Annotated in this window: 102 protein-coding genes, 4 tRNA genes and 2 pseudogenes (1 of these 108 only partly in view); 64 read left to right on the top strand and 44 right to left on the bottom strand. The window is 60.4% G+C overall.

The window, feature by feature from the left end; translation table 11 throughout:
• Nucleotides 1–636 carry the 3' portion of an alanine dehydrogenase gene (gene ald, locus Q4B98_RS05580; RefSeq protein WP_303196093.1) on the top strand. Its footprint begins 477 nt before the window's first position, so only the last 636 of its 1,113 coding nucleotides appear in the window; the start codon falls outside the window, past its left edge; it ends in the stop codon at nucleotides 634–636.
• A 54-nt stretch (nucleotides 637–690) separates the two neighbouring features.
• On the opposite strand, the gene Q4B98_RS05575 is transcribed toward ald, so the two are convergent.
• From Q4B98_RS05575 to Q4B98_RS05560, 4 genes are all read right to left on the bottom strand, one after another.
• Nucleotides 691–1,716, bottom strand: coding sequence for an adenosine deaminase (locus Q4B98_RS05575; RefSeq protein WP_303196092.1), 1,026 nt, complete (start codon nucleotides 1,714–1,716; stop codon nucleotides 691–693).
• A 70-nt stretch (nucleotides 1,717–1,786) separates the two neighbouring features.
• Nucleotides 1,787–3,073 carry a citrate synthase gene (locus Q4B98_RS05570; RefSeq protein ID WP_303196091.1) on the bottom strand — a complete coding sequence of 429 codons (1,287 nt, stop codon included), beginning with the start codon at nucleotides 3,071–3,073 and terminating at the stop codon, nucleotides 1,787–1,789.
• 307 nt (nucleotides 3,074–3,380) lie between these two features.
• On the bottom strand, nucleotides 3,381–4,820 hold the full coding sequence (locus tag Q4B98_RS05565; protein WP_303196090.1) for a septal ring lytic transglycosylase RlpA family protein: 1,440 nt from the start codon (nucleotides 4,818–4,820) through the stop codon (nucleotides 3,381–3,383).
• Nucleotides 4,821–5,109: 289 nt separating this feature from the next.
• Complete coding sequence (locus tag Q4B98_RS05560) at nucleotides 5,110–6,279, bottom strand: Ig-like domain-containing protein (protein ID WP_303196148.1); 1,170 nt, start codon at nucleotides 6,277–6,279, stop codon at nucleotides 5,110–5,112.
• A gap of 308 nt (nucleotides 6,280–6,587) precedes the next feature.
• On the opposite strand from Q4B98_RS05560, the gene Q4B98_RS05555 reads away from it, so the two are divergent.
• Both Q4B98_RS05555 and Q4B98_RS05550 read left to right on the top strand, forming a co-directional pair.
• Nucleotides 6,588–6,713 carry a hypothetical protein gene (locus Q4B98_RS05555; protein ID WP_303196089.1) on the top strand — a complete coding sequence of 42 codons (126 nt, stop codon included), beginning with the start codon at nucleotides 6,588–6,590 and terminating at the stop codon, nucleotides 6,711–6,713.
• A 153-nt stretch (nucleotides 6,714–6,866) separates the two neighbouring features.
• A complete protein-coding gene (locus Q4B98_RS05550; protein ID WP_303196088.1) occupies nucleotides 6,867–7,577 on the top strand; it encodes a hypothetical protein in 711 nt (236 codons plus the stop codon).
• A gap of 33 nt (nucleotides 7,578–7,610) precedes the next feature.
• Here Q4B98_RS05550 and Q4B98_RS05545 read toward each other — a convergent pair whose 3' ends face one another.
• The 4 genes from Q4B98_RS05545 to Q4B98_RS05530 form a co-directional block, all read right to left on the bottom strand.
• Nucleotides 7,611–8,288 (bottom strand): SOS response-associated peptidase, encoded by a 678-nt coding sequence (locus tag Q4B98_RS05545; RefSeq protein WP_303196087.1) that lies wholly within the window; start codon nucleotides 8,286–8,288, stop codon nucleotides 7,611–7,613.
• 77 nt (nucleotides 8,289–8,365) lie between these two features.
• Nucleotides 8,366–10,612, bottom strand: coding sequence for a 6-phosphofructokinase (locus tag Q4B98_RS05540; RefSeq protein ID WP_303196147.1), 2,247 nt, complete (start codon nucleotides 10,610–10,612; stop codon nucleotides 8,366–8,368).
• 243 nt (nucleotides 10,613–10,855) lie between these two features.
• Complete coding sequence (locus Q4B98_RS05535) at nucleotides 10,856–12,925, bottom strand: NAD(+) synthase (protein ID WP_303196086.1); 2,070 nt, start codon at nucleotides 12,923–12,925, stop codon at nucleotides 10,856–10,858.
• A 4-nt stretch (nucleotides 12,926–12,929) separates the two neighbouring features.
• Nucleotides 12,930–13,853 (bottom strand): carbohydrate kinase, encoded by a 924-nt coding sequence (locus Q4B98_RS05530; protein ID WP_303196085.1) that lies wholly within the window; start codon nucleotides 13,851–13,853, stop codon nucleotides 12,930–12,932.
• Nucleotides 13,854–13,974: 121 nt separating this feature from the next.
• Here Q4B98_RS05530 and Q4B98_RS05525 point away from each other — a divergent pair, with 121 nt between their 5' ends.
• Both Q4B98_RS05525 and Q4B98_RS05520 read left to right on the top strand, forming a co-directional pair.
• Nucleotides 13,975–14,766: a L,D-transpeptidase gene (locus Q4B98_RS05525; RefSeq protein ID WP_368492311.1), complete on the top strand. Its 792-nt coding sequence runs from the start codon at nucleotides 13,975–13,977 to the stop codon at nucleotides 14,764–14,766.
• On the top strand, nucleotides 14,763–15,293 hold the full coding sequence (locus tag Q4B98_RS05520) for a hypothetical protein (protein ID WP_303196084.1): 531 nt from the start codon (nucleotides 14,763–14,765) through the stop codon (nucleotides 15,291–15,293). The genes Q4B98_RS05525 and Q4B98_RS05520 overlap by 4 nt, the downstream gene beginning before the upstream one ends.
• Before the next feature lie 49 nt (nucleotides 15,294–15,342).
• Here Q4B98_RS05520 and Q4B98_RS05515 read toward each other — a convergent pair.
• Nucleotides 15,343–16,329 (bottom strand): annotated as a pseudogene (locus tag Q4B98_RS05515) (amino acid permease); the annotation flags it as partial.
• A 265-nt stretch (nucleotides 16,330–16,594) separates the two neighbouring features.
• Between Q4B98_RS05515 and Q4B98_RS05510 the strand changes: the two are divergent.
• Nucleotides 16,595–16,990 (top strand): hypothetical protein, encoded by a 396-nt coding sequence (locus Q4B98_RS05510; RefSeq protein ID WP_303196083.1) that lies wholly within the window; start codon nucleotides 16,595–16,597, stop codon nucleotides 16,988–16,990.
• A 12-nt stretch (nucleotides 16,991–17,002) separates the two neighbouring features.
• Here Q4B98_RS05510 and ybaK read toward each other — a convergent pair whose 3' ends face one another.
• Nucleotides 17,003–17,491 (bottom strand): Cys-tRNA(Pro) deacylase, encoded by a 489-nt coding sequence (gene ybaK, locus Q4B98_RS05505; RefSeq protein WP_303196082.1) that lies wholly within the window; start codon nucleotides 17,489–17,491, stop codon nucleotides 17,003–17,005.
• Entirely contained in the window at nucleotides 17,491–18,363 is an 873-nt protein-coding gene (locus tag Q4B98_RS05500; protein WP_303196081.1) for an aminodeoxychorismate lyase, read from the bottom strand. Before Q4B98_RS05500 ends, ybaK begins: the two co-directional genes overlap by 1 nt.
• A 138-nt stretch (nucleotides 18,364–18,501) precedes the next feature.
• On the opposite strand from Q4B98_RS05500, the gene Q4B98_RS05495 reads away from it, so the two are divergent.
• Nucleotides 18,502–19,149: a TetR/AcrR family transcriptional regulator gene (locus tag Q4B98_RS05495; protein ID WP_303196080.1), complete on the top strand. Its 648-nt coding sequence runs from the start codon at nucleotides 18,502–18,504 to the stop codon at nucleotides 19,147–19,149.
• Nucleotides 19,149–20,489: an MATE family efflux transporter gene (locus Q4B98_RS05490; RefSeq protein ID WP_303196079.1), complete on the top strand. Its 1,341-nt coding sequence runs from the start codon at nucleotides 19,149–19,151 to the stop codon at nucleotides 20,487–20,489. Before Q4B98_RS05495 ends, Q4B98_RS05490 begins: the two co-directional genes overlap by 1 nt.
• Nucleotides 20,490–20,546: 57 nt before the next feature.
• Here Q4B98_RS05490 and Q4B98_RS05485 read toward each other — a convergent pair whose 3' ends face one another.
• Nucleotides 20,547–23,153, bottom strand: a complete 2,607-nt coding sequence (locus tag Q4B98_RS05485; protein ID WP_303196078.1) for an AAA family ATPase — start codon at nucleotides 23,151–23,153, stop codon at nucleotides 20,547–20,549.
• A complete protein-coding gene (locus Q4B98_RS05480) occupies nucleotides 23,150–24,328 on the bottom strand; it encodes a metallophosphoesterase (protein WP_303196077.1) in 1,179 nt (392 codons plus the stop codon). Before Q4B98_RS05480 ends, Q4B98_RS05485 begins: the two co-directional genes overlap by 4 nt.
• Nucleotides 24,329–24,705: 377 nt before the next feature.
• Here Q4B98_RS05480 and Q4B98_RS05475 point away from each other — a divergent pair, with 377 nt between their 5' ends.
• Entirely contained in the window at nucleotides 24,706–25,197 is a 492-nt protein-coding gene (locus Q4B98_RS05475) for a MarR family winged helix-turn-helix transcriptional regulator (RefSeq protein ID WP_303196076.1), read from the top strand.
• 104 nt (nucleotides 25,198–25,301) lie between these two features.
• Entirely contained in the window at nucleotides 25,302–26,705 is a 1,404-nt protein-coding gene (locus Q4B98_RS05470; RefSeq protein ID WP_303196075.1) for an amino acid permease, read from the top strand.
• 2 nt (nucleotides 26,706–26,707) lie between these two features.
• Here the strand turns inward: Q4B98_RS05470 and Q4B98_RS05465 are convergent, their stop codons facing one another.
• Nucleotides 26,708–28,324 carry a chloride channel protein gene (locus Q4B98_RS05465; RefSeq protein ID WP_303196074.1) on the bottom strand — a complete coding sequence of 539 codons (1,617 nt, stop codon included), beginning with the start codon at nucleotides 28,322–28,324 and terminating at the stop codon, nucleotides 26,708–26,710.
• A complete protein-coding gene (locus Q4B98_RS05460) occupies nucleotides 28,321–28,833 on the bottom strand; it encodes a MarR family winged helix-turn-helix transcriptional regulator (RefSeq protein WP_303196073.1) in 513 nt (170 codons plus the stop codon). Before Q4B98_RS05460 ends, Q4B98_RS05465 begins: the two co-directional genes overlap by 4 nt.
• 76 nt (nucleotides 28,834–28,909) lie before the next feature.
• Here Q4B98_RS05460 and Q4B98_RS05455 point away from each other — a divergent pair, with 76 nt between their 5' ends.
• The 4 genes from Q4B98_RS05455 (at nucleotide 28,910) to Q4B98_RS05440 (ending at nucleotide 34,517) form a co-directional block, all read left to right on the top strand.
• On the top strand, nucleotides 28,910–29,875 hold the full coding sequence (locus Q4B98_RS05455; protein ID WP_303196072.1) for a D-glycerate dehydrogenase: 966 nt from the start codon (nucleotides 28,910–28,912) through the stop codon (nucleotides 29,873–29,875).
• A gap of 414 nt (nucleotides 29,876–30,289) precedes the next feature.
• On the top strand, nucleotides 30,290–31,924 hold the full coding sequence (gene glpA, locus Q4B98_RS05450; protein ID WP_303196071.1) for an anaerobic glycerol-3-phosphate dehydrogenase subunit GlpA: 1,635 nt from the start codon (nucleotides 30,290–30,292) through the stop codon (nucleotides 31,922–31,924).
• The gene (gene glpB / locus Q4B98_RS05445; RefSeq protein ID WP_303196070.1) at nucleotides 31,921–33,264 is read left to right on the top strand and encodes a glycerol-3-phosphate dehydrogenase subunit GlpB; all 1,344 of its coding nucleotides are present in this window, start codon (nucleotides 31,921–31,923) and stop codon (nucleotides 33,262–33,264) included. Before glpA ends, glpB begins: the two co-directional genes overlap by 4 nt.
• 2 nt (nucleotides 33,265–33,266) lie before the next feature.
• On the top strand, nucleotides 33,267–34,517 hold the full coding sequence (locus tag Q4B98_RS05440; protein ID WP_303196069.1) for an anaerobic glycerol-3-phosphate dehydrogenase subunit C: 1,251 nt from the start codon (nucleotides 33,267–33,269) through the stop codon (nucleotides 34,515–34,517).
• Between the two features lie 509 nt (nucleotides 34,518–35,026).
• Here the strand turns inward: Q4B98_RS05440 and Q4B98_RS05435 are convergent.
• Together Q4B98_RS05435 and Q4B98_RS05430 are read right to left on the bottom strand one after the other, a co-directional pair.
• Nucleotides 35,027–35,596 (bottom strand): DNA-3-methyladenine glycosylase, encoded by a 570-nt coding sequence (locus Q4B98_RS05435; RefSeq protein ID WP_303196144.1) that lies wholly within the window; start codon nucleotides 35,594–35,596, stop codon nucleotides 35,027–35,029.
• Complete coding sequence (locus Q4B98_RS05430) at nucleotides 35,593–35,910, bottom strand: hypothetical protein (RefSeq protein WP_303196068.1); 318 nt, start codon at nucleotides 35,908–35,910, stop codon at nucleotides 35,593–35,595. Before Q4B98_RS05430 ends, Q4B98_RS05435 begins: the two co-directional genes overlap by 4 nt.
• Nucleotides 35,911–36,016: 106 nt before the next feature.
• Between Q4B98_RS05430 and Q4B98_RS05425 the strand changes: the two genes are divergently transcribed.
• Entirely contained in the window at nucleotides 36,017–36,331 is a 315-nt protein-coding gene (locus tag Q4B98_RS05425) for a helix-turn-helix transcriptional regulator (protein WP_303196067.1), read from the top strand.
• A 410-nt stretch (nucleotides 36,332–36,741) separates the two neighbouring features.
• Here Q4B98_RS05425 and Q4B98_RS05420 read toward each other — a convergent pair whose 3' ends face one another.
• Entirely contained in the window at nucleotides 36,742–37,752 is a 1,011-nt protein-coding gene (locus tag Q4B98_RS05420) for a zinc-binding alcohol dehydrogenase family protein (RefSeq protein ID WP_303196066.1), read from the bottom strand.
• A 51-nt stretch (nucleotides 37,753–37,803) separates the two neighbouring features.
• The gene (dnaB, locus tag Q4B98_RS05415; RefSeq protein WP_303196065.1) at nucleotides 37,804–39,150 is read right to left on the bottom strand and encodes a replicative DNA helicase; all 1,347 of its coding nucleotides are present in this window, start codon (nucleotides 39,148–39,150) and stop codon (nucleotides 37,804–37,806) included.
• Nucleotides 39,151–39,866: 716 nt separating this feature from the next.
• On the opposite strand from dnaB, the gene Q4B98_RS05410 reads away from it, so the two are divergent.
• Both Q4B98_RS05410 and Q4B98_RS05405 read left to right on the top strand, forming a co-directional pair.
• Nucleotides 39,867–40,121 (top strand): metal-sensitive transcriptional regulator, encoded by a 255-nt coding sequence (locus Q4B98_RS05410; protein WP_303196143.1) that lies wholly within the window; start codon nucleotides 39,867–39,869, stop codon nucleotides 40,119–40,121.
• A gap of 18 nt (nucleotides 40,122–40,139) precedes the next feature.
• Complete coding sequence (locus Q4B98_RS05405; protein ID WP_303196064.1) at nucleotides 40,140–40,526, top strand: heavy-metal-associated domain-containing protein; 387 nt, start codon at nucleotides 40,140–40,142, stop codon at nucleotides 40,524–40,526.
• Here the strand turns inward: Q4B98_RS05405 and Q4B98_RS05400 are convergent.
• Nucleotides 40,514–40,666, bottom strand: a complete 153-nt coding sequence (locus tag Q4B98_RS05400) for a hypothetical protein (RefSeq protein ID WP_303196063.1) — start codon at nucleotides 40,664–40,666, stop codon at nucleotides 40,514–40,516. The two genes, Q4B98_RS05405 and Q4B98_RS05400, sit on opposite strands and share 13 nt — an antisense overlap.
• An 11-nt stretch (nucleotides 40,667–40,677) precedes the next feature.
• On the opposite strand from Q4B98_RS05400, the gene Q4B98_RS05395 reads away from it, so the two are divergent.
• Both Q4B98_RS05395 and Q4B98_RS05390 read left to right on the top strand, forming a co-directional pair.
• The gene (locus Q4B98_RS05395; RefSeq protein ID WP_303196062.1) at nucleotides 40,678–42,936 is read left to right on the top strand and encodes a cation-translocating P-type ATPase; all 2,259 of its coding nucleotides are present in this window, start codon (nucleotides 40,678–40,680) and stop codon (nucleotides 42,934–42,936) included.
• A 289-nt stretch (nucleotides 42,937–43,225) separates the two neighbouring features.
• Nucleotides 43,226–44,392 (top strand): ubiquitin-like domain-containing protein, encoded by a 1,167-nt coding sequence (locus tag Q4B98_RS05390; RefSeq protein WP_303196061.1) that lies wholly within the window; start codon nucleotides 43,226–43,228, stop codon nucleotides 44,390–44,392.
• A gap of 89 nt (nucleotides 44,393–44,481) precedes the next feature.
• Here Q4B98_RS05390 and Q4B98_RS05385 read toward each other — a convergent pair whose 3' ends face one another.
• The 3 genes from Q4B98_RS05385 to Q4B98_RS05375 are packed head-to-tail and all read right to left on the bottom strand — an operon-like array spanning nucleotide 44,482 to nucleotide 46,599.
• The gene (locus Q4B98_RS05385; protein WP_303196060.1) at nucleotides 44,482–44,964 is read right to left on the bottom strand and encodes a GyrI-like domain-containing protein; all 483 of its coding nucleotides are present in this window, start codon (nucleotides 44,962–44,964) and stop codon (nucleotides 44,482–44,484) included.
• Complete coding sequence (locus Q4B98_RS05380) at nucleotides 44,964–45,788, bottom strand: lysophospholipid acyltransferase family protein (RefSeq protein ID WP_303196059.1); 825 nt, start codon at nucleotides 45,786–45,788, stop codon at nucleotides 44,964–44,966. Before Q4B98_RS05380 ends, Q4B98_RS05385 begins: the two co-directional genes overlap by 1 nt.
• Nucleotide 45,789: 1 nt before the next feature.
• Nucleotides 45,790–46,599 carry an SDR family oxidoreductase gene (locus Q4B98_RS05375; RefSeq protein ID WP_303196058.1) on the bottom strand — a complete coding sequence of 270 codons (810 nt, stop codon included), beginning with the start codon at nucleotides 46,597–46,599 and terminating at the stop codon, nucleotides 45,790–45,792.
• A gap of 138 nt (nucleotides 46,600–46,737) precedes the next feature.
• Here Q4B98_RS05375 and Q4B98_RS05370 point away from each other — a divergent pair, with 138 nt between their 5' ends.
• The 7 genes from Q4B98_RS05370 (at nucleotide 46,738) to Q4B98_RS05340 (ending at nucleotide 56,439) form a co-directional block, all read left to right on the top strand.
• Nucleotides 46,738–47,535, top strand: coding sequence for a deoxyribonuclease IV (locus Q4B98_RS05370; RefSeq protein WP_303196057.1), 798 nt, complete (start codon nucleotides 46,738–46,740; stop codon nucleotides 47,533–47,535).
• Between the two features lie 71 nt (nucleotides 47,536–47,606).
• The gene (locus Q4B98_RS05365; protein WP_303196056.1) at nucleotides 47,607–49,553 is read left to right on the top strand and encodes a long-chain fatty acid--CoA ligase; all 1,947 of its coding nucleotides are present in this window, start codon (nucleotides 47,607–47,609) and stop codon (nucleotides 49,551–49,553) included.
• 134 nt (nucleotides 49,554–49,687) lie between these two features.
• Nucleotides 49,688–50,917 carry an anaerobic sulfatase maturase gene (locus tag Q4B98_RS05360; RefSeq protein WP_303196055.1) on the top strand — a complete coding sequence of 410 codons (1,230 nt, stop codon included), beginning with the start codon at nucleotides 49,688–49,690 and terminating at the stop codon, nucleotides 50,915–50,917.
• A 504-nt stretch (nucleotides 50,918–51,421) separates the two neighbouring features.
• Nucleotides 51,422–52,882: a sugar porter family MFS transporter gene (locus tag Q4B98_RS05355; RefSeq protein WP_303196054.1), complete on the top strand. Its 1,461-nt coding sequence runs from the start codon at nucleotides 51,422–51,424 to the stop codon at nucleotides 52,880–52,882.
• 42 nt (nucleotides 52,883–52,924) lie between these two features.
• Entirely contained in the window at nucleotides 52,925–54,463 is a 1,539-nt protein-coding gene (locus Q4B98_RS05350) for a sulfatase-like hydrolase/transferase (RefSeq protein WP_303196053.1), read from the top strand.
• A gap of 82 nt (nucleotides 54,464–54,545) precedes the next feature.
• Complete coding sequence (locus tag Q4B98_RS05345; RefSeq protein WP_303196052.1) at nucleotides 54,546–55,682, top strand: ROK family transcriptional regulator; 1,137 nt, start codon at nucleotides 54,546–54,548, stop codon at nucleotides 55,680–55,682.
• Nucleotides 55,683–56,055: 373 nt separating this feature from the next.
• A complete protein-coding gene (locus tag Q4B98_RS05340) occupies nucleotides 56,056–56,439 on the top strand; it encodes a rhodanese-like domain-containing protein (RefSeq protein ID WP_303196051.1) in 384 nt (127 codons plus the stop codon).
• A 298-nt stretch (nucleotides 56,440–56,737) separates the two neighbouring features.
• On the opposite strand, the gene Q4B98_RS05335 is transcribed toward Q4B98_RS05340, so the two are convergent.
• Complete coding sequence (locus Q4B98_RS05335) at nucleotides 56,738–62,212, bottom strand: S8 family serine peptidase (protein WP_303196050.1); 5,475 nt, start codon at nucleotides 62,210–62,212, stop codon at nucleotides 56,738–56,740.
• Between the two features lie 564 nt (nucleotides 62,213–62,776).
• Between Q4B98_RS05335 and rpsF the strand changes: the two genes are divergently transcribed.
• The 11 genes from rpsF (at nucleotide 62,777) to Q4B98_RS05280 (ending at nucleotide 72,248) form a co-directional block, all read left to right on the top strand.
• Nucleotides 62,777–63,067: a 30S ribosomal protein S6 gene (gene rpsF / locus Q4B98_RS05330; RefSeq protein ID WP_303196049.1), complete on the top strand. Its 291-nt coding sequence runs from the start codon at nucleotides 62,777–62,779 to the stop codon at nucleotides 63,065–63,067.
• A 110-nt stretch (nucleotides 63,068–63,177) separates the two neighbouring features.
• Nucleotides 63,178–63,768 carry a single-stranded DNA-binding protein gene (locus tag Q4B98_RS05325; protein WP_303196048.1) on the top strand — a complete coding sequence of 197 codons (591 nt, stop codon included), beginning with the start codon at nucleotides 63,178–63,180 and terminating at the stop codon, nucleotides 63,766–63,768.
• Nucleotides 63,769–63,892: 124 nt separating this feature from the next.
• Nucleotides 63,893–64,132, top strand: a complete 240-nt coding sequence (gene rpsR / locus Q4B98_RS05320; RefSeq protein WP_303196047.1) for a 30S ribosomal protein S18 — start codon at nucleotides 63,893–63,895, stop codon at nucleotides 64,130–64,132.
• A 15-nt stretch (nucleotides 64,133–64,147) separates the two neighbouring features.
• Complete coding sequence (gene rplI, locus Q4B98_RS05315) at nucleotides 64,148–64,597, top strand: 50S ribosomal protein L9 (RefSeq protein WP_303196046.1); 450 nt, start codon at nucleotides 64,148–64,150, stop codon at nucleotides 64,595–64,597.
• A 291-nt stretch (nucleotides 64,598–64,888) separates the two neighbouring features.
• On the top strand, nucleotides 64,889–65,554 hold the full coding sequence (locus Q4B98_RS05310) for a hypothetical protein (RefSeq protein WP_303196045.1): 666 nt from the start codon (nucleotides 64,889–64,891) through the stop codon (nucleotides 65,552–65,554).
• Between the two features lie 186 nt (nucleotides 65,555–65,740).
• The gene (locus Q4B98_RS05305) at nucleotides 65,741–66,595 is read left to right on the top strand and encodes an undecaprenyl-diphosphate phosphatase (RefSeq protein WP_303196044.1); all 855 of its coding nucleotides are present in this window, start codon (nucleotides 65,741–65,743) and stop codon (nucleotides 66,593–66,595) included.
• Nucleotides 66,596–67,187: 592 nt separating this feature from the next.
• A complete protein-coding gene (gene aat, locus Q4B98_RS05300; RefSeq protein WP_303196043.1) occupies nucleotides 67,188–67,919 on the top strand; it encodes a leucyl/phenylalanyl-tRNA--protein transferase in 732 nt (243 codons plus the stop codon).
• 44 nt (nucleotides 67,920–67,963) lie between these two features.
• A complete protein-coding gene (gene pheA / locus Q4B98_RS05295; RefSeq protein WP_303196042.1) occupies nucleotides 67,964–68,890 on the top strand; it encodes a prephenate dehydratase in 927 nt (308 codons plus the stop codon).
• 94 nt (nucleotides 68,891–68,984) lie between these two features.
• On the top strand, nucleotides 68,985–69,530 hold the full coding sequence (locus Q4B98_RS05290) for a DUF2382 domain-containing protein (protein ID WP_303196041.1): 546 nt from the start codon (nucleotides 68,985–68,987) through the stop codon (nucleotides 69,528–69,530).
• Nucleotides 69,531–69,651: 121 nt separating this feature from the next.
• On the top strand, nucleotides 69,652–70,926 hold the full coding sequence (serS, locus tag Q4B98_RS05285; RefSeq protein WP_303196040.1) for a serine--tRNA ligase: 1,275 nt from the start codon (nucleotides 69,652–69,654) through the stop codon (nucleotides 70,924–70,926).
• Nucleotides 70,923–72,248, top strand: coding sequence for a DUF4921 family protein (locus Q4B98_RS05280; protein ID WP_303196039.1), 1,326 nt, complete (start codon nucleotides 70,923–70,925; stop codon nucleotides 72,246–72,248). Before serS ends, Q4B98_RS05280 begins: the two co-directional genes overlap by 4 nt.
• Before the next feature lie 50 nt (nucleotides 72,249–72,298).
• On the opposite strand, the gene Q4B98_RS05275 is transcribed toward Q4B98_RS05280, so the two are convergent.
• Nucleotides 72,299–73,054, bottom strand: a complete 756-nt coding sequence (locus Q4B98_RS05275; RefSeq protein WP_303196142.1) for an HAD family hydrolase — start codon at nucleotides 73,052–73,054, stop codon at nucleotides 72,299–72,301.
• A gap of 72 nt (nucleotides 73,055–73,126) precedes the next feature.
• The gene (locus Q4B98_RS05270; RefSeq protein WP_303196038.1) at nucleotides 73,127–73,693 is read right to left on the bottom strand and encodes a WhiB family transcriptional regulator; all 567 of its coding nucleotides are present in this window, start codon (nucleotides 73,691–73,693) and stop codon (nucleotides 73,127–73,129) included.
• Between the two features lie 425 nt (nucleotides 73,694–74,118).
• Here Q4B98_RS05270 and Q4B98_RS05265 point away from each other — a divergent pair, with 425 nt between their 5' ends.
• Together Q4B98_RS05265 and Q4B98_RS05260 are read left to right on the top strand one after the other, a co-directional pair.
• Entirely contained in the window at nucleotides 74,119–76,248 is a 2,130-nt protein-coding gene (locus Q4B98_RS05265) for a sodium:proton antiporter (RefSeq protein WP_303196141.1), read from the top strand.
• A 307-nt stretch (nucleotides 76,249–76,555) separates the two neighbouring features.
• Nucleotides 76,556–77,503: an endonuclease domain-containing protein gene (locus Q4B98_RS05260; RefSeq protein ID WP_303196037.1), complete on the top strand. Its 948-nt coding sequence runs from the start codon at nucleotides 76,556–76,558 to the stop codon at nucleotides 77,501–77,503.
• A 228-nt stretch (nucleotides 77,504–77,731) separates the two neighbouring features.
• On the opposite strand, the gene Q4B98_RS05255 is transcribed toward Q4B98_RS05260, so the two are convergent.
• The 4 genes from Q4B98_RS05255 to Q4B98_RS05240 all read right to left on the bottom strand — a co-directional run bounded on the left by Q4B98_RS05255 (nucleotide 77,732) and on the right by Q4B98_RS05240 (nucleotide 82,457).
• Complete coding sequence (locus tag Q4B98_RS05255) at nucleotides 77,732–78,952, bottom strand: MFS transporter (protein WP_303196036.1); 1,221 nt, start codon at nucleotides 78,950–78,952, stop codon at nucleotides 77,732–77,734.
• Between the two features lie 205 nt (nucleotides 78,953–79,157).
• The gene (locus tag Q4B98_RS05250) at nucleotides 79,158–79,349 is read right to left on the bottom strand and encodes a hypothetical protein (protein WP_303196035.1); all 192 of its coding nucleotides are present in this window, start codon (nucleotides 79,347–79,349) and stop codon (nucleotides 79,158–79,160) included.
• Nucleotides 79,350–79,605: 256 nt separating this feature from the next.
• The gene (argG, locus tag Q4B98_RS05245) at nucleotides 79,606–81,024 is read right to left on the bottom strand and encodes an argininosuccinate synthase (protein ID WP_303196034.1); all 1,419 of its coding nucleotides are present in this window, start codon (nucleotides 81,022–81,024) and stop codon (nucleotides 79,606–79,608) included.
• 431 nt (nucleotides 81,025–81,455) lie between these two features.
• Nucleotides 81,456–82,457 (bottom strand): NAD(P)H-quinone oxidoreductase, encoded by a 1,002-nt coding sequence (locus Q4B98_RS05240; RefSeq protein WP_303196033.1) that lies wholly within the window; start codon nucleotides 82,455–82,457, stop codon nucleotides 81,456–81,458.
• A gap of 332 nt (nucleotides 82,458–82,789) precedes the next feature.
• On the opposite strand from Q4B98_RS05240, the gene Q4B98_RS05235 reads away from it, so the two are divergent.
• From Q4B98_RS05235 to Q4B98_RS05220, 4 genes are all read left to right on the top strand, one after another.
• On the top strand, nucleotides 82,790–83,239 hold the full coding sequence (locus tag Q4B98_RS05235) for a hypothetical protein (protein WP_303196032.1): 450 nt from the start codon (nucleotides 82,790–82,792) through the stop codon (nucleotides 83,237–83,239).
• A 407-nt stretch (nucleotides 83,240–83,646) separates the two neighbouring features.
• Nucleotides 83,647–84,114 (top strand): hypothetical protein, encoded by a 468-nt coding sequence (locus tag Q4B98_RS05230; protein WP_303196140.1) that lies wholly within the window; start codon nucleotides 83,647–83,649, stop codon nucleotides 84,112–84,114.
• Nucleotides 84,115–84,312: 198 nt separating this feature from the next.
• Nucleotides 84,313–84,398, top strand: a tRNA-Ser gene (locus Q4B98_RS05225).
• Nucleotides 84,399–84,482: 84 nt separating this feature from the next.
• Nucleotides 84,483–84,974, top strand: coding sequence for a hypothetical protein (locus Q4B98_RS05220; RefSeq protein ID WP_303196139.1), 492 nt, complete (start codon nucleotides 84,483–84,485; stop codon nucleotides 84,972–84,974).
• Nucleotides 84,975–85,165: 191 nt separating this feature from the next.
• Here the strand turns inward: Q4B98_RS05220 and Q4B98_RS05215 are convergent, their stop codons facing one another.
• Complete coding sequence (locus Q4B98_RS05215) at nucleotides 85,166–85,384, bottom strand: hypothetical protein (RefSeq protein ID WP_303196138.1); 219 nt, start codon at nucleotides 85,382–85,384, stop codon at nucleotides 85,166–85,168.
• 64 nt (nucleotides 85,385–85,448) lie between these two features.
• On the bottom strand, nucleotides 85,449–87,158 hold the full coding sequence (locus Q4B98_RS05210; RefSeq protein ID WP_303196031.1) for a sodium:solute symporter family protein: 1,710 nt from the start codon (nucleotides 87,156–87,158) through the stop codon (nucleotides 85,449–85,451).
• Between the two features lie 218 nt (nucleotides 87,159–87,376).
• Between Q4B98_RS05210 and galK the strand changes: the two genes are divergently transcribed.
• Nucleotides 87,377–88,612, top strand: a complete 1,236-nt coding sequence (galK, locus tag Q4B98_RS05205) for a galactokinase (protein WP_303196030.1) — start codon at nucleotides 87,377–87,379, stop codon at nucleotides 88,610–88,612.
• A 93-nt stretch (nucleotides 88,613–88,705) separates the two neighbouring features.
• On the opposite strand, the gene Q4B98_RS05200 is transcribed toward galK, so the two are convergent.
• Nucleotides 88,706–90,544 carry an LCP family protein gene (locus Q4B98_RS05200; RefSeq protein WP_368492315.1) on the bottom strand — a complete coding sequence of 613 codons (1,839 nt, stop codon included), beginning with the start codon at nucleotides 90,542–90,544 and terminating at the stop codon, nucleotides 88,706–88,708.
• A 211-nt stretch (nucleotides 90,545–90,755) separates the two neighbouring features.
• On the opposite strand from Q4B98_RS05200, the gene Q4B98_RS05195 reads away from it, so the two are divergent.
• The 3 genes from Q4B98_RS05195 to Q4B98_RS05185 all read left to right on the top strand — a co-directional run bounded on the left by Q4B98_RS05195 (nucleotide 90,756) and on the right by Q4B98_RS05185 (nucleotide 91,499).
• A tRNA-Ser gene (locus Q4B98_RS05195) sits at nucleotides 90,756–90,845 on the top strand.
• Nucleotides 90,846–91,113: 268 nt separating this feature from the next.
• A tRNA-Arg gene (locus Q4B98_RS05190) sits at nucleotides 91,114–91,186 on the top strand.
• Between the two features lie 70 nt (nucleotides 91,187–91,256).
• Entirely contained in the window at nucleotides 91,257–91,499 is a 243-nt protein-coding gene (locus tag Q4B98_RS05185; protein ID WP_303196029.1) for a hypothetical protein, read from the top strand.
• 26 nt (nucleotides 91,500–91,525) lie between these two features.
• Here Q4B98_RS05185 and Q4B98_RS05180 read toward each other — a convergent pair whose 3' ends face one another.
• Nucleotides 91,526–93,421 (bottom strand): alpha-amylase family glycosyl hydrolase, encoded by a 1,896-nt coding sequence (locus tag Q4B98_RS05180; RefSeq protein ID WP_303196028.1) that lies wholly within the window; start codon nucleotides 93,419–93,421, stop codon nucleotides 91,526–91,528.
• 67 nt (nucleotides 93,422–93,488) lie between these two features.
• Between Q4B98_RS05180 and Q4B98_RS05175 the strand changes: the two genes are divergently transcribed.
• Nucleotides 93,489–94,040 carry a YbaK/EbsC family protein gene (locus Q4B98_RS05175; RefSeq protein WP_303196136.1) on the top strand — a complete coding sequence of 184 codons (552 nt, stop codon included), beginning with the start codon at nucleotides 93,489–93,491 and terminating at the stop codon, nucleotides 94,038–94,040.
• A 47-nt stretch (nucleotides 94,041–94,087) separates the two neighbouring features.
• Here the strand turns inward: Q4B98_RS05175 and Q4B98_RS05170 are convergent, their stop codons facing one another.
• Together Q4B98_RS05170 and upp are read right to left on the bottom strand one after the other, a co-directional pair.
• Nucleotides 94,088–94,906 (bottom strand): MaoC/PaaZ C-terminal domain-containing protein, encoded by an 819-nt coding sequence (locus Q4B98_RS05170; protein ID WP_303196027.1) that lies wholly within the window; start codon nucleotides 94,904–94,906, stop codon nucleotides 94,088–94,090.
• A complete protein-coding gene (gene upp / locus Q4B98_RS05165) occupies nucleotides 94,903–95,529 on the bottom strand; it encodes a uracil phosphoribosyltransferase (protein WP_303196135.1) in 627 nt (208 codons plus the stop codon). The genes Q4B98_RS05170 and upp overlap by 4 nt, the downstream gene beginning before the upstream one ends.
• 237 nt (nucleotides 95,530–95,766) lie before the next feature.
• Between upp and Q4B98_RS05160 the strand changes: the two genes are divergently transcribed.
• The 5 genes from Q4B98_RS05160 (at nucleotide 95,767) to Q4B98_RS05140 (ending at nucleotide 100,153) form a co-directional block, all read left to right on the top strand.
• The gene (locus Q4B98_RS05160) at nucleotides 95,767–96,408 is read left to right on the top strand and encodes a tRNA adenosine deaminase-associated protein (protein WP_368492310.1); all 642 of its coding nucleotides are present in this window, start codon (nucleotides 95,767–95,769) and stop codon (nucleotides 96,406–96,408) included.
• A gap of 36 nt (nucleotides 96,409–96,444) precedes the next feature.
• Complete coding sequence (locus Q4B98_RS05155; RefSeq protein WP_303196133.1) at nucleotides 96,445–96,894, top strand: nucleoside deaminase; 450 nt, start codon at nucleotides 96,445–96,447, stop codon at nucleotides 96,892–96,894.
• A gap of 20 nt (nucleotides 96,895–96,914) precedes the next feature.
• Nucleotides 96,915–98,291, top strand: a complete 1,377-nt coding sequence (locus Q4B98_RS05150) for a lipopolysaccharide biosynthesis protein (RefSeq protein WP_368492314.1) — start codon at nucleotides 96,915–96,917, stop codon at nucleotides 98,289–98,291.
• Between the two features lie 62 nt (nucleotides 98,292–98,353).
• Nucleotides 98,354–98,438: transfer RNA gene (locus Q4B98_RS05145), tRNA-Ser, on the top strand.
• Nucleotides 98,439–98,650: 212 nt separating this feature from the next.
• The gene (locus tag Q4B98_RS05140) at nucleotides 98,651–100,153 is read left to right on the top strand and encodes a potassium/proton antiporter (protein ID WP_303196026.1); all 1,503 of its coding nucleotides are present in this window, start codon (nucleotides 98,651–98,653) and stop codon (nucleotides 100,151–100,153) included.
• A gap of 48 nt (nucleotides 100,154–100,201) precedes the next feature.
• Here the strand turns inward: Q4B98_RS05140 and Q4B98_RS05135 are convergent, their stop codons facing one another.
• On the bottom strand, nucleotides 100,202–100,756 hold the full coding sequence (locus Q4B98_RS05135) for a LytR C-terminal domain-containing protein (RefSeq protein ID WP_303196025.1): 555 nt from the start codon (nucleotides 100,754–100,756) through the stop codon (nucleotides 100,202–100,204).
• 9 nt (nucleotides 100,757–100,765) lie between these two features.
• A complete protein-coding gene (locus tag Q4B98_RS05130) occupies nucleotides 100,766–101,059 on the bottom strand; it encodes a type II toxin-antitoxin system VapB family antitoxin (RefSeq protein WP_303196024.1) in 294 nt (97 codons plus the stop codon).
• A gap of 160 nt (nucleotides 101,060–101,219) precedes the next feature.
• Between Q4B98_RS05130 and Q4B98_RS05125 the strand changes: the two genes are divergently transcribed.
• Nucleotides 101,220–102,389 carry a MalY/PatB family protein gene (locus Q4B98_RS05125; protein ID WP_303196023.1) on the top strand — a complete coding sequence of 390 codons (1,170 nt, stop codon included), beginning with the start codon at nucleotides 101,220–101,222 and terminating at the stop codon, nucleotides 102,387–102,389.
• 137 nt (nucleotides 102,390–102,526) lie between these two features.
• On the top strand, nucleotides 102,527–103,345 hold the full coding sequence (locus tag Q4B98_RS05120) for a PRC-barrel domain-containing protein (protein WP_303196022.1): 819 nt from the start codon (nucleotides 102,527–102,529) through the stop codon (nucleotides 103,343–103,345).
• Nucleotides 103,346–103,466: 121 nt separating this feature from the next.
• On the opposite strand, the gene Q4B98_RS05115 is transcribed toward Q4B98_RS05120, so the two are convergent.
• The gene (locus Q4B98_RS05115; RefSeq protein WP_303196021.1) at nucleotides 103,467–104,525 is read right to left on the bottom strand and encodes a septal ring lytic transglycosylase RlpA family protein; all 1,059 of its coding nucleotides are present in this window, start codon (nucleotides 104,523–104,525) and stop codon (nucleotides 103,467–103,469) included.
• A 397-nt stretch (nucleotides 104,526–104,922) separates the two neighbouring features.
• On the opposite strand from Q4B98_RS05115, the gene Q4B98_RS05110 reads away from it, so the two are divergent.
• The 9 genes and pseudogenes from Q4B98_RS05110 (at nucleotide 104,923) to Q4B98_RS05070 (ending at nucleotide 112,654) form a co-directional block, all read left to right on the top strand.
• Nucleotides 104,923–106,170, top strand: coding sequence for an alpha/beta fold hydrolase (locus tag Q4B98_RS05110; RefSeq protein ID WP_303196020.1), 1,248 nt, complete (start codon nucleotides 104,923–104,925; stop codon nucleotides 106,168–106,170).
• A gap of 119 nt (nucleotides 106,171–106,289) precedes the next feature.
• Nucleotides 106,290–106,460, top strand: a pseudogene (locus Q4B98_RS05105) (DapH/DapD/GlmU-related protein); the annotation flags it as partial.
• Between the two features lie 2 nt (nucleotides 106,461–106,462).
• Nucleotides 106,463–107,173: a hypothetical protein gene (locus Q4B98_RS05100; protein ID WP_303196019.1), complete on the top strand. Its 711-nt coding sequence runs from the start codon at nucleotides 106,463–106,465 to the stop codon at nucleotides 107,171–107,173.
• Nucleotides 107,170–107,922 carry an NAD-dependent protein deacylase gene (locus Q4B98_RS05095; protein ID WP_303196018.1) on the top strand — a complete coding sequence of 251 codons (753 nt, stop codon included), beginning with the start codon at nucleotides 107,170–107,172 and terminating at the stop codon, nucleotides 107,920–107,922. The genes Q4B98_RS05100 and Q4B98_RS05095 overlap by 4 nt, the downstream gene beginning before the upstream one ends.
• 355 nt (nucleotides 107,923–108,277) lie before the next feature.
• Nucleotides 108,278–108,679: a hypothetical protein gene (locus Q4B98_RS05090; RefSeq protein WP_303196017.1), complete on the top strand. Its 402-nt coding sequence runs from the start codon at nucleotides 108,278–108,280 to the stop codon at nucleotides 108,677–108,679.
• 226 nt (nucleotides 108,680–108,905) lie between these two features.
• Nucleotides 108,906–109,922 carry a siderophore ABC transporter substrate-binding protein gene (locus Q4B98_RS05085; protein ID WP_303196016.1) on the top strand — a complete coding sequence of 339 codons (1,017 nt, stop codon included), beginning with the start codon at nucleotides 108,906–108,908 and terminating at the stop codon, nucleotides 109,920–109,922.
• Nucleotides 109,919–110,908, top strand: a complete 990-nt coding sequence (locus Q4B98_RS05080) for an ABC transporter permease (RefSeq protein WP_303196015.1) — start codon at nucleotides 109,919–109,921, stop codon at nucleotides 110,906–110,908. Before Q4B98_RS05085 ends, Q4B98_RS05080 begins: the two co-directional genes overlap by 4 nt.
• The gene (locus Q4B98_RS05075; protein ID WP_303196014.1) at nucleotides 110,901–111,899 is read left to right on the top strand and encodes an iron chelate uptake ABC transporter family permease subunit; all 999 of its coding nucleotides are present in this window, start codon (nucleotides 110,901–110,903) and stop codon (nucleotides 111,897–111,899) included. The genes Q4B98_RS05080 and Q4B98_RS05075 overlap by 8 nt, the downstream gene beginning before the upstream one ends.
• A complete protein-coding gene (locus Q4B98_RS05070) occupies nucleotides 111,896–112,654 on the top strand; it encodes an ABC transporter ATP-binding protein (RefSeq protein ID WP_303196013.1) in 759 nt (252 codons plus the stop codon). Before Q4B98_RS05075 ends, Q4B98_RS05070 begins: the two co-directional genes overlap by 4 nt.
• Before the next feature lie 488 nt (nucleotides 112,655–113,142).
• On the opposite strand, the gene Q4B98_RS05065 is transcribed toward Q4B98_RS05070, so the two are convergent.
• The 5 genes from Q4B98_RS05065 to Q4B98_RS05045 all read right to left on the bottom strand — a co-directional run.
• Nucleotides 113,143–113,385: a hypothetical protein gene (locus tag Q4B98_RS05065; RefSeq protein WP_303196131.1), complete on the bottom strand. Its 243-nt coding sequence runs from the start codon at nucleotides 113,383–113,385 to the stop codon at nucleotides 113,143–113,145.
• Nucleotides 113,386–113,934: 549 nt separating this feature from the next.
• On the bottom strand, nucleotides 113,935–114,246 hold the full coding sequence (locus Q4B98_RS05060; protein ID WP_303196012.1) for a ribbon-helix-helix protein, CopG family: 312 nt from the start codon (nucleotides 114,244–114,246) through the stop codon (nucleotides 113,935–113,937).
• Entirely contained in the window at nucleotides 114,243–114,512 is a 270-nt protein-coding gene (locus tag Q4B98_RS05055) for a hypothetical protein (protein ID WP_303196011.1), read from the bottom strand. The genes Q4B98_RS05060 and Q4B98_RS05055 overlap by 4 nt, the downstream gene beginning before the upstream one ends.
• A 188-nt stretch (nucleotides 114,513–114,700) precedes the next feature.
• The gene (locus Q4B98_RS05050; protein WP_303196010.1) at nucleotides 114,701–114,919 is read right to left on the bottom strand and encodes a hypothetical protein; all 219 of its coding nucleotides are present in this window, start codon (nucleotides 114,917–114,919) and stop codon (nucleotides 114,701–114,703) included.
• A gap of 13 nt (nucleotides 114,920–114,932) precedes the next feature.
• On the bottom strand, nucleotides 114,933–115,343 hold a 411-nt coding region (locus tag Q4B98_RS05045; RefSeq protein ID WP_303196009.1), incomplete at its 5' end, for a hypothetical protein.

Raw genomic sequence — 115,343 nt, 5'->3', positions numbered from 1 at the left:
ATCGGCGGTGGCTCCGGTGTCCGCAATGGTCGAGTGACGGTGCTTGGCGGCGGCGTTGCTGGGTTCTGCGCTGCTCGCGTGGCCGACGGCATGGGGGCAGACGTCACGGTTTACGATGTCAACCTCGCCCGTATGCGTTACATCGATGAGGTGACCGGCGGACGCATCCGTACCCAGTTCTCCAGCCCGCTGGCGGTCAAGGAAGCATGTAAGGAATCCGATCTGGTCATTGGGTCTGTGTTGGTTCCTGGCGCTCGTACCCCACATCTGGTCGACAACGAGACCGTTTCACAGATGATGCCGGGATCGGTGCTTGTTGACATCGCTATCGACCAGGGCGGCTGCTTCGAAGATTCCCACCCGACGACTCATGCTGATCCCACGTTCAAAGTCCACGATTCGGTGTTCTACTGCGTGGCTAACATGCCAGGTGCCGTCCCGCACACCTCGACTTACGCACTGACCAACGCCACCATGCGTTACGCGGTGCTCATCGCTGAGGAAGGTTGGAAGGGCGCCTGCCAGAAACACAACGAGCTGGCTCGCGGCCTGACGACTTACGACGGCAAGCTCTACACCGCTGGTGTTGGAGAGGCCCTCGGTATGGATGTCTCCTGTGTCTCCGAACTCCTCTGAGGATTGAATGATCGTGGGGCGGTACCGCTGGGGTACCGCCCCACGATCACGATCTCACACCAGCAAGCGCGCCAGGGACTTCTTCTCGGCTGAGGTGCAGAATGCCGCCTGCAGGGCATTGCGCTGCACCGAGAGAGCCTGGTCACGGTTCCAGCCGAGGACCTGGGATACCAGCGAAATCTCCCGGGACGTCGTCGTCCGGCTCATGAGGCGATTGTCGCAGCTGAGGGTGAGGTTGAATCCGGCCGGCCACAGCACGGACAACGGATGATCTGCAATCGAGCGGCAGATACCGGTCTGGGTGTTGGACGACGGACAGACTTCCAACGGTATCCGGCCAGACAGTACTCGCTGGGCCGTCGGGCCCCAACCCGCTGCGTCCCGGTCCTCGATGACGCGCACCCCGTGCCCGAGGCGTTCCGCGCCATGGTCGAGGGCGTCGAGAATCGACTCCGGGCCAGCTGCCTCGCCGGCGTGGACGGTGAGGTGTATTCCAGCTGATTGGACACGCTTTAAAGCATCGGTGAAGGGTGCAAGGGGGAAGCCATTCTCGGGACCAGCGATGTCGACGCCAACAACCCCGGGGGCATGGTTGACGGCAAGATCGACGACATCCTCCGGGACATCAAGTTGTCTCATGAGGCACAGGATCTGTCGCACGATGATGATTTTGCCCGACGTGGATGCGGATTCCATCCCCTCCAAGAGGCCAGCTTGAACTGCCTCGGTCGCTTGTGCAGCTGTCAGACCACCCGCGAGATGCTGCTGGGGAGCCCATCGAGTTTCGGCGTAAATAACTCCGTCGTTGGCCATATCTTCGACGAATTCTCGCGCTATGCGGCGCAAAGAGTCACCATCCTGCATGAGAGCGACCGTCTCGGCGAAAGTGTCAAGGTATCGGGTGAGGGAGCCAGAGTCAGCAGCCTCGAAAAACCAGTCGGCAAGATCGTCCGGGTCGCTAACAGGGACTGGTCGGCCATGCTCGGCTGCGAGGTCTAAAACTGTCACCGGACGCACCCCGCCGTCAAGATGATCGTGCAGGACGACTTTGGGGAGATTCATCGCGTCAGCTGAATCCATGAGCTGGAGTTTATCGGCGCGCCGTTGGCTGTGAGGCCGGCTCGGGGAATCCCCGGGGCCTTCCTTATGGTCAGGCCCGCTGCTCCAAGGGCACATAGTCGCGCTGGTCAGCCCCGGTGAAGATCTGACGCGGACGCCAGATCTTGTTTCCGCCGGTGGCAACTTGCTCACGGTACTGGGCGATCCAGCCGGGCAGACGTCCTAGGGCGAACAGCACGGTGAACATATTCATCGGGAAGCCCATGGCCTCGTAGATGAGACCGGTGTAGAAATCGACGTTCGGGTATAGCTTGCGTTCCTTGAAGTAGTCGTCGCTCAGTGCGGTCTCTTCAAGTTCCTTGGCGATGTCGAGAAGGTCCTCTCGCCCAGTGTGGAATTCCAGGATCCGATCGGCGTGCTCCTTGATGATGGCGGCGCGCGGATCGTAGTTTTTGTAAATCCGGTGGCCGAAGCCCATCAGCTTGATGTCAGACTGCTTGTCCTTGACTTTGCGGACGAACTCCTTGGTTGTCATGCCGGAATCGCGGATGTACTGCAGCATCTCGAGGACGGCCTGGTTTGCACCACCATGCTTTGGGCCGGACAGAGCATTGACGCCGGCGGCGACCGCGGAGTACATATTTGCGCCTGAGGAGGCGACCATTCGGACAGTGGAGGTCGAACAGTTCTGCTCGTGGTCAACGTGCAGGATGAGCAGAGTTTCCAGAGCCCGGGTGATCTGGTCATTGAACTCGTACGGCTCGGTGGGGAACCCAAAGCTCATTCGAATAAAGTTCTGAACATAGCTCAGCGAATTGTCGGGGTAGAGGGTCGGCTGGCCCATTGAGTTCTTATAACCGAAGGCAGCTAGGGTCGGGACTTTGGCGATCAGGCGGATAGTCGCAGCCTCAATCTGTTCCGGATCAGTTCCCGATGACTTTTGAGAGAAGGTCGACAAGGCCATGATTCCGGCGGCCAGAACAGGCATGGGATGGGATCGGCGGGGGAAGCAACGGAACAGATCGCGCATGCGCTCGTCAATGAGGGTAGTGCGGCGAATTCGCTCTTCGAATCCCTCCAACTGAGCCTTGCTCGGTAGCTCCCCGTAAAGAACGAGATAGGCGGTCTCAAGGAAGGTCGACTGTTCGGCGAGCTGCTCAATGGGGTAGCCGCGATAGCGCAGGATTCCTTTTTCACCGTCGATGTAGGTGATCTGAGACTCGCAGGACGCTGTGTTGACGAATCCTGGGTCGATCATGACGTTGCCGGTCTTGTTGAGTAGACCCCCGATGTCATAACCCACCTGGCCGTCAGTGGCGACAACCTTATTGAAATCGAGCTGGGTATCTTCGTCGACGAACCTTGCACTCGAACCCATCGTGCGTTCCTTCCTGGCGGCCTGGTCCGGACATCACCGGTGGCCGGGCATACGTGGACGGGTGGCACTGCGGGTTCGTTCCCGAGCGTCACCACGGTGTGAACTATGGCACAACCCAGGTTACGGCCCGCTGGTGCAAATCACCAAGAAACCGCCACATTAGCCGGGGAGATTTGGGGTTGTCAGGTGCCGGGTGACGATTTTTGACACCGGCCTAGCGGGACAGTATTTGAGTTGACAGGATGCACGTAGGGGCGGCTCGCTTTCAGCGAACCGCCCCAAGCATGGGCGCATCAGACCGTCATCGTCAGCCGAGGACGGTGTAAGTGATCGGAGTGGTTCCCTGACCCAGATCAGCGATCTTGGCAAAGGAGGCACGCGACAGATCGACGCAGCGACCGGCGACGTACGGGCCACGATCATTGATCCGGACAACTACCGAGCGCCCATTATTGACGTTAGTCACCCGGATACGGGTCCCGAGCCGCAGAGTCTTGTGGGCAGCGGTCATGGCGTTCGGATTGAACTGCTCGCCGGAGGCCGTTGACTGTGGCTCGTCGTAGAACGAGGCGATGCAGCGTCCGTCTACGCTGCCCGAACTCTTGCTCGTGCCGCCCTTAGTGGCGCTCTGATGAGAAGAACGAGCCTTGTCACGGCTGGCGTCGTCACTCTTGTGCTTGCTACGCGAAGGAGTGTCCACCTTGGCTGCTGGGATTTTGCCGGTGAGGTAGGTGCGGTAGACCCAGCCGGTGTGGCCGTTGGTGCGGATTTGTACCCAGTTGCCGTTGACTTTGCCGGTGGTGTGGACTCCGGTGCCTTTGGCTAGGGAGGTGACGATGGTGGCTTTGGCGCTGGGTGTGGCGCGTACGTTGAGGCCGGTGGTGGTGTGGGTTGCGGCGTTGTCTTTGGCGGGTTTGCTGGGTTCAGCGTGTTTGGCTGGTTGGGCTGCTGGGATTTTGCCGGTGAGGTAGGTGCGGTAGACCCAGCCGGTGTGGCCGTTGGTGCGGATTTGTACCCAGTTGCCGTTGACTTTGCCGGTGGTGTGGACTCCGGTGCCTTTGGCTAGGGAGGTGACGATGGTGGCTTTGGCGCTGGGTGTGGCGCGTACGTTGAGGCCGGTGGTGGTGTGGGTTGCGGCGTTGTCGAGGGCCGGACGATCCTTGTCTCGGCTGGTCGAAGAGCCGTTCTTGGCCTCAGCCTTTGGCTCGTCGGGGGCCGGAGCTGCCTTGCCGGTGGTGAGGTATCGACCGTAGATCCAGCCCGACTTGCCGTTGACAGAGACCGGGACCCAGCCGCCGTCAGGACGACCGGTGACCTGAACCTCCTGACCACGTTCGGCTGCGGTGAGGACCTTGCCAGCGTTATCGGAGTCGTCACGCACGTTGACTGGCACATTCGCGATCATGGTGTCAGGCATCGGATCGGACTCAAAACGGGCCGGGAGGATGTTCTCCTCAGTGAGGTAGCGCTGGTAAATCCAGCCAGTGGTTCCGTTCACGGCGACGGGGACCCACCCGCGCACCTTCTCGCCGGTGACCTGTACCGACTGGCCACGGGCCACGACGGTGAGCACTTTGCCGGAGTTAGACGACGCAGAGCGCACGTTGACATCCGTTGTCGCGTACATCGTCTGAGTGTTGGCTGCGTGTGCGACCGCGCCGATGACGGCGGGAGCAACAATGCTGATACCGGAGGTGAGGGCGATGGTGGCGGCAGCACCTCGGACTGAGCGCTTGGGGCGGATCACGGTGTGACTTCCTCTCGCCTTTGAAGGCATCGGGGCTTTCGGTCCCGGCATTTTCCGGGATCCCGGCGTTTCCGGGACGGGTGGGACATTAGGAATCGTCGGCCGGTGGACTCAAAGACGTTGAGGGTTTGAGCGTGTCGCGTTACGCGTCGTCAAGGTGTTCTGGTTCACCGGGAAAATGGCGCGATGGCACCGAAAAATGGCGTCGCTGAAGAGGGACGCCCGGGTATGGCGAAACCCTCTACCTGGAATTGAGGTAGAGGGTTTCGCCAAATATGAGGGAATTGACTTAGAGCGCGCTGAGCTTCTGCCAGCCTTCCCAGTCGTAGCACCAACAACCAATGCCTTCGCTCGGCTTGAACTGACGGTTAGACCCAGTGTTGACGACGGGGTCTCCCGCCGCGCAGAGGTTAAACAACCACTTCGCGTTGGCAGTAGATAGGCCGACGCAGCCGTGGGAAACATTGGCACTGCCCTGAGACTCTTCCGACCACGGGGCAGCATGAATGAACTCGCCGGTGTAGGTGACACGCATCGCGTACTTCACCTTGACGCGGTAGTAATGCGAACTCCCCTCGGGGATTCCGACTGTCGAGGAGTCCATGACCTTGGTGGTCTCGCGCTCGATGATGACTTTGGTGCCAGATCGCGTGGTCGTACTCGAGCCAGCCTTGCCCGTTGTCACCGGAATAGAGCGCGCCACCTTGCCATTGACGACGACATCCATCTTGTGTCTGTCGATGTAGACCTTCAGGATGCGGGAATCGCCCACGCGGAATGAACCTTCGACATTGCGGGTGAGCCAGCGATGGCTCGAGGTGGGTAGTCCCTTGAGTTTGCCGCGCACGCTGACCTTCGTGCCGGTTTTCCAGAAGTCTTTCGGGCGCCACATGAGCTGGGACTGGTCAAGCCATCCCCAGGCCCCCTCCTGTTTGGGGGAGATGTCGAGTTCCATCGCCTGCTCGATCTTGGCCCGCATATCGGCGTCAATGACCTCTTTGCGGAACCTGATGATGATCGGCATACCGACGCCAACGGTCGCGTCGTTGTAGAGCACTTCGGCGATGTTGGTGTCACCGTCAAGGCTTTTGATCTTCTTGGTGACGGTCGTTGTCGGGCCGGCGTGGGAATCCGTGTTCGTCAGGGTCGCCGTCACGGTGTAGGAGGTGTTCAGGGCCCAAGGTTCCTCCGGGGTCCACACCCCATCCTTAAGAACTCCCTTCACCTCCTCGTCGTCCGCGTCGGTGACTTTGACGTCCTCGAGGTCACCATTGACGACAGCGAACTTCAGAGGGTCGCCAGGTTGCAACTTGGTGATTGGGCGGTCAGAAGTGATCGTCAGAGTTGCTGGTGTCGGGGTAGGAGTGGGCGTCGGGGTCTCGGACGACTCACCGACGTTGCTCCCCGAGCCAAAACCGTTCTGGGTTGTGGAGGTCTTGGCACAGGCGGCAACAGTCATCGGTACAGCGACGGCACCGGTAGCCAGAACCGAACGGCGGGTTAGTCTCGACGACACAGAACCTCCAGCATTGTGCGCCCGAAATGAGAACTATGGTCCATCTCCAAGTCATACGAAATACGACTGGATACATGCTACAGCGCCGGACCGACAACTTCCCAAACGCAAACATGGTCCGAAGTGGGTTGTTCACTACCCGCGCAGGTAGCGCCAGTCCGCCGACTACGGAGAGTGGGCGCTATGGACAGTGAGGCAAGACGTTTACTCTTATCGACATCATCGCGTGAAAAATTACCTGGAGGTTTCTCATGTCAGACGGCGCCCCGCCCCCTCCCCGTCAGCGTCCTGACTGGCTGACGTGGTTGATCGTCGTGATCGTGACGATTATCGGTGTGACGATCCTCGGGTTGTGGTGGTGGGCGATGGCCAAGTGATCCGATGGCAGCCAAGAGAATGGTAGCCAAGAGTGTTGAGATGAGCGAGGAATAGATCTTGCCAAGACACCTCCCTGTAGTTAATTTGTGGCCAGAAAGGGGCGGCGCTTTCTCAGCCGGAATCTGAAAATGCGGTTTTCGTCAGCTAATCCCATGATCGTCGCAATCGCTGTCACCGTCCTGTCCCTCGCCGGTTGCGGTGGGAATTCTGACATGCTTAAGGGCGCTGACACGGGAACGAGCGTCACTGCCAGCACCACCCCGACCGCGAGTTCTGATTCGATCTTTACAACGGAAATAATCAACAAGGACGATTTTTCCCAGGCTGTTATTGCAAGCGTCGAGGAAATAAAGACGTATCACATGGAAGTTTCCATGGGTGTCGCAATATCCGGAGAAAAGCACACCGTGAAGCTGGCGTCAGGCTACGATAATCGAGCGGCCCCTAAGGCTCATGTCGTTGTACGCACTCCTCGAAAGAATGCAGACCTTGTCGTTCTGGGCAAGGAGGTCTATCGGAAGAATGGCTCAGCATGGGTGAAGAGTACCGAGAATAATGCCGGTTTAGGGCAGGCCACTCTCGCAGATATCGTCCGTAAGTTCACCAAGGCGGTCGAGTACGCAATCTATATGGGTCAAGACTCACGTGGGCACCGGTTCGACGTCGTGCTCGATCCCGACACGATGGGCGCCGGAGAAGCGTCGGCCGTTGTGGGTCAGAGTGCGGAGATGACCCTTTGGCTCGACGATGCCAAGCGGGTCGTTGACATGAAGCTGGCGATGGGGGGTAAGGACCCTCGCGTCACGATGGATGTTAAGTTGTCCAAGTTTGGGGAGCCGGTGAGTATCCCCGAGGTTTCCTGAGCGCTGTCTTCCGGCCTGCCCTGACGAAAACCGTCAAGCCACCGGCTCAATGAGATGAGGGTCGGCCGGATCGATCCTGCGCACGGAGTTTATGCCACGATCAACCTGGTCAACCGTGAGTTCGTGTGCGATCTTGGTGTGAGCTTTGCCGATGTAGGCGGCCAATCCCCGCGCTTGGGTAGCGTCAAGTCGGGCCGGGTTGAGCCATTCGCCGAGGTCGTCGTTGGCGAGAAAGACCGGCATTCGATCATGGACCTGACCTGCGGAGTCACGGGCAGTGACGGTGATGATCGCCATCGTCGTCTCGAAACCGGCGTCGATTTTTCGCGTCGTAGCGATCGCTGCTGCACTCAAGAGTCCCGACCCATGAATGTGGTGGGGAATTTTGTTACCGCGCTCCCCGGTCCACTCGAAATATCCCGTCATGGGCACAACGCAACGCATGGAAGCCATTGCGGCCCGGAACAGTCCGTTGGTGGCGACAGTCTCGAGCCGTGCGTTGATGGGGTGTGGGCCAGATCCCTTCGCCCAGTTGGGCCAGAATCCCCATCTCACGGGGGCAAGGATCCGCCTGGCGCCCTCTTGATGAAGCGCGGGGACGATTGTTGACGGGGCGATGGAGTATTGCGGTTGCCAGGAGGCGATGAGGTCACTGTGGTAGAGGCGCGCGACCTCCTCGCCATCCATTCCGAGGCTGAAACGTCCACACATATGAATCAGACTGCCATGATCGGAGGTGGCGGGACCTTCGCGTCACAAGGAATCAGCGTGCCGTGAATCCGTCAGCTTCATCGCACCTCGTCGGAGACCGTTCGTGCCACCGGAGACAGCGTCAGCCACCACTGTTCGCGAGGGCGACGATGAGCGGAATCGACGAGGGAAGGCATTGTCTCCATCTGACTCGGTTGCCCACCTGATTCGTTGACACCGATGAACCATGACCCGTCCTGACGGGCGGCAAGCTCGTCGTCAATGAGGTTGAGGGCACGATAGGCGAGTCGATTGGCCAGCAGACGGTCGAACGGGGAAGGGGACCCGCCCTGTTGCATGTGTCCCAACACCACCTGACGCACGTCGTACATACCGTGGGATTCTTCTTCCAACAGCCGCGCGATGAAGTCGGTGGTGTAGTTGCGTGAGGCATTCTCGTTGCGCACCGCCAGGAAAAGACGGCGTCCGTGGGCGAAGGATTCACGCAGCCAGTGAACGTCATTAGCCAGATCGTCCAAGGAGATGCCGTCCTCGTTGGTGTAAATCCGCTCTGCGCCCGCAGCAATGCCGGACATCAGCGCGAGGTATCCGCAGTTGCGGCCCATCGTCTCGACGACGAAGCAACGGCGAGAGGCGATACCGGACTCCTTGATCTTGTCCATCGCCTCGACGATGACGTTGAGGGCGGTGTCGGCGCCGATGGACAGTTCTGAGCCGGGGAGATTGTTGTCAATCGAGGCCGGAATGCACACCGTAGGAATGCGAAATGCCGGGTAGCGGTCGCGCTCGGTGGTCATGGTGTGAATTCCCTCGTATGCCGAATAACCGCCGATGACGAGCAAGGCGTCGATGTGGTTGTTCTCCAGCGCACGACTGACGGCGTAGAGGTCGCGGGTGCTGGGGATCTCGCGGCGGGTGCCCAGTTCGGCGCCGCCTTCTCCAGCCCAACCTTCGACCTCGCTCCAGGCCAATTCCGACATATCCTCGGTTGCCAGCCCGACGAACCCATTGTGGATGCCTATCACGGTGTGGCCGCGAGAAATGGCCAGTCTGACGGCGGCGCGGGCGGCAGTGTTCATGCCCGGGGCAGGACCGCCGGCGTGCATGATCGCGATCCGTTTGCGGTCGGTGTCGTCCACCCCTTCACTTGTGGTGCGGGCTGGCTCGCTGAGCTCGGTGAAGATGGCGTCCATCTCTGCGAAGGAGCCACCCCTCATCCGCATGGCCTCGTTGTAGCGACCCTGCTCGATGAGACCTGCGACAGACTTGGTGTCAGCGACGGCTTTGACCAGGGGAAGCCGGTGGACGCGGTTCGCATGGGTTCCGATGACGTGTCCTTCAGCGTCCGGAGTGGTCGAAAGCACTTCATGGACGGCGTGATAGCCGAGCCAGGTAGAGGCCCAGCGGTCATAGGCCGAGGGTCGTCCGCCTCGCTGGACGTGGCCCAGAATGGTGACGCGGGCGTCCTCTCCGAGCGTGTTCTCGAGGACCTGGCGAACGTACTCGGAGGTGATGCGATTTCCGGTGCGATCAGTGGCTCCCTCGGCGACGATGACAATCGAATCCCGACGACCCGCCTGACGCCCGCGCCTGAGTTCGGCGCACATTCGATCCTCCCAGCCATCCTCCGGCGGGCGTTCTGGGATGAGCACGTAGTCGGCACCGCCGGCGACTGCCGCCATGAGCGCAAGGTAGCCGCAGTGACGACCCATCACCTCGACGACGAAGGATCGTTGGTGGCTGGCGGCCGTGGAGGTGAGGTCGTCGATGGCATCGACAATGCGGTGCAGAGCGGTGTCCGCGCCGATGGTCATGTCGGATCCAACGAGGTCGTTGTCGATAGAACCCACCAACCCCGCGATCATGAGGGAGGGGTGCTGACGGGCCACCTCAGGGCTCACTTGGCCGGCGTCGACGAGTTCAGCGATGAGGTCGGCCCATTCGGTTCGCAGCACGTCCAAACCTGTGAGTGAACCATCGCCGCCGATGACGACGAGACGATCGATTCCGTGCTCCAAGAGGTTTTGCACGGCTTTCAACCGGCCTGAGCGTTCGCGCATTGCTTTGCAGCGGAAGGTACCGATCACGGTGCCGCCACGGTTGAGGATCGAACCGACGTCATCCCATCCGAACTTCTGGATGCCGTCACCTCCGTCGATCATGCCTTGGTAGCCCTCGTAGATCGCATAGACCTCGGCCCCCACGCTCAACGCGGAGCGCACCACGGCACGGACAGCAGCGTTCATGCCTTGGGCGTCGCCCCCGCTGGTCAAGATGCCGATGCGCAGCCCATGGCCGTCGGGGAGGGTGGGCGTAAGCCTCAATTCGTCATCAACACGCACAGCTCAATATTGCCGCGTCAGAGTGGCTGGAGGGGAAACTGCGACTGGGGTGCCGGCGGGGCGGGAGTTTTCGTCACCGGTGCGCTGGAACCTCGCTGATGTGGTCAGGTGCGCCAGCTCTGTGGTTGGACAGTTTTCCCACGGTGCAGGTTTTCCCACAGCGAAGGTTTCCACGGTGCAAGTTTTCCCACGGTGCAGGTGGTCAGGACTCAGGACGGTCAGGGTTCAGGAGCGCTCGTCAGGAATCGTCTCGAGGTCGTCCATCCACGCCTGTGCTACCGCGTCAGACGGCATTCTCCAGTCACCGCGTGGACTCAGCGACCCCCCCGCTACGACTTTCGGGCCATTGGGGAGGGTTGAGCGCTTGAACTGGTTTCCGACGAATCGGCGCAGGAACAGCCGCGTCCAGTCTTTAATAGCTGTCAGATCGTAGGAGTGGCGGTCCTTGTCGTGGAACCCGGGCGGCCACGACCCCGCCGAAGCGTCGCGCCAGGCGTGGTGGGACAAGAACACGATCCGGCTCGGGCGCATACCGTGGCGCAGCAGATGGTAGAGAGTGAAGTCCTGCAGTTCGTAGGGGCCGATCTTTGCCTGGGTTGACTGTATTTTCTCGCCGGGGCGGGCTGGGACGAGCTCAGGGGAGATTTCTGTCCCCAGCACAGACTCCAGAACAGCATTCGTGGCTTCGTTGAACTGACCCGACGAAATACACCACCGGATGAGGTGCTGGATGAGGGTCTTGGGAACCCCTGTATTGACCCCGTAATGGCTCATCTGGTCGCCGACACCGAAGGTGCACCAGCCCAAGGCAAGTTCCGAGAGATCTCCAGTGCCCAGCACAATGCCGCCTCGCTGGTTGGCGATACGAAACAGGTAGTCGTAACGAAGACCAGCTTGGACATTCTCAAAGGTGACGTCGTAGACCTCGGCCCCATCGCCGGCTGGGTGCCCCATCCCCTTGAGCATTTGAGTGGCGGCCGGGCGGATGTCCAGCACTTCGCAGGGAATGTCGAGTGCCTCACACAGACTCAGCGCATTGTTCTTGGTGTGGTCGGTGGTGGCGAATCCAGGCATCGTGAACGCCAGGATGTCGCTGCGTGAGCGGCCCATCTGGTCCATCGCCTTGGCGGCGACGAGCAGGGCCTGGGTGGAGTCCAAACCGCCAGAGACGCCGATGACAACCGTGGGAGACCCAATCGACTCGAGGCGGCGACGCAGTCCGTAGACCTGGATGTTGTAGGCCTCATAGCAGTCCTGGGCGAGCTGTTCGGGTTCGTTGGGGACGAAGGGGAACCGATTGACGGGCCGTTCGAGACCGATGTCTTCATGGGTTGGGTTGAGGGTGAAGGTGTTGATTCGCCAGCCATCGCTGTCGGGTTGAGCGAGGGCATTGTCGTCGAAGGAACCTTGGCGCATTCTCTCCTGACGCAGCACGTCCAGGTCGACGTCGGCCAGGCAATAACCCGGCTCGGGGGAAAAACGGTTGGTGGCCGCCAGCAAAGAGCCATTCTCATAGATCATCGTCTGGCCGTCCCAAGACAGGTCCGTGCTCGACTCCCCGGGTCCTGCAGCCGCGTAGATGTAGGCCTGTAGGTTGCGTGCGGACGTCACCTTGCACAAGTCGTGACGCTGGCGGGATTTTCCGACGGTGATGGGGGAACCCGAGAGGTTAACCTCTATGACAGCTCCTACCAGCGCGGCCCGAGATGACGGCGCGACCGGCACCCACACGTCCTCGCAAACTTCCACATGGAAGGTGAGGTCCGGCAGGTCGGACGCCCGGAAGAGCTGGTCGGGTCCGAATGGGACCTCAGCTGAGGCCACGTGAGATTTTTGTCGTCCCGACAGGTCGATGATCCCGTTGGTGCCGACACCGGCGGCGAAGTGACGTTTTTCGTAGAACTCCCGGTAGTTGGGGAGGTAGCTTTTGGGTACCACACCGAGCACCCGCTCGCGATGGATGACGACCGCGCAGTTGTACAGCCGGTTTCCTCGCCGCAGCGGAGCCCCGACGATAATCACCGGGAACAGGTCCCGGGATGCCCGGCGGAGCGTTTCGATGGCGTCGAGAACGGCGTCAAGGACGACATCGTGAAGCAGCAGATCGTCGATGGCGTAGCCAGTCAGACACAGTTCAGGGAAGACGGCGATGGCCACGTCGCGAGAATCGAGGTGCCGGCAGGTGTCGAGAATCCCCGCCACATTTGAAGCCGGGTCACCAATGTGCACCGCTGTGGTGCACGCTGCGACTCGTGCGAAACCCTGGTCATATGCCGAGTGGAAATTCCCCTTCATGGGGTCAGTCTCGCAGAATCTGGGGTTGGAGTTCGCTGCTGCGCGGGGGATTTGCACCGGCTCGGGAGACGGTGATGGCAGCGATATGGGTTGCTCTCTGCATGACGCGACGAAGAATGACAGGTTCGGTGTGTCCCAGGTCCGTGCGGTGCTCGGCCCCCAGGAGTCCGGCAGTCCACAAGCCGTCAATGGTTGCGGACATGAAGGAGTCGCCGGCGCCAACGGTGTCGACGACCTCAGTTCGCTCTCCAGGGAGGCGAATTTCAACGCCACCAGCTGTCATGGCCACCACACCGTGTTCCCCCATGGTCAGGATGCCAATTTTCGGCCCCAGCCCCATCCATCCTGTCAGTATTTCGACGGGGTCGGCGCCTTCCCCCAGCCACTCCAGGTCTTCGTCGGAGGCCTTGACGACATCAGCCAGCCGGACGAACTGTTCGAGATGGCGGCGTGCGGTACTCGGATCGCCAAGTAGGCTGGGTCGGCAATTCGGATCGAAGGTGATCGTCGCTGAATCCCGGGCGTCGGCCACCGCCTCCAGTGCCACGTCACACCCCGGAGTAATTCCACACGCCAAGGACCCGGTATGGACAACGGTGCAGCCATCGGGGATCTCTACTGAGGGCAACGCCCAGTGGAAGTCGAACTGGTATCTTGCCTGGCCTGCGTCGAGGGTGGCGATGGCTGTGGATGTGCGAGAGGCACCTCGCGAGAAGCCGCTGAGATGGATGTTGTCGGCGCCGACATAGGATTCGATGTTCCAGCCGGGGGCGTCGAGACCGATCCAGGTTGCCAATTCGACCTCGCGTCCCAGCCGGGCCAGCCCAACTGCGACATTGAGCGGTGAGCCGCCGGGATGTTCACTGACGCGCCCGGCGTCATTGACGACGTCGATCAGTGACTCTCCGATGACAAGTGCTGTGGACATGGTTCCCCTCCTGCGGTATCCAGTCTCGCGCACGATTTTTGTCATGCTGGGGGAGGGTTCAGCCGTTTCTCCGCCACCGGTGTAGTCGAACGGTCGAAAAGCTGTCTCTAAACTGGGTGTGATGATCGCTTCCGGAAACACCCCGACTCCGGAACCGCGCGCTGACTCTGGTCTCTGGCGTGGCGGTGGGTTTTTTGCTGCCCTGATGGCATTGGTGTGTCTGGTTTCTGGCTGCGGTCCATCCATGCCGGCGGCGACGGCGTGCGTCGATTCGGTGACAGGTGCTGGTGATCTTCGCGCCCGGTATCGCTACGCCACGACGTGCCGGACAGCTTCCCCGGAGCCGACTGCCAAGGTCTCCGCGAGTAAGGAGGCACCAGACGGATCGACGAGCGAAGGTGGTGCCGACGAACCCAAGGATTCCGCCGATCCCCAGCCTGAGGAGCCAGGACCCGTGATTCCTGGCATAACCCCACCGTCAGCCTCTCTTGCGGTGGGTGAGAAGTCCTCAGCGGGTGCCGGCACCTATGTGTTGTGGATCAAGGCGGAGAATCGGGTCTATATCGTTGTCAACGGGGTGGTGAAGCGCGTGATGCTCACTACTTCCGAGCCCTGGAAGACTCCAGTTGGCGACTACAAGATCACGGATAAAATGCGCCACGCTGCGTCTACCGAGGACGGCATTCACTGGTACATCCCCAAATTCCTGGCCTTCTATCAACGTCCGGGGGCTGTTGGCCGTATTGGGTTTCATGAGATTCCGTGGGACGAGAAAACCAAGAAACGGGCTCAGCCCGTCAACACTTTGGGGATGCCGGGGTATTCAAGTCACGGCTGTGCAAGGCTTGCCCCGAAAGACGCCGAGGCCCTCTATTCTTTCGCTCACGAGGGCACGAAGGTGAAAGTTCGGTGAGCCGCCGACGTCACGAGGACAACGCTGTGGGACCGAGAGCGCGGCTGGGCCACAACCCGGGGAATTCAGACACTCTGGGGGCGGCGACTGAATCGGCCCGAGTGGGTCGGTCTGCAGGTGCCTTCATCGCAACCATGGCCATTACCGGGCTGGCGTGGGGGCTAGGCCTCGCGATCTGGGCCGTCACTCCGGGAGCCGACGGTTTCGGGGGGCCCATGCCGGCACGCGGCTGGGTTGGCAGTCTTCTCGTGGGTCTGCTCTATGGGATGGGCGTGGCGGTGATCCTCATTGTCCCGGTCGTCTTGCTCGCAGCGTTGTTGGGTGCGCGGCTGAAGCGACGAAGTGGTCAACGTCTTGCTGGCGGAATTGTCGGGGGATTGGCAGTCTTCCTGGGAGCAGTTGGCGTTTACGCTTTGGTGCCAGTGCTGCCTGCGGTGGCTCAGGTTACGTGGCCCGCCCTGGTAGCGGCGGTTGGGCTGGGAGCCTGGTGGGGGCCGTGGGTTATTGACGGGCGCCGCTTGCGATAAGGCTGAAACTCCCCTGGTTCGGGGTTGTTACTGGTTCAGCTATTCACGCTTAGGCGTGGTGCTCACGCGTACGGCGAACTTCATCAAGGGCGCGAGTTCTCTCGGCGTCGAAATCGATACGGGTGTGATTGGCACGAGTGGAAGCCAAAAGGCGATAGAGCACGATCATAAATACCACCCAGATTGGAGCGGCGATGAGGGCCTGACGGGTCTCCGCCGAAAAGCCCAGCATGATGAGGATGGAGATAAAGAAGATGATTCCGACCCACGACATGACACGGCCAGCAGGCATTTTGAAGGCCGATTCTTCATGACGGTCGGGATGCTTGCGCAAATACCTGAGGTAACAGACTAAAATAAGGCCCCACACCGACAGATAAAGGACCGAGGATACTCCTGCGACGAGGGAAAAAGCGTCCATCACTGAGTCTTCAAGAGTGACGAGGATGACGGCTGGCGAAATGCACGCTGCAGTCAAGATAAGCGCATTGCGCGGAATGTGGCGGCTGGACAACTTGGCAAAGACTGGCGAGGCGTCTTTTTCTCGTGCTAATCCATACAGGATTCGGGACGTGGAGAAGACCCCTGAGTTCGCCGACGATGCAGCTGAGGTAAGGACGACGAAGTTAACGATATGGAAGGCAATGAGGATCCCGATGAAGCTGAACATCTCGACGAAGGGACTCGCTTCTGGATTGATAAGATCCCACGGCTGCACGGCCATGATGACTCCAAGAGCTAGCACATAGAAGATAAGGACACGAGCCGGTATTGAGTTGATAGCTTTAGGAAGGTTGTGCTCGGGGTCAGCGGTTTCCGCAGCTGCCGTGCCAGCCATCTCAATACCCTGGAACGAGAAGATGGAAATCTGAAAACCCGCTATGAACCCCATGAATCCGGTGGGGAAGAACCCGCCACGGTCCCACAAATGAGAAAATGACGCGGGTGGAGCTCCAGCGCGGGGTGGTTGGAATCCAGTTATTGCGAGGTAGCCGCTGATCAGGATTAATGCGACGATAGTGACGATCTTACCGGACCCTAGGAAGAGTCCTGTTCCGATGGCGCCGCCGATGGCGACGAATACGGTGCTGATGGAGTCGGTGCCGATGAATTCGAGCGGTCGAGGAAGTTCGAGCGGTCTGGGGTTAGGTGCCAAGCGGTTCGTCCACTGAGAACGGGAGGTCAAACCGCAGCCCCCGGGATGTTCGGCTCTCCGCCCCGAGATGGGCAATCCCATGTGCGTGACCTCGCCGGCCATCAGTCTCATGGTTCCTAACAGCCAGTGACATACAGTGTGAAACATGACACAGAACGTTCCTGTCGTTCCCAACCCTCCCAAAGCCCTGACGATTTCTGCCTGGGTCTCGGTGGTTTCCGTCATCATCCAGGCCGCGTTGGCCTGTTTCATGCTCTCTGGTGTTTCTGGTCTCGGTGACGTGCATCTGGGATTCGGAGTGTTGACTTTGGTGGCCGCCATTGTGGCTGCCGTCCTGGCTGTCATGTGGAAGCGTCGAGGCGGACCCTCCTCCGTTGTCGGTCACGCCATTGGCATGGCAGTGCTCATCCTCGTTCAATATGCCCTGGGAGAGATGAGCAGTGGCGGCGCCATTAAGTGGATCCACGTGATTCTGGGCGTTGTCATCGTCGTTGGGCTGTTCGGTTTGCCCCAGTCGATCGCCAAGTATTCCCGGACGTGACGCAGACTGGCGTCAGCAGGCAATTTTCGCCGTTGAGGCCCCGGTGACAGCTACCAGGTCCGATGGTGACAATTCCACCGAAAGCCCGCGACGCCCGCCTGAAACCAGGACCCGAGGCTGCCCCAACACCGATTCATCGATGCAGGTGGGCAGCCGCTTTTTCTGCCCCAACGGCGAAATTCCCCCGACGATGTACCCTGTGGCGCGCTCGGCTGCTGCGGGGGCGGCCAAGGCGGCTTTTTTCGCACCCATAGCGGAGGCGAAGGCCTTGAGGTTGAGCTGGCCGCTTACCGGGACGACTGCGACAGCGAGTTTCCCTGACGGGATCAGCTCTACCACCAAGGTCTTGAGCATGATGTGCGGGTCGAAGCCGAGTTTTGCTGCTCCTTCATCACCGAAGTGATGATTTGCAGGGTCATGGTCGTAACTGTGGAGAACGTGAGCTACGTGAGCTTTGGCAAGGGCTTTCGTTGCAGGAGAGGCGGAGTCAGAGGCAGGCATCAATCCTCAAATCCGGCCCACACGCGCAACCGGTGGGTCATCTGGTCATCATGGGGAGCTGGATGGCCGTCAATCGTCAAAATTGGCACGACGCCGCGAATCGATGACAGCAGCCAGGCCCCTTGGGTCCGCAATACCTCGTTTCTCTTCATGAGGCGAGTAGAGGTTTTGACGCCGGCGTCGTCGGCAGCGTCAAAAACAGTATTGACGGTGATAGAGCTGAGGATGCCAGTTGCACCGGTGGGGGTCGTCCATAGTCCGTCGGCGGCTTCGACGACCAACCCGGACGTCGGGCCCTCGAGGAGGTAGCCCTCGGTAGAGGTGAAGATGACGTCGTCAGCTCCTTGGGACCGGGCGTATCGCAGGGCTGCGACATTGACGGCATAGGACAGGGTCTTGACACCGCCTAGAAGCCACGGGGCGTCCGCGTAGGATTCACTGGTCACCCCGCGAGACAGGCACAGTACGTCAATTCCCTCTCGCTCTTCCTTGTGAGTTTCGGAAAGTGGCGAGATGGTGAGGAATCCGCGCGGAGATCCAGGCACGATCTCGCGACCGTTGGTGTACACGAGTTTGAGGGTGGCTTCTCCGGGGGTGCGCCAGTTTCGGGCCGCATCTTCGATGAGATGATTCCACGAGTCCATGTCGGGGGTTGGGCCGTCGACTCCGGCGATGGAGCGGGCGAATCGAGAAAGGTGCTCTTCGAGGCGGTCGATTCGGGAGGTTCCGTCCTGGGCGGTGACGACACGGGTTGCCTCGAATACCCCATCCCCTCGCACCAGCCCGAGATCGTCGGCATGGCACACCATGGTGGATGGTGGCACCACCCCTTCGCCAAGTACGGCTAGTAGGTATGGAACACTTGAATTCATGCGTTCAGCCTAGTTGTGTGGATGTTACGTGGTCATAGGGGTTGCCATCCGAGACCACAGGAATGTCACTTATAGTTGGGCGTCGGCATTCAGCCAGCCAGGTTGATGTCATGTAACGAGCAGACCGGGAGATCATTAATGACGGAGACGTATCGCCCTTCGCAGATACGGCAGGCGTACCACCACGGTCATCTGCATGAGGCCCTTATCAAAGAGGGGCTAGAGATGGCTCGCAGTGGCGGCGCAGAGGCAGTCGTCCTTCGCGAGGCAACTCGTCGAGCTGGTGTGTCACCGAATGCCGCGTACCGTCACTTCGCGAATCGTGAGGCACTTCTCGATGAGGTGGGTTGGACTGCTGCCAACCAGATCGGTGCCAAAATGCGTGAAGCTGCGGTTGAAGCACAGCCCGTGGACGATGAGGAAAGAGTAGTCGTCAAGCTGGTCGCTGCCTGCCGAGCGTACCTGAACGCTTCCTTGACCGAACCGGGGCTTTTTGACGTCGCCTACCGCATTTCGGACGTCGGCCTGGACGCGATGCAGGATGATCGGGCGAAAGTGTCGAATTTGCCCGATTCGGTGATCCGAGATGTCCTCAACGACGCTGAGATCAAGCTGTCGGGGCAAGCCGACGTGCATGACCTGGGCCTCCTGTTGTGGTCGCTGCTCCACGGGTTCGTTTCGCTGTCGACTTCCGGACCGCTGCGTGGTGAGGAAACCCCTGAGCGAGTTGAGAAGATTCTCGATGTCATCCGCGTCTCTCTGCACGGCGCGATTGCTCAAGCTTGATGGCCGCACAGGGTCGCAACACGCTCCCTGAGGCCGGGTACCGCCAGATCTTGAATCTGGCGGTACCCGCTTTCTTGTCCTTGGTGGCTGAGCCGCTGTTCCTCGTTGCGGATTCTGCCGTTGTCGGGCACTTGGGCACTGCCCAGTTGGCAGGCCTCGGCGTTGCTTCGTCAGCCCTGACAACCTTTACGGGCCTTTTCGTCTTCCTTGCCTATGCGACGACGGCTACCTCCTCGCGCCGGGTGGGGGCGGGGGATCGTCACGGCGCAGCCCAGGCCGGTGTTGACGGGTTGTGGCTGTCTCTCATCATCGGCATTCTTGTCGCGACCATGCTGGTGGTCATCCCGACGACGGTCGCCGGTTGGTTCGGTGCCAGTGGTGTGGTCGCTGAACAGGCCGGACGATACCTACGCATTACCGGCTTTGGGGTGCCTGCAATGCTGGCAACGATGGCCGTCACCGGAGTACTGCGAGGATTTCAAGACACCAGGACTCCGCTGGTCGTCACCGTCGTCACGTTCAGCCTCAACCTGGTGCTCAACCTGTGGTTTGTGCTCGGGATGGGCTGGGGAATTGAGGGGTCGGCCAGTGGCACCCTGATCTGCCAGATTGCCATGGCGGTGGCGTTGGTGTGGGTGCTGTGGAGACGTACCTGCGGTCTGGACCTGAGCCTGGTGCCCCATGTGAGTGGAATCGCCTCGAGCCTGCGCGACGGTATCCCGCTGCTCATCCGTACCCTCGCGCTCCGCGCTGCCCTCTACCTGACGACGTGGGTGGCGGCACGAGCGGGAGCTATCACCATGGCTTCCTATCAGGTGACGATGACGATCTGGAACCTCGTCCTCATGACAATGGATGCCTTGGGTATTGCTGGCCAGGCTTTGACCGGGGCGAGTTTAGGAGCCGGAGATATCCGACGTACTCGTTCCTTGACGGCCACCATGACCCGGTGGGGAATGTGGGCCGGAGTTGTCGTTGGAGTTCTCTTGGTGGCATTCCACCAGCTGATCCCCGCCATCTACACGAATGATCCGGCAGTTCATCGGGCGGTGGCGGCCGGTCTTGTCGTGGTGGCCGTTGAGCAGGTCATCGCCGGACCCGCTTTCGTCCTCGACGGAGTACTCATTGGAGCGGGCGATGGACGGTGGCTCTCGGGAGCCCAGGTTGTCATGCTCCTGGCGTACCTGCCGATGGCGTGGGCGGTCCATCTTTGGGCGCCAGGCGACCCGGCCGCAGCGGTCGTTTGGTTGTGGATCGCCTTTGGCGGGTTTATGGTCATTCGTTGCGCGATTCTGGCCTGGCGTGCTCACGGAGACACCTGGATGCGGGTTGGAGCGTGAGCACGCTTCGGACGATTCGCTGCTCCTAGGTCGATGACCCTCGGGCCTCACACATATTCACTCGAACCGAACCTGCTGAACCCCTGGAACTGAGTCGTATCTTTCCGGCGCGCTGGTGAGTATCACGATCTGATTTGTCTGGGCGCTTTGGCCAAGCTCGGTGAGGATGTGCCGCACCTTTACCGGATCCGAGTAGACCAAGGCGTCGTCGAGAATCACGGGAACTCCGTCATCGGGGTCGACGAGGCGGGCTGCGGCCAGTCGGACGACCAATCCCAGCTGTTCGCGGGCCCCCGATGACAGCTGGTTCCACACCAAGCGCGCCCCCTTGAGTTGGCGAGCTACCACCGTCAACGTGGAGTCAATTTCGACGTGGAGATCATGGCCGAACACGGCTCTGCCGATCTGGTCGATTTCCTCGGTGAACGGGGCCACGTACGACTGACGCACCTCATCGAGGTGACGGCTGAGAGTCTCGTACAGCAACTTGGTCGACCGTGCCCGGCTCTCCAGCCCGTCGACGCGTCGGGCAAGTTGGTGCCTTTCGGTTTCCAAAGCGTCGTAATGTTCCTGGCGGTCCTGGCGCCCCAGACCTTGCAGCTGTCCCTTGAGTTCTGACTGACGATTGATGTCGTCCTCAAGGCGAGCGGCTGCCCTTTCGAGGGCTAGCCGACTTCCCTGCGCCTCGGCATGAACTTGATCGGGGTTGCGTTCGGCCAGTGCGGCTGCGGCGCGGTCTGCGTTGCCCTTCGCGACCCGGACGTGTTCCTTGGCGATCGTGAGGGCCTCGGCCAAATCGTCGTCCGGGACGATCTCGCGTGCAGCGGCCACCTCCTCGGTAAGCCGGGTGACAGTCTCGGAGGCATTCTCGAGGGCGATATTGGCGCGAATGACCTTGTCGTGTATCTCACCGTCACGCTTGTCCACGGCGTTGAACCGTGCTTGGGCCTGTCGTTCGTCGTTGCGAGCGTCGTTGGCTTTGGCGACAGCAGCGTCTTCCAGCTCCTGGGCCTGTGCGGGAGTGAGATCGACCTCTTCGACAGCCTGATCGGCCAGAGCTTCGAGTTCTTGAATAGTGCTCTCACCCTGTTCACGTTCCAGCTGCTCCCGCCAGGCAGCAACGTTCGACTCCAGAACGTTGCGCTCAGCCATCCGGGCCTCGGCTTGGTCCAGGCTGGCCACGCCCAGCTCCTCAAGGAGGGACACGACGGCTTGGTGGGTCGTTTCCGCTTTGCGTCCCAGGACCATGACCTCCGCAGTCGGGGAGATTTTCAATCTCCAGGCCTCGCCCATCTCCATGACGAGTTCACCGTCGATGTTGCGCTGGGTCGTATGGCCGACAGGGAGATCAAGATCAGTGCCGTCAATTCGCACCGGGACGCCCTCTGCCTGGTGCTCGATCACCAGCTGGGTGCTGGCCAACGCTGCTGCGTCTCTGGCGCGATCGTCGGCCTTCGCAGCTGTCTTGAGCCTGGCCAGCAGGTGGCGTGTTACCTTCTCAGCGTCGAGACGCTGCTGTCCGTCGGCAATGCGTTTCTTGAGTTCCAAGATACGGTCCAGCTGTTTGCGGGCCTTCGCCGCTTCTTCTCCGGCTCGAACTGTCGCAAGGGTACGTCGTGCTTTGTTCTCAGCGTTCTCAGCGTCGGTAACCCTGGTTTTGGCGTCGTCCAGAGCAGTCTGAGCTTCTGTGAGTTCATCGGCAACCGCTTTGCTCTTTTCGGCATTGTCAGCGGCGATCTGCTTGCACTGTTCGTGTTGTACTTGGGCCTCTTTCAGGCCTTCGACGAGCTTGGTCCGTGTTTCGTGGGCCGTCTTGGTTGCGCTATGACGCTGACACGCCTCTTCGGCTTCGCGGCTGGTGGCCTCGACCTGTTTTTCCAGCTCGGCGAGCCTGTTGAGGGCAGCTTGGGTTTGTTGACACTCGGTCTCCTTGGATGCCACAACGTCATGGTCGTGGCTGATCTCGACATTTTTCTCTTCGAGCTTTGCGACGACCTCCTCGATCTCCTTCAGGCGTGCTGTAGCCTCCTCAAGTTCACGGTTGACGGTCTCCAGCTGTTCGCGCTCCCGGAAAGCCGCTTCGCGTTCCTTGCCGTTTTTCTGGTAATACCGCTCGTACTCGGCACGCACACGGTCCATCAAGCCGCCCATCGAGTCCTCGTCGGGCTTCTGGCCACCAGCCTGCTCCAGCGCAGTCGTCAAGGCTTTGGAAGAGTCCAACCGTAATGGTGACAGACCGCTGGCTTGCATGAGTCGCAGGGCATTCCACAGCGTCATGTCGGCCCCGGCGAGCAACGTTCCCATCGTCTCGACGGCTTCATCCCCGGTGATGATCTGCCCGGCTCGCGGACCCGAGATGAACCTCAGCGAGGACTCCCGGTCCTTGATGAATCTCTTGCGGTGGACGAACCGGTGCTCACCGATGGTCATCTCAGCCTCGACGACCACCGGGAGTGAGGTGCCGTAGGGCTGGGCTTCTTTGATTTCTTTCCTCGTCGAGCTGGCCTTGTACTTGCTGTCGAGAACAAAGTCGAGGGCCTCGATCATGGAGGTCTTGCCGATCTCGTTGGGGCCAGTTGCAACGACGATCCCGGCGTCGGGTAACTCAAGAGTGCGGTTATTGATGGCTTTGAAGTTCTCGACGTGAATGCGATGCAGTTTCATCGGGCCACCTCAGCATTTCGGGTTGCCGTAGCGGGGCTCTCGGCGTTCACAAGACTGTGCAGGAGAATGAGGGCTTGGGCGGCGTCCTCATTGGTGGCACACATATCTGATAGTTCCTTGGCTGTGTCCTTTACCCATGTCGGTAGGTCGGCATCGTCCAAGCTGGCATCGTCTCCGACGATCGTCAGATCATGACGGTTCTCACTGGGTTCCAAGCTGGCGAAAACTGTCTCGTAGTGGGCAATGATCTCGTCAAGTTTGGCTTTTTGGGAAATAGTGAGCTGACCGTGCAGGTCATAACGGATGATGGTGCGGTCCCGATGATCGAAAGAATCGAACCGGTCTCGTAGGACCTCCAGATCCGCTTCATTTGCGACGTCTTGACTAACCCGGGCGTGCAGCCAGGTGCCAACCTCGATCGTCGTGCACGTCAGTGGTTCGTCAAGGTCGACGACGACTGCGGTGCCAACAGTTTCCTCTTTGAAACTCGTCGTCTCCTGGGTGCCGCAGTAGCGAATTGCGGCATGGTCATCGTCGACTGGCCATGCGATGTGACGGTCTCCGAGGGCGACGTAGGTCAATGCGCCACGGGCGATGGCATTTTCTAATGGGGCTCGCGAGATGAGGGCTTCCCGGCGATCATTCGACAATCCCTCCAGTTGGCCGTGACCAACCAGGATGCGTGGAATCTGAGTGGGTTCCAAGCTGTTAGCAAGTTTTGCTAGCGGATCGGCCGATGGATGTCGGGTCGTCAGGGGAGCAGCGACGATCTGTGCGATGACGGAGCCGTCGGCAACAGTAACGTCGATTTCAGACTGATCGCGCAGAACATGGACATTGCTAGGGCAGTGTTGGGTGAATTCTGTACCATCCCACAAACATCCGGGTTCCAGACTGTCGTGGTTTCCTGGCAGCAGATAAACGGGCAAACCGATGGATTCCATCGCGTCGCAGCTGCGGGCGATGATTTGTGCGGAAACGTTATGGGTCTCGAAAACATCGCCGGCTACGACAACGAATTCGCACTGTTCTTTCCGGGCAACCTCGCCCAGCGTGCGCACTGTTTCAATTCGGTCGGCAGTGAACCGAGCCTGCGGATCATCGTCGCCCCGCCTGGACAGATAGTGCCGAGTCATCCCTAGTTGCCAATCCGAGGTATGGAGGAATCTCGTCATGGAAACATGGTGGCAGGCAACTCGGACACTTCTGCGCAACAGGTGTTCCGTCGATGTTCTGGCTTGTCAAATTCGGGTTAGTGGAATTCTCACGGTCATTTGTGCTTCATGGCGCACGTCCTGAACCCGTGACTCAGCACGGTATCGATCGCGAGGGCACAATTTCAGCCAGGCTGACGTCGGGGTGGGAGATTTTGGCGCTGCCTTGAACTCGAGACCAGCGGGGGTTCAGGCCAAGACCTGTGGAGGCGATGGTAAAAGGGCCGGGACAGCGGCGGCGTCGGTCAGGGGAATGCGTCCCTCTTAGGTTGATATGTCAATAAGAGGGGTTCTGGAGTACCTAATGAGCTTCTATACTCCAGAACAAAGGAGGCGCAGTGACAGAGGATCGCACCGTTTGGCTGGATGACCACCAACAGCGGGTTTGGCGCCTGTGGTTGGAGGTAACGACCACCTTGCCAGCTGTACTCAATCGTCAGCTATCGCGCGACTCGCAGCTGTCTGTGCAGGATTTCGAAGTGCTCGTTCGACTCTCGGAGACCGACGGTGGTGAGATGAGAGTCGTCGCACTGGCCGAGCACATGGGGTGGGAGCGCTCCAGGCTCTCCCATCACCTCACGCGTATGGAAAAACGCGGTCTCGTTGAGCGGCGCAGTTGCTGTTCCGATGGCCGTGGCGCCCTGATCCACCTCACCGATTGCGGAATGACCGCGCTCAAACAGGCCGCACCCGGCCATGCAGCCCTGGTGCGCCGGGTTGTCTTCGGTGACCTAGATCACGGTCATCTCAACGATCTGGAGACCATTCTTAGCCGCGTTCGCGACGGACTTATTGCGGAGGAGAAAAGCCAGCTGGCCGTCTCTGACTGAGACGTCACGTCAGCTGTATCCCGTCCCACCATGGAAACAGCTATCCCTTGACAGTGGACTCGGCTTTAACATCAGCTCCACCTACAGGTAGGTGAGGAGCGACCATGGCGACACAGACGAACGTCACGCAGACATCTGCGGACCCCGCAGGTGGCAAGCCGCGCATGAAAGGCCGTCACCTTGTGATGATGAGCCTTGGCTCTGCTATTGGAACCGGGCTTTTCGTCGGTTCCGGTAAGGGAGTTGCGGCGGCCGGTCCGGCCACCTTGGTGGCGTATATCGTCGCCGGCCTGCTCGTGATCGCTGTCATGTACATGCTCGGTGAGATGGTCGCTGCATATCCCGACTCTGGTGCCTTCTCGGTATATACCTCACGCGCTATGGGTCCAGCAGCCGGATTCGCTATGGGCTGGGTCTGGTGGATCCAGCTGGTCATCGTGGTCGCGGCGGAGGCAATCGCAGCAGCGACAACTTTTGTCGCCATGTGGCCGATAGCGCCGGTGTGGCTGCTCACACTCATCTTCTTGGTCGCCCTGACGGCCATCAACCTGCTCGGAGTCGACCGATTCGGGGAATTTGAGTTCTGGTTCGCCCTGCTCAAGGTGGCTGCGATCCTCATTTTCCTCGTTATCGGCGTGCTGCTCATCTGCGGAGTGCTGGCAGCACCGGCTGCCGGAACATCCAACCTCCTCGGGCACGGCGGGTTCATGCCCAATGGCTGGTCCGGTGTAGCCGCCGCCCTCCTCATGGTGGCCTTCAGCTTTGGCGGTATCGAAATTATGGCGGTGGCTGCGGCGGAAACTGAGAACCCGGCTCGAAACGTGTCCCGGGCGGTGCGGACGATCGTGTGGCGAATTCTGCTGTTCTACATGGGATCGGTGGCGGTCATGATTATCGCGGTCCCCTGGGACGACCCCAAGCTCAGCTCCTCTCCCTTCGTCGCTGTCCTGGATCGGGCTGGAATCCCGGCCGCGTCTGAGGTGATGACTCTCGTCATCGTGCTGGCCCTGCTCAGCTCCCTGAACGCCAATCTTTACGGCGCGGCGCGAATGCTCGGGTCTCTGGCTGAACGCGGCATGGCCCCGCGCGCGGCCATGCGAACCCACGGACGCTCGGTGCCGGCGGTCGCCGTGCTCGCAAGCGTGCTCTTCGGATTCTGCTGCGTGCTGGCCACCTTCAAGTGGGGTGACGCCGTGCTCAACACCTTGCTCAATATTGTCGGCTCGACCGTCATCGTGACGTATTTCTTCACCATCTGCTCGCAGTACGTGCTTCGTCGCCGCGCCGAGCGCCAAGGCAGTCCGCTGCCGATGCGAATCAAAGGGTTCCCGGTGGTGTCCTGGGCCGCGATGATTCTGCTGCTGGGGATTATCGTGCTGGGTATGTTCGCACCCGACGTGCGCGCTCAGTTGTTGTCAACAGGGGCTTTGACAGTCGTGCTGTATGTCATCGGGGTCGGCTGGGTGCGCCACAATGGCCGCAGCCCGTTCCGTCCCACGACGGACTGAGATCAGACAGAAGAGTGACCGGGGTCATGTGGCTGTTGGGGGGAATGGACGAGCAGTTCCCGCTTACGGTCTTCGGCGCGAATGACCTCCGGAACGATCCTGCTTGACGGCTTCTTGGTGTTCGCTGGCGTCGTGGCGAGGGGCTGCTTGGCAGCGGTTTTCGGTCGCTTGGATTCAGCCGACTTCGTGACGCGGCCCATGGCGTGGACGCGACGACCCTCCAGACGGTCTTTGAGCTGAGAGGTGTAGATCGACGTGTCACCGACGACGCGCCCGGCCACTGCGACGGCGATCATGCCGGGGGCCAGCAATGACAGGTTTCCGGTCATCTCTCCGACCATGAGCAACATACCTAGCGGGGCGTGGGTCACCGATCCGAAGCAGGCAATCATGCCGACGATGACGAAGCTCATCGGGGAGGACGGAATACCCGGCAGCCCCTCGAGAAGACGCCACAGCGCAGCTCCGGTGGCCCCGCCAATGACCATGCCAGGACCGAAAACGCCGCCCGAACCCCCCGAGCCAATCGACAGGGTCGTTGAGAGGATTTTGGCGAACGGAATGGCCAGCACCATGAGCAAGGGCATACGCATGAGGTTGTCGGCGAACATCTCCTGCTGCACCGATCCGTAACCAGTCCCCAGGGAAGCGGGAATGACCAGGCCGAGCAGGCCGGCGCCCAAACCCCCGATGGCTGGGACGAGCCAGCGGGGAATTTTGTTGAGGTGGTCAAAGAACTTGGTGCCGCCGTAGAAGACGTCGACGTAGAGCTTTCCGATGAGCCCTGCTGCAAGTCCCAGCAGGACGTACCAGAGGAGCTGGAGCGGTTGGGAGAACTGCACTCCACTCAGCGATCCAAAAATCGGCTCGAAGCCGTAGACCGATCCGAAGACGACGAAAGCGACGATTGAGGACACCAGGGACGGCATGATCGCGTCGGACTCCATGTCGTCTCGATAGAGCAGCTCCGCACCGAGCAGGGCGCCACCCAGCGGAGCGCGGAAAATTGCCCCAATACCGGAAGCTGTTGCTGCCGAGACGGCAATGCGGGCGTCTGGCGTGGCGATTTTGAGCTTCCGGCACAGCGAGGAGATGACGGTCGCGCTGATCTGAGCGGTCGGCCCCTCACGACCGCCTGAGCCGCCAGAGCCAATCACCAGGGAGGACGCGATGATCTTGACGACTGCGACCTTGCCCTGCAGCCCCGTCGGGTCGTGGTGGACGGCGCGAATGGCGTTGTCAGTGCCGTGACCCTTAGCGGTGGGAGCGACGAAATACACCAAGATTCCCGACGCGAGGGCACCGCCGGTGACTACGAGTGGGATCGCCCAGGGGCGCGTCAATCCGGTTCCGGGAGTGCCGTCGCCTTCACCCAGGGTTCCCGGCGGGGTGTATCCGCCCAACGTTTCCAGCAGGTAGTGGGTGCCGGTTTCCAGACAGAAGAAAAAGATGATGGCACCGATTCCCGACACGATCCCGATGACTGTACCCATGAGCAGCCATCGGTTGAGGGAATCCCGGAAAGCTTTGGGGCGGTGCGGTACCAGGGCGCGACGTAGACGCCTCAGACGCTTGGCCCACGCGGCCCGGGTCTCCGGTCGGACAGCGGTTTCGGTCATTGCTGGCGGGAGTCCTCTGGGTAAGAACGGGTAGGAGTGCCGTGGCCGCTCGCTTCGGCGGCGCGGGTGAACAAGGTGAGTCCGGTGACGACGGTGTCGATCTCGTCTGGCTCCAGGTAGCTGAGCAGGTCGATGAGCTGACGTCGACGATGGTCGTTGACGTCGTGTACCAATGTCGAACCACGTGGGGTGAGGGAGAGCACATTGGCGCGGCGGTCGGCAGGGTCAGGGGAGCGATCAATGAGGTTCTTGGCGACGAGACGTTCGACCATCCGCGCGATGGTCGATGAGTGAACCTCCAGGTCGCGGGCCAAGTCGACCCCGCGCGTCACTCCGGCGTCGATGAGAACGAGAAGTCGGTACTGAGGAGCACTGACATCTTCGGCAAGTTCAGCGAGGGACCGAGCGGCCACGTCGACGAGGGCCCACGATGCCTGTAGTGCCGTCTCGACCTCGGCAGGGTCGGGGCCCAGCCCCTCCGATTTCGCTGCACTTTGCGACATCTGCACAGTGGAATTGTTGCACATTGCACCAATGTGGGCGACGCTGCTGTTGCAGCGGGTAGTGGTCACCTACAGTAATGCCATGGCTCGCATTATCGTCACCGCACCGCAACTCATGTCCGTTGTCAACGAGGAGCTTCCCGGTCACGAAATCGTGGGCGGCGACCATTTCATGGACCGTCAGGAACTCGCCGACCACATTGCCACTGCTGACGCGCTGTTGACCAGCCTGTCGGACCCTCTCGACGCTGAGATGATCGGTAAGGCCGCCAAACTCAAGGTCATCGGGCAATGCGCCGCTGGTTTCAACAACATTGATCTGGGGGCCGCCAAGCAGGCTGGAGTCGTCGTCACCGCGACCCCGGGCGTCCTCCATGAGACCACTGCCGACCTCGCTTTCACGTTGCTGCTCGAAGTCACCCGACGCACTGGCGAGGCCGAGCGCTGGGTGCGTGCCGGAAAGGCGTGGCGTTACGACCACACCTTCATGCTGGGTGCCGGCCTGCAGGGGGCAACCCTCGGCATTATCGGGCTGGGACAGATCGGCGAGGCGATGGCGCGACGCGGTGCGGCTTTCGGCATGAACGTCATCTACAACGCCCGCCACCAGAAGAACGTCGCGGCGATTGATGCCGTCAATCCCAACACGCAGCCGACTCGTCGCGTCGACCTCGACGAGCTTCTGGCTGCCTCTGACGTAGTGTCCCTGCACTGTCCGCTCACCGAGGAGACCCGCCACATCATCGACGAGAACGCTCTGAACGCGATGAAGAAGACTGCCTATCTCGTCAATACCGCTCGTGGCGCCTGTGTTGATGAGGCCGCCCTCGTCAAGGCCCTCAAGACCGGGTTGATCGCTGGTGCCGGTCTGGATGTCTTCGAGGATGAGCCGACGATTACTGAGGACCTGCTGACGATGGAGAACGTAGTGCTGCTGCCGCATATCGGTTCTGCCGCGCTGCCGACTCGCGAGGCCATGAGCCGATTGGCTGCTCGCAATATCGCCAAGGTGCTGTCGGGTGAGCCAGCCGAAACTCCGGTGGAGTGACGTTCGCTTGCAGCGTTGTGACATCGAGCCCGGCCCCGGCGGCAAAAATACGTCGTTGGAGGCCGGGTTCAGCTGTGAGTGGCCATATCTGTCAAACCACGTGATGGCGCGGTAAGAATTCCTCTTGAGTGAGAACGAGCGGTTATTTTTCAATCGCGATTCTGCTATTTAAACAAGCTGTGTATTGTCTAAATTGTGGCGCTGAATCCATGGCGTAGCTAGGTGCAAATGGCGTTGTGAAGCCGTGTGCACGTCTGTTCCTGGAAGTGTGCACGAACATGCACAAAAGCCGGTTTTGGTGGTTGTGACCCATGGGTTTACCTAATCTTGACACGTACCTGGCAACGACGGCGGGGCAGCGAGAACCCCTTACGTCACACCCCACATGCCGGATGGTTTCGAAGGGAGCATTCAATGAGGACCATGGACGCAGACGTCGTCGTCATCGGTGGCGGGGCCACCGGTGCGGGCGTCGTGCGGGACGTCGCGATGCGTGGGTACCGCGCCGTTCTGTTGGACAAGGCCGACCTCGGCCAAGGCACGACCGGTCGGTACCACGGCCTGCTCCACTCCGGCGGTCGCTACGTGGTATCTGACCCTGGTTCGGCGACGGAATGTGCTGAGGAAAACGAGGTCGTCACGCGCATTCACGCTGACGCCGTGGAGAAGACCGGCGGGCTTTTCGTAGTCACCCCGGAGGACGACCTGGAGTTTTCCGATCAGTGGATTGAGGGGGCGAAGAAGTCCAGAGTTCCTTTCGAGGAAATCTCCACCGCCGAGGCGCTGCGCCGCGAACCCCGGCTGAACCCCGGTATCAAGCGTGCTTTCGCTGTTCAGGACGGTTCGGTCGACGGCTGGCAGATGGTCTGGGGTGCGGCCCACTCCGCGATCGAGTACGGCGCCAAGGTGATGACGTATACCGCTGTCACCGAGATTATTCGCGAGGGAGATCAAATCAGCGCTGTCATCGCCCACGACCTTAAGCACGACGAGCAAATTCGTATCGACTGTTCATTCGTCATCAACACCGCTGGCCCCTGGGCCGGACGTATCGCTGAACTTGTTGGCTGCCATGACGTCGACGTCGTTCCCGGTCGCGGCATTATGATCGCCATGAATCACCGCTTGGTGAACACGGTTGTCAACCGCTGTATTTACCCGGCTGACGGCGACATCCTCGTGCCGGTACACACCGTGTCGATCATCGGCACCACCGACGTCAAGGCCGACGATCCGGAACGTCTGCCCATCCCGCGCAACGAGGTGCAGCAGATGCTCGATTCCGGTGAGGTTCTGGTTCCTGGATTCCGCGAGGCCCGTGCCGTTCATGCCTGGGCCGGTGCTCGCCCACTGTTCAAGGACAAGCGAGTCGCTGCCACTGACACCCGTCATATGTCGCGCGGCATGAGCATTCTCGACCACGGTTCCCGTGATGGCGTCAACGGGATCGTGTCGATCATCGGCGGCAAACTCACCACTTATCGTCTGATGGCCAAGAACGTCGTTGACGTCATGTGTGAGCAGCTTGGCGACGATCGCCCCTGCCGCACCGCCGACGAGGCCGTGCCTGGATCGACGGTTGGCAGGAACTACCTCATCACCCACCGTCTGGGCGATAACGAAAATCGTCGCGCCAGCACCGGTTTAGTTCGCGGCGGTGATCCCAAAGCCGTCCCGATGTCGAAAAAACACGATGACCAGATCATCTGCGAGTGCGAACTCATGAGCCGCAAGATGTTCACCGACCTGCTGGCTGAACAGCCCGACGCCACCTTTGACGATCTGCGACGTCAGCTGCGTCTGGGTATGGGTCCCTGCCAAGGCGGTTTCTGCTCGATGCGCGCCACCGGCGTCGCCGTCGAGGAGGGTGCCATCGACGCCGAGCGCGCCACCGGTTTGCTGCGGTTGTTCCTCAAGAATCGCTGGATTGGGCTGTGGCCGATTCTCTACGGCGAGCAGGTTCGGCAGACCGCCCTCGATGACTGGATCTTCCAAGGAACCTTCGACGTTGAGCACCTTCCCACCCCGCAGCAGGAGGTCGAGCTGTGAGCACCGCAACCGTTTCCCTCTCGTCGCCGACCGCCGATCGCTTCAAGGCGCCGCACGTCGTCGTCGTCGGGTCTGGCCTCGCCGGCCTGATTACCGCTGTGCGTCTGCGGCGGGGCGGCGCGCGTGTGACTCTGGTCACCAAGGGTGTCGGCGGGCTGCAGTTGGGGCAAGGCACCATCGACGTCCTCGGTTACACCCCGCAGCGGGTTGAGAAGCCCTATCAGGCGGTTAAGGAATACGCTTCCAAACACCCCGAGCACCCCTACGCCAAGATCGGAGTCGAGGCTGTCAAGGAAGGGGTCGATTTTCTACGCGAGCTCGTCGGTGAGTCCTTCCTGGTCGGTGACGGCGAGACGACGATCAACCTGCCGACCGCTGTCGGTGCGATTCGCCCCACCGCGCTGGTCCCGCCCTCGATGATAAATGGCAACCTTCAGGACGGTGACAAGGTCGTTGTCATTGGTCTGGCCCAGTACAAGGACTTCCATGCCGGCCTGATTGCCCAGAACATCGACCGCACCGAGTTACCCGGCGGGGGCCACGCCTCTGCCCGCGCCGTCGTTGTCGATTTTGAGCCCCGTGAGGGTGAGTACGACGCAACTGGCCTGGCGATCGCCCGTTCCCTTGACAACATTCATACCCGCCGGGTGTTGGCCGAGGGCCTCAAGGGATTCGTCAACCCCGGTGAGATCGTCGCCCTGCCAGCTGTCCTCGGCATCGACAACCACGACGAGGTTTTCGCTGACGTCAGCACAATCCTCGGTGCCAAGGTGTTCGAGATAGCGTCCCTGCCGCCGTGCGTGCCCGGAATGCGGCTGAACAACAAACTTGTCGTGACCGCCAAGAACGAGCGTGTTGACTATGTGCTCGGCTCCAAAGTCACTGGCTGCAAGGTTGCTGACGGGAAGGTCGTCTCGGTGACGGTGGGAACCGCCGGTGCCGGTAAGGAGCTAACGGCTGACGCCGTTGTCCTTGCGGGTGGCGGTTTCGAGTCTGGAGCCCTCAAACTTGACTCTCACGGCAAGCTGCACGAGACCATTCTCGATCTTCCGGTGACCATGCCGGAGGGGGTCAAGGAAGAAGAGCTGGTCCACGGCGACTATTGGGGTTCCCCGCAGCCGCTCTTCCTATGCGGTCTCGAGGTTGATGAGAAGATGCTCGTCACCTACCAGGGCAAGCCCGTTCATTCCAATGTCTACGCCGCCGGTGGCGTGATCGCCGGCGCCACCAGGTGGCAGGAGAAGTCGGGTGAGGGTATCGCTCTCGGCTCGGCCATCAAGGCCGCCGATGCCATCCTGTCGTCGGTCGGGGCAGCCGCTGCGACCAAGGAAAGGAATTGATTATGGGTGTTATCGAGGAGACATTCGCCGGACACGAGGTCTCGCGCCAGTCGCTCGACGCCTGCGTCAAATGCACGATCTGCGAGACGATGTGCCCGGTCGCCAAAGCCACCCCGCTCTACACCGGCCCGAAGTACAACGGTCCGCAGGGCGAGCGTTACCGCGACGGAGCTTCCGTCGATCACTCCCTCGAGTGGTGCAATTTCTGCGGTATCTGCACTCTGCACTGCCCGCAGGGAGTGAAGATCGCCGAACTCAACGAGCAGGCCGCGATGAAGATGAAGCACCAGAACGGTGTCCCGCTGCGCGACCGTCTCATCCCGTTGACGACACTCGAGGGACGCGTATTGTCCCCGATTGCTCCGCTGGCCAACTGGGGCCTCAAGCAGAAGCCGATTCGGATCGCCGTCGAGAAGATCATCAAGGTCCATCGCGACGCCCCGATGCCGACGGCCCAGACCGAGACTCTCAGCAAGTGGATGCGCCACCACACCCCAGCCAAACCGGCTACCAAGGGGCCGATCATCTTCTTCCAGGGATGTGCGGGCGGCTACTTCGAGACCGAGACGTCCAAGAAGTCCATCGAGGTGCTCGAGCACCTGGGTTACGAGGTTCTCGTTCCGAAGCAAGGCTGCTGTGGCCTAGCCAAGCAGTCGAACGGGCTGTTTGAGGGGGCCACCAAGGACATCCTGAACCTGTGCGACAAGATCATCAGCCTCGGCAAGGGTTTGACGATCGTGTCCTCCTCAGGTTCGTGCGTCGGCATGATGAAACATGAGGCCCACGAGATCATGGGCGTCGACGATCCCCGGCTGCACGACGTGTCAGTGCGCTCCCGGGACTTCTCGGAGTTCCTTATGGACGAATACCGTAACGGTGAACTCGACACCTCGCAGTTCCGTCCGATCGACATCACGGTTCCTTATCACCAGCCCTGCCAGGTCAAGAGTCAGGGTATGGGATTCCCGGCGGTGCAGCTGATGGAACTCATCCCGGGAGTCAAGGTGTTGGAGTCCAACGAGCCGTGCTGTGGGATCGCCGGAACATACGGTCTGAAGGCCGAGCGCTACGAGGTTGCTCAGAAGATCGGTGCAGGGGTGTTCAGGCACATGCAGGATCACAACGAAGGGGTCGGCGTGTGTGACACTGAAACCTGCCGTTGGCAGATCTCCAAGTCGTCGGGTGTCAAGATCGTCCATCCGGTGTGGCTGTTGCACCACTCGCTCGGGCTGTCTGACAACTTGTTCGACTAGTCGAGACTTGCTGAGCCAGACCGCTCTTCGATGGTGTGGGGCTCAGTTTCGCCGGACCTCCTGCGATCCGGAGTTGGCCGGGACCTGCTGTGGGGGCGGGTCCCGGCCTTATTCATGGCGGCCACTTTCGGGGTTGTTCACAGATAAGGGTGGGGTTTGAATCCTCCGGCGTCGAGGAGTGATGTCGTGGGTGTGGTTGCGGAATCCTAGGGCTGTGCCGGGTAGGTGTGAACTGTCCCGGGTTTTGTTCCTAGGCGTAGTCGCGCATGACGCTACTCCCCACAGGCGTAAGCAACGTCATGCGCAGCTACACCAGGTGGCCCCCTGCCTTAGAACCCCGTCTTAGACCCCACGTCTCCGCTTTCTTCCCATCTCGTGTCGAATAATCCCGGCCCGCGAGAGGCTGTGTCTGTTGTGTGCCGATCCTCTCGGGTAGCTGGGGTTTTTCGACACGGTGAGCAGAGCGAAGGGTGAAAGGGGCGCTTCGAGGTGTTGTGTGGGTCGGATTCCTACTTTCGAGGCCCAGAGACAGTGGGGTCGTTGGGGATCCACCACCGCCAGGGGGCGTCGACGTTCCTGCTGATGCCTACCCGAGGCCCTTGACGAAATTCGACAGGGTGGGCGGCAGGTTGGAGCCGCCAGGTGGAGAGGGTGTCGGCATCGATGAGCTCTACGGGGTCCCCCGACTCCGCGAGAGTTGTTCCCAAGGCCGAGCCGATATTTCCCGGCCCACAGGCAAGACGGTTCTCGGGAACGCCGCCGCGGCGCAGCCGAGCCTCGTCCTCCCCGGCTATGACCCGACCGCCGCGCAGCAAAACAGCCGAGGCGACGCCATTGGGGGAGCAGACGAGATTCACACAGTGGTGCATACCGTAGGAGAGATACACGTAGACGTGTGAGGGTGGTCCGAACATCACGCGGGAGCGTGGAGTGGGGCCGCGGAAAGCGTGAGAAGCGGGATCGTCAGACCCCATATAGGCCTCGACCTCGGTGAGGAGAATTCCCACTTGTCCGCGCCAGATCGTCGCCCCAAGGAGCTGCGGAGCAACCTCGGTGGCGGGAGCCGAGAGGTCGATCACTCCTTGGCGTCGCACAGGTAGTGACATGCGGTGCAGGTGGCAGCGGTCACGGTGAGGACGGCCGGCCATGCGCCGATCTTTTTCGCCAATGCGTGGGAGACACCAAAAGCACCCAGATAAGTCGCTCCCAGAATGCCGGCCACCGTCGGACCGCTCTTGACCAGCCAGGTGCGACCAGCCCAGCCACCAGCAGCGGCGAGCACCACTCCGCCGAGTCCGCGGACACCGGTGGCGCGGGCCGTGAGCCAGCCTCCAACCAGGCCGAGAGCGGCTACTTCGGCGGTGTTGACGTCTTGAGCCTTGTTCAACTTCATAACCCGAGTCTAAGTGCTAAGCCGCGACGCCCCGTCAAGGGATTGGTGAGAATGATAACCATCAAAATAGTTGCATATAAAAGAATCAGCATATACAGTTGTGGATATGAGCAAGGACGTGGAACCGAGGGAATTCGATCCCGTCGTTCGGTTGTTCTCCGCCTTGGCCAATCCGATTCGGGCACGGATTGTCAATCGACTCACTGATGGTGAGGCATCGGTCGGAGAGCTGTCGGAGATCGTCGGTGTTAAGCAGCCGTTGGTCTCCCATCACCTGAAGGTGCTGAGAAACGCGCATCTCGTATCCGCGCGTAAGGACGGGCAGAAGGCCATGTACTCGCTCATTGACGACCACGTGGCGTCCATCTTTTTGGACGCCTTCAACCACATGAAGGAGCACGGCCATGACTGTCACCACTGAGCATCGTCCCGCCGAGACACATCATCACACTCACGGCCCGAAGTGTGGCCACGAGGCTGTTATTCATCACGATCACGTGGATTACCTCCACGACGGCCACGCTCACCACGAGCATGACGGCCACTATGACGAGTGCACCACGTGCCAGTGTGGCCATTGTGATGATTCTTGCGCCAGCTGTACGTGTGAAGATTGCACCTGCCCGACCTGCGATCACAAGAAGTGCCAGTGTGGCCATTGTGATGATTCCTGCGGCAGCTGTACGTGTGAGGATTGCACCTGCCCGACCTGCCAGCACGCGGCCTGACGTTTTTCTCCAGTAACGCAAGTCACCTGAACCCCCGGTTTTACCCGGGGGTTCAGGTGTGTTCTGAGTCCGTGCTCTGGGTCAGTGGTGCAGGTGGACAGACTCAGAGTGTGATGACGACCTTGCCAATCATGCAGCCGGATTCCACCAGCTCAGTGGCTTCGCGGACGTGCTGAGCCGTCAGCCCCTTGAGGTTGCGGCTCATCGTCGGGCGGATATGGCCGTCGTCCACCAGCTGTGCGATACGTGCGAGAGCCTGGCCCTGCCTGGCGATGTCCGCAGTGTCAAATTGGGGACGGGTGAACATCGACTCGCTCGTCACCGACAAAGACTTCGGCTTGAAAGCCATGAGGTCAAAGGAATCGGTGCCGTCAATCATGACGAGGCGGCCGAAGGGAGCCATGATCTCGGCGAGGGCGGATGCTGGCGGGGTGTAGGCCGACAGAATGCCGTCGAAACCGTCGACCCCAAGGTCTTTGACCTGCGGGGCCAGCGGCTCGCGGTGGTCAATAATCCCGGTGGCCCCCATGTCCCGGCACCACTGTGCTGTTTCCGGGCGCGAGGCGGTCGCGACGACCGGACCGCTGGTAATGGCGCGCGCAAGCTGGATAGCCACGGACCCGACTCCGCCGGCCCCACCGATCATGAGAAAGGCCTTGTCGCTGCGCTGGTCCGGGGTTCCCAGACCGATGTGGTCGACGAGGGCCTCCCAGGAGGTGAGGGCCGTCAGTGGCAAGGACGCGGCTTCGGCGACCGACAGGGACAACGGTTGTTTCGCGACGATACGCGAGTCCACAACGGTGAACTGAGAATAGGTGCCGGGGCGGTCGCGGTTTCCGGAATGCCACACGTGGTCGCCGACGGCGAAGTCGTGGACCTCTGAGCCGACGGCCCGAACCACGGAGGCGGCGTCGAACCCGAGTACCAGGGGTTTCGACGGGCTGCCAGCTCCCTTGCGGAGCTTGACGTCAATGGGATTGATGGAGACAGCTTGTACCTCGACGAGCAGATCGTGGGGGCCTGGTTGCGGTACTGGCAGGTCGATGTCAACGAAGCATTGCGGATCGGTGACGGGAAGGGAGCGTGTGACGGCAACGGCATGCATGCTTTCCATGACCCCACGGTAGTTCCGTGCGAGTTCGGTGGGTACTAATTCCGCCGACTCTCAGCGCTGCATATCAACGAACCGCGAGTAGTGGCCTTGGAAGACGACGGGAACCGTTTTCGTCGGCCCATTACGGTGCTTGGCGACGATGATGTCGGCCTCGCCGGCGCGTGGGGATTCTTTGTCGTAGAAGTCTTCGCGGTGCAACAGAATAACGACGTCAGCGTCCTGCTCCAGTGAGCCTGACTCACGCAGATCGCTCATCATGGGCTTCTTGTCAGTGCGCTGCTCGGGACCACGGTTGAGCTGCGAGAGGGCGACGACGGGGATTTCCAACTCTTTGGCCAACAATTTGATCTGACGGGAGAATTCAGAGACCTCGAGCTGACGAGATTCCACCTTCTTGCCGGAGGTCATCAGCTGCATGTAGTCGATGACGATGAGTTTGAGGTCGAACTTCTGTTTCATGCGACGGGCCTTGGCGCGGATTTCCATCATCGTCAGGTTGGGGGAGTCGTCGATGAACAGTGGGGCCGATGAGATTTGGGTGATCTTGTCGACCATACGCTGCCAGTCTTCATCGGAGAGGCGTCCAGAGCGCATTCGCTGCAACTCGACACCGGTTTCGGCGGACAGCAACCGCATGACGATCTCGTTGCGCCCCATTTCGAGGCTGAATATTGCCGCCGCCATATTGTTTTTGATCGCGGCGGCCCGTGCAAAATCGAGGGCCAGGGTGGACTTACCCATGGCGGGACGAGCGGCGACGATAATCATCTGGCCGGGCCTGAATCCGTTGGTGAGCTCGTCCAGGTCGGTGAATCCGGTGGGGATGCCCGCCATGGCGTCGCCACGAGCCTCGATGGCCTCTAGCTCATCCCAAGTGCTATCAAAAAGCTCTGAAAGCTGGTGGTAGTCCTCACTGATCTTGCGTGTGGAGACCTCGTAGAGGGTTTGCTGGGCGGCGTCGACGATCTCAGCAACTTCTCCTTGGCCCTGATAGCCCATCTGCGCGATGCGAATTGACGCCTCGACAAGACGACGCAGTACGGCTTTGTCGGCGACGATTTTGGCGTAATAGGCGGCGTTGGCGGTAACGGTGACGTTGCCGAGCAGCTCAGCCAAATACAACCGTCCGCCTGCGCGTTCGAGTTCCCCGCGCCTATCGAGTTCGGCGGCGGTGGTGACGGTATCGGCCGGGTCGCCGCGGCCGTAAAGGTCGATGATGGTGTTGAAGATGAGTTCGTGTCCGGGTCGGTAGAAATCGACACCTCGCAGCTCCTCCACGACGTCAGCGATGGCGTCTTTGGAGGAGAGCATGGCCCCGAGGACGGACTTCTCGGCATCGATGTCCTGGGGAGGGTTGCGGTCCAGGGAAGGTCCGGGTTCGGTGGGTGCGCTGGACATGGCTACTCCTTGAGGGGGACACGGGGGTGACGGTTGCTGACGTTTGTCGCCGAGGCGAGGGCAACATCCCCACTACGGTCCGACACGTTCCCGTGGGGGAGTGTGCCACGTTTTTGGATCGCCTGCAGGCGGGTTTTCCACAGCCCCTGTGGGTAAGGGAAGGATGCGTGTGGACGGTCTGGGGAAAACGTGTGGATAACCCGGCGCAGCTGGGGATATGCAGTGGAGTATTCTGCCCAAAACACCGTCTGACTAGGGGTGACAGGGGTCTTGTGAGGAATTGGACGCAAATTTCCGGCGTGTCGGGTTGAGGACGAACTGCGGTGCGACAGTGAGGATGGGTGGTTTCAGCACCCCTGACATACCCTTCGGCGGGCACTTATCCACAGCCCTTGTGGATAGCTGATAGTGGCCTTTGGGGCTGGTGAGACCGGTATTCAGCGGGTTGATGAGGCGGGTCAGGTTGGTGTGCGCCGCCGGGTTGAGGTCGCCGAGGGTTCTGTTCCTCGAGATTCTGGGTTGGCGGAGCAGTCTTGTGTTGTATACCCCCAGAGGGTATGTTTCACAGTGGAGGAGGACCCATGAGCCACTCAGATGACTGCTGCCATACCCCGGAGCCGGTCCCTGCTCATCGCGATGCCGAAAAAGCGGCGTCGGGCGAAGAGTGCGGTGCCTGTGATAGCCACCCCCAGCACGGGTATCTCGGGCACAAGAAGATGCACCTGCGTCGCCTCAAGCGGATCGAGGGACAAGTGCGAGGTCTGGAAAGAATGGTCAATGAGGAGAAGTACTGCATTGACATTCTGACCCAAGTTTCAGCAGTCACCTCGGCTCTGAAATCCGTCTCGCTGGAACTGCTCGCTGAGCACATGAGTCACTGTGTGGTTCGCGCAGCCCAAGCTGGTGGGCAGGAAGCTCAGGACAAGATCACCGAGGCGAACCAGGCCATCGCTCGCCTCGTCAAAGCCTGATTACACGCTGGAGGAATAATGCACAAGACATACACCATCAACGGAATGACGTGTGAGCACTGCGTCAAGGCCATTACAGAGGAGGTCTCAGCCATCGCCGGCGTCGATAATGTCAGCGTCTCGCTGGACTCTGGCTCCATGACGATCGACTCGGCTGAGGAGATCCCCTTCGGCCAGGTTGCCGACGCCGTGGACGAGGCTGGTGAGTACACCGTCGCCGAGGCTACCTCCCTCGACACTGCCGGACATCCTGGCGGTCGTTGTGGCTGTGGAGGTCACGGACACGGTACTCAGGGGGAGTCCGAGTGTGGCTGTGGCGGGCACAAGCACTCCAAAGAAGCCGCTGCCAAGCACGCTGAACACGTCGGCAAGGGTGGTTGTGGTTGCGGAGGTCACAAAGCCTGAGTGGTTGCCATCTCGACGACATTGACCTGATTCCCCGCAATGTCCGAATACGGTTCTCCCGCGTCTCCCAGGCCACCTCGGGCTACTCGGACGACCGGCATAGGTGTCCCCAACATCGAGTAGTCCGACGGGTGGTCCACGAAGGAATGACATGCCCACCCTGACCCGTCACGACGCACAGCCACCACTGCAGGGGGCAGTGGAACCCACATCCATCGACCTCGACATCAGCGGGATGAGCTGCGCTTCGTGTGCCGCTCGAATCACCAAGAAGCTCAACAAGCTCGACGGGGTTCAAGCAACCGTTAACTACGCCACCAGCAAGGCTCATGTCCTGACCACGGGGCCGGTAGAGGTTCGCGACCTCATCGAGGTCGTCGAGGCGGCTGGATATGGCGCTGCGCTACCAGAACCCGCAGCACCGCCTGCGGATCACGCTGCGAAAATCCGCACCAGACTGGTGGTTGCCGTCATTCTGGCGATTCCGGTCATGGTCCTGTCGATGATTCCCGCCCTCCAGTTCGATGGCTGGCAGTGGGTGGCTCTCGCTCTCAGTCTCCCGGTCGTCTTCTGGTGTGGTGAGGGTTTCCACCGCGCTGCGTTCACGAACCTGCGCCACGGGGCGACGACGATGGACACCCTCATCAGCCTTGGCTCGCTGGTATCGCTGGGGTGGTCAGTGTGGGCTCTAGTGTGGGGCAATGCCGGACATATCGGTATGCGCCACCACATGACTTTTGCCTTGGAACGCGCGGATCCGTCATCGGCTCTCTACTTGGAAGCATCGGTGGGTGTCATCACCTTCATCCTGGTGGGACGTTGGATTGAAGCACGTAACCGTGCCGAAGCTGGGTCCGCGCTGCAGGCACTGCTGAGAATGGGCGCAAAGTCGGTGCGAGTCGTCAAAAATGGCGAGGAAGTCACCGTTCCCATCGAGGCGCTCACAGTGGGAGACCAGTTCGTGGTGCGACCGGGGGAGAAAATCGCCACTGATGGTCGAGTGCTGGCGGGTAGTTCTGCCGTTGACGCCTCTCTCGTCACCGGAGAGTCCTTGCCAGTGGAAGTGAGACCTGGCGACGAGATTGTCGGGGCCACTGTCAATACCTCTGGGCGGCTTGTCGTGGAGGCAACTGCGGTCGGTTCGGACACCGAGCTGTCTCGTATTGCCTCTCTCGTTGAGGCTGCCCAAACCAGTCGCTCCAAGACTCAGGACCTCGCCGATAAGGTCTCGTCGATCTTCGTACCGACAGTTTTGCTCATCTCGGTGCTGACGATGGTTGTGTGGGCTCTGCTGGGTCAGGGGGTCACGGCGGCTTTCACAGCTGGGGTCGCGGTTCTCATCATCGCCTGCCCCTGTGCCCTCGGCCTGGCGACCCCGATGGCCTTGTTGGCCGGTACCGGTCGGGGAGCGCGATTGGGCATTGTCATCAAGGGGGCCGCATCTCTTGAGCGGGCGCGCGGAATTGGCGTTATGGCGATGGACAAGACCGGGACGTTGACGACGGGGCGTATGGCGGTCGTCCAGGTGTGGGACCAGTCCGGACGCGCGGTGAACATTTCTGACAACCCGCCTGCCCTTCGTGTCGCTGCAGCGCTTGAAACAGGGTCGGAGCACCCGATTTCGCGAGCTGTTGTCGAGGCATGCCCCGCAGTTGCCCCCGCCGAGGATTTCCAGGCCCTGCCAGGTCGCGGAGTCAGCGGCGTTGTTGACGGGCTGCCATCCAAGGCGGGTCGGGTGTCACTTTTCGACGCGATCCCCGGCGACCTGTCGAGAATTGTCGAGCGGGCACAGTCCGAGGGCCGCACGGTGCTTGTCGTGGGTCGAGGTGACGACATTCTTGGCGCCATCGCGGTCAGCGACGAGGTGAAACCCGAAGCCATTACCGCCGTCAAGCGACTCATCAAGGCAGGAGTCCGTCCGGTTCTGGTGACCGGTGACAATTCCGGCGCTGCCGCACGTGTGGCGGCAGAAACCGGCATTCGGGAGGTCATGAGCGAGGTCATGCCGGAAGACAAAGTTGACCTCGTGCGGAAACTGCAGGGTCATGAAACCCGCGTCGCGATGATGGGTGATGGTGTCAATGACGCCGCAGCTCTCCAGGCGGCAGATTTGGGCGTCGCCATGGGGACCGGCACCGACGTTGCCATTGCCGCCAGCGACATCATCTGCACTCGCGGAGACCCGAGGCTCGCCGTTGATGCCTTGTCGTTGGCGCACGCTACGGACCGCACTATTCGCCAGAACCTGTTCTGGGCCTTCGCCTACAACGTGGTGGCTATTCCGGTGGCCGCACTGGGGCTGTTGAGTCCGGTTATCGCGGCCGCAGCGATGGCCTTTAGCTCTGTTTTTGTGGTGACGAACTCGATGAGGTTGGTGCGCTGGCACCCGGAAGTGAGCGATTCAAACTGAGAAACTGCAACGGCTCAGCGGGATTCGTTTTCAGCGACATGGAGCTTCCGGACCGCTATATCACTCGGTTTTCATGGATGGTTGTCGGCCTGCAGCCCTGCCCGGCTTCCGCGAGACACTCGCCAGGGGTAAGCGAATCTTAAGTTTCTCAGCAAATCTTTGGATTCTCCGGGTGACCTGTTCTAATGTAAAGGCCGTGCTTCCTAGGAGGCACATTGGCGCACGCCAAATGTGGCTGACGCCGATCCCCCGTACCGGGCCCCCGAGCCCCCGATACTGAAGTGGTCGAATGTCGAAAGTTGTAGCTTCCGCGATTGCCGGAGCCCTCAGCCTTACCTCGGCTGGCGGTCTCACGATGGTCCAGGCGCTTGATCGAGACACCGTGACTTTCTCTGTGGACGGAGTTTCCCAGCAGGCTAAGGTCAAGCCGGGCACGGTCAAGCAGGCTCTCGCCCAGCACGGGATTACCGTTGGCCCTCATGACGACGTCCAGCCTTCGCTGGAGTCCGAGATCCACGACGGCCAGGTCATTACCGTCAACTACGGTCGCCGCGTCGTCGTCACCATTGACGGCAAAAAGGTTGTTCGCTGGACGACCGCCAAGAACGTCTCCGAGGTGCTGGACCAGCTCAACCAGTCTGACCCGGACAATGTCGTGTCGGTGTCGCGCTCGCTGGACATCTCCCGCGCTGGTCTGTCGTTTTCTATGCAGACTGCTAAAGACGTCTCCGTCACCGTTGGCGGTAAGACCCAGAAAGTCACCACGGTAGGAACGGTCGCCGACGCTCTCAAGGCCGCCAAGGTCTCCTACGACTCCAATGACGTCATCAAGCCGGGTCTTGGCACTCCGCTGGCTGATGGTATGAAGATCACCTTGACCATGGTCGATCAGAACTCGCAGAAGCGTCGGGTGGCAGTCCCCTTCTCCGTCAAGAAGGTTGAGGACTCCTCGATGGCCAAGGGGGAGACCAAGGTCACCACCAAGGGCGTCAAGGGAACCAACGAAGAGACTTGGGCTGTCGTATACAAGGACGGCAAGAAGGTTTCCGAGAAGAAGGTTTCCACCAAGGTTGTGAAGGCCCCGGTAACCCAGGTCGTCAAGGTTGGCACGAAAAAGGTTGCCAAGGCCTCGGCTGCTTCGAACAGCGGGTCCACCTCGAATCCGGTGACCAGCGGTCGTACCTGCGTGGCGTCCACCTACGGCGAGGGCGACGGCACCGCCGGTGGACCCACCGCCTCCGGCGAGACTTTCGATCCGTCGGCCCTGACCGCTGCTTCCCGCACCCTCTCGCTGGGATCCATAATTCGCGTCACCAATGTTGCCAATGGTCGTACTGTGACCGTGCGTATCAATGACCGCGGCCCTTACGTCGGCGGGCGCTGCCTCGACCTGTCGACCGCTGCCATGAACGCCATCGCTCCCGGACAGGGCCTGGTGACTGTTCGTTACAGCTGATGATGGGTAAGGCCTTGTCAAGGCGACGAGGAACGGGTTCGTTCCGGTCGGCGAGTTCGGCGTGGCGGGTTATGCGCGTCGGTACCGTCTCAGGCGATGGGGAAACAGACGTCGCAAACCGGCTCTTCCATGCCGGTGGTATCCCAATTGGCCCAGTAGACCTCGCGAGGGGCGTCATTGTGTACCATCCCGGCGTTCTCTAGCCAGGCGTCAAAATTGTCGTAAATCTCGTCGATGTCGGGGTATTCGAGTTCAGCCTTGGTCACCGTCACCCAGGCTTCCCGATGGGCGTTCACCGTGCGTACGGTGACATCCTCAGGCAGTACGGAGTCGTCGATAGCCCCCTGAATTGGCTGACAGACCTCGACCGCGCCGTCATGCTCGTCGGTCAAGCCGTCGTGGTAGATGACGAAGGGAGCGGCCTTGTCGAGGGACGGGTCGCCCGGCGCGAGGCGTTCCAACGTCTTGAAAGCCTCATCCATGAACGCATCCAGCTGGTCAATGGACACCACCCGGGTCATTGAGATGACCCGGCAGGCCTCAACCTCCCGAATATTGACTGGGCGATCCATCATCGACCTCCTTTGGGCGGAGATGACTCAGCCGGTGCCTCCTTAGTCTGGGAAGCTGGGTGAGCTTGACTCAAGGCTCGGTGACGTCCGTACTCGTCGAGGGTAGGCATACCGTAGGCGCGGGCCGTCTGGTCGTGCAGCTCAATGACTTGACGACGAACCCGCTCAGAAAACTCGTGGGCAATCTCCCCGGGGATGGGGTCCATGGGGTGACCGATAGCGACGTGAACCGGAGGACGTCCTTTGGGAAGTCCGGACTGCTCAGAAGGCATGGCAGCCCAGGCACCGATGAGGGCAATCGGGATAACGGGGACTCCGCGCGAAATCGCGAGTGCGGCAGCCCCCGGTTTGAAAGTGCCCATCGCTCCAGTCCGCGATCTCGTGCCCTCCGGGAAAATCAGCAGCGGTACACCGTCGGTCAACAAGGACCCTGCCATACCACGGTGGGAGCGCGGGCTGTGTGCTCCTTGCTTGGTTTTGCCCTTGCCTCGATCGACAGGGAATGCGTTGAAGAAGAGCACCGGCGCGACGGCCTTCCACCATGTAGTGAAGAAGTAGTCAGCTGCCGCCCCGGTCGCCAAGTACTTCGAGAGCCGTTTGGGCAGTGCTCCGAAGACCAGCGGGGCGTCGAGGTGGGAGGAATGGTTCGCGACGGCCACGTAGGCTCCGTCGAGTCCGTCGAGATTGTCTGCACCATGCACGGATACCTTGACCAATTTCCACACCAGTGGTCTCAGCAAGAGCATATTCGCTGCCTGCCGCGCCACTGCGGAAAGATCGTTGGTGTACCGGCCTCGGTCCTTGGTGGGCTTGACGCTGGCCATCTCAGGCCTCGCCTCCCGACGTTTGTTGTGGGTGATCGTCCTTGTCCCGCGATGAGGACAGGGTTCGTGACAGGAATCTCATGGCAGATCGCGGGGTGTGGGTGGCTACTGCGATGAAGAACTTCCAGAGTGGGGTGGGGACGGACACCACCTTGCCATGGTTGAGGTCATTGAGGGCCTCACGCACCAGGACCGGGGCGTCGATCCAGAAGAAGTCGGGCAGATGGTTTGCGGTGACGTGAGCGCGGGAATGAAACTCGGTGTGGACCCAGCCGGGGCACAAAGCCATGGCCTTGACGCCAGTGCCGGCGAGTTCGTTGGCGAGGCCTTCGGTGAAGGTCAGCACCCACGCTTTGATGGCTGAGTAATTGCCGGTGTTGATCCAGGCGCTGGAGGAAGAGACGTTGAGGATGGCTCCGTGGCCGCGGGACTTCATGGCCCGTCCGGCGGCGGCTGAGAGCACCAGAACTGCCCTCATCATGACCTCGAAGGCACGATCTTGCAGTTCGAGGGAGTCGGGGTCGAGGATTTTGGCGTGTACCGCGAAACCGGCGTTATTGACGAGGAGGTCGATGGGATGAGCGGCGTCTTCCAGGCGGGCAGCAATGCGATCAACGTCTGCGCGCTGCGACAGATCCCCTTCCATCGTCTCGACGGACACCCGGTAGCGGGCTTCGATGTCCGCTTTGATGGTGGCCATTCGCTCGGTGTCGCGGGCGACGATGACGATGTTGTCGCCACGGGCAGCCAGTTGGGTGACGAACTCGCGGCCAATACCTGATGTTCCACCCGTGACCATGCTCGTTGCCATGCCCTCCAATCTACGGCACTTGAGGGACGGTCACCATGTTCACATCGACTTTCGTTAGCGTTCCGCCGAAGCGAACGTCGTCAGTGAGAGAACCGTCCGTTCTGCCTGGCACAGTGTTAGATGGCGCACAGTGTTGGCATGACGAAGTGGATCATTGGCGGTCACGTCGAGGCTACCGACGCCGTGGCGCAAGCGGCAGTGCGTGGGGCCGACATCGCCCAGATCAGTCTGGGAGACCCGCGATCGTGGAAGAAGCCGGTCTGTGATTTCCCGGGCGGTGCCCAAGCTCTTAAAGAGGCTGCCGAGGAAGCCGAGCTGAAGCTCGTCGTACATGCTGCCTTCGTCATCAACCTCGCCTCTCTCAATAACCGCATTCGCATTCCCAGCCGCAAGCTGGTGCAGCAGACCCTCGACGCCGCTGCCGAGATTGGAGCGATCGGCGTGGTGGTCCATGGCGGCCACGTGCGGGCCGGAGAGCCGATCGAGAAGGGTCAGGACAACTGGCGTAAGGCCATCGACGGTTTCGAGTTCCCGGTGCCGCTGTTCGTGGAGAACACGGCGGGCGGGGACCACGCGATGGCTCGTTTCCTGGAGAGGCTGTCGGGGACCTGGGAGGCGATTGACGCTGCCTCGGGGCATGAGAACGTTGGTTTTTGTCTGGACACCTGCCACGCTTTTGCGGCCGGTCTGGACATGACGACCCTGGTCGACGACGTCCGCGCAATCACTGGTCGGATCGACCTTGTGCATGGCAATGACTCGCAAGGGCCGGCTGGTTCGGGACGCGATCGCCACGCCAACCTGGGGGAGGGGGAGTGCGACTCTGGTGTCCTCGTCGATGTCATCCGGGCGGCACAGGCGCCGGTTGTCGTCGAGACCCCCGGGGACGCCGAGGGGCAGGCACGCGATATCGACTGGCTGCGTGAGCGCTTGTGACGGCTATCTGCGACCATGATGAGGGAACACTACGATGAAGTGTCAGGTCTATGCCGGCAGGGGGAGCGGTTATGACATCGAGTACGCGGCAGTCCCGGGAGGCTGACCAGTCCCGGGAGGCTGACCCGGTCGGCGAACTCCTCGGCCAGCCGGTACCGGGCGAGAATCTCGTCGAGACCCACCTTGCCCATATGTTCCGTGACGTGGTGGCGACTCACGGTTTTCGTCCCGCCACCAGGGTGCGTCAGGACGGTCAGTGGATCATCCGTACCTACGCTGAGACGGGGCGTCGCGTCGCGGGTTTGGCACGGGCATTCGTCACCCCGGGGGTGTTGACTGAGGACGGTTTGCAGCGGGGGGACCGTATTTCCCTGTTTTCCGGCAACTGCCCGGAGTGGATTGAGGCTGATCTTGCTGGCATGACGATTGGTGCCGTCCCGGTACCGATCTACCCGACGTCGACCCCCGATCAGATCGTCCACATCGTCACCGACGCTGGGGTTCGTGCGATCATCACCGCTGGTCGTAAGGAGCTTGACCGGATTCTCGAGGCACGGGATCGAATGCCTTGTTTGGAGACCGTCGTGCTTATCAATTCAGGCGACTGCACTGGTGATTATGACGGCTTGAGGGTGCTCTCACTGCAGCAGGTGCGTCAGGCCGGGGTGTGTGAACATATGCAGCCCATCGTTGAGGAGCGGATGGAACAATCATGTGGTGACGACGTCGCTGCCCTCATCTACACCTCAGGAACCACTGGGGAACCCAAAGGGGTGATGATAAGCCATCGCGCCGCCCTGGCCGAGCTGCAGGCCCTCGACGCCTTCTTCGATTTCTCCCCGGCCGATCACTCGTTGAGCTTTCTGCCGCTGTCGCACGCCTTGGAGTGGGGCTGGTCGATGGTGGTCATTCGTCACGGGTGCCTCAATACCTTCGTGTCTAACCCCAAGACTGTTTCGGCGATGCTGGCAGAGGTTCGGCCGACCCTTTTTGTCTCGGTGCCGAAACTCTACGAGCAGGTCATGAAGGTGGCGCGGGAGAAGGTCGCTGATTCCCCAGCCAAGCTGAGGATCTTCGAATGGTCGATCAAGGTGGGCCGCGAGTGGTGGCTGACCCAGCAGGAAGGGCGTCGCCCCAGTGTCTCGCTGGAGGCGCGGCACAAGGTTGCTGATCGGCTCGTCCTTAAGGCCATCCGTGACGCTGTTGGCGGGCCCAAGACTGTGCTAGCGGCGGGTGGGGCACCGCTGCGCAAAGAGGTTGAGGAGTTCTTCGCCGCGTGCGGTCTGCTGGTGTGCCAGGGCTACGGGTTGACCGAGGCTTCCCCGCTGGTGAGTTTCAACTCCCCCGGCGGGACCAAGTTCGGCACAGCGGGTAAGCCGCTGGTGGGTAGTCGGATAACGACGAGCGAGGAGGGGGAAATCCTTTATCGCGGTCCGAACATCATGAAGGGGTACTGGAAGGCCCCGGCGGAAACTGCTGCGGCGATCGAGGACGGCTGGCTGCACACCGGTGACATCGGGTACATCGACGATGACGGTTTTCTCGTCATTACCGATCGGCTCAAGGACATCATCGTCACCCTTAACGGCAAGAACATCTCGCCACAGCCCATCGAGAACTCCCTCATGAAAGATCCTCTCTTTGAACATGCGGTGCTGCTGGGTGACAATCGACCGTGCCTGACCCTGCTTGTCAAGCCATCATTGCCGCAGGTGGAACAGATCGCTGAACGACTCCACATCTCGTCGATGACAGTTCCGGAGATGTTGCGATCTGAGGAGCTGGCAGAGGAGATTCGGCGGCGTGTGGCCGCGATGACCGCGAAGCTGCCCCACCAGGAGCAGATCCGTGACCTGCGGGTGCTGTGGGACGAGTTCACGATGGACAACGGCTTGCTCACACCGACCCTCAAGGTGCGCCGTCGCGAGGTCGAGAAGAGGTTCACCGAGGTCGTCGAGGAGATGTACAGCAGAATTGCGGCGCGGCGGAAGGCCAGCAAGGAGAACTCGAAGCACTAAGTTCTGCGGTGTCTGGAATGATTGCTGCGGGATTATGACGAGCGACGAAAACACTGGAAGGAACAATGGCATCTCACGTGTCGGCTAAGAGCACCCCAGGCCCCCTCGTGCGTCAGCGTTTACCCTTGTCAGTAGTGGCAAAGCCGACAGGTGCGGCATGTAATCTGGACTGTGAGTACTGCTTCTTCCTCTCGAAGGAATTGCTCTACGACGCCCCGCGTCAGCAGATGGACGAAGACACCTTACGGGACTACGTGGCGGAATTCTTGGCTGCCAGCGGCGACGGTGAGGTCATGATGTTGTGGCAGGGCGGTGAGCCGACCCTGCGAGGGCTGCCGTTCTTCCGAAGGGTTGTCGAGCTTGCGGAGGAATATCGACGTCCGCGTCAGAAAGTAACTCATGCAATTCAGACGAATGCCACTCTCATTGATGAAGAATGGGCGGAGTTCCTGGCCGAGCAGGATTTTCTGGTCGGTGTGTCGATAGACGGCCCAGCTCATCTCCATGACGCGTATCGCAAGAACCGTGGTGGACGTGGGACGTATAACATGGTCGTGCGCGGATATCGACTCCTGCAAAAAGCTGGGGTTCGGACTAATATTCTGTGTACGGTTAATGCTGCAAATCAGCATTGTGGTCTCGAGGTGTATCGGCATTTCCGTGACGACTTAGGGGCCCAGTACTTGCAGTTTATCCCCATTGTCGAGAGGGTGAACGACGAAGATCTCCCGGTGGCCGAAGCGGGATGGCGGACGGCTTCAGGTGAGCGGCTGCTCTATCGGCAGGAAGGCGCTGCGGTGACATCTCGCAGCGTTGATCCGATGGCGTATGGCCAGTTTCTTATCGAGATTTTTGACGAATGGGTTCACCATGACGTCGGGACGGTGTTCATTCAGGACCTCGACGCTGCCCTGTCAGCTATGTTTGGGATTCACCCAGTGTGTGTACATGCCCCGCAATGCGGCAATAACATGGCCATGGAATTCAATGGCGACGTTTATGCGTGTGACCATTGGGTTGAGCCCGATTGGCGTCTCGGGTCTATTCGAGAAAAGTCCTTTGCAGAGCTGGTCTCGACAGACACCATGCGTAAGTTTTCGAAAAAGAAGAATCTTCAGCTTACCCAACAATGCCGCAAGTGTCCGTACTTGAGAATGTGTCAGGGTGGGTGCCCCAAGGATCGTTTCGTCACCTCAACCGATGGTGAAGAGGGCCAGAACTACCTGTGTCCTGGGTATTTCCACTTCTACTCATCCATCCGTCCCGATCTCGTGGCCATGGCCCGGCTGGTGCGTGCCAACCGTGCTCCTGCCGAGATTCTCGATCCTGAGGTAAGGAACAGGCTGAGGCCGTCGGCTCGTTGACAGTTTTCGACACGCCTCTCGGGTGCGTTGCAAAGGTCCCCGAGCGTGCCACACGGTGAAGCCATACGTCCGGGATCGTCGTGCCCGGCTCGTGTGCCCCGGGGCCTCGCTCATGTCGTCTATACAGGAGTCATCTGTTGTAGGGGGGCCATCTACATCATCATGATCGCCGACGGATGAGCAAGATCTAGCCGGCTCCTCGAGAGGTCTCAGTCTGGCGATCTCGGGGACGGTTTTCATCATTGACGATTTTTGTCAGCACCCTGCGGTACCGGGCACCCCAGTAACCATGACAACCCGCTGTTGGTATTTTTGACCGGGGGAAAGAACGAGGAGGCCAGCTCTACCAGCCCTATCCGCAGTGTGTGATTTCCGTCACAAATAGTAGAGTTTTAGTGACCGGGGTTGCGGTCAAAAATCCCCTGTCCTTATGGTCTAGCCATCGCAGGGCGACGTTGGTGTCGTCCGATCTGCGACCGGATCGATCACCAAAGGAGCAAGTAGGTGTCCACCGCAACCAGTTCTCCCGCCCCACAACAGGCGGGAGCACCTCTCGAACCGCGCCGCGCGGCTGCGCGTAAATACGCCACGTCATTGGCGCTCATTGCCACTCTCGGCCCATTCTTCTACGGGTTCGAGGGCATGGTCCTCAACGGCGCCATCGCCGCCGTAGGTTCCGAATTCCACTTGGGTCCGATCGCCCAGGGCGTCGCAGGTGCCGCCGGCATTATCGGCGGTTTCATCGGTGCCATTTTTGCCGGCCGAATCTCCGACCGTATCGGACGGCGCACCACCCTGATGTGGGTTGCGCCTTTCTTGCTGTTTGAGGCTGTGCTCGGTGCCATGTGTCCTTGGCTCGGCGGATACCCGTTCCTGATCGTGTGCCGCATCATTGGTGGTATCGGCTTTGGAGCTGCGACAACCGTCGCTCCCGGCTACGTTGCTGAGATTGCCCCAGCTGACATCCGTGGTCGCCTCATCGCTTTCCGGCAGCTGGCCATCATCTTGGGCCTGTTCTTCGCCGGCCTCATCAACTTCCTGGTCGTTCGCGCTGCCGGTAGCACGTCAGAAACTCTGGCCCTTGGCCTCGAAGCATGGCAGTGGATGTTCCTGTGCCTGCTTATCCCGGCAATTTTCTACGCCGTCATGACAGCTCGTATCCCCGAATCCCCGCGCTGGCTCGTTGCTGCCGGTCGCAGCGATAAGGCCGCTGCTGTCATTACCAAGGTCACCGGTGACACCGCCGAGGAAGCGAAGGATCGCGTCGAGGCGATTCGCAAGACCTTGGGAGTCAAGGAGCGCACCCTCGGAATCCGCGCCGTCATGACCTCGCAGTGGAAGGGCCTTGTCTTCGTCGCTATGGCCATCGCCGCTTTCCAGCAGCTGACCGGTACCAATGGCGTCTTCTTCTACTCGAACACCCTCTTCCAGGCCGTCGGCTTCTCTGAGGACACAGCCTTCCAGCAGACCCTCATCATTACCTGCTTCAAGATCGTTGGCGTCGTCACCGGCATTCTGCTAGTTGACCGCGTCGGACGTAAGCGGATGCTCATTTATGGCGGCACCCTCATCTTCGTCTCCCTGGCCGTTGTCGCTTTCGTCTTCACGATCGCCCCCAAGACTGCAGATGGCCCCGACATTTCACACAGCCCGGTCCTAGGATTCCTGGCCATTGCTGCCTTGTGCTGCTTCCTGCTGGGATTCACGTCCTCTTGGGGACCGATCTTCTCGATTGTCATGGGCGAGATGTTCCCCAATCAGATCCGTGGTGCGGCCATGTCGATGGCCTCGGGTGCTGACTTCTTCGTCAACTTCCTGGTGGTTCTGCTCTTCCCGTTCCTTGTCGCTTGGTCGCCGGCTGGTATCTACTGGATCTACTGCGGCTTCGGCATCCTCGCCGTCATCTTCACTGCCCGTTACCTCCATGAGACGGCGGGCAAGGAACTCGAGGAGATGGGTGCGTGAGCTCCGCGCAGCTCATACATTCCTCACAGAAAGGAAAGGACCATGACTGAGAACCCGACTGGTACACCCCGTCAGCGGGATATTCCCGAGAACGTCCGCAACGTCCTGGTCATCATGACTGACCAGCACCGCGTCGACACCATTGGCTGTCTTGGTAACCCCCATGCCAAGACGCCGGTCCTCGACGAGATGGGCAAGAACGGTTTCGCTTTCACCCATGCCTTCACGCCGACAGCAATCTGCACTCCGGCGCGAGCCTCCCTCATGACCGGGCGGCTGCCGATCAAGCACCAGGTGTTGGCCAATCCAGAGTGGAACATCGCCTATCAGACCGAGATTCCCCTCGATGCCTGGACGTACACTCAGGAACTCCACGACAACGGGTACAACGTCGGTATCGTCGGCAAGTACCACTGCGGAGCGAATCTGCCGTCGGCCTTTGGCGCTGACGACGACACTTACTGGGGAGCTGAAAACCCTGTAGGTAACGAGAAATACGTCGCTTGGCTCAAGGAAAACAACCTTCCGCCCGTCAAGGCCCACGATCTGTGGCGCGGTGAGCTTCCTGGCAAGCGTCCGGGTCATATCATCGCGGCTCGTCTGGACCAGCCGGAGGAGGCGACCTTCGAGCGCTTCCTGGCGGATCGGGCTATCGCGCGGTTGCGTCAATACGCCAAGGATTGGAAAGACGGTGGCAAGCCCTTCTGCCTGGACGTCCACTTCTTCGGCCCGCACCTGCCCTATTTCCTGCCTGACGAGTGGTTCGACCTCATCGACCCCGATGTCGTCACCCTGCCGGAGAACTTCGGCGATTCCCTCATCGGTAAGCCCCCGGTACAGCAGAATTATGCGACCTACTGGTCGACGTCGAGTTTCAGCAACGACCAGTGGCGCAAGCTCATTGCCGTGTACTGGGGTTACGTTTCGATGATCGATTTCGAGATTGGCCGGATCATGGATGCTGCTCGGGAGCTTGGGGTGCTCGACGACACGGCGGTTTTCTTCACCGCCGATCACGGCGAGTTCACCGGGTCACACCGGATGAACGACAAGGGCCCGGCCATGTACGACGACATTTACAACGTCCCGTTCATTGCCCACATCCCTGGCGTCTCGACCGTGGGTCGTAGTGACGCTTTTGTGTCGCTCATCGACTTGCCCGCCACCGTTATGGACATCGCTGGTCTCGACCCCGCCCTTGTTCCTGACGGCCGCTCCATCGTCGACCTCACCCGTGGCGAGGATGTGCCGGGATGGCGCGAGAATATCGTCTGTGAGTTCCACGGTCACCATTTCCCGCTGCAGCAGCGTATGTTGCGCACCCGGGAGTTCAAACTGGTTATGAACCATGAGTCGATCAACGAGCTCTACGACCTACGAGTAGACCCGGCCGAGATGAACAACGTCTATACGGTTCCGGTCTATGACGACATTCGTCGTGAACTGGCCAAGGAGCTTTACCGTCAGCTGCGGGAGCGGGGAGATCACTCCTTCGCCAAGTGGATGGCTGCGATGGTCGATTTTGACGTGCCGTTGGTCAACACCGCCCGGTCGGACCTCGACGAGGTCGTCACCGACTGACCCCGATCTGTCTGCTTCTGCCCGTCTGAGATGCGCTTCTCGGGCGGGCAGAAGCGCGTCTTGTGGCACACTGAGAACATTCGTGAAGAGGTCCAACGGCGGAAGGGAAGTGACGCCAATGGAATACCTCACACGTCCCCAGGCCGAGACTTTGGAACAGCGAATCATCCACGCGCTGTCGACAGGCTCGTACACCCGGGCCGAGCTGTGTAGTGTCCTTGGGATCTCCCGTCCCGTTCTCGGGCGTGCCCTTGGCGCATTGCAGGTACAAGGCATCGTTGACTACCTCGTTGACCCCCACCGTCGCGGTCGGGGGCGTCCGGTGGAGCGACTCACCCTGCGTGCCGGGGTGGTGGCCGTTCTTGGTTTCGACATTTCTCGCTCCCGGGCTCTTGCGGTGGCCGTCGATCATCAAGGGTTTCAAGTGGCCAAGGTCGCACGAGGTCGCGATCCTTCTGAGCAGTGGGAGGACAACCTCGCCGGGTTGGTGGACGCCTTGGCCGCACAGATGTCAGATCTCGGCCTGGAGGCTGGGTATGTGACGGGCATTGGTGTCGGGCTGCCAGTGCCGGTAGGCCGCGGCGACACCTATGCCTCGAAGGTGGCTTTCCTGACGAAGCGGTGGTGGAAGGCGCCGGTCATTGTCGATAACACCATCAGGATGGCCGCTTTGCGAGAGGCCCGCGACGGCGCTGGGGGTGGGATCGCAGAGCAGTTCTATGTTCACTTGGGATGGGGAGTAGGCGGCTCCGTGATCGTCGCCGATCATGTTCGCGACGGGGCGACCGGTTACGCGGGGGAATTGGGACACGCCCGAGTCCCGGAGTCGAGTCGTCGATGTTACTGCGGGAAGACGGGTTGTTTGGAAACGGTGGCCTCAATCCCGGCGGTGTGCCAGGCGGCGGGGGTAGATGATCTTGGTGCTCTTGCCAAGGCTGTGGCACGTGGTGACAAAAAAGCCCGCCACGCTTTGAGGGAAGCAGCTGAGTCAGTTGCCTGCGTGAGCGCAGCGGTAGTTCTTCTCATGAGCCCCTCGCGAGTCATTGTCGGGGGAGAGTTGCCGCACGCGTGTCCGGAAATTGTTCAGGATCTTCAAGACGCCCTGGCTGCCGAGTTGATACCCGGAGTTCCATGGGACATCGAGGTTGTCCCGGCGGTTCTTGATGACGATGGCAGGGCTATGGGTGCGGCCATTGCGGCTCTGACGTATAGCAAGTAGGACGCACAACCTGAATCTGGCGTAGATGGGACGAGGGGCGTGGAGTCGTCCATCCCGAAGGTTTCGTGACCATTTTCGTCAGCTCAGCCATGGACCAGGCACCCCAGTGCGTAGGTGCGTTGTGGACTGGGGATTTTTGTCGCTTGGTGCTCTGACCGCGCGTCGGCGGGGCGTTGTGAAGCTGGGGAAAAGCTAGCCGGGGTCAACACGAATCTTGACACGCAGGCAGCATGACCATTTTCGTCAGCAGGTTCGGAGGATAAGCACGGCCGTTCCCCGGACCTGCCCGAGCCGGGAGTTTTCGCCACCGGGTGAGTTGGCACGCGCTGGGTGGCGGGGTGAATCACCGTTGCTTTCCCTAGACTGTGCAGACATGGGACTGCGTGACCTGCTGATAAATCATGGAATGGCCCAGGGAGGTCTTGAGCTTCCTGACGTTCTCAATATCCTCGCCAAGGGGGGAGTTCTCGTCGACGTCAGGACTCGTCGCGAGTATGAAGCCGGCCACGCTCCTGGAGCTCGGCTCGTCAATCCCAAAGAGTTGATCGCCGACCCGTTCACCGCGATCTATGGTGATGACCCGTTGGCTGAGCCCGACCCTCATTTCGTTTTGGTGTGCGATACCGGGTTCCGATCTGGCCACCTGGTGAGGCCGGTGCGCGAAAAGGGCTACACCTGTGACTTCCTCGCATCCGGGTTGCGGGCATGGCGGGCTGGGGGAGAAATCCTCATTCCTGGGCCGCCACGCGATCGCTGAGGTATTGCCACCGCTGGGGCGTCGCCCTAGCCCGGATGACATCCCGGCGCAAAACGTGCAATGACAAAGACGCGCAATGACACCCCGGCGCAAGAAAAGCACCCCTACAGCAGACCTCGTTCTCAGTGCGTCTTAGAAGCAAAACACTGTGTGAGGGCACGTGGTCGGAAGTATTGCGTGATAGCACACAACATTGCCCCCTCACCCATGGGCGAGGGGGCAATGCGCAGAGGCAATCAGGCACCACTGACGCACCAGCCCCTCACCCATGGGCGAGGGGGCAATGCGGTGTTTGGCCTCAGCGACGTGACTTGCGGATGGCCGCAATTGCCATGCTGACCAGCGCTCCCAGTCCGGCGAGACCGGCCAGGCCCGTCAGACCAGTAGCGGGGTCACCTCCGGTGGAAGGCAACTGGTAGTGACGGTGCTGAGCCTGCGAACCATGCGACTCATCGCTACCCGGCTTACTACCCGGCTCATTGTCATGGCCCGGTTTGGTGACCTGGCCTGGATTGGTGACCTGGCCTGGTTTCGTCTTGCCCGGGGTAGTCGGCTGGGTGCCGCCCGATTCGGCTTTCTCGGCAACGAAGTCGAGAGTGATCTTCGACGGCACCTTGAGGACGACCTTGCCGTCGACAACCTGGCCCGTCGCGGTGCCGACGACCGTGCCGTTCTCGAGGATGAGGATCTTGCGATCGGTCGGTACGTTGAGTGTCAGGGTTCCGGTGACGGTCGGCCCGGCGTTCTTCATGGTGACGAGGACGTCCCCGTCGTCGCCGGAGCGGCAGGTAATCGAGATCGAGTCGTCCTTGGCGAATCGACCTGTCATCGTTCCGCACTCGCCGGTAAGGGTCCGTTCCGGACGTGTCATCGTGATTCGCACGGTCTTGGTGACGGCGTGGCCAGCCGAGTCGACCGCGCTCAGGACGACCGGGACAGCCTGGTCCATGACGAGTCCGCTCACGTTGGCATTGACGACGAGGTCGCCGTCGAGATCGTCAACCACCTGGTAGGCGGCACGAATCTGGTCGAGGATGTTCTCGTCGGGGTTAACAACCAAGGCGGCCGGCCCCTCGATGCGAGGCACAGCGTCCACCGTAAACGGTACGGCGACGTCGGTACGACGGTCAGCCCGGTCAGTGGCGGTGACAGCCAGTTGGTGGGCGCCAGCAGCCAGATCCTTGGTCGGCAGCTCTACCGTCAGCTGGGTGTAGTCCTCGCCGGTTGTGGCCGGCTCAGCGTCATCCTCGGCGGCCTCGTTATCGGCGGCCTGCTGGGCAGCAGCGGCCCTGGCGGCGACCTTCTCAATTGAGCTGGCGCCCGGGGCGCTGGCCGATGAAGTGGCAGAAGCTGCGGTTGAAGGAGAGGTCGACGGGGCAGCGCCGCCATCTTCCTCACCATAGAAGTCAACCGTGGCTCCCTCGGCGGGCACCACCTTCGTGGCTTTGAAGGCGACCTGCTTGCCATCGAGAGTCACCTTCATGTTGCGAAGGTGGGCGTCAGAAGCCTTGACGGTAATCGTCGTCGGCTCGGACACCACCTCACCGGCCTTGACGCCAGAAACCTCGACGTCGGGGGCTTCGGTGTCGCTGATGACCGGGATGATCTGCTCAAGTCCGTTGCCCATGAGGTCGTACAGGCCCAACAGAATGCGGTCGCCGTCAGAGGCAGTGACGTCCTCGGAGAATTCGCGCTTGTTGATGTTGGCGCCCGGGTCCCAGATGTTGGTGAAATTGCTGACGACGTTGCCATTGATAGCCAAGTTGTAGCCGAAGGCGTTGTCCCACACCCGACCGTCAAAGGTGACGTCTTGCGACGGCTTGGTGATGTAGATAGCACCATCCTGGGCGATGCGCGGATGATCGAGCTGGATACCGGGGACCCGGCTGTCGTAGAACACGCGCCACGCTCCCTCGACGGTCTGGGCATCCTTGGTGGTGTCAGTGACGGTGTAGCCGATCTTGGTCACCCCTTGGGTGATGGGGACCTTGACCGAGAAGTGCAGCTTGGAGTCGAGCTGAACCTCCTTGCCCTCGATGGTAAAGGACTTGGGAGCACGGTTGAAGGTACCCGAGATCGTGTACGTGCGCGGGTCGGCCTTGGTATCGATGGCGGGGTCATTGCCGTCGAGGAAGATGTTCTGCTGGCCGAATGGAAGGTCCGGAGCAGCCATGGCCGGGTTGTCGAAAGTAACCCGCAAGGCGTTGTCTTCGGTGACCGGGCGGTCGAGAGGCAAAGTGACGGTGGTCACGTTCACACCGTCATCGGCCGTGACGGCAACTTGGGTGGCCGACGCGCTCGGTGTGACGGTCGTCTTGAAGGTGCCGTCGGCGTTTACCTGAACCTTCTCGTCTTTGCCGTCGATCGTAACCGTCAGCGGACGGCGCTTGTCGCCAATCCTGGCCTGGTCATCGGAGACAGTGCCAGAGACGTCGACCGTCCCGTCATCTTTGATCGTGACGAGGCTTTGCGAATTGCGATTGGCGTCGGCGGTCAGCTGCGGCCCTTTGAGGTCGACGTCAATCCATGTCGTCGAGCGGTCGAGGACCTTGCCAGCGGCGTCATAGGCGACGATCTCGTAGGTGTTGTGACCCTCAGCCCATCGGACCATTGCCGTGAAGTAGTGGTCGGCGTCGATGGTCGCATCGACATCGTTGACGGTCACCTTGGCAACCTCAGCGGAGACCGCACCACGGACGGGTAGGGTCTTGTCCTTGCGTAGGAAGGGCTGGTCCGCCACCTGGTACAGGCTCGAAGAGTCGGGGGTTTCGTCGTTGACGACGGCTCCCGTCAGGAGGGAGTCGGGGGTTGCCAGGACGGCCTTGTCGAGCATGACGACCGAGGTCGTGGTGTTGAAAGCCCCGTCGGCTGCAGTTACCTGCACGTACTTGGCTGCCGCTGGTTTCGGAACGGTGAAAACAGTCGCGCCGGGAACGGACTTGGTGTCAGCGGTCAGCATGGTGCCTGAGCTATCCACAGCGGTAACCGGACCGGCACCGGAGCCGGCGTCGGCAACCTTGACGATGACCGAAGCGGAGCCGTCAGCGTTGTTACGCACCGAGGTGGTCGCCTTGGGGGCAGTGACGTCAAGAATGAAGGGCATCTCGACGGTCTGCCAGTCGTAGTTCGGCGACAGACGAGCCTGCACCTTGAAGGTGTAGTTACCTTCGGGGGCAGTGACGAAAGCGGCTTTCTTGGCGTCCCACACCTTGCCGTCCCAACTGCGGTCGGTATCACTATTGGCAGCGTTGGTTGTGATGGCAGCGAGTTTGTTCAGCAGGATGTGCTGCAGGTCGCGATCAGAACCGAGTTCCCGGACGGTCTTGCCCTGGGCGTCGACGATGGAGAATTTGAGCTCCTGAGCCGAGCGTAGCAGCAGGGTCTGGGCAAAAATGGTGTCGAACATGTCGTCGCCATTGGGGGAGAAGTAGTTGTCTCCCACACCACGTTCAATGGTCATTGCCCCGAGGATCGTGCTGGCAAGCACCGTTTTGTGGGGTGTGGTCTCTCCGAATGCTTGAGACATCAGCGACGGGGTTTTGTCGTAGACGGGGGTGTCGATGATGTTCTCAGCGTTCCAGTCGCCGACAAACCCCAGGTAGGGGACAGCCAGATCGGGCTGGTCTGGATCGGTCGACGCGAGGGTCAACCAGCCTTCGAGCCAGTGAGCTTCGCCGGGTTTGGGCGTCACCGTCCAGGATACGTTTGCGGTGCCGTGGGCGGGGACGGTGACGGTTTTCGTCGCGGTTGCAGCGTGTTCGCTGGTCGAGCATGTGGTCAGCGCTTGGTCAGGTTCGTGACTTTCATTAATGACGCAGGTCTGACCAGCGTCGAAGGTCTGCGCCTTGTCGCTGACGTTGGTGAGGGTGACGTTGACATTGCGTGGTGACGTGATCTCTTTGAGAGCTACGTTCGGGCTGCCGTTCACCGTAGCGAGCACGTTGGTGGCGACGGCACGATCAACCTGGGCCAGGCCAGCGCCAATTTGGCGGGGAGCCTGAGGTACACCGTCAGAGGTCGTCGGCCTTACTGCGGTATTGGAAAAGGCGGTGCGAATTCGGGCTGCGGCGTCGACGGGAGACAATCCTGGTTCCTTGGCGCGCAGCGATTGCAACATCAGTGACGTGAGCCCGGCAAGGTTCGGGGTAGCCATCGAGGTACCAGATTTGACGCCGTACTTGTTGTCGTTGAGCGTCGAGTACACAGCCCCACCAATGCCGGCGATCTCAGGCTTGAAATTGAGGTCCGGGGTGGCTCCCCAGGAAGTAAAACTCGAAGCGAGCAACGGATCAGGGTTGTCTATCACCTGATTGGATTTGGTGAGCTGAATCGATACCTCTTTGCCGGATTTCGCGATGTCGACGAGCTTTTGCCCATCGTCGTGGCTCATACCGGAGACGGGTACCTTGGCGTCCTCGATGCCTGCCATTCCTGGGATGTCGTTCCCACCATCAGCGTTGTTGAAGATAATGACACCGGTGGCACCTTTGTCGACGGCGTTCTGCACCTTCTCGGCGAAGGTGTTTTCGCCACGTTCAATAAGTGCCCAGTTACCCTTGACCTCAGCGGGGACTTGCTCGGGCTTGCCGATTCCAGCAACGACGAGCTTGTGGACGTCGGTATCGACAGGGCCGGCCTGCTGGTCGTAACCGACCACCGCTGAACCGTTCTCCCATGTGGCCTTGGCAGCGGCGACTACCTTGTGGGCATTGTTAATTGACGCGATAGACCACGCGGCAGGGGCGGTAGCTGGACTTCCCAATGACCCATTGTCGAGACGTCCCAGGGCGTCGTATTCGTCGCCGTCGATAGAAGTCGACAACCCATCGTTGCCGGCAGCGACGAGGACCTGGACACCGGCACGCTGGGCGTTGGCGATGGCGAGAGTGTCGCCTTGCTCGGAGGAATCGAGACCGTCGGGCGAGCCGAGAGACATATTGATGATGTCAGCTCCGCGACGCACCGATTCCTCGATGGCGGCGACGATGTCGTCGGTATAGGCGGACCCGGAGTCTGTCGGATTGTTGGAAAACACCTTCATGGCGAGTAACTGGGCCTCAGGGGCGGCACCGTTGACACGTCCGTTGGTTGTGGCGTCGGCGTCAGATCCACCATTGGCCGCCACAATGCCGGCCACATGCATACCGTGCTGTTCTGCGCTGGTGTCTTTGACGTTGGTGTTGTCGTCAGCGAAGTTGTAGCCGTATGGCACCTTGTCAGTGAACCCGGCTACCGCCTTGAGTTTGGCGTGTGCCTTGCCGTCGGCGCTAAGGCGCATGTCCTGATGCTTGATGTCGATACCGGAGTCGATGATGGAAACGACGGTGCCGCGTCCGTCCAGTCCTGTGGTGCGGGCTGCGGTAGCTCTGGTGGCCAGGTTTACCTCGTCATCGACGGGCTTGTAAGCGCGCACTGGTTTGACAGATGCGACTCCTGGCTGGGCCTGCAGGGTGGGGATGTCAGAAGCCTCGACCCAGGCCGAAAACCCTTTCAGGAGCATGCCGAATCGGCGATCGACCTTGATCGGAATCTTGGACTGAATAGCATTAACAGTCCGATTGAGTTCGGCGAGGTTCGTTCTTTCAACGCCGCGTCCTGTCGGCTGGCCAGTCAGGAGCACCATGACCTTGACCTTCTCGGACTGCGTGCGGGTAGCAGAGGCAGGAGAAGGGGCTGGCGGTGTGGGGTCCGGGGCAGCCATAGCAGCCGGGGTAGCTGCCAGGGCTAGCGCAACAACGCCTGCCAGCAGCCCTCCTCGTCGAAACGTGTGCATATGTGTGACCGTCTTTCCTTGGCAATGCGACCGGACTTCCCGGATTCGCACGGGTGACAGACAGATGGTCCATGAATCCGGCACACAGCCATGGGCTCATGTCGGACTGACGGACACAGTTCTTGTCACTTTGGAGAAGACGTTATCGAACAGTTACTCAGGGATGCGAGACCCTGCCGCACAATGTGATGAAACCGTTATCAATGGCTGAAGGCTGCCTTGGGAACTGACCTGGAGTGCGTTGTGGCTTTGCCGCACGGTTAGCTCTGTGGCGTTGCTGCACGGTTGGTTCTGTGGCGTTGCCGCCCAGTTCGCCACGCGCCGCGCGTGTGATTCCGGGAACGAAGGATGAATCGTCACGCCGTGTCGGTGTGTGTCGGGGAGGTGTACTGAGGCGAAGTGCAACGCGGTGAATTCGGAGAACGGCGAGTTGACCGGTATTGTTTTCATCTGGCTGTCAGCTGAGGCAGCTGGCCGATCGGGAAGATCCCGACCGGTGGCATTCGCCCTCCTGCCACGGGATGTACTTGTGGCCGTTGAGACCAGAGGAGGTGGAGTCAGCGTATGCGTAAGTACGAGGTCATGATCATCATTGATCCGACCGTCGAAGAGCGTCAGGTCGATTCCCTCGTGGGGAAGTACCTGAAGGTCATTACTGACGAGAAGGGCACCGTCGACAATGTTGACGTGTGGGGCAAGCGCCGCCTGGCCTACGACATTCAGAAGAAGTCGGAAGGCATCTACGTCGTCGTCAACGCGACCTGTGAACCCGCGACCATTCAGGAAGTGGATCGTCTTCTCGCCATCGACGAGAAGGTTCTGCGCACCAAGGTCATGCGTCCCGAGATCCACTGAGGATCGAGGACCCGTGTTCGCCTCTGTTCTCGGGTGATCCCGAAAACTGTCCTAGGCGAGCGGCACACTGGAACCATTGATTCGCAACATCCCAAACCGCGGAGAGTGACATGGCTGGCGAAACACCCATTACGGTGATTGGCAATTTGACTGCTGATCCTGAGCTGCGCTTCACCCCTAACGGGGTGCCTGTCGCGAATTTCACGGTGGCATCGACCCCGCGAACCTACGATCGGCAGACCGGTGAATGGCGCGACGGTGAGGCAATGTTCCTCAACTGCTCAGTGTGGCGTCAGTTCGCCGAGAACGTTGCCGAGTCGCTGTCCAAAGGTATGCGTGTCATCGTCAACGGCAACCTCAAGGCTCGCTCTTATGAGGATCGCGACGGCAACCGTCGTACCTCCTACGAGATCGACGTCAACGAGGTGGGTCCGTCGCTGAGGTTCGCCTCGGCCAAGGTGGCTCGCAACCAGTCCTCTGGTGGACGTAACTGGGGTGGCAATACTGGCGGTGGTCAGGGTGGCAACTGGGGCGGAAATCCCAGTGGCGGCCAGGGTGACTGGTCAGGTGGCAATGGCGGCCAGGGTGGTAACTGGGGTGGAAACTCCGGTAACCAGGGGTCCTACAACAACGGTGACGCCAATCGTGGTGGGGGAGTCGACCCCTGGGCTTCAGCCCAGACCGACGAACCGCCGTTCTGATCGGTAGATTCGCCGATCATCGCGCCATCGATACAAGAAACATCAGGTTCGGCGCCCCGTATGGGGCCACGGACAAGGCACATTCCGGCGAGAGCCGGGCTTTCATAAGAAGGAGAGCACCACAATGGCCGGTCCACAGCGCAAGTCTGTGAACAAGAAGAAGGTCGTCCCCATCAAGACCGTGCACATCGGCGCGGTGGACTACAAGGACACCGCCCTGCTGCGCAAGTTCATCTCTGAGCGAGGCAAGATTCGCGCTCGTCGCGTTACCGGGTTGACGGTCCAGGATCAGCGCAAAGTCGCCATCGCGATCAAGAACGCTCGCGAGCTCGCGCTGCTCCCGTACGCCTCGACGGCTCGCTGAGAAGGGGGGAAAGACATGAAGCTCATTCTCACTGCTCCGGTGGCCAAGCTCGGTGTCCCCGGTGACATCGTTGAGGTCAAGGACGGCTACGGTCGTAATTACCTGTTGCCGCAGAACTACGCGATCAAGTGGACGCGCGGTGCTGAGGCCCAGATCAAGGACATCACCCGTGCCCGCGAGGCCAAGGAGATCAAGTCCAAGGAAGATGCCGAGCAGATTCGCTCGCAGCTGGAGCACCTGGTGGTTCAGGTGACCGTTCAGGCTGGCGAGAGTGGTCGTCTGTTTGGTGCTGTGACTCCGAGTGACATTGCTCTGGCCGTCAAGAAGGCTGGTGGCCCCGCCCTCGATAAGCGGGCTATCGAGATCAACAAGCCGATCAAGACCATCGGTAAGCACACCGTCGGTGTCAAGCTGCATGACGCCATCAAGGGTCACGTCACAGTGGAGACTGTTCCTGCCGCGTGATCTGACACATACGCAGACGTAGGGGAGGACGCCCATGTAGGTGCCCTCCCCTGTTGCGTAGCCGTCGGTGAGAATCATGATCGGGCCATGATCTTTGCTGCCGCGCCTTGATCTCCGCTGCCGCAGGGGATTTCCCGAGTCCCATCGCTGTCGAAGACATTCATGGCGACGGACCGGCCTTGTACCGGCTGCCCGGCGCTGAGCCAGATGACGAAGGTGCCAGTAACGTCACTACATATGCACGGGAAGTGTGACTCTTCCCGCGGAGTTGTAACAAGATTGAGGCGCGAGGTGACGAAAAATAGCGACTGGCAGCCCGGCGTCGTGTTCACTGACACTTTGTCGCTCACCCTCGATGATGAGGCTCAAGAGGTTCTTCGCGGTATCCGTAATCAGCTTGTGGCGACCGCGATTCCGGTACTGCACGAGCCTGCCCACATTACGGTGGCGGCAGTATCGACCATGAATGGTGTTGATTCTGATCTTGTCGACGTTGGGTGGCCGGAGCGAGTGACGCTGACAACAGCGTGTCAGTTGCCGAACTCTGACAATGTGGTGGCCCTGTGTCCGCACGACTCACATCGCTCTCGCTCGGCCTGCTCAGAACCCACTGCCTGCGACTCCACGACGATTTTTGACACCTCGCAGGAGGTGGGTGCTAAATCGTGCTCAGCCCTGGCCCAGGGTGATGGTTTTTGCACCTCACGAATTCCAGAAGCGTTGAGGTGCCCCCATGAGCGGCTACATCGACGGCTGGCTGCGGTAGGCGTCACCACGTTCAACTATTACGGGCCGCGATGGTGGAATCCGCACGTCACGATGGGGTATCAGGTCCCTCTCGAGCTTCAAAGGCGCGCCGTAGAGATTCTGGCCAATGTGGTGCCCCTCGAGGTTGGGGTGACGGGGGTTTCTGTCTGGCACGTCGCAGACGGTCAGACATACCTCCTGTACCCCTGATTCGGCGGGGAAAATGGCGACGATCCTGGACCACTTACCTTCGACCACGGTCATTGATCTCAAGCGCCCCGACATATGAACACTTAAATTGTCAGTCTCGACGTCTATGGTGTTGTGTCCTGGACGCACTGGCGTAGATCAGCGCTTGTCGCATCCGCACGGCCCCCAATCGAGAGGTTTCTATTCGTGAACTGGCTACACGCCGTAATCCTCGGCATTGTCGAGGGCATTACCGAGTTCCTGCCTGTTTCTAGCACCGGCCATCTGCGCATCGTCGAGAAGCTGTTGGGATATGAGATTCAGGGCACCGGAATCACTGCCTTCACCGCGATCATCCAGGTCGGTGCCATCATGGCCGCCGTCATCTATTTCTGGTCTGACATCGTGCGGATCGTCGTTGCATGGTGCAAGGGCCTGGCCCACAAAGAACAACGCAGCGATCCGGATTACACCCTCGGCTGGGGCATTATCCTCGGGTCGATTCCGGTGGGCATCGTCGGTTTGGTGTTCAAGGACGCGATCGAGAACACCCTGAGTTCCCTGTGGGTCGTCGCCATCGCTCTCATCGCCTGGAGCGGCGTGATGTGGCTGGTTGACCGGCAGTCAGGTCTCGAGCGCGGCATGAATGACGTCGGCATTTTTGACGCCATCTTCATTGGTTGTTTCCAGGCTCTGGCACCGCTGTTCCCCGGCATATCCCGTTCGGGTGCGACGATTTCTGCCGGTCTGTTTCGCAAGTTCGATCGCGCGACCGCGACCCGCCTGTCGTTTTTTATGGGTATCCCAGCGTTGGTGGCCGCCGGCATATACGAGATCATCACGGCTTCCAGCCACATTTCCACCACCACCGGCGGCGCCGATGCGATTGGTTGGGGACCGACGATTTTGGCGACGGTGGTTTCTCTCATTGTGGCCTACGTGTCCATCGCTTGGCTGCTGAAGTTCGTGTCTTCGAACAAGTTCACCGGGTTCATCTGGTACCGCGTAGTTATAGGCATCATCATGATCGTTCTCATCCTGACCAACGTGGTCACTGCCTGATCGTTGGCGTATTGAGGGGCCAGCCTGTTCCAGCGGGCTGGCCCCTCAGTGCTGTGCACGGACTATTGCGGCAGGTGAACCTGCCTCATGCTCCCGGCTCGATTCTCAGTGATTTCTCGAGCTTCGCGGCCGTCCGGGATCTCAAAAGTTATCCACAGGGTTATCCACCAGCTGGGGATAAGTCACACGGATGTAATTCGACCGGTGTGGTTCGGCGGGACCTGGATCTCACCCCGAGCTAGACCATGGGCGCACCTCAGCTTCTCAGCGTGGGTCTCCCTCGTAATGTCCATCAAGGCTCGCTCACCGCGCCTCGCATCGTGCATCCCCCCGGATGTGAACCCCCTTGCTCCCTGGTGCGAAAAACGACAGTTGGGGTAGAGGATGGGGCACAGGAGTGCTCAGTGCTAACCTCAGCCGACAAAAATCGACAGGTACCCAAGATGGGCAGGCTCTGTGCAACCAGCTCGTGGAGCTATATGGACAAGTGAACGCACCTAAGCGCACCCTTGGCTCGTGGTTCCCCGTGAGCTACGGCTCGCACTCGATCTCGTTAGACAATGGATCAGCGTCGACACAGGAGGCTAGGTCAGTGACGGTTCCAGAACTCTTCGGCGACCCGGACCAATGGCCTGACGACGACCTCATCGCGATCACGGGCGCTCTCAGCCCCCACCTGGTGTTGGCGGCACTTCACGAGGGCGTTTTCCCCATGCCCATCACTGACGATGAGGTACCTGCGGAGTTTCAGGGGGCTACGGCGTGGTGGTCTCCCATGCACCGAGGAATCCTGCTTCCCGGCCGTGTCAAGGTCGCTCGTAGCCTGCGCAAGACGACCAAACATCAGACGACGACCATCGATCGCGCCTTTCACGATGTCATCGTGCGATGTGCTGATCCCGATCGCCCTTATGCCTGGATTGATGACCGCATTATCAAGACATATGAGTACCTGCATGAACGAGGCTGGGCTCATTCGGTGGAGACGTGGGACACCAAAGGTCGCCTTGTGGGCGGGCTTTATGGCGTCAGTGTGGGTGGATTGTTCAGCGGTGAATCAATGTTCCACGACCCCGATCACGGGCGCGACGCTTCCAAGACGGCTCTGCTGAGGCTGGTGTGTGAGCTTGGGTCAGGATTGCTGGACGTGCAGTGGAGTACGCCGCACCTGGCCAGTCTTGGCGTCACCGAGGTTGACCGCGCGGAATACCTTGACCTCCTTGACGAGGCCCTAGGCCGTCCAGCTCCGCAATGGACGAGTCCTGATGATCCGGCATGGAACGGCGTTCAGCTCCTCGAGTGTCTGCAGACAATGCCCGCCTGACGGAGCCGGTGCCGCCGTGGTGATCTCGCAGATAAGCTGACGCCGTGTACGGATATTTCGGCCCCGCAGGCACTTTCACCCATCAAGCCCTCAAGACCCTCGGCCACGTCGACGCCCGCCCTTACGGGACGGTTGGTGCCGCATTGCAGGGGGTTGTCGACGGCGAGGTCGAGGCGTCGTTGGTCCCGATTGAGAATTCTGTCGAGGGTGGGGTGAGTGCGACCCTCGACACCCTGGCCGCCCTGGGTGGTGTGCAAATTGTTCGCGAGGTCGTCATTCCGGTGCAATTCAATCTTTATGCCCGACCCGGGACGACCCTGCCATCGATCCGCAACGTCCTGACCCATCCTCATGCCGCGAACCAGTGTCGAGATTGGCTTGCCGCCAACCTCCCGCCGCACGCCGAAATCACCCAGGGTGGGTCAACAGCCGCTGCGGCGAAGGAGGTGTCTGACCCACGATCGCGTTTTGACGCCGCCGTGTGCGCTGAAGTCGCGGGAACGATGTACGGGTTGACAGCTGTGGCGCGAGAGATCGCTGACAATCCGGATGCTGTCACGAGGTTCATTTTGGTGGCACGAAGTGGTCAAATGATTCCTCGAACAGGGGATGATCGCACCACGGTTGTCGTCGTCCCCCCAAGCGATCATCCGGGTGCTTTGTTGGAAATCCTTCAGCAGTTCTCTTTTCGCAAAATCAACTTGTCGAGAATCGAATCGAGGCCGACCAAGGATCGCCTCGGTGAGTATTGTTTTTCTATCGACGCCATCGGCCACGTCTCGGACGAGAGGATGGCCGCTGCCCTCAAGGGGTTGTACCGGATTAGCCGCGAGGTGATCTTCCTTGGCTCCTACCCAAATGGTTCTACAAGGGGTTTTGCGCCGTCTGATGACCCGGACGTCATTCGTGGTTTCAGGGACGAGGATTACGTGGCTGCGGAGAAGTGGTTTCAACGGACCATCGGAAAATGATGGTGTACACATTATCGGCGCGAGCAGAGGGTAACATATTAATACTATCGAAACGAGGGTGTTGACAAAATTCGATTAACGCAACGAGACCTTTGTGCCGTTCCGAGGGTTCCAGACTTCCGGTGACCAGATCCGCACGCCCTACACCAAGGACAAGGTGAAGGACGCTCCAAACGTCAATCCGGACGGCCACCTTTCTGAGGATGAGACTGACGAGTTGTACCGGTACTACTCCGACGCTTTCACGGCTCATAACGATCCCGCCTCTGACGTAGCCGACAACGGCGTTGCTGGTGGCGTCGTTGGTCAGACCACCGGTGAAACAAAAAGCGCCGATGAGACAACCGACGCCAGGGCAAACCGGGGTGCGGATGGTGACGGTGTCTCTGGTGACCAGATCGCTGGCGTGAAGCCTCAGAGGGCAGCCGATACCGAGCCGCAAACTACTCATAAGTCCCCCATTGCCGAGGATGGCTCCGTTGTTCGTCACGAGGAGCGTCCGACCGTTGACAAGGAGACCGTTGCCGCCGAGAAGATCAAGATCGGCAAGGAAACGACCCAGGACACCCAGACTGTGTCCGGCAAGGTCGCCAAGGAACAGATCGACATCGATCAGGCCAAGCAGCCCAAGAACAAGTGACGTCAACGTCATGAATTGATCGCTTCACAACAACGTCGGCAGGGCCCGGGTGGACATCGCGGATCCTGCCGAGCTTTTTTGCCGTCCACTCCTTGCAGCCTCGACCGGTAGGATCGGCCACATGATCGATCCCAAGCTCCTGCGAACGAATCCGGACGCCGTTCGCCGTTCCCAGGTCGCCCGCGGCGAGGACCCCTCTGTCGTCGACGACATTGTCGCTGCTGATGAGGCCCGCCGGGAGGCCATCGCCGCCCACGAGAACCTGCGTGCTGAACAGAAGGGGCTGGGCAAGCGCATCGCCAAGGCGTCCGGCGACGAGAAAGCCGAGTTACTGGCCCGCACCAAGTCGATCGCCGGGGAGGTCTCCGACCTCAAGAAGGCTGCTGACGAGGCTGACGCCAAGTTCGTCGAGCTGGCCAAGACCCTCGGCAACATCGTCATTGACGGTGTTCCTGCTGGCGGCGAAGACGAGGGCGTCGTCAAGGAGACCATCGGAACGCCTCGGGACTTTGCTGCTGAGGGATTCAAGCCCAAGGACCACCTGGAGATCGGTGAGTCCCTCGGCGCGATCGACATGGAGCGCGGCACCAAGATTTCTGGCTCCCGTTTCTATGTCCTGACCGGTGTCGGTGCCCAGCTTGAGTTCGCCCTGCTCAATCTGGCGATGTCCAAGGCGGCACAGTGGGGATTCACCCCCATGATTCCACCGGCCCTTGTCAAGCCCTCAGCCATGGACGGAACCGGATTCCTCGGCCAGGCCGCCGACGACGTGTACTACCTGCCGAAAGACGACCAATACTTGGTGGGGACGTCGGAGGTTGCCCTGGCGGCTTTCCACTCCGGCGAGATTCTTGACGACGCTGAGCTCCCGAAGCGCTACGTCGCGTTCTCTCCGTGTTACCGACGTGAAGCCGGGTCCTATGGCAAGGACACCCGGGGTATTTTCCGTGTCCATTGGTTCGACAAAGTTGAGATGTTCGTCTACTGCCTGCCTGAGGAGGCCGAAGCGTGGCATGAGAAGCTGCTGAGCTTCGAGAAGGACTTCATCTCGGCCCTGGAGATCCCGTTCCAGGTGCTTGATGTTGCCTCCGGTGACCTGGGTCTGTCGGCTGCTCGTAAGTATGACTGCTATGGCTGGCTGCCGACTCAGAACCGCTACCGCGAGATCACCTCGACGTCGAACTGCACCACCTTCCAGGCCCGTCGCCTCTCCATCCGTCATCGCGGACCCGACGGGGTTGAGCCGCTGGCCACCCTCAACGGCACGCTGTGCGCGATGACCCGCATCATCATCATGTTGCTCGAAAACCACCAGCAGGCTGCTGGTTCGGTGCGCGTGCCTGCGGCACTGCGTCCTTACTTGGGTGGCCGCGAGTTCATCGAGCCGTCCAAGTGAGTGAGGAGCCGTACTACCGGGAACTGCCCGACGGCACCATCAAGCAGGTCAACCCGTTCACGGGCACGAAGGTGTGGACGGTGCCCGGTCGGGGAGCTCGTCCGCTGAGCAAACCGCCGGAACATATCCGGGAACTGACTGAGCATGATCGTCGGGCAGCCTGTGCCTTCTGCCCGGACAATCTGTTGTCGACCCCTCCGGAGAAGACTCGGCTCGTCAAGCGCCCGGGCGGGTTGGTGTGCGACCACGACCTCATGCGGTGTGTCCCTGCGGATCAGCTCAATGCCACTGTTGCGGAGTTCCGACGGGTCCCCAACCTCTTCGAGATCTTGTCGTGGCAGTACTGGCAGCTCAACTGGGGGATGGACCTGCCTCGAGCGTCACGAGAATGGCAGGAAGAATACTTGTCCAATCCGGCGGGGGAAGCCCACGTCCGGTCGGTGCTCAACGCCAAATTCACAGCGATCGGATCCGATCAGCGTGCCGAGGATCTCAACCCTCAAGAGCTGCGGGCGGCCTCTGCGGCGTTTTTTGCTGGTGGACATGACGTCATCATTGCCAAGCGGCACTACACCGACGACGGGACGACGACCGCCGACCTCGCCGGATCGGGGAGTCTGAGCGTCAACGAACATCGGGCGTTCATGGCACTGACCGTCGACTCGATGGTCCAGCTGCACCGTCACAACAAGCACGTTCGCTACGTGGTGGCGTTCCAGAACTGGCTCAAGCCGGCTGGAGCGTCTTTCGATCATCTGCACAAGCAGCTGGTGGCTATTGACGAGGTGGGTGCCGACAACGAATCGGTGCTGCCCAAGGCCGTCCTCGACCCAGATCTTTTCAATCGCTGGGGGCCAGATTTCGCAGTTGAGCATGGCCTGGTGCTGGCCCGCAATGAGGGTGCTGTCATGACGGTAGGGTTCGGGCACCGCTACCCGTCGGTGGAGGTGTGGTCGACCAGTCGAGCCGACCAACCCTGGCGAGTTGATCCTGACGGTATCGACGCCGTTTCCGACCTGTTGCACGCCGCCCACGTCGCCGTCGGTGACGACGTGCCAGCGAACGAGGAGTGGCATTACCGTCCGCTGAGAACCGGTGTGCCGGTGCCGTGGCGAATCATCCTCAAGCTGCGAGTTTCGACATTGGCCGGGTTCGAGGGCGGAACGAAGATCTACGTCAATACCATCTCGCCGGCAACACTGGCGGCTATGTTGTTGCCAAAGCTCTTTGAGGCGCGGGAAGCCGGACGCATTGCGGCTATGGATTTGGGTGAAGAATGCGTCATTCCGCGCGGGGTTTTGGCCTCGACAAAGCTGGGATGACGCTGACGCGTCGTCGTGGCTGTAATTGTCATATCCGTCGTCTGCCCACTTCAGAACCACCGGGCCAGCTCAACTGCCGTGCCGCCGTCGGCAAAACAGGGAGCTACGTCGTCAGCAATGTCCTTGACGAAGTCGGGCGCGTCACCAATAGCGACTCCGCGCCCCGCCCACTGCAACATCTCGATGTCGTTGTTGCCGTCACCGATTGCCAGAACGTCTGTGGGGTTGATTCCTTTGAGACGGCACAGGTCGTCAAGGGCGGAGGCCTTCGTCACACCCTCTGGAGTGATGTCGAGCCACGCCGACCAGCCGATGACATAGGAGACGCTGTGCAGGTCGAGGCTGCTGGCTAGATCACGGAAGGAATCGGCGTAACCGTTCGGGTCACGGATGATGACGCGCGGAGTCGGGCGGGAGCGCAACTGGTTGATCGTCTCAATGTGCAGCTCGCCCTGTAGCTCCCCTGCGGGGAAGAGCTGGTTGAGTCGATATCCGACGCCAACCTCCTCGACCGCGATGAGCGCCTGGGGGTACACGTCCATAACGTGATCGATGATGGGTTGCGGGTCAAAGGTGACTTGTGACTCGATGTCAACGGGGGACATCGTTGCGGTGACAGCTCCGTTGGACACGACGGCGTGTCCCTTTTGCAGGCCGAGAGCTTTATGGACGGGGATCGCCCCGAACAGCCCTCGCCCGGTCGCCAAGACGACGGGAACGTCAACTTTGGAGACCGCCTTACGGACTGAGTCCGGGAGTTCGCCCTTGATGTCGACGAGGGTCCCGTCGATGTCAAGGGCCACCATACGAGGATGAAATGTCATGGTCGACAGCTTGCCACCGTGTGATGAGCACGCGGTGAACAGAATGTGTCTTTCTCAGGCAGCCAACCTGGTTCGCATAGGGTGAGGGCGTCCGGTCACGGATTCGTACGCGGTGGCCAATCTGGTCGTGCTCACCTTTGCGGAAGCCTTGCGGCGCGGGGCCGGCGAGCTGTCGCGAGCCCGCCGCAGATGGCGCTTCACAGTCGACAAGGAGCAGCCGAGACGGTCCGCAATGAAGCTCAACGGCTGGTCAGCGTGGGCTTGGCGGAGTCTGACCACGTCCTGAGTGCACACTTGGTGTCCGCGACCGACAATCCCGGCGAAAGACTCGAAGTCATCGGGACGGATTCGAACCCCTAGGCGGGAGCGAATGCGGGAACGCTGGCGCGGCGTTGTGCCAGCAGCGAATCCAGCGACGTCGTGGTCGAGGATGGCGCTTTCAAGGCATTGCTCAAAGAAAGGGCAGGTGGAACAGGCAGCTCGGGCGCGGGCTTGCAAATGACGTTCCAGACGCTGTTGATCGGGTGTAGCGGCACTGCTGTCACCCTCGAGCAGGGGATGTTGGAAGACCGCTCTGAGGTTGGCGCAGGGCGGGAGGGTGCAATCGTTCGTCCGATTCACGGTGGCTCCTTTCCAATGGGTCAAAGCGGCGTAGTCGGCGTCAGTTGACTGTGATGTTACAAGCGCATTTCAGGTTTTGATTTAACGTTGACAGTGACCAAATAGGATGTCTGAATAGCCTTGTCAGAGTGGTGTACACGTGACCATTTCGGGATTTCCGCTGCTGAGGTGAATCTCATGGGTGAATTCTTGCGCCACACAAATCTGTACGTTTGTACAGGTCGGTATCAACCAATTCGACTTTCGTCTATACCCCGACGCTGCTGAGGGGGTGGCTGGCAGCTGACGCTGGTGTCGCGGACAGTGTTGGGTATTCCGGGGTACTGGGTCTCCCGGGTAGCCGGTTTTCCCAGGGCGCTGGGTCTCCCGCGTAGAAGAACAGGCGTTGTCCCGGTTAGAGTGCCCAGGTGGATGCAGCAACATACATGGCACTCGTACTCGCGCTTGCGGTCGGTGCTCAGTGGCTCGGATGGCGTTTGCGCCTGCCCGCGCTGCTGTTCCTCCTGGTGATCGGTTTCGGACTCGGACAGTGGGTTACCCCCGATGAGATCTTCGGAAAGCAGCTCCTGTTTGATGGTGTGAACCTCTCAGTGGCAATCATCCTCTTCGAAGGGTCACTTGGACTCAAGCTCCGCGAGGTTCGGGACTTGGGAAGACCGATTTTCCGGTTGTGCACCATCACGGCAGGAATCGCGTGGGTTCTCATCACCCTCGCGGCGATGGCATTGGGGTTTGACGGTCGGGTGTCCCTGTTGCTGGGCGCGATACTCATCGTCACGGGTCCGACGGTTATCAACCCGATCCTGCGTCAGCTGAGGCCTACCCGGCGGGTGAGCGCCTTGCTGAGGTGGGAAGGTATTGTCGTCGATCCGTTAGGTGCGATTCTGGCTCTGTTGGTCTACCAGGCCATCAGCAGTATCGACGGGTCCTCGATCGGACAAGGTGTGCTGGACCTGGGGTTGACCCTGCTCGTCGGGTTGATTTTCGCGGCACCAATCGGGTGGGTCGTCACCACCATGATGAGACACCACCTCATCCCGGATTTCCTCCAGGGTGTGATCTTTGTTGGGATCGCCGTCGGTACCTGTGTGGGGGCGAATTCCTTGCGTGAGGAGTCAGGGCTGGTCGCGGTGACGATGCTCGGTATCTACCTCGCCAACCAGCGTCATCTTGAACTTGAACCCGTCATTGAGTTCAAGGAACACCTGCAAGTGCTGTTGGTCGGGGTGCTGTTCATCATGCTGGCCGGGCGAGTGACGCCCTCTCAGATTGTCGATGTTTTGCCTACGGGCCTGATCTTCGTTGCTCTGCTCGTGCTGGTGATTCGGCCGGTGTCGGTGGCATTGGGGCTGAGGCGGACCGAAACGACCCGGCAGGAGCGGATTCTGATGGCCTTTATGGCTCCCCGAGGAATCGTGGCCGCGTCGATCGCGTCGATCTTTGCGATGGAGTTCAGCGAGTCTGCCAGCCACCTCAGGGAGCAGGCCAATGAGATCGCCGAGTCTGACCCCGAGCGGGCAAAACAGCTGTTGTCGTTCGCTGAGCAGATCGCTGGAATGGCGAGCCAGGTCGATCGGCTGGTGCCGCTGGTGTTCCTTGTCATCGTGTGTACCGTGGCGATTTACGGCCTGGGTATAGGACGACTCGCGGAGAAGCTGGGGTTGGCGTCGGCAAGTCCGCGTGGCGTGATGTTTGCCGGGTCACCCTCCTGGAGTATTGACACCGCGAAGACACTGCGCGACCTCGATGTGCCGACGCTCATTGTCACCCGGCGTGCCTATGACCTTTACGCAGCCCGGAAAGCAGGACTCAGGTGTGAGGCTGCGGATTTCTTGTCCGAGTATGCGACCGAGGACATGGACCTCGCGGGGATCGCGTCGATGGTGGCATGTACTCCTGACGATGACACGAATTCCATCGCGTCGGTGCATTATCGGCGCGTCTTAGGGCGGGCGAATGTCTTCCAGCTTGAGCGATTGGATGAAGGTGACGCCGAGGATTCCACCACCGGCACTGCACAGATCCTCAAGGCCAGGACGGCCTTCGATCCACCGACGACCCACTCGGCGATGGACAAGATGTGGCGAACCGGTAAGAGAGTGCGTCGGGTTGAACTGGACGAGAACCGCACCTGGGAACGATTCCGCCAGACCATGCCTGAGGCAGTCGTAATGTTTGTCGTCAAGCCATCGTCGGTAAGTGTTGCGAACGTGGACATGAATGCCCCGAAGAATGGGGACACCATCATCTACCTGGGTGACGAGTGGAAGAAGGAGCCGGAACATGGCCCCGTCGAGGATGAGGAACCGAAGCGTCAAACAATGTCTGTGCCGTCCTCTGAGGAGGCAGTCCGGGACCGCATTGACGCCGATCGCAAGGTGCAAGGTGACAAGGCGGCTGGAGATGGAGTCCGGGCTTCTGGTCCCCCAGGAACCCACCTGGGCCAGGCTGGGCGCGGGTCGGATGGGCGCGCGCCTGAACCCGTTCGACCGCGTTTTGACCGGCTGAGTCCGGGACGACCGTCTCCTATGTCGGCGGACTCGCCGAGCGAATGAGGGGAAGGGCCTGAGGCGGCTGGGCTGTCTTTGGGCTCTTCTCTGAGGGACTGCAGTCGGGTCTCTGCTGCACCGCTCCCCTTGGTCCTGGGCTTCGTAGCCTGGTAATTCGGGTTGTCGGTGGGGGTGCTGCCACGTGGGATAGCAGCAAGCACGGTCATGAACCAGATCACCACCCATGTTGTGAGGTGCTGGCGGTGGCAATCCTGCCGAGCTTTTATCCACAGGGGTTCGAAGCCACCCAGGTTTATCCACAGATCCGAAATTGGGTGACAGAAACCAGTGGTCTCAAACGACAACTGAAAATATGAGGACCCTTCACGATCATCTCAATCACTATGGTGTCGCCCGGATTCACCGCTGGAGCCCGATCCGAGGCCAAGCCGACCGTGCCGTAGCGCGCGGCGACGCTGTCCGTATCCTGCCTGGTGTGGTGGCCGCTACTGGCTTGGCTGATGACCCTCGCACCATCATCCGCGCTCTGGTGCTATGGCACCGCGACATCACCTTCGTTGGGAAAACCGCATTGCTACTGCAAGGTTTGAAAGCCCCTGGCGCCGATCGCTACATGGACCTGAGCCGTATTAACTGTGTGGAGGCGTTTTCCATGACTCGGCGTGTGCACCGGCCCGGAATCCGGGTTCACCGCTGGCATATGCCCCATCGCTACCTCACCGAACGCGATGGTATACGCATGGCCGTTCCCGAGGTCTCGGTACTCATGTTGGCCATCGCCGGTGAATGGGAGTGGGTGTGTGAGGCGCTGCGCCAACGCCTGGTGACCCCTGCCTCTTGTCGCAAGGCCCGTAAGTCGCTGACGCGCCGATACTCCAAATCCGAGGTCGACGCCGCGCTGGCCGACATTGACCTGAACGCCTGGTCTATTCCCGAGTTAGAGGTGAGCCGTATGTTGCGCGCTGTTGGCGTCACCGGCCACAAACCCAACCGAAAAGTGTGGGCCGGAGAGCGCTGCTACTACCTTGACCAAGCTTTCGATGCTGAACATGTCGCGTTGGAGATCGACGGGCGGAGTGTTCATGGCACTAGGGAGGGCTTCGAAGACACCATGATGCGGTCGGCCCACCTCGATCGGCATGGGTGGACCGTGCTTCACGCCACCCCGACCATGGTTCGACGTAATCCTCGGTTCGTGCTGGACTGGTTGGCCTCACATCTTCATCGGCGCCATCGGCCCAAAAACATATATCCCGAGTCCGTGTTGCGCCGCATTATGAACGGTGCCCAAGTCGCCTAGCAGGAGCTCCCCGATACCGCCTCCGGGCACAGCTGCATTTCGGACGTCACCGTGTTCAGCGGTGGCAATACGGGTTATGAATGAATCTGCTGCCACCCCACCCGACGCCCGCGCCAGTCATCCACCACATCACCACAACGAAGGAGGAGTACATGCAAGGTGGTGGGGAGCAGCGATAAGCGCAGGGGACGGCGGAGAGGAAGCGAAGCTAGTGCTAGCGTCGGCGCATTAGCGATCACATGGTCTGCGTTTTCTCAGCACCTTGGCTGTTGCCCACACGATGACTCCAATGATGGCGCTGGAAATACCAGCCAGGAGGAACCCCCACTGCCACCCGTGAGAGTCCATGACGGCGCCGATCAATGGGGCCGCCATGGCTGTGCCGGCGTTGAGGCACGATCCCTGCCATCCGATGATGGTTCCCCGGGAGTCCGGTGGGACTAAGTCGGTGAGCGCGTCGATGGATGACGTAATCGTCGGGGCACAAAAGACGCCGCCCACGAACAGCAGGATGGCCGTCGACGCAGGAGTGCTGGAAATGGCGGGCAGCGCGCTGGTAGAGCCGAGGAAAATCAGGAGAAGTGCCGTGGACGCTCCCCGTGGCAAGGAGCCATACATGACCCCTCCAACGGCCGACCCCAGACCGGAGGCAGCAAGTACCCACCCGATTGCCTCGGGATGACCCATTGACCTCATTGCTGCGACGGTCGTTAGTTCAATACCGCCCAGGCAGAACCCTGCTGCAATGACGGCGAGCAGGATCGACGCCGATCTCGGGGACAACCACGCCATTTTTCGGTTATGAGCGGTTTGACCGACCGGCGCCGCTGACGATGGGTTCTGGGCTGCGGAAGGTGCCGGGCCAGTCTCGGACGGGTCCTTGGTCGCTGGGTTGAGGATCATCAGTCCTGCCGCACCGATGGTTGCGATGAAGCCACATGCGGTAATGGTGATCTGGGTTCCAATGGCCGTCGCTGCGATGATGGCGACGGTCGGGCCGATCATGTAACAAATCTCCACGGTCACCGAGTCCAGCGACAGTACGGCGCGGCGTCGGGAAGCCGGTACTGCCGCCATCAAGACTTGGCGTGGGATTGTGAAGATGGGGTAGTTCCAAAGGCCACCTATGGCGCACAGCGCGAGGAGTGGGAAATACCCTAGCCACGGTGATAATCCCCAGGTAAGCGTCGTAACGATCAGAGAGGGAAACATGGTTCGTCGCAGCCCTCTGCGGTCGACCATGCCGCCTCGCCACGGGCCTGAAATCATCGATGCGACGGTCACCACGGTTGTCACTGCCCCGGCTCGCACATAATCGAGATGTAGTGAGCTGACGACGTGGACACTCATGACGATCCCGAGGCTAAAAATCGGGATCCGTATCAGAGACGACAAGAGGAGGGTTGCCCACACCTCCCGGATGGCAATGACATCCCTATAACCGCGCATTCGAGTAGTCTATAACGATCTGACCATCTCGTGTCGGCTGCGAGTCCGGGAATGGAAAAGGCGGCACAACGTGAGTGCTGCGCGGTTTTTAAGATTGAGCCAGCGGTCCAATTTCTGGCGGATGTTGGAGGTGATCTCACTAGTTTTGGACACGGATAAACTCGGTTTGCATTCTCGCTCCGGTGATAAACAAGAATGCCAGAATCTACCCAAGTAGGGTTGTGAGCACGACGAGGACCTCGCTGGCGTGGGTGTCGTCGCCGCCAACACCAGCCGTGATGACCGTGCCGATCCACATCGCGACTGCGAAGATGGTGGCGAGGAGGCAGAAGATCTTCGCAATCTTCGGTGTCACGTAGTACTCGAACGACGGGTCAAAGAGAGACCTGAGAATCACTTCTCATCAGGCGAGGAGCGGAGGCCCATTTGAAGTTTGTAAGGCTGCGAGGGATAGCTCTCGTATGGTGAGTTTCCACCGGGATTGGTCCAGCCACTTGGGGGTGTCGTGTTAATACTCATTGTCGTCAGTAGGCTACCCGGGGGCCGTGGGAAGAGATCGCACACTGAATATTGGATAACAACGTGGAAAACTCATTCTGGCCGCCCGAGGTTACCCGGGCGGCCAGAATCAACCAGACTTAAGATGTTGCAGATCAGTCGACGCCGAATTCCATTGCCGCAGCGTCAAGAGCCTTCTGGCTGTCGTCATCGTCGGCGTATCCACTTGACGCGATAGCCGCTGCGCCGCCAGCCGCGAGCCGTCCGACGAGATCGGCGTGGTTGGTGAGCTGACCCTGGGCGGAGTAGAGCTCGAGTTTCTCGCGGGTGTCGGCGATGTCGAGGTTGCGCATGGTGAGCTGACCAATACGTTCGGTCGGGCCGAACGCGGCACCTTCGACCCGCTCCATCGACAGCTTTTCAGCGTGGTACGAGAAGTTCGGGCCAGTGGTGTCGAGGATGGAATAGTCCCAACCGCGCCGCAACTTCAGGGTGACCGACCCGGTGATCGCGCTGGCGACCCAATGCGTCAGCGACTCGCGGATCATGAGGGACTGCGGGTCGAGCCAGCGCCCCTCGTAGAGCAGCCGTCCGAGACGACGGCCCTCATTGTGGTAAGTCGCGATGGTGTCCTCGTTGTGAATGGCGTTGACGAGTCGCTCATAGGCGATGTGCAGTAGGGCCATGCCGGGTGCCTCGTAGATACCGCGAGACTTCGCCTCGATGATGCGGTTTTCGATCTGGTCGCTCATACCAAGTCCATGACGGCCGCCGATGGCGTTTGCCTCCAGGACGAGGGCGACTTTGTCGTCGTACTCCTTGCCGTTGATGGCGACAGGCTGTCCCTGTTCGAAAGAGACCGTCACTTCCTCGGCGTCGATCTTGACGTCGGGGTCCCAGAACTTGACTCCCATGATGGGTTCCACGGACTCGATCGAGACATGCAGGGACTCAAGGGTCTTGGCCTCGTGGGTGGCCCCCCAGATGTTGGCGTCGGTCGAGTAAGCCTTCTCTTTGGAGTCGCGGTAAGGCAGGTTGTGGGCGGTGAGCCAAGAACTCATCTCATCACGGCCGCCGAGCTCGGCGACGAACTTTTCGTCAAGCCAAGGCTTGTAAATGCGCAACTGTGGGTTGGCAAGCAGGCCGTAGCGGTAGAACCGCTCGATGTCGTTGCCCTTGTATGTGGAGCCGTCGCCCCAAATAGAGACGCCATCGGCATGCATGGCGCGCACCAGCAGGGTTCCGGCGACAGCGCGACCGATCGGTGTGGTGTTGAAGTAGGGACGTCCGGCGGATCGGACGTTGAAGGCGCCGCATGCGATGGCGCTGAGGCCCTCCTCAACGAGGGAAGCTTTGCAGTCGACAAGTCGAGAGAGCTCGGCACCGTAGTCGAGGGCGCGGCCTGGCACTGACGCGACATCGGGCTCATCGTACTGGCCAATGTCGGCGGTGTAGGTGCACGGGATTGCGCCGTTCTCGCGCATCCATGCGACGGCTACTGAGGTGTCGAGACCTCCGGAGAATGCAATGCCGACACGCTCGCCGGCGGGAAGCTGAGTAATGACCTTGGACACGTTCCTACTCTAGCGCATATATATGCAGTCGTTCAAATGGATATGCGGTCGGGGTTTGGTGGCGATCCGGCCACTGATGTCGGGTGGTGCCACCGTAAGTTGCAGAGCCTGTAGTCATAATCCGGATAACCACGGGGCCGGAGGGAAGCCGCAGTAGGGCAAGGGTGATTTCGCGCCGGGGCCCCGCGAGTCAGTTCTGGCACCTCTCGCTGTTGTGGAAATGGGGTTGCTGGGGTCTTCGGCTGCTACCAGACCTTGCGAGAGGACTCATAAGGAACCGAATCACCACCGCGAATCTGGCGATGAGTGTTTTGTTCAGATGTTTGATGGTCGGGCCAGGGTTGTCGGATGAGGCTGAGGTGCGTCCGGCTATCGCGCACACATACGACCTGCCGCAGCCGAAACCGTGGCAGGTCTTTTGGGAAGAAGGATCAGAGGGTCAGCGCGGCCTTTCCGAGTACCTCGCCGGACTCGAGCTGTGCGTGAGCCTTGCCAGCCTCGGACATGGGGAAGGACGTCACGGGGGCGGGTTTAATGCTGCCGTTGGCATAGAGCGGCCAGGCAATCTCACGAACTCGCTGGCAGATCGCAGCCTTCTCCTCGAGAGGACGTGGGCGGAGGCTGGTTGCGGTGACAAGTGCGCGCTTGTTGAGGAGCTTCCCGATGTTGAGTTCTCCTTTGACGCCGCCCTGCATTCCGATAATGTCGAGACGACCGCCAGTCGCTAGCACATCGACGTTCAGTCCAAGGTACTTTGCGCCCATGACGTCCAGGATGACGTCGACGCCGCGACCGTGGGTGGCTTCCTTGACGCCGGAAACCCAATCCTCGTGATAGTTGAGGGCAACGTCGGCGCCTAGCTTGCGGCAGAACTCCTGTTTCTCGACGGTGCCGCAGGTCGTGATGACCGTGCAGCCGAGTGATTTGGCGTATTGGATGGCAAATTGGCCAATGCCCCCCGCGCCGCCGTGGACGAGGAAGGTTTCACCCTTGGATAGGCCGACGTGGTCCATATTGGAGATCACAGTGGCAGCGACCTCGATGAGGGTTGACGCGGTGACGGGATCAACACCTTCGGGAATGGGGAGAAGCTGACCAGCCGGGACAATGACGTACTCGGCATATCCGCCGCCAGCGAGCAGAGCAACGACCTCGTCACCTTCGGACCAGCCCTCTACATGTGGTCCAAGCGAGGAGACGGTGCCGCTGACTTCCAGACCCATGGTGTCGGTAACGCCTTTGGGTGGCGGGTAGAGCCCCTGGCGCTGCAGGAGATCGCCTCGGTTAATACCGGCTGCTTTTACCTTGACGAGAACCTCGCTTGGGCCCGGCTCGGGGGTGGGGACTTCGGTCCATTCGATGCATTCGGGGCCGGGACGATGACGGCCTTTGGAGTCTGTCTTGTCAGTGGGGCGGACGGTGATGGCATGCATACTTCAAGCCTGCCACACAGCGAGACAGGGTTGGGTTTCGTCACATGACTGGGTGGCCTTGTCCACAGTTTTTGCGGGTTATCCACAGATTTTGAGTGCGAGGGTTCTCACCGGTTGTGTGGGCCTCCAAGATTGTGGCCATGGTGATGAATGGTGAGCATGTCGGACGTTGTAGACGGTGGGTAGCGACGATGGCTGTCTTTGCGGGGATGGTTGTAGGGGTGAGCGGGTGTGGTGGAGGGGGTTCGTCCGGGTCGATGGGCGGGGTGACTCCAGCTGCCAGTGCGTCGACGAGTTCGACTCCGGGGGCGGACAAGTTGAGGTTTGTGAAAGTGTCAGCGACGCCGGTGCCGGGGACGAAGGAAGACGCGCTGTTTTTGGAGGCCAAGAAGGTTTACGAAACGTATTTGGAGCAGGTGTTGCTGTTTGAGCAGAAGGGTGGAGGCGACACTCTGCCTCCCGACATGGCAGACGTCGTTGGTGGGGCTTGGGAGGAGATGATCCAGGAATACTACGTGAAGGTGCACGAGCGTGGTCACGTTGTCAGGCCTGATTCGGCTGACTATGGATCGGTCAGTATTGCTTTGAATGAGGCTAAAGAAGGTCATGCGGTAGCCATTGATTCCTGTGTCGATCAAAGAGGGTGGCAGTTTCTAGATGATTCAGGGGTGGTGGTTGATCACGGGACGTTGAAACGTGATCGGTTTTTCTTCGATCGGATCAGCGGTCAGATGGTGATTGTAGATGGATTCTCGGAAAGAGTAGAAAAATGCGAGGGTTGACGGTTGCTGTAGTGGCGCTGATTGCAGCGCAAAGTGTTGGGATGCAGCAGACAGGAGGAAAGATGCCTTCTGAGGGCCCCGTTGATAATGAAAGCACCGGTGTTATCAATATTAATAAGCGTATCGGTGGTTCTCATCGAAAGCCGGGTGTCGGTTTTGATCGGGGAGCCAAGCATGGTGCCCCGGGTAGCAGGGACTCTCATCATAAGCGTCATCGTTCTCGTGGTGCCGATGATGGTGGTGGTGCCTCGTCTGAGCCTGGGAAGCGGTGGGGACCTTATGATGATTCGCCGGTTGTTGTGGTGAATCGGATCCCGTATTGGGTTGGGTATAGCGATCCGGGGGAAGAGTCTCAATCCGGTCGTCGTTCTGCGCGTGGTAAAAATACAGGTCCGTCGGCTGAACAGGTGAGGGATTGGTCGGTTGATATTGCGGCGAATATTCAGTTGCCGAAACCTGTTATCGAGGTTGAGCCGCGTCCTTCGGCTAATAAGTGGAATATTACGGCGGTGGGGCAGCCGTTATGGTTTCATAATCCGGGGGTTGGGCATCGTCGAGCGAGTAATTCTTCCCATGGGATTGTGGTGTCTCTTGACGCACATCGGGTGAAGACTATCTATGACACGGGGGAGAAGGTTATTCGGTGCACGCATTCGACTCCTCGTCCTGCCAGTGCTGATCCGCGCGCTGAGTCCCCTGATTGCGGGTATGTGTATCAGCATCCTGGGGAGTACACCCTTGGTATGACGGAGGTGTGGACAGTGGGGTGGCGTGCGGGTGACCAGTCTGGTGAGATTGTGACGACACGGTCAGCGTCGAAACCATTCAAAGTTAACGAGCTTGTGGGATTGCTGACCAAACCCGGACAACAATAAGCCGAAGCGTCCGGGGTTTTGTTCCTAGGTGTAGTTGCGCATGACGTTGCGTACGCCTGTGAGTAGTAGTCAGCGGCGGCTGGTCTGGGGCAGGTGTGTGGGGGCGGTGGTAGGTACAGGGACCCCACTCTTGCCCAAGACGATGAATAACATTGGTGAATCTTGGCTAAGATGTGACCCACCGGGCTGAGTCCGGTTGGCGAGATCGCATAGTGGACGAGTGCAGCCGCCTTGAAAGCGGCCGAGGGAAACCTCCGTGGGTTCGAATCCCACTCTCGCCGCCATGAGGGTCCGCCCCTCACACCTGGTCAGGGGCCAAGCCCTTAGAACATCAGTTCTTCACAACATCAGTTTTGCGACGACGGGAGATTGGGATGGCCAAGAAGGACCTCGCGGATCTTCCGCCCGGCACGACCCGACACGTCATGTCGCCGGAGCCTCCAATCCGTGGATTCGTCTTGGCCGGCATTCTGTCGATCGTCGGTGCCGTCCTCATGGTCATCAGCATTGCCAACAGCTGGCATGAAGTCGTGACCATTGTGGGTATCGCCGTTCTGGCGTGCGGCATTGCCCTTGCCATCACCGCCGCCTGGTCAATGGCTCACATGAAGCTGTATGTCGACCTTGACGACAAGGGCTACCACATCCATGGCGCTGGACAGGACCGTCGTGGCACCTGGGACAAGGTAACCAAAGCGGCGCTTACGGAGTCGCGTTCCCGTCTCACCCTCTACCACGGCCAAGTCGGACGTACTCACATCGTTCGTCCAGGCGTCGGGGATCCCAAGGAGATGGACGACCTGGCCGTCGACGTCGCACACCGCCTGGATAAGTCGCGCGGTTACCGGCAAAACATCTGAAGACCAGTCAGTAAGGCCGTGGCGTCCAGAAAGCAGTTGTGGACGTCGCGGCCTTCTGCATGGGCATGTGTTCTGGCCTTTCGGTGAATAGCCCTGGACAATGACCGATAGCCCCGGACAATGAATGTGGCCGGACCGTGTGATACACGGCCCGGCCACATCTCAGCGCTGGTTTTCACACCAACTGCGTATCAGCTCTTTTCAGGTTGACCAGCGTCTGTTGTCTGAGCTGCCTCTGGCAGCTTGGTTGGGCGAGCTTTCACCCACACCAAGAACGCTGCTCCGGCAACGAGCAGGCAGATCCCCGCCCACACGTTGGCCCGGGCGTCAGCGTCCATCACCAAACCAGCAATCGTCAAGATGATTCCGTAGATGGCAAGCAATCCACCAATGGCGGTGCGAATATCCATCGCGCGGGCGACCTTGCGATTAGTGCTATCGACTTTGGAAGTTTCCTTCGACATGACAACCTCCTCAGAAAATGATGTTCAGAACGACGGTGACGGCAAGCACGATCATGCCGAGCGGAACAGTCCGGCGATACCACGGGAGGGTCTTCTCGTGTGGATCGATGAGGTGTTCTTTTGGCGTCTCCGAATACACCAAGCCGACAAGTTCCGTCGCCGGTTTCGGCGCTGTGAACAGCGAAACCACAACACTGACGAGGATGTCGACGACGAATCCGGCCAAGGCAGCCAGGAACGCAGTGCCCTGACCCGGCAAGGTGTACACACCAGCCATGCTCAAAGCCCATACCACCACGGCGCTGAGGGTACCGGCGACCAGTCCCGACCAGCCGGCGTGAGGTGTCGACTTCTTCCAGAACATACCGAGGATGAACGTCGCGAACAGCGGGGCGTTGAAGAAACCAAACAGCGTCTGCAGGTAGTCCATGATGTTGGAGAAACCGGACGCCATAACTGCGGTTCCAATAGCGATGATCGTCGCGATGATCGTGGCGATTCGGCCGACCTTGACGTAGTAATCGTCAGACTTGCCCTTGATGACGTAGCGCTCCCAGATATCGACGCTGAACACGGTGTTGAACGCCGACACGTTTGCGGCCATACCGGCCATGAACGCTGCCAGCAGGCCCGTGATTGCCAAGCCCGTCAGGCCGGTCGGCAACAGGTCACGAATGAGGAACAGCACCGAGTCGTTGTACTGGACCAAGTTGCCCGATGCACCACCGGCGACCTCTTCGCCTGCCTTGGTGCGAGCGATCTCCGGCACGAGCACTGCGGCCAACATACCGGGAAGAACGGTGAGGAAGGGCACCAGCATCTTCGGGAAAGCGCCGATGATCGGGGTCTTGCGCGAAGACGACAATGAATCGGACGCCATGGCGCGCTGCACCTCGACGAAGTTCGTCGTCCAGTAACCGAAGGACAGTACGAATCCGAGGCCAAAGACGATGCCGAGGACCGACAGCACCGGGTTGTCAAATCCCGACAGCGCCTGACCAGGCCACGAGTGCAACTGCTGAGCAGCGGGGGCGATGGTGTCAGGATGGGCATTCGCTGCTTCGGTGATCTTCGCCTTGAGGCCATTCCATCCGCCGACACGGTGCAGGCCGATGATGACCAGTGGTAGCAGGGAGGCGACGATGACGAAGAACTGCAGCACCTCGTTGTAAATGGCTGCCGACAGACCACCAAGGGTGATGTACACCAGCACGATGACTGCAGCAACGATGAGGGCGACCCACAGCGGCCATCCCAGCAGCGCGTGGACGATGGTTCCCAGCAGGTACAGGTTGACACCGGCGATGAGCAGCTGGGCGAGCGCGAAGGAGATCGCGTTGACCAAGTGAGCAGCTGGCCCGAATCGTTTGAGCATGAACTCCGGCACTGAGCGCACGCCAGAGCCGTAGTAGAACGGCATCATGACGATGCCGAGGAAGATCATTGCCGGGATGGCACCGATCCAGAAGTAGTGAACGGCCGGGACGCCCATCTGCGCGCCGTTGGCCGACTGACCCATGATCTCCACGGCACCAAGGTTGGCTGACACGAATGCCAACCCCGTTACCCAACCAGGCAAGCTTCGCCCGGACAGGAAGAAGTCAAGGGACCCGGACACGTGACGTTTGGCGGCCAGGCCGATTCCAAGAACGAACAAGAAGTAGATGAGCAGGATCACATAATCAATGAATCCCGCATTGATAAGTGTCTCTAACGGCATAGTGTAGGGTGGTCCTTTCTGTCGTTACGAGGGCGGTGATGGCATTGTCGGCATCGCTCTCGGGAATCATAGGCCCCCGGTTTGGTAGGTCCACATCCCGACCCGCTATTTTGGACTATGTAAACATTTTCAGTGAGCGAAGAACCCTGCAGTTGTGGTCAACCGGCGTACGGTCAGTGCTCACTGACAGGGATTCTTGACAGGCAAAGGAGCCACTGATGTCGCAGACAACCGACGCCTTCTCAACGGATGACGACACCCCCACGATCGGCACGGCATGGTCGGCTGAGGATGGTGCGGCTCGCGCTCGAGGACTCTTCGCCGAGCACATTGGCGGCACTCCGGACGGAGTCTGGGCCGCCCCAGGACGGGTCAATGTCATCGGCGAGCACACCGACTACAACAACGGTTTCTGCCTGCCCATCGCCCTGCCTCATCGTACCTACGTCGCCGCTCGACGCCGTGACGACGACAAGGTCGTCCTTTTTTCCCAGCTCGGTGACACTGTCCTCTCCTGGGAAGGAACCCTCGACGAGATTGCTCCGGGGTCCGTCAATGGCTGGCAGGCCTATACCGCCGGTGTCGCATGGGCCCTGCGTGAAGCCGGTCACAAGATCGGCGGATTCGAAGCCGCTCTGGCGACCTGTGTCCCGCTGGGTGCGGGGCTGTCCTCCTCGGCGGCCGTGGAGTGCGGCGTCGGGCTGGCTATCGCCGACCTGTATGACCTTGGAATGTCCGACTCCGACGCCGGTCGCGCCGATCTCGTCAATGCCGCTCGCGCTGCAGAGAACGACGTCGCCGGAGCCCCAACTGGAGGCCTGGACCAGACGGCCTCCCTGCGCACCACTGAGGGCCACGCCCTCCTCCTCGACTGCGACGACTGGTCCGTCCGTCAAGTTCCCTTCGACCTTGCGGCTTCCGGACTGGAGCTCCTCGTCATCGACACCCGAGCCGCACACAGTCTTGTGGACGGTCAGTATGAGGCCCGCCGCCGTGCCTGCGAGAACGCATCCCGTATCCTCGGCGTCGCCAGTTTGCGCGAGGTTGGCGACCTCGGTGCCGCTTTGGCGGCTCTCGATGACGAGGAGATGACCAAGCGTGTGCGTCACGTAGTGACCGAAAATGACCGCGTGACCCAGTTCGTCGAGCTCGTCGACGCCGGACGTATCCGCGAGGTGGGGCCACTGATGAACGCCTCCCACGACTCTCTGCGTGACGACTACGAGGTCACCTGCCCGGAGCTTGACACCGCAGTCGATGCGGCCCGCGCGGCCGGAGCCCTTGGCGCGCGGATGACTGGTGGCGGGTTCGGTGGATGTGCCATCGCGCTGGTTGATCGCGACGTTCGCAACCAGGTCGCCACGCAGGTCGTCAAGGCTTTCCGCGATGCCGGGTTCACCCATCCTGACCTCTATGTCGTCACTCCTGGGCCTGCTGCCAGCCGAGTGCAGTGACGAATGTGAAGGCTCTCGTCCAGCGGTGGACCAGGCAGTGTTGATGACCGGTGTTGGCCGGTGTGTGACCGTCGGCCCGGCTGGCGTCGTCTGTCAGGGTTCCTGAGGGTTGTAGGCGCAGGCATCAGTCACTGACTGGGAAACGTCCTGGCTGGTCGGCGAGGGACTCGAGACAGCGCTGTGCGAGGGCTTGTTTGACGGGGCCGTCGGCGTGGCGGTTTTGCTCGGCTTGGCCGCCGAGGCCCCGGTCACCGGCTTGTTCTTGTTCTTGGACTCCGCGACGCCACCGATGGCGGCCTTCACCTGCTGGCGGACGAGATCGTAGTCTGGATGTGCCGAGATGAATCCGTGCTTGCCGTTGGTGAAGACGACACGGTTGATGTTGGCCCCTCGCATGGTCGCGGCCAGGTCGACGAAGGCTGGCAACATTCCCTGCGGGATATCGGAAACCACCATCTGGCCAGAGGCGTCGGCAATCGACTCAAAACGTGTCAATACGTTCTGAGGACTGGCTTGGTCAAGGACGGCCTTCATGAGGCAGGATTGACGTCCCATTCGGTCGTAGTCGGTGCTCTCCGATCGCGACCGGGCATACCACATAGCGTGGTATCCGTCGAGGCGCTGAGCGGGGCCAATTTCAAGGTATCCTTCGGGTTCCTTGCCCTCGGTATTGCCGGCGATGGGGAGACGCTCGTTGATATTGACAGTCACCCCGCCGAGGGCGTCGATGAGTTTCTGGAGGCCGTCGATGTCGAGCATGACGAAGTAGTCAACCGTGAGACCGAGGGCTTCGCCGGTGGCCAGTTTGAGGGCGTCAGCGCCGGGATAATCGGTCTCGCCCATCCGATCGACGTAATCGGCAGAGACCGTCGACCAGATCGCGTTGGCCATGTAGTCGGGGTTGGTGCCATCGTCGTCCTCCCCGATGAATCCATTGGGGAAGTCGTTGTGCAGTGGTGAATCGGCCGGGAAAGGCATTCTCGCGGTGTTGCGCGGGATTTGGAAGATTGAGGTGTCACCGTTGGAGGTGTTGATCGACGCCACCATGAGGGTGTCTGTACTCATGGAACCCGCAGCGCGATAGTGGCGAGCTTTGTTGTCGTCAGCTCCGACGAGAAGGACGTTGACTCGTGGCTTGGAAGCCCAAATGTCCTTGACGCTTTGGTTGTAGTCAATGGCAGGACGAGTGCCGGAGCGCTTGTCGGTGAAGATCCGTCCGAGCATGTGCGCCTCGTCGTAGGCGTAGCGTCCTGCGACGGCCAATGGGGTCGCTAAGGCAGTACACAACACGGTGACGAGGATGGTGGAGAACCATCGCTGCCCCCGCGTTATGCCGCGAGGGCGAAGGTCCAGGTGGGAGAAGGTCAGCAGGGCGACGAGAACGACAGCCAGGATAGGAAGTCCCCAGGCCAGTGCGGTGAGCGGTTTCGGTCGTACCACGATAGACGCCGCGAGTGTCGGGTTCGCCAGGATGAAGAAGACGGCGACGGTCAGTGCGATCAGGAGGATACCGGTAATTGTGAGGCCTGCGACGTGGCGGCGTGGGGTGCGGCTGCGAGACAGGGTAAGGCCGGGAACGATGGCTCCAAGGATGGTCCATTCGATGCAGGAGCGGAAGGCATGATTGCGTTTGGCTTCCTCGTTCCACCGCGACGGGGTGCGCCGACCCCAGCATGCCTTTGAGGTTGCAGCGGCTCGGCGGGCGGGACTGGGACGCGGGCTCGGTTGGCGGGTCGGCTGGGGAGTGTTGATGGGCGGCTCGGTGGCTGAGCGTCGGGGACGGGGAAAGGGCGCGGATCCCTGGGCCGCTGCATTGAGGTCCGCGCGCCGCAGAACGTGGGTGTCCTCGTTGGCCTCCGGATCGTTCATCCAGTCAGGGTTGGCGGCGTGACGTGGATACGGCGAGTTCATGCCGTGTGACTCGTCAGCCATACCCGTGCCTTTCTGCAAATGTTTCATGGGGCGCCCCCTATGGTAACCGCTGGCACTAGGTGGACGTGGGCGCGGCTGACAAGGCAGTGTAAATTGCGGCTGTCATCGGGAGGGCCTCGCGAGTGAGTGTTCTTGTTGTGGATGGTGGACGGTCGCGAGGAACCCGGAATTGGTGGGAGAGGGGCTAAGACGGTAGGCTGACACGGCAATTGGAGGTGTCGCCTAGTCAGGTCTATGGCGCCCGCCTGCTAAGCGGGTTTGGGAGGTAATCCCATCGCGGGTTCAAATCCCGCCACCTCCGCTGACGCCCGGTGACTCCTTTTCGGAGGCGCCGGGCTTTGTGTTTTCTTGGTTTTCCTGTTGTGGTGTGTCTTCTGGCTGGGCGGTGTCATCCAGTTGCTTGGTGTCAACTGGCGGAGGGGTCGCGGCGGATGGTCCGAGTGCCCGGTTCCGCAGCCCACCCTCCTCGACTCAAAACCGCTGTTCAGGCAGGTTTGACAGGTATGCGCCACGTTAGTTTGCGTCGCGGAATTGAGAGCTGTAATGTTTGTCAACGCGCGAGGCGCTTAGCGCCCGTGGCTCAACGGATAGAGCATCTGACTACGGATCAGAAGGTTGGGGGTTCGAATCCCTCCGGGCGCGCAAGATCGCAGCCCCACCTTTGTGGTGGGGTTTCGTCGTTTCTACCGGCGGGTCATCCGTAGCATGGTTGATGGGCGTCAATATCGAGCTCAAAAACAGTATTGAGCGCTACCCCGGTCTCATCGAGGCCGTTTCCCGATCCATCGACGGCCACCACATCGCCGACCGTACCGTCATCTCTTCGTTCAACCATCTCGTGCGCACCTGGACTGTCGACGCTCCCAACGACCTGCGCGAGGCCCAGACCGTTGGCGTTGATGCCGTCATCACCAACGACCCGGCCACTGCCCAGCAGGTCTTTGCCGGGGACTGACCCCGGTGCTCTGGCGTCGGGGCGCCTCAGGCGCGCGACAGGATGACCACGCTGTAAGGCGGCAGAACAACGGTCGCCGACGCCGGGTGGCCGTCGTAATCGTCCTCAACGGCGTCAAACCACGCGGGGACGTTCACCCCGTTGAAGGCGTCTGAGTACACCTTCGCGTCGGAGTTGAACATGGTCGTCCAGCGTCCAACAGCCGGCATTCCGATGGTGTACTCGCCCCAGGTCTTGGAGTCGAGGTTCACCGCCACCACGACGTCGTCGTGCGGTCCACCGTCAGCCCAGCGGTGGAAGGCGTAGACGTGGTTATCCGGGTGTAGGTGCAGAGTGTCGACGTGCTGGCCGGTGAGGCCTTTGGTGTGGCCTTGCTCGTTGAGGCGGAGACCGACGAGATCGCGGTACATCCGGAAGATGCCCTTGAACTGAGCCCCTTGGTCCCAATGCAGCGGCACGGTGTCGCGGAACCACTCGCCTTCCAAGAATTCCTGGCCCTGGAAGATCATCGGCACACCCGGAGCGGTGAATACCAAAGCCGCCCCCAAGGTGGAGCGTTTCTGGGCATAGTAGCCGGTCGGATCCTCGTCGTTAACCTCCTGGGGGACGCGAGCAGAACCGTTGGCGACCTCGTCGTGGGACTCGGTGTAGATGACGCGGGAGAAGGCGTCACCATAGGAGAATTCAACGGCATCGCGGACGGCATCCATGTCGCGGGCCTGGTCGGACGCGGCGATGACAGCGGCTCGGATCGGATGGACGAAATGGTTGTCCCACTGGGCATGGAATGCGGCACCGTCGTCAGCGGTTGAGACGACCTTGGGTTCACCGTGGAGATCCTCGGCGATGGTGATGGCGCGCGGGAACTTCGCGCGGATTTCGGTGTTTATCCAGCGGGTGAGACTCCAGCCGTCAGGGATGTTCATCACAGTTGCGTCGACGCTGCGCATGTACGGGGTCATGTCGTAACGCAGACCGTCGGCGTGGAACTCCTCCAGCCACATCATGGCGTTGTCGCGAATAAACTCGCGGACCTCGCCGCGGCCATAGTCGGGGCGGGTGTCACCCCAGGGCGTCGAGGACCTCCAGTCGTTGTAGAAGTAGATACCGCCCTTGTTGTTCTCACTCCAGCCGTCGAATTGCCACAGGTTGAGATCTGAGGGGCCGAAATGGTTGTACACGACGTCGATGATGACCGCCAGGCCATGCTTGTGGCAGGTCTTGACAAGATCGCGTAGCTTCTCCGGTCCGCCGTAGGCGCTTTCGACAGCGAAGATGTGCGCAGGGTTGTAACCCCACGAGTAATCTCCCGCGAATTCCATGAGGGGCATGAGCTCGACGGCATTGACGCCGAGGTGGACGAGGTGGTCGATCTTGTCCTCGACGTCGCCCAGGTCGGCAGGCTTGCCGTCGTCTGGGTGCTTGTCAAAGAAGGTGCCGGTGTGCATTTCGTAGATGACGAGCTCGTTCAGGGTCGGGGGAGTGAAGTCGTCACCCTCCCAGTCGTAGGCGTTGGGGTCGGTGATGATGCCGTTGCCGACTGAGTTCGTCACCTGGCGGGCATAGGGGTCAATGCGGGAGATCACCTGGTCACCATTGACGAGGACGAAGCGGTACTCGTCGCCCACCTTGGCACCGGCGGCATGGCCATACCAGTAGCCGCTTCCCTCGTTGACAAGCTGGAATTTCGACGAGCGGACCTTTTCGGCGTCGTTCTGGTCACCTGTCGGTTGTGCCTGCCAGTTGTCGAAGGTCCCGGTGACGGCGATGGCCTCGGCGTGCGGGGCCCACAGGCGGAACGCGGCACCGCCGTCGATGAGTGAGACACCCATGCCCTTGGCACGGTCGGCGTAGTCGGCAGGAACGGGATCGGTGGCATTTGGGCGAGATTCGCCGTTCACTGCCGTCGTATCGTGAGTCATCGTTCTCCTTGTCGTCGAAAAACCACGCTCAACGGTATCCGTTCATGGTGTGAGAAGGGATTCCGTTATGTGGTCGACGGTGGCTACTGTGGCTTGCATGTACGACTCCGTTGAACATCTGCCCGCTGCCGATCACCCTGAGCTGCTGGCCGCGACGGTCGCCGGTCGAGCAGCCGAGTTGCCCTCGGCAGTCGTTTTCAGCATTGATCCCGAGATCGCCGATGACGACGCCTTGTGTGAAGCCTTCGGTGAGGGACTCGAGACGTGTGGTAACTGCGTCATCGTCAAGGGCAAGCGCGGTGACGTCGAGAAGTACGTCGCATGTGTGGCCTTGGCAACGACAAGGGTTGACGTCAACAAGGTGGTGCGCAAGAAGCTCGACGTCCGCAAGGCCTCTTTCGCTCCTGTGGATGAGGCTGTCAGCATGTCCGGAATGGAGTACGGCGGTATCACCCCGGTCGGGCTGCCTGCGGAGTGGCCGATATGGATCGACCCGCGAGTCGCCGAGGCCGAGGCCCTGTGTATCGGATCAGGGCTGCGCAGCTCCAAACTGATCGTCAGCGGGGCTGACTTGGTGTCCCTGCCGGGGGCTGAGGTCGTCGAGGGATTGGCGAACTGAGGTCGGTGTGCTGACCTGGGTTTGTCGGGACGTGCCTGAGACCTGGGTCAGAATTCCGTGAGGGTCGAGGTCGCCGTCACTGTGCCGTCAGGGCGACGGACCTGGGTCCCGCCGCCATCCATACTCAGTCGGGTCGGGGCCGTCGCCGGGGCGCGGAAACGGTAGGAGAATTCCTTGCCGACGACGTCCTTGACCTTGTTCTCCAATGCCTGCGCCATGAGGAGGGCCTGCAGCGGTCCGTGGACTACCAGCCCGTCGTGGCCGTGACGGCGACAAAAGTCACGGTCCCAGTGAATGCGGTACGGGTTGGCCGTAAGAGCGGAGAAGGTGACGAGAAGAGGCTCGGTGACGAGGAAGCCGTCCCCATCGGTCTGCCCGGCGCCCTCAGGTGAGGGGGCAGGGGAGGAGTCCGGCACGAAGACGTAGTCCTGGTCGTCAATGAGACAGTCCTGGCCGTCCTGGTTCCAAGTAGATCTCATCGTTACGAAGCGGAGAGGGCCTCGCCGCCCCTGCTTGTCGATGACCGAGGAGACCTTGGTGGTGCGGGTGGTCTCGCGGTTAAGGGACAGCGGGGCCATGGTGCGCACCCGACCCCCAGCGAACATCCTTGTCATACCCGGGTTCGGGGTGATCGGGGACCCGATGGTGTACCCGTCCTCGTCGAGGTTGATGGGGTCGACCGGGTTGAGCAGGAGCACCCAGTGCCAACACAGCGGGACGATGGTGTCGGGTTCGGGGGAACCTAGCAGGGTCGCTAGACCGCGCAGATCTGCGGGGCGGAGATTGCCGGTGCGCAGGTCACCTGTGTGCAGGCCGTCGGGGCGATCGTCGCTGGGGCGCGCGTCGTCCGGGTGGGGTGGCGTCATTCGGCCAGGCCGTAGAGACGGTCACCGGCGTCGCCGAGACCAGGGACGATGTAGCCGTGTTCGTTGAGGTGGTCGTCAACCCCGGCCACGACGAGGTGGCAGGGAACGTCGAGGGAGCTGACGAGCTTGCGGAAGTTCTCGATACCTTCCGGGGCGGCCAGAATGCACAGGCAGGTGATGTGGTCGGCGCCGCGTCGGACGAGGAACTCGACGGTTCCGCCTAGCGAACCGCCGGTGGCCAGCATGGGGTCGAGGACGTAGCACTGACGCCCGGAAAGGTCCTTGGGGAGACGTTCGGCGTAGGTCATCGGCTGGAGGGTTTCTTCGTCACGGGTCATGCCGACGAAGCCGACCTCAGTCGAGGGGACGAGGCGCATCATGCCCTCGAGCATTCCGAGGCCGGCGCGCAAGATCGGGACGACGAGTGGCTTGGGGCGGGCCAGGGCAACACCTTCAGTGGTGGTCAGCGGGGTGGTGACGGTGGTCGGCTCGACGCGCACATCGCGGGTGCCTTCGTAAGCCAAGAGGGTGACGAGTTCTTCCACAAGGTGACGGAAAACCGGGCTGGGGGTGTCCACTGAGCGCAGCAGAGTCAGCTTGTGAGAGACGAGGGGATGATCCATGACGGTGAGTTCCACGAGACCAACTTTCGCACATGACGGGCATCGGTGGCGCAGGTGGGCAAAACTGGCGCAGCTACCGGGAGGGGTGGCGCAGGTGACGGTCGCGGCCCATACAGGGGTTTGGCACTGTCGGGACACCTACTTTCACTGAGAAGATCGCACTCAAATCGGCCCTGCGACTGTTTCCGGCGCCAGATGTCTGCAACGATGGAGACGTTCGCCCCCAAGGAGGTCGTCATGTCCCGGTTCAGCGATGACGAGTTTGTCCCCGACGATGACGTCAAGTCCTTCGACGTCGATGACGTCGATGACTATGACGATCTCGATGAATACGACGAGTTGCCCGATGATGAGGACGACTACGACGACGATGATGACTATGACGATGACGATCTCGAGGACGCCGGTGAGGACGAAATCGACTTCGTGGTAGCCCTCTACAACGATGATGGTGAGCGGGTTGCGGTTCCCATGGAGCCAATACTTGCCAACGACCTGGACGAGCTCATCACCCAGCTGCGTCGTCTCCCCGGCGACGCGGGAGCCGTCGGCATGGTGTCGATTGACCACCAGTTCTACGTCATCGTTCGGGTTCGCGGCCGTAACGTGCAGGTCTTCTTGTCCGACGCGACCCAGGCCAACGATTGGCCGATCGCTCGTGACGTCGCCGATTTCCTCGGTGAGGACATCCCGGACCCTGACGACGACCCCGAGACCATGGGCGACGGTGACATGCTCGCTGACGCCGGTTTGGGTGAGTTCGACATGGAGGCATTCGCCGAGGCCGACGAGGACTCTGACGAGATTTTGACTGACATCGCTGCCCGGGTTCATTTCGGGCCGCAGTTCGAGCGGGCCGCTAATACGTCGGTGCGCTGAGCGGTGGCTGGTCCGATGTCGGGTTGGCGTCAGGCCATGACCCGAGCCCTCGACGTGGCGAGACGCGCGGCGCAATGGGGTGACGTCCCGATTGGCGCGGTGATTCTCGGCTACGACGGCAAAGTTCTCTCCGAGGCCGGAAACGAGCGCGAACTCACTGGGGACCCGACCGCCCATGCCGAGGTGCTCGCCATCCGACGCGCGGCCGAGGCCCGAAACGGTTGGCGTCTGGACGACTGTACGATTGTTGTCACCCTGGAACCATGCACCATGTGCGCCGGGACGATCGTCGCGGCGAGGATTCCAAGGGTGGTTTTCGGGGCCTTCGATCCTAAGGCCGGTGCCGTCAGTTCCCTGTTCGATGTCATGCGCGACCCGAGACTTCCGCACCGGCCCGAAGTGGTCTCTGGCGTCATGGCTGAGGAGTCGTCCGCACTGTTGGGCGAATTCTTTGCTCGACATCGGGTCTGTACTGTGGACGAGTGACCAACACGCCAACGGAATCGGTGCCGTCGGGGCCTGGGGAACAGACGCCACCCGCAAAACCGACGACGACCGATGAGAAACGAGTGCGCTTTCCGCGTGCTCACGCCTATATTCAGCGCCACGAGTTTCTCGCCTCGGTGACGAAGGTTATGAGCGGGACCGGCTTGGCTCAGCTGGTTGCTGCTCTGGCCACCCTCTATGTCACCCACCACATTGACCCGTCTGACTGGGGTATTTACGGGGCCATCATGGCCGTCTCCCAGTTCGTGATCCCTGCGGCAGCCCTGCGCTATGAAATGGCCATTGTGCTGCCGCGCGACGATTCTGAAGCCAAGCGGGTATTGCGGTTGGCAACGCGGATCAACGCAGTCGTCTCGACGTTGGCAATGCTCGCGATGATCCCGATGGGCGGATTCCTCTCGGGGCTGCTCGAGAAGCCGGAGGCTCGGTGGTGGCTATTGGCGGTCGGCCCGATCGTCTTCACGTATACCGAGGTGAGCGTCGTCAATTACTGGGCGAACCGACGCAAACGGTTCGGCGTTATTGGAACCAATGCCCTGTGGTGTCAGTCGACGACAGCTGTTGGGCGTATCACCTCGTGTGCCATTACTGCTGGTGCCCTCGGCCAGGTTGTCGCAACCTTCCTGGGCAAATGCCTGGCCCTCAACAACTTCCGACGCCGCCTGGGCCCTGATCTGCGCAATATCAAGGAATCCGATATGCCGATGCGCGCGGTGATGCGTAAGTATCGGCAGTTGCCGCTGTTGACGGCGCCGAATGCCATCGTAGATGCGATCCGGCAGCAGGGGGTCAACATGATTATCATGGTGAAGTTTTCCACTGCTGGCTACGGGCGATTCAGTATCGCGTGGACGTTGATGCAGATGCCGGCGGCGGTCATCAACCAAGCGTTGTCCCAGGTGTTCTTCCAGAAACTGTCGGTCTCGGACGCTGGGAAGTTTTATCAAACCGTCAAGAAATCGGTAGTGAGGTCGCTGCTGGTCGGGATTGTGCCGTTCGGGCTGCTGTACGTCCTTATTCCGCCGGTGCTGCCGTGGCTGCTGGGCGCGAAGTTCGAGCAGTCGGCCGACATTGCGGTGGCGCTGGTGCCATGGCTGTATGTCAATTTCGTCACCTCGCCGATCTCGAATATGTTCATCGTGACTCGTAACAACGGGATCGCCCTGATCTTCGCGATTATCTACGCGGTCGTGCCTTTGACATATCTGAACCTCAGTGATCTTTCGATTGTGGGGACGATTTACCAGATGTCCTTTATCATGGCTGGGCTGCTGGTGTTTTACATCGGGTTGGCTCTCGTGGTCGCCAAGAGGTTCGACAAGAAGAATGCGCAGGTCGGGGAGAAAGCTGAGGTCAGCGAGGACAGCCGTCTGTGACCCCTGTGACGACGTGTTCCCAAATTTTGGCCGCACGCAGCGGATTCGCTACGCTTATTAGCGGTGACGTGTCTGAGCGGCCGAAAGTGCCCGCCTCGAAAGCGGGTGTAGCGAGAGCTACCGAGGGTTCAAATCCCTCCGTCACCGCCGATGAAGCCCCGGGAGCAGTGTGAACTCCTGGGGCTTCGCCTCATGTGGGCTTGTGTCTCGCCTTGGCTTGTGGGGTTGGCGGCAGAAATGCGCGTATGCGTGTCGACGGGTGGCCGCTCCGCTTGTCGTGATGTCCGCTTCCCGCGAGACAGCCGCGCTCATGGTGTCCAAAATCGCGGCGGACGCCGTTGCGCTGGGATAATGCTTACGTGCAACCCTCTGACCTCGCTTTGTTCCTTGGCGCCGTCGTCGTGTTGCTGGCCGCATACGCGGCCCGGATCGGCACCCGTCTGGGATTGCCCGCTCTGTTGCTGTTCCTGTTGGTCGGGATGATGCTCGGCCCTATCGGTTTCGGCATTGACTTCAACGACCCAGGCACCGCACACGCCATCGGTTTCGCTGCTCTCGTGCTCATCTTGGCCGAGGGTGGGTTATCGACGAACTGGAAAGACATAAGACCGGCCCTGGGCCCGGCAGGTTTGCTGGCGACCGTCGGTGTCGCCGTCTCTTTCGGTGTCATGACCCTGCTCGGCCACTATGTGCTCGGTATGCACTGGAGCGTCGCAGCCCTCCTTGGCGCGGCGACCGCTCCAACCGACTCTGCGGCGGTGTTTTCGGTACTCCGCGGCGTCTCATTACCCGATCGCCTCAGATCTGTGCTGGAGGCAGAATCCGGTCTCAACGACGCCCCGACCGTCCTCGTCGTCATTGCATTGACCGGAGTGGCAACCGGGGAGTCGAATGTCGGCGTCCTCCCTTTGCTTGGGTCCATTGCCCTTGAACTCATCGGTGGCATTCTCGTCGGTCTGGTTGTTGGCTGGGCGGCTGTCAAGGTTGGACGACGCACCACTCTTCCGTCGGGCAACCTGTACGCCATCGCCGCGATGGCATGGGCCGTCACCGCCTATGGCGTCGGCGTGTGGATCCACGTGTCCGGATTCGCTGCCGTCTATGTCGCCTCGGTCATAATCGGCAACGGCGACCTGCCATACCAGCACACCACCAGGTCCTTCTCCGAAGGTGTCGGCTGGATTTCCCAGATCGGCCTGTTCGTCATGCTCGGTCTGTTGGCCAATCCTGATCGTCTCACCTGGGCCTCTGTCGGTTCGGGCGTCGCCGCTGGTCTGTTGCTGACTTTTGTCGCCCGTCCCCTGGCTGTTCTCGCGTGCACGACCTGGTTCGGGTTCCGACGGCGTGAGCGGTTCTTCTTGTCCTGGGCTGGTTTGCGGGGAGCCGTGCCGATCATTTTGGCCACGATTCCCATGGCTTCTCACATGGACCGGGCCGACGAATTCTTCGATGTCATCCTGGTTCTCGTTGTCGTCTTCACTTGCGTCCAGGGTCCGACCTTGCCGGGGGCGGCGAACCTGCTCGGCGTCGTCGATTCCCAGACGGCTAAGGACGTGACGATCGAGGTCGCTCCTCTCGACGAGATCGACGCGGACCTGCTGCAGGCTGACGTTCCGGAAGGATCGCAGCTCGCCGGCGTGACGGTTCGCGAATTGCGACTGCCGCGAAACTGTGTCGTTTCCCTCATCATCCGTGGCGACCGTTCTTTTTCCCCGCGTGCAGAAACCAAGCTGGAGCAGGGTGACGAACTCCTCATCGTCGTCCCGCAGGGACAGCGGAGGAACGTCGTGGAGAGGCTCACCGAGATTGGTCGGGGTGGCAGGTTGGCGCGCTGGTACGGGCTGCGCTTCCAAGCCGAATAGCCGACCGGCAGGCACCCAACCGACTAGCGGGCACATGCCGACGGACGGTCAGGACTGCTTTTCCCCTGGTGTCGCCAGCATTGACGGAGTAGGTGACGGCGACGGCAAACACACTGGCCCGGTAACCTTCACGGACTTTGCCGCGTTTGTCTTGAACTCCGGGTTGCGGTCGCCCACGACCACCTCAACCTCATGGTCGACGCGCTTGGGGTCAGACTTCAACACTGCCCCGGGGAAGAAGCCGGCAACCAGCTTGACTTCAGGGTCCTTGGCGTTGTGGCCGATGATGGTCACCGTCTTGACGATGGGCTCACGGTTGTCTACCGCGTCAATAACGAACCCGACGTTGGCAAGCTGCTTCGAGACGCTGCTTGCCAGCCCGCGGGTATGGCCGGAGTTGTATACCGAAACCGTGACGTTCCCCGTGGTCAGATTGCCCTTGACGTCTTGGTTGACGCATGGGGTGATTGGTGGCGGCGGGATGGGCGCGCTGACGGATTTCCACCCGACATGAATAGCCACCGCGATGAGAATGACAAGGGCCAACAGGGTAATCGGGGTGCCTGCCATCCTCCGATAGCGGCGACGTTCATCAGGGGTCATGATGGGTTATCAGTCCAGTTCGAGGACCCGGGCATGGAGGGTTTGACGCTGCTGAAGAGCGGCACGCAGGGCGCGATGCAGGCCGTCTTCAAGATAGAGGTCGCCATGCCAAGACACCACGTGGGCGAAGAGGTCCCCGTAGAAGGTCGAGTCATCCTCGAGAAGATTTGCCAAATTGAGGGTGCTCTTCGTCGTGACGAGCTGGTCCAGGCGTACCTGAACCGGAGCCAGTTGGGACCACTGCTTCTGGGTGTACCCGTGGTCAGGGTATGGGCGTGAGTCACCGACACGTTTGAAGATCACGTGACGATCCTACAAGCTTCTCAACGGTGATCCCTAAGACGAGTTCGTCGGCGATGTGACAAGCTGAGACGAAAGGGCATGTTTCCGGGCTGCCGTGCGCTGCTATACCGTGCGAACTACCGGGGGCAGTGCCCCGACGGAAGACCATGGAAGGATCGCAATGACTGATTTTGACTTTGACAGTCCCACTGTCGAGTGGTTGCGTTCACGCGGAACGGCGAGGTGGGAAGACGTCGCCGAGGGGGTTATCCCGCTGTGGGTGGCCGAAATGGACTTCCGCGTTGCCCCACCCGTTCAAAAGGCTATTGAGGACACGGTCGCCAAACACGCCTACGGATACCCCCGCGAGAACGGACTGCGCGATGCCTGGGCCGCCTGGGTGAAGAAGATTCAGGGGCTGACAATCGACCCGCTCAAGGTTCGTTATCTGCGTAACGTCCTTTGTGGTGTCCAGCTGGCTATCCGCGCCTTCAGCGCTCCCGGCACTCCGGTAATCGTCCCCTCCCCGGCCTATATGCCCTTCTGGGAGGTGCCAGGCCTGGAGGGGCGCGAGATCATCAGCGTGCCGATGGTCGATTCCGATTTGGGGTGGACCCTCGATCTCGACGGAATCGACGCGGCTTTTGCTCAAGGGGCTGGGTCGATCATTTTGTGCCAGCCGTACAACCCGCTGGGCCGCGTCTTCACCGCTGATGAGCTGCGGGGGCTTGCCGAGGTCGTCGAGCGGCATCACGGATTCGTCATCTCTGACGAGATTCATGGACCTCTCGTCCCGGCGTGCGAAAAACGTCAGGCCTCGGTGCCTTATGCCAGCGTCAGCGACGAAGCCGCCGCCCACTCGGTGCTGGTGTCTTCGGCGTCAAAGTCGTTTAACATCCCCGGCATCATGACGGCATTCGTCACCCTCTTCACCGACGAGCAGGCCAAGCTGTGGGACAAGAAAGTTCATCCGCTGGAAGCCGAGGGTGCCACCACGGTTGGCATGGCCGCCAACAAAGCTGCTTTCACGTCCGGGCAGGAATGGTTGGACGCCGTGAACCGCTACATCCATGACAACGCGGTGTGGCTGTCGGAGACCCTGGCTGACCAGCTGCCCGGCGTGTCATATCGGGTTCCCGAGGGCACGTATCTTTGCTGGCTCGACTTCTCCGCCTACGAGCTGCCGACATCGCCAGGGCAATGGCTGCTGCGTCATGCGCGTATCCGTCTCAATGACGGGCCGACTTTTGGACCCGGAGGTGAGGGACATGCCCGTATTAATGTCGCCACTCCGCGCTATCTGCTGGAGGAGGCCGTCGACCGGATGGTCAACGCGATCAACGATCGCTGATGGTCATACACCAGGGCGCGTGGCCACTTCGAGACGCGCCCGGCTGTGGTACACCAAGTGACGCTTACGGTGTGAAAAACTGAGATGAAGAGTGCGTGTATGCGCGTACGTTCTAGCCCCTAGCGAGAGGTCGATACATGGACATCAGCGCCATGGATCCCAAGGACATCCCCGGACTGTTCGACGCCGAGGTCATCGGACCGGACGGTGAGAAGGTCGGGACGATCCAGCAGATCTTTGCCGACGAGGTTACCGGCGCCGTAACTTTCGTGACCGTGCTGTCGGAGGGCCACGAGTATTTCATCCCGGTACGCGGTGCCGATTACTCCAGCAGCCACGTCAATGTGCCGTTCAGTCGCGACATCATCGAGACCGCTCCCGAGGCGTCCGAGGAAGATGACCTGTCTCGCGACCGTGAGGCCGAGGTCTATGGCCATTACGGCTTGGAACCGGCCCGCCGTTCCGGCCTGTCGATTGCCGATGACGACGACAGTGTTATCGCCCAGCCGGGTCGCGGTGCCGTCAGCGAGTCCGACATCGTTGGTGCCCAAGAGGGTGACGCTGACTCCGAGACCGAGACGGAACCCGGCGACGACCAACCCAGCCAGGACGCTGCCGAGACCCCGGTCATCGTTCCGGCGGCTTCCCGAGACAATGAGGATTCTCCGGCTGGCCAGGATGGCGAGGAGAACGCCGAGGAGGACACCGAGGTGCGTTCAGCCGAGCCCGTCGCCATGATGGGGCTGCCGGCTGGCGCCAAGCTGCGTCGCTACGTCGTCACCGACCTGGTGACTGTCCAGATTCCGGTGCGCCGCGAGGTGGTGTGCTGGGAGGACGCTGAGGGAAATGTCCACGAGTTAGACGAGGTGGAGGCCCCCGAGGACGCCAAGAAGGTTGGCGTTCCCGGACAGGCGACGTGGTGGTTTAACGACGGTCCCCAGGCCCCTGTCGGCTGATCTGGGTTTAGAGGTTTTCTAGCCACAGATCGTTGGCCTGAGGCGTAGTAGACATGACGTCAGCCCCCGATTCGCACTGAATCGGGGGCTGACGCTGTTACGAGGACATTCACGAGTCTGGTCAGGAAACCTTCTCGTAGGTGACGTCGGCAACGCCAGCGCTGGGCGACGAGATCTGGTTAAAGGCGGCCGGAGACAGGTCGAGGCAACGGCCAGAGACGTAGGGTCCGCGGTCGTTGACGCGGACCACGACGGAGCGTCCGTTGGCCTTGTTGGTCACCTTAAGACGAGTGCCGAAGGAGTAGGTCTTGGAGGCAGCCGTCATGTCCGAAGAGTTGAAGGACTCTCCGGAGGCGGTTTGCGAATCGGAGTAGAACGAGGCCTCGCAGCTACCAGCGATACCACTGGTCGAAACGTCGGAGCTGGTCGAACGCTCGGAAGAACGAGAGGTGCGCGAGGATGAGTGACGCTGTGCGGACTCCTGGGCGTCAGCCTTCTTCTGAGCGGACTTTTCCTGGGCAGCTTTCTGTTCGGCCTCGGCGGCGCGCTGGGCGCCAGCTTTCGAGCGCAGCAGGCTTACAGTGACGGCGTCAGTAACACCGGTCTGCTTGAGGGCGTTGGCCTTCTGGAACACCTTGACGGCGTTCGTGGTAGAGGGGCCGTACGGCAGTCCGACCCACTTGCTTGGGAAGTAGTTGAGGGTCGACAGGTCGCGCTGAACAGCCTTGGTGCGAGCATTGTGGTCGCCGCGCTGGGCGTAGATGCCGACTGGGCGGGTGACCTTGGTGATGTAGCGGGTGGCAACCCACGAGGTCTTGCCGCGGTAGTTGACGGGGGTCCAGCCCTGGACATCCTTGCCGACGATGAGCAGACGGTCTCCGGGGTGGATGAGGCCATGACGCTTGTAATCAGTGCCGCGACCGGAACGAACATTGAGGTGGACGCGAGACTGGGCGAACTGAGCGGTGTACGTGGTGGCGCGCTTGGTCTGCTTAGCCGGCGTCTTGGTGGTTCGCTGGCCGGTGCTCTGCTGAGCGGGAGCTTTCTGAGTATGAGTCCCGGGAATTTCGGCAGGGGCGGCGTGAGCCTCCTCGGCGATGGTGCCCATGACGGCGAGTCCAGCCGCAGCGGTTAAAGCGACAGTGCGCGTGAGAGTCGTCCTAGCAGAGGTGTTAGTCATGTGATGTTCCTTCCGAGCGTTGCCGCAGGTTCAGGGGCTCGTTGAACTGTACGTGTTCCTGAGAGATTCTCAAAATTGGTACAGGGGGTGGCGGCTGAGATTTCCGCTGGGAAACACCGAATATACCTCTAGGACTAGGAGAGATGATGGCTGAGGTGAGGATCCGACCGGAACGGAAAACTGAGAAAAGACTGAGGGAATGATTCTTGGTTCTCAGGCTTCGCTGCGCTGAGAGCAGCGGTGGGTCCATGGCTCTGACCCCCGGGCGCTCCCAGCGGTGCTCATTTTTCACGCTACAGGCATGGATTGCGCACCGTTCGGGCGAGATCGTCTGGGTAGCGGGGATTATGAGCACCGGTACTCAGCCGAGGGCGTCGCGACCTCATAGGCTGAGGTCATGACGTGGAACCGCAATATTCCTGGCCTGCTGACTGATGACATTCGCCTGAGGGTCCCGTTGGACCACAACAGTCCTGAGGACCTGCGCACCATTGAGGTATATGCGCGTTTGGTCGCCACTCCCGACGGGACCGACAAGCCGTACTTGATCTTTCTGCAAGGTGGCCCCGGGTGTGAGTCCCCCCGTCCAACCCTGCATGACCCTGGATTCCCCGGTTGGCTGGCCCGTGCGTTGCAGGACTACCAGCTCGTGCTGCTTGACCAGCGCGGTACCGGATTGTCTTCGCCAGTGAGTGAACCGGTGGGGGATGCTGCCAGTCAGGCCGAGTACCTTACCCACCTGCGTGCTGACGAAATTGTCGAGGATTGTGAGGACATCCGTCGTCATCTGGGTATTCAGACGTGGGCAGCTCTGGGCCAGTCCTTTGGTGGGTTCACCCTGTTGAGATATCTGTCCACCTACCCGGAGTCGCTGTCGGCTGGGTACTTCACGGGCGGTCTGTCGGCGGTCGGACGTTCTGCCGACGAGATCTACACCGCCTGTTACAACCAGCTACGCACCAAGTCGCTGAAGTATTACAAGCGTTTCCCGGAAGATCGGGAGCGGTTTGCCGCGCTCGTGAGGCTGGCCGAGAACGGCGAGATCACTACTCCAAACGGTGACCTCGTGACGCCCTCTCGGCTGAGGTCATTGGGGCACCTGCTGGGTATGTCGGGTGGGGCTGAGAAGCTGCACTATCTCTTGGAGTACCCGCACACCTCGCGGTACTTTCGCCATGATCTGGCGGACCTGCTTCCCTATGGGGGACGAAACCCGCTGTACGCCGTCATTCACGAGTCGTCCTATGCCGACGGCGTGGTCACCGACTGGGCGGCGGCGCGAATGCTGCCTGAGGATTTTCGGGAGGACCCGACCTTGCTGACTGGCGAGCACGTCATGCCGGAGTGGTTCGACACCGACCAGGAGCTGCGTCCGTGGAAGGAGGTCGCCAACCTCATCGCCAACCATCCGTGGCCGAAGCTGTACGACCCTGATGTGTTGCGAACCGCGAAGGTTCCGTGTGCGGCGGCGGTGTACCACGACGACGCCTACGTGCCGCGCGATTTCTCGCTTGAGACGGCGGCTCTGCTTCCCGATATGCACGCCTGGGTGACGACCGAGTACGAGCACAACGGTTCGAATGCCTCGGGTGGGGCGGTGCTCGACCGCCTCATCAAACTCGCCAGAGGCGAGATCGCCAGGTGATATTTGGGGCACCGGGTTCACGGGGCGTCTGGGAGACCGGGCGTCCTGTCTCTGTCGTCCCCACCTGTACCAGGCGTGCCAAAAACATCACCCGGAGTGGGGCGGGAGCAAGATTTTGCAACAATGTGTGGCTCGGTGGCGGAGTGATCGTGTGTCCCGGCGTGACCATCGGGGACGACTGCGTTATCGGGGCGGGGGCTGTCGTCACCACGGATATCCCCGCCGGAGCCATCGCAGTTGGGAATCCGGCGCGAGTTACCGGTTCGGTCTACGACAAGAAAGGCGAGTGATTATGAGTCACATTCCGAGTACGTGGTGCGACCCCGACGCGGTGGGGGTCACGTTGCCAGAGAGTGACGACGTTGAGGCCGATCCGCAAACTGTGCAGATTCCGTCGGCAGAGTCCTTTGAGGTACTGCGCCGGGCTAGCGAGGAGGAGTTGCGAGCTCAAGAGCGCGGGGAGTCGATCGATCCGCTGGAGTCAGGACGGGCCGCGATTTCCATTGCCCTCACTCCGCTGTGCCAGCTTGAGGGCGCGATCATGCTCGGAGTCAGCCTGCTGGAAGCGGCGGTCAAACGGGTCGAACAGGTCAATGATGAGGCCGTCGAGGTGTACCTCCCCGACTGGCTTTTCGATCACGAAGGACTCACTGCGGGCGAGGTTCCCGACCTCCTCGTTGAGCGGGTTCGACACGACTTGGCTGACCCGGTGGTTGTCTCGACCATGGGAGAGGAAGCCGTTGAGCAGCTGCGCAGTGGTCTGTCGGCGATCATGGCTGCTCAGCGCCACGACGCTGCAGGGTTTTCCCGGTACGTCAACGCCGATGTCGCTCCGGAGTGGATCATTGATGGCTGCCAGGAGGTGTGTGTCGCTTTGGCGGCTCACGCTGCGACGATTGGTTGGCAGCGTCCCGAGGTTGACGTCTCCAACGTTTTTGCCAGCTTAGACATGGCCGATGAGCCAGAACTTGTTCGCACTCTGTTGAGGCAAGCGCGCCGGTGACCGGGGAGATAGAACGGCTGGCCAGCTGGGTCGACGAGTCCACATCGACGGTCTTTTTTGGCGGGGCCGGAATGTCCACTGAGTCGGGTATCCCCGATTTCCGGTCGGCTGGCGGGCTGTACACCACCCAGCATGACGTGCCCTTCGCCCCTGAATACCTGCTCAGTCATGGCTGTTTGGTCGATCATCCGGCGGAGTTCTTCGACTTCTATCGGGCTTACCTCGTCCATCCGGAAGCCAGGCCCAATGACGGTCACCGCGCCCTGGCTGCTCTGGAACGGGCCGGGAAACTCTCGTCGATCATTACTCAAAACATTGACGGTCTGCACCAGGACGCCGGGTCGCGGCAGGTCGTCGAGTTGCACGGGTCGGTTCACCGCAATCACTGTCTGAAGTGCGGACGCCCTCATTCGTTGTCGGTGATTATGGACTCTCCTGGGGTGCCACGCTGTTCGTGTGGTGGCATGGTGCGTCCCGACGTCGTGCTATACGAGGAGTCACTGCGTCCCCAAGACCTTGACGCCGCCATTGGCGCTATCAGTCGTGCCAGCCTCCTCGTTGTGGGCGGTACGTCGCTCAACGTGTACCCAGCTGCCGCTCTGCTGAGGTTTTTCCGTGGTCGGCACCTCGTTGTTATTAACCGGGAGGTGACGGGTTACGACGGGGTGGCGGATGTGGTTATCCATGACGGGTTAGGAAAGACGCTGTCAGCAGTTCAGCGCGCCTGCGCTTCTGAGGGACGCGCATAGCGTGTTCAGCCGCCAACCGACGGACCTGCTCGGTGGTGTGTTCCATAGTATCGGGCCAAAAGACCTCGGGTACTGGCCATCACGGTGTCGTCCATCGGGAGAAGCGGGCGACGTCTCAGACAGGTCAGTCGGCTCATCGCTCGGTGTCTGCGTATGCTCCCGGTACGAAAGTCTCGTGGCGCACGTCGCAGCAAGTGATGGTTGCCGACCGCACGTCAGGCTCTCACGGCACGTGGGCCCGCTATCAGTGGACGGGGTCGCAGCGTGGCTGGGAGAAGGTGTCCGCTGGAGGTGTTGAGGCTCATTTCGGTAAGCATGGTGTCACGGCTGGGTCTCGTCGTGTTGAGAGGGTGACATGACGACCCCGTCAGGTACGTATGGGTTCGTGATGGCGTTCGGCTCGGGCGATCCGGGGACGAAACTGCCGTACCGGAGGATTGATTCGTGCTCGTGGTGGATTGGGGATTCGGCTGCGAAGGATTACAACCGGTGGCGTCAGGACTGTAGCAAGCTGTCGCGGTCGAAGAATGAGCACCTGGCCGACTATGTGGGCCGCCAGTATCAGCAAGCTGCCGCCTTGGACTTCAACTACTACTCGCCGGTGCGTCACGGTGCCGGGTCGGGGTCGGCGATTTTCTTGCACTATGCGACGAGCTATACCGCTGGCTGTGTGGGCTTGGACTCGCTGTCGGAACTGACTCGCACGCTTCGGTGGATCGACCCGGACAAGAACCCCCGCATCGTCATCAAAGGTTGAGATCAGGGAGTTGTCGCTGGGGCGATTCGCGTACCTGGGTGCTGTTGCTGTCGTGCGGCTGACTCTTCCTGTCGTCTGTCACCGCCGTCTGATGCTGCTCAGGCCGATTGCCAACATCGCAATGTGTCACATAGGGGACGGAAACTTTGACAGCTCGCAGAGGTTAGGGCAGGCTATGCTTACATTGCGCGCAACGCTTCATCGTGACCTTTTGAGAGGACTATCCATGGCCAAGCGTCACATCTTCCGTAAAGCCCTCGCTTGCATCATGCTCAGCTCTGCCCTTGCGATATCTGCCTGTTCATCCGACACCACGCAAGGCACTTCCGATACTTCAGCCAAGTCAACTTCGGCAGAAACCAAGACGGTTACCGATATTGCGGGTAACACCGTCAAGGTACCGACCAACCCGAAATCTGTGGTCGTCACCGATAATCGGAGTTTCCAAATTCTCCAGAAGTGGGGAATTAAGTTGTCGGCAGCCCCGAAGAAGATTATGAATAAAGACCTTCATGGCGACTACATCAAAGATAAAAGTATCATCGACCTCGGAAATCATCGTGAGCCTAATATGGAAGGCTTTGTTGAAGCTAAGCCGGATCTCGTGATTAATGGTCAGCGATTTTCCAAGAAAGCCGATGACATCAAGGCATTGATTCCAAAGGGAACGGCCTTTGTCGACATTAATATGCCAGAAGGTGCAAATATCTCCGATTACTTCACCAAGCAAGTCACTCTTCTTGGGGACATCTTCGATAAGCAGCAGGAAGCTAAAAAACTCATCTCTGACTACAACGACGCAGCAAAGCGAGCGAAATCGGCCTATAACTCAAAATGGACCGTCATGGGTCTGGTGGTTTCCGGTGGTGAAATCAACTACGCAGCACCGCGCGAAGGCCGAGCGGTTGGTCCGCTCTTCCCAATCCTTGGGCTGACCCCGGCGCTTGAGAAGGAGGGCACCTCCGATCATCAGGGTGACGTCGTGTCGGTCGAAGCAATCGCCGATTCAAATCCAGATTGGATGCTTGTTCTTGACCGCGATCAGTCCGTTGCCGCAGATGATCCATCCTACTCGCCGTCGATCGAGGTGATTAAGAAAAACCAGGCGCTAAAGAACGTTAAAGCAGTGACCCAAAATCACATCATTACTGCCCCGAATGGCTTTTATGTTTCTGAGGACATCCTGCTTTACACGGAGTTCCTCAATGACATCGCCGACGCATTCGAGTCGGCAGGTCGATGACGGTTTCATCCGCATATAGAGAACCGAGGGTTAAGCGCCGAACCCAAGAACAGCTGTTCTTGGTTATCGGAATTGCGCTAACCCTCGGTCTCGTTGTCTCGTCTCTTTTCATCGGCGTGTATGACATCGCTGGTGCCGAAGACGGCTGGGATATGTTTTTCATCACCCGTGTTCCACGCACGGTCGCGTTGGTCCTCTCTGGTGCAGCTATGGCAGTGGCTGGGCTGATTATGCAGCTCATGACGCAAAATCGCTTTGTAGAACCGACGACGACGGGCACCATCGAGTGGGCAGGTCTCGGACTTCTTTTCGCCATGATTGTCTTGCCTCAGCCTTCGATCCTTGAGCGTATGATTGCCGCGGTGCTCTTTTCGTTCATCGGGACGATGGTGTTTTTCCTGTTCCTCAGGAAAGTGACATTGAAATCGTCGCTGATAGTGCCGATTGTCGGCATGATGCTCGGCGCTGTCGTGTCGGCGCTATCCACCTTCCTCGCGCTGCAGTTTGACCAACTGCAAAGCATGGGGATTTGGTTTGCCGGTTCCTTCAATCTTGTGACACGTGGACGTTACGAGATGATCTGGGTGGTCCTGGCGATCACAATAATAGGATTCATCATTGCCGATAAGTTCACCGTCGTTGGCCTCGGTAAAGACATAGCCACGAATGTCGGCCTAAATTACAACCGCATAATATTGACCGGGATAGCCATGGTTTCGGTTATTACTGGAATTATCGCCGTTGTGATCGGATCGTTGCCATTTCTCGGATTGATAGTTCCGAACATTGTCTCCATGTTTCGCGGCGATAACCTTCGTACGAATCTGCCGTGGGTGTGCATAGCTGGGATCTGGGTAGTTACGGTCTGTGACATCATCGGACGTACCATTATCATGCCATTTGAAATCCCGGTTGCAACGATACTTTCCGTTGTCGGTTCTTTCGTGTTCATTGTCCTCCTCATGGTCAGGAGGAGGCGTGGCTAACTCAGCATTCAGTTCCGTGAGTCACCGACGGCGGGTATCGATCTTCATAGCTGTCGCTGGGTTCGTGGCACTCGCGGCCTGTTTAGGTATTCTGTTGTGGAATAATCCAATGCCATTCGCATCGGAAGGGTGGTGGCTGGTAGCGAGAATGCGTGGCAAGTCCATTGCGGTGATCGCCGTCGTCGCGGTCTGCCAAGCTGTCGCAACAGTGTCTTTCCAAACGGCGACACAGAACCGAATTATCACGCCGTCTATTATGGGATTTGAGGCCCTCTATACGTTGGTCCAAACCTCTCTCGTCTTTTTTCTTGGCATATCCGGTATTAGTGTCATCGACGGTGCTCCAGCATTCTTACTGCAAACGCTCATCATGGTGGGTTTCGCGGTCGGCCTTTATATGTGGCTGCTTTCTGGTCGGCTCGGCAACCTTCATATCATGCTGCTGGTGGGTATCATTCTGGGCTCCGGGCTTGGCGCACTATCGCAGTTCATGCAGCGTATTATGGACCCATCGACGTTCGACGTGCTTACGGCGCGTCTGTTTGGCAACATTTCCAATGCCGATACCACCAACCTGACGATTACGGTGCCGATTGTCGGAGTCACTGCCGGGATAATAGTCTTGCGGTCGCGTGTCCTGAACGTGCTCTCTCTTGGCCGTGAAACGGCGACGAATCTTGGTATCAATCACAAGCGTCAACTCATGATAACGCTGTTTCTTGTCTCGATTTTGATGGCGATGACAACATCACTCGTGGGGCCGATGACGTTTTTCGGTTTCCTCGTCGCGACGCTTGCGTACTCTTTGACCGATACCTACGATCATCGTGTTATCTTCCCGGCAGCCATGGTGCTCGGCTTCGCTGTGCTGTCGAGTGCCTACTTCATACTGCGTCATGTGTTCTATGCCGGGGGAGCGGTTACAGTCATTATTGAGCTTGTTGGCGGTCTGGCCTTCCTTATTGTTGTTATGCGAAAGGGTCGTCTGTGATTTCCGTAAAGAACCTTGTTCGGCAATATTCATCGACGGTAAAGATCGGGCCGGTTTCCTTTGATATTGAGCGCGGGGGAGTGACCGCTCTTGTCGGTCCGAATGGCGCAGGTAAGTCGACGATTCTTACGATGATTGGTCGTTTGCAGGATAACGATGGCGGCGAAGTCACCGTGGGAGATTTGGATGTGTTCCATGCGCCGTCGAAGCAGATCGCACAGACGCTGTCAATTCTTCGTCAGGAGAATCACTTCATCACGCGGTTGACGGTGAGGCAGCTTGTAAGTTTCGGGCGCTACCCATATTCAAGCGGGCGCTTGACTGCAGAAGACGAGGCTTACGTCGATGAGGCGATTGAGTTCTTGGATATGCAGGAGCTCCAAGGTCGATTCCTTGATGAGCTTTCCGGTGGGCAGCGACAGCGAGCTTATGTCGCGATGGTTTTGGCGCAAAACACGGAGTATGTTCTGCTAGACGAACCGTTGAATAACTTGGATATGCGGCACTCGGTGCAGATGATGAAACAGTTACGTCGTGCGGCGGACGAGCTGGGCCGGACCATTGTCATTGTTCTCCATGACATTAACTTTGCTGCGCGCTATGCTGATCGAATTATTGCAATGAAAAATGGTGAAATCATTGAGCAAGGCACCGTGGGGGAAATTTGCACTACAGAAATCCTGACGCGCATTTTCGGCACTCCGGTTTCTGTCGTGAAAGATCCGAACGGCGGCTTGGTATGCTCCTATTTTTAAGCTCGTTCATTCGGGGATAAGACGTAAGCGGAATCTGACTGTTCCGGCCTGTGGGTGCGTATTGGTCTGCTGGTGGTGGTGCGAGGTGACGAAGCGGGCGGGCTGGTTTCTAAGGGTGATACAGGCTTCATCCTGGCCAGGGCCTGTCCCCTCGTCATTCCGGCAGTGTGAAGAATCTCATGAGCCGCAACAATTAGGGACGGCCAGTGCACCATCCTTGCCCTGTCTATCGGGCATAGACGTTACGTCTACCGCTAAGACCATCCGAGGGTCACGCAGCGAGGTAGGCGGTCAGGGCGTCACGGATATGGCGTCATGACGCCGAATTTTGCCCCCGATGTGGTCGCGAGATTGCGTCGACGAGTGGACCGGGACGGCCTCGCAGACTCACCCCCGTGTATGCGGGGAAGATTGACGCGAGACACGATCGGGAACCCGCCACACCGACTGCACTCGACGGCAACGACACACGTGGCCACGCCAAAGAATCAGCTTGCTTTGAGGTTGTGTTGGGTAAGTTCACGAGTGAGGGCTTGACGGGTCCACGCCGAGACACTCATGCCTTGCCGAGAAGCGTCAGCTTCGATCAGCCGCCACACTGTCGCACTCACTCGAATTGTGCGAGGTTCCAGCGGCTCGGTCTCTACTTCTTCCCACGCTCGACCCTCAAAGGGGTCTACCTGCATCCCCTCAAAACCCGATTCGGCTTCACTAGCCCACCGACACACCATCTCATCAGTGACCCGAACGCCATTGTCGGCAACAAATTCACTCATCGTGTCCTCCTGATCTGAGCCAGAAAAACTTTCGTCAACCAATTCGCGTGAATCACCAGCACGGATCCGTCAACACCACGAACAAACACCACGGATCACCCCCGCGTAGGCGGGGAAGACCGCCGCCGCATTGCACGTACCGAAATCGACAGTGTTGCGACACTGGAGACCAGGACACCGGTGTGGCCCGGTCGTGCCCGTGTGGGGCTCCCGAGAAGCTTGGCGACAGGCCCACGACGCTATTTGGGCACATGACGAGACCGAGCTGTCCGACACCTTCGTGCCGTGGGCATGGGATCAGAGCGGCAGCCAGAGGACTGTCCGTCGGCTGCCCCGAGGTGTCGCTGTTGTCAGACGCTCATGACAGCACCGAAAGCATGAGGGGCGTATCACTATCGCTTATTTCAACTGAGATGACTACCCAACTGGTCTGGGGCAGTGACGCCCCGGACCACCACCCAGAAGAGGGGGCACTGACAGGCGCCCGAGTGGATTGGGGTGGGATCAGGCGGGTAGGTAGTCAGCGAGGGCGTCTCGGATGATCTGGGAGACGCTGGTGCCGGTTGCGGCTGCGTAGGCGTCGAGTCGGGCGTTGGTGCGTGCGTCGAGCCGTACCTGACGGCGGGGCGACCGGCCCTCCCCGGTGGCGTGGTCCGCGCCGAGGGTGGGCCGTCCTCGGCCGAGGAATGCGCGGCTGGCGCGCGCGGCGTCCTTGCCCCGGAACACGGGGCTGGTTTGCGGGGTTTGGGTCGCCTCATCGCTCTCGGCCCACTTGGCCAGAGCGTCGAAGTCGAACCCGGCAGGGGTGGTGCTCATGCTCGCTCTCCATTCAGCTTGGCGATGGTCGTGGCTCGCACGTCCATGCAGTGGAAGACGGTAACCGTGTCCGGGGGAACCAACGCGGCGAACACCTCGATGGTCCTCCCTCCCCTCGCGGGACCAACCCATACCGCGACATCCGGGCCGCCGGTACGGGAGTGGTCGAAGTGGGGCGTGAAGACCTCAGGGGTCTGCATCGCATGGATTGCGTCCTCGCGAGTGAACCCGTGCTTGCCGGCACTATCGGTGAACTCGATGGCCATACCAATATGGTAGTACAAAAAACGGAAGGCGCAACCCGAGGGAAGGGACTCCTGTGACGATCTTGCGGGCTCTAGCTGTACAGCGGACCGAGGCTCACCCCCGCGTAGGCGGGGAAGACTTATCGGGGTGATATCGGATAGACCGCAAAGTGGGTTCACCCCCGCGTAGGCGGGGAAGACCGACCAGCTCAAGTGGCAAGGTAGCGAGTGAGGGCTTCCTGAATGATCCCCAGTTCACTGCGTCCCTCAGCATGAGCACGTTCGGCCAGCTGCCTGTTCAACCACACCGGTAGCCCATCAGACACCGCAGGACCCCAAGCACGCCGAGCAGCAGCAATACGCTCAGCCGACCACCCCTGCTCGAAATCAGCAGCAGCCGCCTCATCACGAGCATCCATGTCCGTCATCACAGGCCTCCCCTCAGATCACATCGGTGTACCGCTTACGTGCAGGCATCGCATGAAACACAACCACCCTGCCCTCATCTTCCAACGTATGCGCCCCGATTTCCAACAACCGGCCCGCCTGATCGAAACCCAGCCGGATCACCTTCACCGGATAGTCATCCTCAATGAAATCCGTAAGCCACCGCTGCCACGCCGTCTCGATGTCCTGGGCACTACACCCGTGCCGAAACGCCGACGACGGCTCCACCCCCGCGTAGGCGGGGAAGACGCGCCGCCGCCTGCACATCCACACCGAGGCCCCGGTCCACCCCCGCGTAGGCGGGGAAGACGCATATACCCTTGCTTTTGTGGCGGCTAAGGCGGGTTCACCCCCCGCGTAGGCGGGGAAGACGCATATACCCTTGCTTTTGTGGCGGCTAAGGCG

Origin of the sequence: Cutibacterium sp. (assembly GCF_030525615.1) — a bacterium.
GTDB lineage: Bacteria > Actinomycetota > Actinomycetes > Propionibacteriales > Propionibacteriaceae > Cutibacterium.
The sequence above is the reverse complement of the archived record's forward strand: the minus strand, read 5'-3'. Positions and strand labels throughout refer to the sequence as shown.

Coding starts and splice junctions, on each gene's coding strand:
- Q4B98_RS05530 (WP_303196085.1), bottom strand. CDS start 13,853: ATGTCCACAGCACTTGTCATCGGAGAGTCACTGATCGACGTCGTCAAT.
- Q4B98_RS05390 (WP_303196061.1), top strand. CDS start 43,226: ATGTCGAAAGTTGTAGCTTCCGCGATTGCCGGAGCCCTCAGCCTTACC.
- Q4B98_RS05470 (WP_303196075.1), top strand. CDS start 25,302: ATGGCGACACAGACGAACGTCACGCAGACATCTGCGGACCCCGCAGGT.
- ybaK (WP_303196082.1), bottom strand. CDS start 17,491: ATGCCTGCCTCTGACTCCGCCTCTCCTGCAACGAAAGCCCTTGCCAAA.
- Q4B98_RS05155 (WP_303196133.1), top strand. CDS start 96,445: ATGACCCGAGCCCTCGACGTGGCGAGACGCGCGGCGCAATGGGGTGAC.
- Q4B98_RS05125 (WP_303196023.1), top strand. CDS start 101,220: ATGACTGATTTTGACTTTGACAGTCCCACTGTCGAGTGGTTGCGTTCA.
- Q4B98_RS05375 (WP_303196058.1), bottom strand. CDS start 46,599: ATGGCAACGAGCATGGTCACGGGTGGAACATCAGGTATTGGCCGCGAG.
- Q4B98_RS05085 (WP_303196016.1), top strand. CDS start 108,906: ATGGCCAAGCGTCACATCTTCCGTAAAGCCCTCGCTTGCATCATGCTC.
- galK (WP_303196030.1), top strand. CDS start 87,377: ATGTCGCAGACAACCGACGCCTTCTCAACGGATGACGACACCCCCACG.
- Q4B98_RS05185 (WP_303196029.1), top strand. CDS start 91,257: ATGGGCGTCAATATCGAGCTCAAAAACAGTATTGAGCGCTACCCCGGT.
- Q4B98_RS05170 (WP_303196027.1), bottom strand. CDS start 94,906: ATGACGCCACCCCACCCGGACGACGCGCGCCCCAGCGACGATCGCCCC.
- Q4B98_RS05210 (WP_303196031.1), bottom strand. CDS start 87,158: ATGCCGTTAGAGACACTTATCAATGCGGGATTCATTGATTATGTGATC.
- Q4B98_RS05080 (WP_303196015.1), top strand. CDS start 109,919: ATGACGGTTTCATCCGCATATAGAGAACCGAGGGTTAAGCGCCGAACC.
- Q4B98_RS05115 (WP_303196021.1), bottom strand. CDS start 104,525: ATGACTAACACCTCTGCTAGGACGACTCTCACGCGCACTGTCGCTTTA.
- rpsF (WP_303196049.1), top strand. CDS start 62,777: ATGCGTAAGTACGAGGTCATGATCATCATTGATCCGACCGTCGAAGAG.
- Q4B98_RS05560 (WP_303196148.1), bottom strand. CDS start 6,279: ATGACTGTTGCCGCCTGTGCCAAGACCTCCACAACCCAGAACGGTTTT.
- Q4B98_RS05555 (WP_303196089.1), top strand. CDS start 6,588: ATGTCAGACGGCGCCCCGCCCCCTCCCCGTCAGCGTCCTGACTGGCTG.
- Q4B98_RS05240 (WP_303196033.1), bottom strand. CDS start 82,457: ATGCATGCCATCACCGTCCGCCCCACTGACAAGACAGACTCCAAAGGC.
- dnaB (WP_303196065.1), bottom strand. CDS start 39,150: ATGTCCAGCGCACCCACCGAACCCGGACCTTCCCTGGACCGCAACCCT.
- Q4B98_RS05480 (WP_303196077.1), bottom strand. CDS start 24,328: ATGACGAGATTCCTCCATACCTCGGATTGGCAACTAGGGATGACTCGG.
- Q4B98_RS05440 (WP_303196069.1), top strand. CDS start 33,267: ATGGGTGTTATCGAGGAGACATTCGCCGGACACGAGGTCTCGCGCCAG.
- Q4B98_RS05180 (WP_303196028.1), bottom strand. CDS start 93,421: ATGACTCACGATACGACGGCAGTGAACGGCGAATCTCGCCCAAATGCC.
- Q4B98_RS05100 (WP_303196019.1), top strand. CDS start 106,463: ATGAGTCACATTCCGAGTACGTGGTGCGACCCCGACGCGGTGGGGGTC.
- Q4B98_RS05175 (WP_303196136.1), top strand. CDS start 93,489: ATGTGGTCGACGGTGGCTACTGTGGCTTGCATGTACGACTCCGTTGAA.
- Q4B98_RS05350 (WP_303196053.1), top strand. CDS start 52,925: ATGACTGAGAACCCGACTGGTACACCCCGTCAGCGGGATATTCCCGAG.
- Q4B98_RS05120 (WP_303196022.1), top strand. CDS start 102,527: ATGGACATCAGCGCCATGGATCCCAAGGACATCCCCGGACTGTTCGAC.
- Q4B98_RS05215 (WP_303196138.1), bottom strand. CDS start 85,384: ATGGATATTCGCACCGCCATTGGTGGATTGCTTGCCATCTACGGAATC.
- Q4B98_RS05455 (WP_303196072.1), top strand. CDS start 28,910: ATGGCTCGCATTATCGTCACCGCACCGCAACTCATGTCCGTTGTCAAC.
- Q4B98_RS05525 (WP_368492311.1), top strand. CDS start 13,975: ATGATCGCTTCCGGAAACACCCCGACTCCGGAACCGCGCGCTGACTCT.
- Q4B98_RS05255 (WP_303196036.1), bottom strand. CDS start 78,952: ATGCGCGGTTATAGGGATGTCATTGCCATCCGGGAGGTGTGGGCAACC.
- Q4B98_RS05200 (WP_368492315.1), bottom strand. CDS start 90,544: ATGGCTGACGAGTCACACGGCATGAACTCGCCGTATCCACGTCACGCC.
- Q4B98_RS05110 (WP_303196020.1), top strand. CDS start 104,923: ATGACGTGGAACCGCAATATTCCTGGCCTGCTGACTGATGACATTCGC.
- rplI (WP_303196046.1), top strand. CDS start 64,148: ATGAAGCTCATTCTCACTGCTCCGGTGGCCAAGCTCGGTGTCCCCGGT.
- glpA (WP_303196071.1), top strand. CDS start 30,290: ATGAGGACCATGGACGCAGACGTCGTCGTCATCGGTGGCGGGGCCACC.
- Q4B98_RS05340 (WP_303196051.1), top strand. CDS start 56,056: ATGGGACTGCGTGACCTGCTGATAAATCATGGAATGGCCCAGGGAGGT.
- Q4B98_RS05335 (WP_303196050.1), bottom strand. CDS start 62,212: ATGCACACGTTTCGACGAGGAGGGCTGCTGGCAGGCGTTGTTGCGCTA.
- Q4B98_RS05395 (WP_303196062.1), top strand. CDS start 40,678: ATGCCCACCCTGACCCGTCACGACGCACAGCCACCACTGCAGGGGGCA.
- Q4B98_RS05265 (WP_303196141.1), top strand. CDS start 74,119: ATGGCACTCGTACTCGCGCTTGCGGTCGGTGCTCAGTGGCTCGGATGG.
- Q4B98_RS05490 (WP_303196079.1), top strand. CDS start 19,149: ATGGCCGCACAGGGTCGCAACACGCTCCCTGAGGCCGGGTACCGCCAG.
- Q4B98_RS05485 (WP_303196078.1), bottom strand. CDS start 23,153: ATGAAACTGCATCGCATTCACGTCGAGAACTTCAAAGCCATCAATAAC.
- upp (WP_303196135.1), bottom strand. CDS start 95,529: ATGGATCATCCCCTCGTCTCTCACAAGCTGACTCTGCTGCGCTCAGTG.
- Q4B98_RS05425 (WP_303196067.1), top strand. CDS start 36,017: ATGAGCAAGGACGTGGAACCGAGGGAATTCGATCCCGTCGTTCGGTTG.
- Q4B98_RS05430 (WP_303196068.1), bottom strand. CDS start 35,910: ATGAAGTTGAACAAGGCTCAAGACGTCAACACCGCCGAAGTAGCCGCT.
- Q4B98_RS05570 (WP_303196091.1), bottom strand. CDS start 3,073: ATGGGTTCGAGTGCAAGGTTCGTCGACGAAGATACCCAGCTCGATTTC.
- rpsR (WP_303196047.1), top strand. CDS start 63,893: ATGGCCGGTCCACAGCGCAAGTCTGTGAACAAGAAGAAGGTCGTCCCC.
- Q4B98_RS05160 (WP_368492310.1), top strand. CDS start 95,767: ATGTCCCGGTTCAGCGATGACGAGTTTGTCCCCGACGATGACGTCAAG.
- Q4B98_RS05135 (WP_303196025.1), bottom strand. CDS start 100,756: ATGACCCCTGATGAACGTCGCCGCTATCGGAGGATGGCAGGCACCCCG.
- Q4B98_RS05545 (WP_303196087.1), bottom strand. CDS start 8,288: ATGTGTGGACGTTTCAGCCTCGGAATGGATGGCGAGGAGGTCGCGCGC.
- Q4B98_RS05410 (WP_303196143.1), top strand. CDS start 39,867: ATGCACCTGCGTCGCCTCAAGCGGATCGAGGGACAAGTGCGAGGTCTG.
- Q4B98_RS05370 (WP_303196057.1), top strand. CDS start 46,738: ATGACGAAGTGGATCATTGGCGGTCACGTCGAGGCTACCGACGCCGTG.
- Q4B98_RS05405 (WP_303196064.1), top strand. CDS start 40,140: ATGCACAAGACATACACCATCAACGGAATGACGTGTGAGCACTGCGTC.
- Q4B98_RS05420 (WP_303196066.1), bottom strand. CDS start 37,752: ATGGAAAGCATGCATGCCGTTGCCGTCACACGCTCCCTTCCCGTCACC.
- Q4B98_RS05050 (WP_303196010.1), bottom strand. CDS start 114,919: ATGACGGACATGGATGCTCGTGATGAGGCGGCTGCTGCTGATTTCGAG.
- Q4B98_RS05510 (WP_303196083.1), top strand. CDS start 16,595: ATGACACAGAACGTTCCTGTCGTTCCCAACCCTCCCAAAGCCCTGACG.
- Q4B98_RS05385 (WP_303196060.1), bottom strand. CDS start 44,964: ATGGATCGCCCAGTCAATATTCGGGAGGTTGAGGCCTGCCGGGTCATC.
- Q4B98_RS05365 (WP_303196056.1), top strand. CDS start 47,607: ATGACATCGAGTACGCGGCAGTCCCGGGAGGCTGACCAGTCCCGGGAG.
- Q4B98_RS05465 (WP_303196074.1), bottom strand. CDS start 28,324: ATGACCGAAACCGCTGTCCGACCGGAGACCCGGGCCGCGTGGGCCAAG.
- Q4B98_RS05090 (WP_303196017.1), top strand. CDS start 108,278: ATGACGACCCCGTCAGGTACGTATGGGTTCGTGATGGCGTTCGGCTCG.
- Q4B98_RS05065 (WP_303196131.1), bottom strand. CDS start 113,385: ATGGTGTGTCGGTGGGCTAGTGAAGCCGAATCGGGTTTTGAGGGGATG.
- Q4B98_RS05550 (WP_303196088.1), top strand. CDS start 6,867: ATGATCGTCGCAATCGCTGTCACCGTCCTGTCCCTCGCCGGTTGCGGT.
- serS (WP_303196040.1), top strand. CDS start 69,652: ATGATCGATCCCAAGCTCCTGCGAACGAATCCGGACGCCGTTCGCCGT.
- Q4B98_RS05380 (WP_303196059.1), bottom strand. CDS start 45,788: ATGGCCAGCGTCAAGCCCACCAAGGACCGAGGCCGGTACACCAACGAT.
- Q4B98_RS05055 (WP_303196011.1), bottom strand. CDS start 114,512: ATGGCCATCGAGTTCACCGATAGTGCCGGCAAGCACGGGTTCACTCGC.
- Q4B98_RS05575 (WP_303196092.1), bottom strand. CDS start 1,716: ATGGATTCAGCTGACGCGATGAATCTCCCCAAAGTCGTCCTGCACGAT.
- Q4B98_RS05325 (WP_303196048.1), top strand. CDS start 63,178: ATGGCTGGCGAAACACCCATTACGGTGATTGGCAATTTGACTGCTGAT.
- Q4B98_RS05500 (WP_303196081.1), bottom strand. CDS start 18,363: ATGAATTCAAGTGTTCCATACCTACTAGCCGTACTTGGCGAAGGGGTG.
- Q4B98_RS05260 (WP_303196037.1), top strand. CDS start 76,556: ATGAGGACCCTTCACGATCATCTCAATCACTATGGTGTCGCCCGGATT.
- Q4B98_RS05535 (WP_303196086.1), bottom strand. CDS start 12,925: ATGAAGGGGAATTTCCACTCGGCATATGACCAGGGTTTCGCACGAGTC.
- Q4B98_RS05275 (WP_303196142.1), bottom strand. CDS start 73,054: ATGGTGGCCCTTGACATCGACGGGACCCTCGTCGACATCAAGGGCGAA.
- Q4B98_RS05495 (WP_303196080.1), top strand. CDS start 18,502: ATGACGGAGACGTATCGCCCTTCGCAGATACGGCAGGCGTACCACCAC.
- Q4B98_RS05060 (WP_303196012.1), bottom strand. CDS start 114,246: ATGAGCACCACCCCTGCCGGGTTCGACTTCGACGCTCTGGCCAAGTGG.